The sequence below is a fragment of the Hyunsoonleella jejuensis genome, assembly GCF_900111025.1.
In the GTDB taxonomy this organism is placed as follows: domain Bacteria; phylum Bacteroidota; class Bacteroidia; order Flavobacteriales; family Flavobacteriaceae; genus Jejuia; species Jejuia jejuensis.
The window spans coordinates 172,813-288,155 of sequence record NZ_FOFN01000002.1 but is presented as its reverse complement, the minus strand read 5'-3'; the positions used below and the strand labels follow the sequence as shown (position 1 = coordinate 288,155).

94 protein-coding genes (1 of these 94 running past the window's edge) are annotated in these 115,343 nt (G+C 34.8%); 45 read left to right on the top strand and 49 right to left on the bottom strand.

The window, feature by feature from the left end:
* Positions 1-114: 114 nt before the first annotated feature.
* The 4 genes from uvrA to BMY39_RS07950 all read right to left on the bottom strand — a co-directional run bounded on the left by uvrA (position 115) and on the right by BMY39_RS07950 (position 6,097).
* Complete coding sequence (gene uvrA, locus BMY39_RS07965; protein ID WP_092578359.1) at positions 115-2,952, bottom strand: excinuclease ABC subunit UvrA; 2,838 nt, start codon at positions 2,950-2,952, stop codon at positions 115-117.
* Between the two features lie 85 nt (positions 2,953-3,037).
* Positions 3,038-3,736 carry a hypothetical protein gene (locus BMY39_RS07960; protein ID WP_092578357.1) on the bottom strand — a complete coding sequence of 233 codons (699 nt, stop codon included), beginning with the start codon at positions 3,734-3,736 and terminating at the stop codon, positions 3,038-3,040.
* A 70-nt stretch (positions 3,737-3,806) separates the two neighbouring features.
* Positions 3,807-5,501, bottom strand: coding sequence for a gamma-glutamyltransferase (gene ggt / locus BMY39_RS07955; RefSeq protein ID WP_092579171.1), 1,695 nt, complete (start codon positions 5,499-5,501; stop codon positions 3,807-3,809).
* On the bottom strand, positions 5,501-6,097 hold the full coding sequence (locus BMY39_RS07950; protein ID WP_092578355.1) for an acyl carrier protein phosphodiesterase: 597 nt from the start codon (positions 6,095-6,097) through the stop codon (positions 5,501-5,503). Before BMY39_RS07950 ends, ggt begins: the two co-directional genes overlap by 1 nt.
* Positions 6,098-6,176: 79 nt before the next feature.
* On the opposite strand from BMY39_RS07950, the gene glmM reads away from it, so the two are divergent.
* On the top strand, positions 6,177-7,565 hold the full coding sequence (gene glmM / locus BMY39_RS07945) for a phosphoglucosamine mutase (RefSeq protein WP_092578352.1): 1,389 nt from the start codon (positions 6,177-6,179) through the stop codon (positions 7,563-7,565).
* Positions 7,566-7,589: 24 nt separating this feature from the next.
* Here glmM and BMY39_RS07940 read toward each other — a convergent pair whose 3' ends face one another.
* Entirely contained in the window at positions 7,590-8,471 is an 882-nt protein-coding gene (locus tag BMY39_RS07940) for a lysophospholipid acyltransferase family protein (RefSeq protein WP_092578347.1), read from the bottom strand.
* A gap of 63 nt (positions 8,472-8,534) precedes the next feature.
* Here BMY39_RS07940 and BMY39_RS07935 point away from each other — a divergent pair, with 63 nt between their 5' ends.
* From BMY39_RS07935 to cmk, 5 genes are all read left to right on the top strand, one after another.
* Positions 8,535-9,206: a rhomboid family intramembrane serine protease gene (locus BMY39_RS07935; protein WP_092578344.1), complete on the top strand. Its 672-nt coding sequence runs from the start codon at positions 8,535-8,537 to the stop codon at positions 9,204-9,206.
* Positions 9,207-9,367: 161 nt separating this feature from the next.
* Entirely contained in the window at positions 9,368-11,818 is a 2,451-nt protein-coding gene (lon, locus tag BMY39_RS07930) for an endopeptidase La (RefSeq protein WP_092578341.1), read from the top strand.
* Positions 11,802-12,386: a LysM peptidoglycan-binding domain-containing protein gene (locus tag BMY39_RS07925; protein ID WP_092578339.1), complete on the top strand. Its 585-nt coding sequence runs from the start codon at positions 11,802-11,804 to the stop codon at positions 12,384-12,386. The genes lon and BMY39_RS07925 overlap by 17 nt, the downstream gene beginning before the upstream one ends.
* 74 nt (positions 12,387-12,460) lie before the next feature.
* Positions 12,461-13,480 (top strand): type IX secretion system protein PorQ, encoded by a 1,020-nt coding sequence (porQ, locus tag BMY39_RS07920; RefSeq protein ID WP_092578336.1) that lies wholly within the window; start codon positions 12,461-12,463, stop codon positions 13,478-13,480.
* Positions 13,481-13,576: 96 nt separating this feature from the next.
* Positions 13,577-14,272: a (d)CMP kinase gene (gene cmk, locus BMY39_RS07915; RefSeq protein ID WP_092578334.1), complete on the top strand. Its 696-nt coding sequence runs from the start codon at positions 13,577-13,579 to the stop codon at positions 14,270-14,272.
* 56 nt (positions 14,273-14,328) lie between these two features.
* On the opposite strand, the gene BMY39_RS07910 is transcribed toward cmk, so the two are convergent.
* Positions 14,329-14,706, bottom strand: coding sequence for a LysM peptidoglycan-binding domain-containing protein (locus tag BMY39_RS07910; RefSeq protein WP_177176570.1), 378 nt, complete (start codon positions 14,704-14,706; stop codon positions 14,329-14,331).
* Between the two features lie 446 nt (positions 14,707-15,152).
* On the opposite strand from BMY39_RS07910, the gene rpsA reads away from it, so the two are divergent.
* Entirely contained in the window at positions 15,153-16,988 is a 1,836-nt protein-coding gene (rpsA, locus tag BMY39_RS07905) for a 30S ribosomal protein S1 (RefSeq protein WP_092578330.1), read from the top strand.
* Between the two features lie 129 nt (positions 16,989-17,117).
* Here the strand turns inward: rpsA and BMY39_RS07900 are convergent, their stop codons facing one another.
* On the bottom strand, positions 17,118-19,655 hold the full coding sequence (locus tag BMY39_RS07900) for a DUF559 domain-containing protein (RefSeq protein WP_092578328.1): 2,538 nt from the start codon (positions 19,653-19,655) through the stop codon (positions 17,118-17,120).
* 329 nt (positions 19,656-19,984) lie between these two features.
* Between BMY39_RS07900 and BMY39_RS07895 the strand changes: the two genes are divergently transcribed.
* Entirely contained in the window at positions 19,985-21,673 is a 1,689-nt protein-coding gene (locus BMY39_RS07895; RefSeq protein ID WP_092578326.1) for a histidinol-phosphatase HisJ family protein, read from the top strand.
* 194 nt (positions 21,674-21,867) lie between these two features.
* The gene (locus BMY39_RS07890) at positions 21,868-23,913 is read left to right on the top strand and encodes a M1 family metallopeptidase (protein ID WP_092578324.1); all 2,046 of its coding nucleotides are present in this window, start codon (positions 21,868-21,870) and stop codon (positions 23,911-23,913) included.
* Between the two features lie 131 nt (positions 23,914-24,044).
* On the opposite strand, the gene BMY39_RS07885 is transcribed toward BMY39_RS07890, so the two are convergent.
* Both BMY39_RS07885 and BMY39_RS07880 read right to left on the bottom strand, forming a co-directional pair.
* Positions 24,045-25,052, bottom strand: a complete 1,008-nt coding sequence (locus BMY39_RS07885; protein ID WP_092578322.1) for a PorP/SprF family type IX secretion system membrane protein — start codon at positions 25,050-25,052, stop codon at positions 24,045-24,047.
* A 252-nt stretch (positions 25,053-25,304) separates the two neighbouring features.
* Positions 25,305-31,382 (bottom strand): PKD domain-containing protein, encoded by a 6,078-nt coding sequence (locus BMY39_RS07880; protein WP_092578320.1) that lies wholly within the window; start codon positions 31,380-31,382, stop codon positions 25,305-25,307.
* Positions 31,383-31,567: 185 nt separating this feature from the next.
* Here BMY39_RS07880 and BMY39_RS07875 point away from each other — a divergent pair, with 185 nt between their 5' ends.
* On the top strand, positions 31,568-32,494 hold the full coding sequence (locus BMY39_RS07875) for a patatin-like phospholipase family protein (protein WP_092578318.1): 927 nt from the start codon (positions 31,568-31,570) through the stop codon (positions 32,492-32,494).
* On the opposite strand, the gene BMY39_RS07870 is transcribed toward BMY39_RS07875, so the two are convergent.
* Both BMY39_RS07870 and BMY39_RS07865 read right to left on the bottom strand, forming a co-directional pair.
* Positions 32,486-33,007: a DUF7935 family protein gene (locus tag BMY39_RS07870; protein WP_092578316.1), complete on the bottom strand. Its 522-nt coding sequence runs from the start codon at positions 33,005-33,007 to the stop codon at positions 32,486-32,488. The genes BMY39_RS07875 and BMY39_RS07870 overlap by 9 nt on opposite strands.
* A 27-nt stretch (positions 33,008-33,034) precedes the next feature.
* Entirely contained in the window at positions 33,035-34,588 is a 1,554-nt protein-coding gene (locus BMY39_RS07865; protein ID WP_092578314.1) for an FMN-binding glutamate synthase family protein, read from the bottom strand.
* 130 nt (positions 34,589-34,718) lie between these two features.
* Between BMY39_RS07865 and BMY39_RS07860 the strand changes: the two genes are divergently transcribed.
* Positions 34,719-37,094, top strand: coding sequence for an ATP-dependent helicase (locus tag BMY39_RS07860; RefSeq protein ID WP_092579169.1), 2,376 nt, complete (start codon positions 34,719-34,721; stop codon positions 37,092-37,094).
* Between the two features lie 59 nt (positions 37,095-37,153).
* Here BMY39_RS07860 and BMY39_RS07855 read toward each other — a convergent pair whose 3' ends face one another.
* Positions 37,154-38,311, bottom strand: coding sequence for a THUMP domain-containing class I SAM-dependent RNA methyltransferase (locus tag BMY39_RS07855; protein ID WP_092578312.1), 1,158 nt, complete (start codon positions 38,309-38,311; stop codon positions 37,154-37,156).
* Between the two features lie 223 nt (positions 38,312-38,534).
* Between BMY39_RS07855 and BMY39_RS07850 the strand changes: the two genes are divergently transcribed.
* The 5 genes from BMY39_RS07850 to mscL all read left to right on the top strand — a co-directional run bounded on the left by BMY39_RS07850 (position 38,535) and on the right by mscL (position 44,644).
* On the top strand, positions 38,535-39,266 hold the full coding sequence (locus tag BMY39_RS07850; protein WP_092578310.1) for a class I SAM-dependent methyltransferase: 732 nt from the start codon (positions 38,535-38,537) through the stop codon (positions 39,264-39,266).
* Positions 39,267-39,330: 64 nt separating this feature from the next.
* Entirely contained in the window at positions 39,331-40,005 is a 675-nt protein-coding gene (locus BMY39_RS07845) for a ZIP family metal transporter (RefSeq protein WP_092578308.1), read from the top strand.
* 156 nt (positions 40,006-40,161) lie between these two features.
* Entirely contained in the window at positions 40,162-40,590 is a 429-nt protein-coding gene (locus tag BMY39_RS07840) for a DUF4268 domain-containing protein (RefSeq protein ID WP_092578306.1), read from the top strand.
* Positions 40,591-40,782: 192 nt separating this feature from the next.
* Entirely contained in the window at positions 40,783-43,983 is a 3,201-nt protein-coding gene (ccsA, locus tag BMY39_RS07835; protein ID WP_092578304.1) for a cytochrome c biogenesis protein CcsA, read from the top strand.
* A 220-nt stretch (positions 43,984-44,203) separates the two neighbouring features.
* Positions 44,204-44,644: a large conductance mechanosensitive channel protein MscL gene (mscL, locus tag BMY39_RS07830; protein ID WP_092579167.1), complete on the top strand. Its 441-nt coding sequence runs from the start codon at positions 44,204-44,206 to the stop codon at positions 44,642-44,644.
* 32 nt (positions 44,645-44,676) lie between these two features.
* Here mscL and kbl read toward each other — a convergent pair whose 3' ends face one another.
* Both kbl and BMY39_RS07820 read right to left on the bottom strand, forming a co-directional pair.
* Complete coding sequence (gene kbl / locus BMY39_RS07825; RefSeq protein ID WP_092578302.1) at positions 44,677-45,864, bottom strand: glycine C-acetyltransferase; 1,188 nt, start codon at positions 45,862-45,864, stop codon at positions 44,677-44,679.
* 3 nt (positions 45,865-45,867) lie between these two features.
* On the bottom strand, positions 45,868-46,821 hold the full coding sequence (locus BMY39_RS07820) for an NAD-dependent epimerase/dehydratase family protein (RefSeq protein WP_092578300.1): 954 nt from the start codon (positions 46,819-46,821) through the stop codon (positions 45,868-45,870).
* Between the two features lie 169 nt (positions 46,822-46,990).
* On the opposite strand from BMY39_RS07820, the gene BMY39_RS07815 reads away from it, so the two are divergent.
* Positions 46,991-47,452: an Lrp/AsnC family transcriptional regulator gene (locus BMY39_RS07815; protein ID WP_092578299.1), complete on the top strand. Its 462-nt coding sequence runs from the start codon at positions 46,991-46,993 to the stop codon at positions 47,450-47,452.
* Positions 47,453-47,454: 2 nt separating this feature from the next.
* Here the strand turns inward: BMY39_RS07815 and BMY39_RS07810 are convergent, their stop codons facing one another.
* Positions 47,455-48,129: an HAD family hydrolase gene (locus BMY39_RS07810; protein WP_092578297.1), complete on the bottom strand. Its 675-nt coding sequence runs from the start codon at positions 48,127-48,129 to the stop codon at positions 47,455-47,457.
* A gap of 82 nt (positions 48,130-48,211) precedes the next feature.
* Here BMY39_RS07810 and BMY39_RS07805 point away from each other — a divergent pair, with 82 nt between their 5' ends.
* Positions 48,212-48,985 carry an ABC transporter substrate-binding protein gene (locus BMY39_RS07805; RefSeq protein ID WP_092579166.1) on the top strand — a complete coding sequence of 258 codons (774 nt, stop codon included), beginning with the start codon at positions 48,212-48,214 and terminating at the stop codon, positions 48,983-48,985.
* On the opposite strand, the gene BMY39_RS15070 is transcribed toward BMY39_RS07805, so the two are convergent.
* The gene (locus tag BMY39_RS15070) at positions 48,960-49,106 is read right to left on the bottom strand and encodes a hypothetical protein (protein WP_218140998.1); all 147 of its coding nucleotides are present in this window, start codon (positions 49,104-49,106) and stop codon (positions 48,960-48,962) included. The genes BMY39_RS07805 and BMY39_RS15070 overlap by 26 nt on opposite strands.
* A gap of 75 nt (positions 49,107-49,181) precedes the next feature.
* Positions 49,182-49,379, bottom strand: coding sequence for a Lacal_2735 family protein (locus BMY39_RS07800; RefSeq protein WP_092578295.1), 198 nt, complete (start codon positions 49,377-49,379; stop codon positions 49,182-49,184).
* Between the two features lie 177 nt (positions 49,380-49,556).
* Here BMY39_RS07800 and BMY39_RS07795 point away from each other — a divergent pair, with 177 nt between their 5' ends.
* Positions 49,557-50,072, top strand: coding sequence for a hypothetical protein (locus BMY39_RS07795; RefSeq protein WP_092578293.1), 516 nt, complete (start codon positions 49,557-49,559; stop codon positions 50,070-50,072).
* A gap of 75 nt (positions 50,073-50,147) precedes the next feature.
* Here BMY39_RS07795 and BMY39_RS07790 read toward each other — a convergent pair whose 3' ends face one another.
* Positions 50,148-50,855: a DUF4197 domain-containing protein gene (locus BMY39_RS07790; RefSeq protein ID WP_092578291.1), complete on the bottom strand. Its 708-nt coding sequence runs from the start codon at positions 50,853-50,855 to the stop codon at positions 50,148-50,150.
* Between the two features lie 149 nt (positions 50,856-51,004).
* Complete coding sequence (gene purU, locus BMY39_RS07785; RefSeq protein WP_092578289.1) at positions 51,005-51,859, bottom strand: formyltetrahydrofolate deformylase; 855 nt, start codon at positions 51,857-51,859, stop codon at positions 51,005-51,007.
* 142 nt (positions 51,860-52,001) lie between these two features.
* Between purU and BMY39_RS07780 the strand changes: the two genes are divergently transcribed.
* Complete coding sequence (locus BMY39_RS07780) at positions 52,002-55,439, top strand: methylmalonyl-CoA mutase family protein (protein ID WP_092578287.1); 3,438 nt, start codon at positions 52,002-52,004, stop codon at positions 55,437-55,439.
* A gap of 54 nt (positions 55,440-55,493) precedes the next feature.
* Entirely contained in the window at positions 55,494-55,925 is a 432-nt protein-coding gene (locus BMY39_RS07775) for a hypothetical protein (protein ID WP_143064753.1), read from the top strand.
* Here BMY39_RS07775 and BMY39_RS07770 read toward each other — a convergent pair.
* The gene (locus BMY39_RS07770) at positions 55,922-56,314 is read right to left on the bottom strand and encodes a hypothetical protein (protein WP_092579164.1); all 393 of its coding nucleotides are present in this window, start codon (positions 56,312-56,314) and stop codon (positions 55,922-55,924) included. The genes BMY39_RS07775 and BMY39_RS07770 overlap by 4 nt on opposite strands.
* A gap of 124 nt (positions 56,315-56,438) precedes the next feature.
* Here BMY39_RS07770 and BMY39_RS07765 point away from each other — a divergent pair, with 124 nt between their 5' ends.
* Positions 56,439-56,882: an Lrp/AsnC family transcriptional regulator gene (locus BMY39_RS07765; RefSeq protein ID WP_092578283.1), complete on the top strand. Its 444-nt coding sequence runs from the start codon at positions 56,439-56,441 to the stop codon at positions 56,880-56,882.
* A 54-nt stretch (positions 56,883-56,936) separates the two neighbouring features.
* On the opposite strand, the gene BMY39_RS07760 is transcribed toward BMY39_RS07765, so the two are convergent.
* The 3 genes from BMY39_RS07760 to BMY39_RS07750 are packed head-to-tail and all read right to left on the bottom strand — an operon-like array spanning position 56,937 to position 59,494.
* Positions 56,937-57,314 (bottom strand): VOC family protein, encoded by a 378-nt coding sequence (locus BMY39_RS07760; RefSeq protein ID WP_092578281.1) that lies wholly within the window; start codon positions 57,312-57,314, stop codon positions 56,937-56,939.
* 3 nt (positions 57,315-57,317) lie between these two features.
* Positions 57,318-58,283 (bottom strand): YpdA family putative bacillithiol disulfide reductase, encoded by a 966-nt coding sequence (locus BMY39_RS07755; RefSeq protein ID WP_092578279.1) that lies wholly within the window; start codon positions 58,281-58,283, stop codon positions 57,318-57,320.
* A complete protein-coding gene (locus BMY39_RS07750; protein ID WP_092579162.1) occupies positions 58,283-59,494 on the bottom strand; it encodes an MDR family MFS transporter in 1,212 nt (403 codons plus the stop codon). Before BMY39_RS07750 ends, BMY39_RS07755 begins: the two co-directional genes overlap by 1 nt.
* A 276-nt stretch (positions 59,495-59,770) precedes the next feature.
* On the opposite strand from BMY39_RS07750, the gene BMY39_RS07745 reads away from it, so the two are divergent.
* Together BMY39_RS07745 and BMY39_RS07740 are read left to right on the top strand one after the other, a co-directional pair.
* Positions 59,771-60,298 carry a DUF4252 domain-containing protein gene (locus tag BMY39_RS07745; RefSeq protein WP_092578277.1) on the top strand — a complete coding sequence of 176 codons (528 nt, stop codon included), beginning with the start codon at positions 59,771-59,773 and terminating at the stop codon, positions 60,296-60,298.
* Positions 60,298-61,050 (top strand): DUF1684 domain-containing protein, encoded by a 753-nt coding sequence (locus BMY39_RS07740; RefSeq protein WP_317039333.1) that lies wholly within the window; start codon positions 60,298-60,300, stop codon positions 61,048-61,050. Before BMY39_RS07745 ends, BMY39_RS07740 begins: the two co-directional genes overlap by 1 nt.
* 23 nt (positions 61,051-61,073) lie before the next feature.
* Here the strand turns inward: BMY39_RS07740 and BMY39_RS07735 are convergent, their stop codons facing one another.
* The 3 genes from BMY39_RS07735 to BMY39_RS07725 all read right to left on the bottom strand — a co-directional run bounded on the left by BMY39_RS07735 (position 61,074) and on the right by BMY39_RS07725 (position 63,605).
* Positions 61,074-62,090 (bottom strand): DUF3500 domain-containing protein, encoded by a 1,017-nt coding sequence (locus BMY39_RS07735; protein ID WP_177176568.1) that lies wholly within the window; start codon positions 62,088-62,090, stop codon positions 61,074-61,076.
* A gap of 126 nt (positions 62,091-62,216) precedes the next feature.
* A complete protein-coding gene (gene crcB / locus BMY39_RS07730; RefSeq protein WP_092578273.1) occupies positions 62,217-62,582 on the bottom strand; it encodes a fluoride efflux transporter CrcB in 366 nt (121 codons plus the stop codon).
* A gap of 3 nt (positions 62,583-62,585) precedes the next feature.
* Positions 62,586-63,605 (bottom strand): SRPBCC family protein, encoded by a 1,020-nt coding sequence (locus BMY39_RS07725; protein ID WP_092578270.1) that lies wholly within the window; start codon positions 63,603-63,605, stop codon positions 62,586-62,588.
* A 185-nt stretch (positions 63,606-63,790) separates the two neighbouring features.
* Here BMY39_RS07725 and BMY39_RS07720 point away from each other — a divergent pair, with 185 nt between their 5' ends.
* Together BMY39_RS07720 and BMY39_RS07710 are read left to right on the top strand one after the other, a co-directional pair.
* Positions 63,791-65,824, top strand: a complete 2,034-nt coding sequence (locus BMY39_RS07720) for a dipeptidyl-peptidase 3 family protein (protein ID WP_092579158.1) — start codon at positions 63,791-63,793, stop codon at positions 65,822-65,824.
* A gap of 498 nt (positions 65,825-66,322) precedes the next feature.
* Positions 66,323-66,709 carry a pyrophosphohydrolase domain-containing protein gene (locus BMY39_RS07710; protein ID WP_092578266.1) on the top strand — a complete coding sequence of 129 codons (387 nt, stop codon included), beginning with the start codon at positions 66,323-66,325 and terminating at the stop codon, positions 66,707-66,709.
* Positions 66,710-66,807: 98 nt separating this feature from the next.
* Here BMY39_RS07710 and BMY39_RS07705 read toward each other — a convergent pair whose 3' ends face one another.
* Entirely contained in the window at positions 66,808-67,872 is a 1,065-nt protein-coding gene (locus BMY39_RS07705; protein ID WP_177176567.1) for a branched-chain amino acid aminotransferase, read from the bottom strand.
* Between the two features lie 91 nt (positions 67,873-67,963).
* On the opposite strand from BMY39_RS07705, the gene BMY39_RS07700 reads away from it, so the two are divergent.
* The 3 genes from BMY39_RS07700 to BMY39_RS07690 all read left to right on the top strand — a co-directional run bounded on the left by BMY39_RS07700 (position 67,964) and on the right by BMY39_RS07690 (position 70,376).
* Positions 67,964-68,467, top strand: a complete 504-nt coding sequence (locus tag BMY39_RS07700; RefSeq protein WP_092578264.1) for a DUF4920 domain-containing protein — start codon at positions 67,964-67,966, stop codon at positions 68,465-68,467.
* Between the two features lie 157 nt (positions 68,468-68,624).
* Positions 68,625-69,353, top strand: coding sequence for a tRNA (5-methylaminomethyl-2-thiouridine)(34)-methyltransferase MnmC2 (gene mnmD, locus BMY39_RS07695; protein WP_092578262.1), 729 nt, complete (start codon positions 68,625-68,627; stop codon positions 69,351-69,353).
* 117 nt (positions 69,354-69,470) lie between these two features.
* Positions 69,471-70,376, top strand: coding sequence for a TIGR01777 family oxidoreductase (locus BMY39_RS07690; RefSeq protein ID WP_092578260.1), 906 nt, complete (start codon positions 69,471-69,473; stop codon positions 70,374-70,376).
* A 7-nt stretch (positions 70,377-70,383) separates the two neighbouring features.
* On the opposite strand, the gene BMY39_RS07685 is transcribed toward BMY39_RS07690, so the two are convergent.
* Together BMY39_RS07685 and BMY39_RS07680 are read right to left on the bottom strand one after the other, a co-directional pair.
* Positions 70,384-71,160, bottom strand: a complete 777-nt coding sequence (locus BMY39_RS07685; protein WP_092578258.1) for an anti-sigma factor — start codon at positions 71,158-71,160, stop codon at positions 70,384-70,386.
* On the bottom strand, positions 71,157-71,714 hold the full coding sequence (locus BMY39_RS07680; RefSeq protein ID WP_092578256.1) for an RNA polymerase sigma factor: 558 nt from the start codon (positions 71,712-71,714) through the stop codon (positions 71,157-71,159). Before BMY39_RS07680 ends, BMY39_RS07685 begins: the two co-directional genes overlap by 4 nt.
* 128 nt (positions 71,715-71,842) lie before the next feature.
* Between BMY39_RS07680 and BMY39_RS07675 the strand changes: the two genes are divergently transcribed.
* Positions 71,843-72,355 (top strand): fasciclin domain-containing protein, encoded by a 513-nt coding sequence (locus tag BMY39_RS07675; RefSeq protein ID WP_092578254.1) that lies wholly within the window; start codon positions 71,843-71,845, stop codon positions 72,353-72,355.
* A 186-nt stretch (positions 72,356-72,541) separates the two neighbouring features.
* Here BMY39_RS07675 and BMY39_RS07670 read toward each other — a convergent pair whose 3' ends face one another.
* Complete coding sequence (locus BMY39_RS07670; RefSeq protein ID WP_092578252.1) at positions 72,542-73,198, bottom strand: YceI family protein; 657 nt, start codon at positions 73,196-73,198, stop codon at positions 72,542-72,544.
* Between the two features lie 168 nt (positions 73,199-73,366).
* On the opposite strand from BMY39_RS07670, the gene BMY39_RS07665 reads away from it, so the two are divergent.
* The 7 genes from BMY39_RS07665 (at position 73,367) to BMY39_RS07635 (ending at position 80,854) form a co-directional block, all read left to right on the top strand.
* On the top strand, positions 73,367-73,930 hold the full coding sequence (locus BMY39_RS07665) for a nucleotide exchange factor GrpE (protein ID WP_092578250.1): 564 nt from the start codon (positions 73,367-73,369) through the stop codon (positions 73,928-73,930).
* A gap of 9 nt (positions 73,931-73,939) precedes the next feature.
* Positions 73,940-75,058 (top strand): molecular chaperone DnaJ, encoded by a 1,119-nt coding sequence (dnaJ, locus tag BMY39_RS07660; protein WP_092578248.1) that lies wholly within the window; start codon positions 73,940-73,942, stop codon positions 75,056-75,058.
* 539 nt (positions 75,059-75,597) lie between these two features.
* Complete coding sequence (locus tag BMY39_RS07655; RefSeq protein WP_092578246.1) at positions 75,598-76,533, top strand: ABC transporter ATP-binding protein; 936 nt, start codon at positions 75,598-75,600, stop codon at positions 76,531-76,533.
* Between the two features lie 3 nt (positions 76,534-76,536).
* Positions 76,537-77,850 (top strand): ABC transporter permease, encoded by a 1,314-nt coding sequence (locus BMY39_RS07650; RefSeq protein WP_092578244.1) that lies wholly within the window; start codon positions 76,537-76,539, stop codon positions 77,848-77,850.
* A 1-nt stretch (position 77,851) separates the two neighbouring features.
* The gene (locus BMY39_RS07645; RefSeq protein WP_092578243.1) at positions 77,852-78,790 is read left to right on the top strand and encodes a mechanosensitive ion channel family protein; all 939 of its coding nucleotides are present in this window, start codon (positions 77,852-77,854) and stop codon (positions 78,788-78,790) included.
* A gap of 36 nt (positions 78,791-78,826) precedes the next feature.
* Positions 78,827-79,687 carry a DUF6268 family outer membrane beta-barrel protein gene (locus BMY39_RS07640; protein WP_092578241.1) on the top strand — a complete coding sequence of 287 codons (861 nt, stop codon included), beginning with the start codon at positions 78,827-78,829 and terminating at the stop codon, positions 79,685-79,687.
* 3 nt (positions 79,688-79,690) lie between these two features.
* Positions 79,691-80,854 carry a sigma-54-dependent transcriptional regulator gene (locus BMY39_RS07635; RefSeq protein ID WP_092578239.1) on the top strand — a complete coding sequence of 388 codons (1,164 nt, stop codon included), beginning with the start codon at positions 79,691-79,693 and terminating at the stop codon, positions 80,852-80,854.
* A gap of 1 nt (position 80,855) precedes the next feature.
* Here BMY39_RS07635 and BMY39_RS07630 read toward each other — a convergent pair whose 3' ends face one another.
* Positions 80,856-81,620, bottom strand: coding sequence for a hypothetical protein (locus BMY39_RS07630; protein WP_092578237.1), 765 nt, complete (start codon positions 81,618-81,620; stop codon positions 80,856-80,858).
* A gap of 116 nt (positions 81,621-81,736) precedes the next feature.
* On the opposite strand from BMY39_RS07630, the gene BMY39_RS07625 reads away from it, so the two are divergent.
* Positions 81,737-82,615, top strand: a complete 879-nt coding sequence (locus BMY39_RS07625; RefSeq protein WP_092578236.1) for a PPK2 family polyphosphate kinase — start codon at positions 81,737-81,739, stop codon at positions 82,613-82,615.
* Between the two features lie 70 nt (positions 82,616-82,685).
* On the opposite strand, the gene BMY39_RS07620 is transcribed toward BMY39_RS07625, so the two are convergent.
* The 6 genes from BMY39_RS07620 to BMY39_RS07595 all read right to left on the bottom strand — a co-directional run bounded on the left by BMY39_RS07620 (position 82,686) and on the right by BMY39_RS07595 (position 88,971).
* Entirely contained in the window at positions 82,686-84,257 is a 1,572-nt protein-coding gene (locus BMY39_RS07620) for a hypothetical protein (RefSeq protein ID WP_092578234.1), read from the bottom strand.
* A 61-nt stretch (positions 84,258-84,318) separates the two neighbouring features.
* Positions 84,319-85,074 (bottom strand): carboxypeptidase-like regulatory domain-containing protein, encoded by a 756-nt coding sequence (locus BMY39_RS07615; protein ID WP_092578232.1) that lies wholly within the window; start codon positions 85,072-85,074, stop codon positions 84,319-84,321.
* Positions 85,075-85,246: 172 nt separating this feature from the next.
* Positions 85,247-86,269: a UDP-glucose--hexose-1-phosphate uridylyltransferase gene (locus BMY39_RS07610; protein WP_092579154.1), complete on the bottom strand. Its 1,023-nt coding sequence runs from the start codon at positions 86,267-86,269 to the stop codon at positions 85,247-85,249.
* A 22-nt stretch (positions 86,270-86,291) separates the two neighbouring features.
* Positions 86,292-87,440 carry a galactokinase gene (galK, locus tag BMY39_RS07605; RefSeq protein ID WP_092578230.1) on the bottom strand — a complete coding sequence of 383 codons (1,149 nt, stop codon included), beginning with the start codon at positions 87,438-87,440 and terminating at the stop codon, positions 86,292-86,294.
* A gap of 99 nt (positions 87,441-87,539) precedes the next feature.
* Complete coding sequence (locus tag BMY39_RS07600) at positions 87,540-87,968, bottom strand: hypothetical protein (protein WP_092578228.1); 429 nt, start codon at positions 87,966-87,968, stop codon at positions 87,540-87,542.
* A 10-nt stretch (positions 87,969-87,978) separates the two neighbouring features.
* Positions 87,979-88,971, bottom strand: coding sequence for a GntR family transcriptional regulator (locus tag BMY39_RS07595; protein WP_092578225.1), 993 nt, complete (start codon positions 88,969-88,971; stop codon positions 87,979-87,981).
* 157 nt (positions 88,972-89,128) lie between these two features.
* Between BMY39_RS07595 and BMY39_RS07590 the strand changes: the two genes are divergently transcribed.
* The 3 genes from BMY39_RS07590 to bshA all read left to right on the top strand — a co-directional run bounded on the left by BMY39_RS07590 (position 89,129) and on the right by bshA (position 95,211).
* The gene (locus tag BMY39_RS07590) at positions 89,129-90,778 is read left to right on the top strand and encodes a sodium/sugar symporter (RefSeq protein ID WP_092578223.1); all 1,650 of its coding nucleotides are present in this window, start codon (positions 89,129-89,131) and stop codon (positions 90,776-90,778) included.
* Positions 90,779-91,064: 286 nt separating this feature from the next.
* On the top strand, positions 91,065-93,977 hold the full coding sequence (locus BMY39_RS07585) for a serine hydrolase domain-containing protein (RefSeq protein WP_092578221.1): 2,913 nt from the start codon (positions 91,065-91,067) through the stop codon (positions 93,975-93,977).
* 97 nt (positions 93,978-94,074) lie between these two features.
* Complete coding sequence (gene bshA, locus BMY39_RS07580) at positions 94,075-95,211, top strand: N-acetyl-alpha-D-glucosaminyl L-malate synthase BshA (RefSeq protein WP_092578219.1); 1,137 nt, start codon at positions 94,075-94,077, stop codon at positions 95,209-95,211.
* Between the two features lie 22 nt (positions 95,212-95,233).
* Here the strand turns inward: bshA and thrC are convergent, their stop codons facing one another.
* The 3 genes from thrC to thrA form a co-directional block, all read right to left on the bottom strand.
* Positions 95,234-96,526, bottom strand: coding sequence for a threonine synthase (thrC, locus tag BMY39_RS07575; RefSeq protein WP_092578217.1), 1,293 nt, complete (start codon positions 96,524-96,526; stop codon positions 95,234-95,236).
* A 107-nt stretch (positions 96,527-96,633) separates the two neighbouring features.
* Positions 96,634-97,557 carry a homoserine kinase gene (locus BMY39_RS07570; RefSeq protein ID WP_092579152.1) on the bottom strand — a complete coding sequence of 308 codons (924 nt, stop codon included), beginning with the start codon at positions 97,555-97,557 and terminating at the stop codon, positions 96,634-96,636.
* A 97-nt stretch (positions 97,558-97,654) separates the two neighbouring features.
* Positions 97,655-100,099: a bifunctional aspartate kinase/homoserine dehydrogenase I gene (gene thrA, locus BMY39_RS07565; RefSeq protein WP_092578215.1), complete on the bottom strand. Its 2,445-nt coding sequence runs from the start codon at positions 100,097-100,099 to the stop codon at positions 97,655-97,657.
* 334 nt (positions 100,100-100,433) lie between these two features.
* On the opposite strand from thrA, the gene BMY39_RS07560 reads away from it, so the two are divergent.
* Complete coding sequence (locus tag BMY39_RS07560; RefSeq protein WP_092578213.1) at positions 100,434-102,005, top strand: NAD(P)H-hydrate dehydratase; 1,572 nt, start codon at positions 100,434-100,436, stop codon at positions 102,003-102,005.
* Positions 102,006-102,124: 119 nt separating this feature from the next.
* Here BMY39_RS07560 and BMY39_RS07555 read toward each other — a convergent pair whose 3' ends face one another.
* From BMY39_RS07555 to BMY39_RS07530, 6 genes are all read right to left on the bottom strand, one after another.
* Complete coding sequence (locus BMY39_RS07555; RefSeq protein WP_092578211.1) at positions 102,125-103,501, bottom strand: TlpA family protein disulfide reductase; 1,377 nt, start codon at positions 103,499-103,501, stop codon at positions 102,125-102,127.
* Between the two features lie 88 nt (positions 103,502-103,589).
* Positions 103,590-104,444, bottom strand: coding sequence for a substrate-binding domain-containing protein (locus tag BMY39_RS07550; RefSeq protein WP_092578210.1), 855 nt, complete (start codon positions 104,442-104,444; stop codon positions 103,590-103,592).
* A gap of 11 nt (positions 104,445-104,455) precedes the next feature.
* Positions 104,456-105,322: a nucleoside phosphorylase gene (locus BMY39_RS07545; RefSeq protein ID WP_092578208.1), complete on the bottom strand. Its 867-nt coding sequence runs from the start codon at positions 105,320-105,322 to the stop codon at positions 104,456-104,458.
* Positions 105,312-106,256 (bottom strand): DUF1835 domain-containing protein, encoded by a 945-nt coding sequence (locus BMY39_RS07540; RefSeq protein ID WP_092578206.1) that lies wholly within the window; start codon positions 106,254-106,256, stop codon positions 105,312-105,314. Before BMY39_RS07540 ends, BMY39_RS07545 begins: the two co-directional genes overlap by 11 nt.
* A 3-nt stretch (positions 106,257-106,259) precedes the next feature.
* Entirely contained in the window at positions 106,260-106,589 is a 330-nt protein-coding gene (locus BMY39_RS07535) for a translation initiation factor (protein ID WP_092578204.1), read from the bottom strand.
* A gap of 77 nt (positions 106,590-106,666) precedes the next feature.
* The gene (locus tag BMY39_RS07530) at positions 106,667-107,617 is read right to left on the bottom strand and encodes an isopenicillin N synthase family dioxygenase (protein WP_092578202.1); all 951 of its coding nucleotides are present in this window, start codon (positions 107,615-107,617) and stop codon (positions 106,667-106,669) included.
* 147 nt (positions 107,618-107,764) lie between these two features.
* Between BMY39_RS07530 and BMY39_RS07525 the strand changes: the two genes are divergently transcribed.
* Positions 107,765-109,753, top strand: coding sequence for an alpha-ketoacid dehydrogenase subunit alpha/beta (locus BMY39_RS07525; RefSeq protein ID WP_245738238.1), 1,989 nt, complete (start codon positions 107,765-107,767; stop codon positions 109,751-109,753).
* Positions 109,754-109,927: 174 nt separating this feature from the next.
* Positions 109,928-110,341 (top strand): 3D domain-containing protein, encoded by a 414-nt coding sequence (locus tag BMY39_RS07520; protein WP_177176566.1) that lies wholly within the window; start codon positions 109,928-109,930, stop codon positions 110,339-110,341.
* 334 nt (positions 110,342-110,675) lie between these two features.
* Here BMY39_RS07520 and BMY39_RS07515 read toward each other — a convergent pair whose 3' ends face one another.
* Positions 110,676-111,065, bottom strand: coding sequence for an ExbD/TolR family protein (locus BMY39_RS07515; RefSeq protein WP_245738210.1), 390 nt, complete (start codon positions 111,063-111,065; stop codon positions 110,676-110,678).
* Between the two features lie 766 nt (positions 111,066-111,831).
* Here BMY39_RS07515 and BMY39_RS07510 point away from each other — a divergent pair.
* Positions 111,832-112,506: a hypothetical protein gene (locus BMY39_RS07510; protein WP_092578199.1), complete on the top strand. Its 675-nt coding sequence runs from the start codon at positions 111,832-111,834 to the stop codon at positions 112,504-112,506.
* Position 112,507: 1 nt separating this feature from the next.
* Here the strand turns inward: BMY39_RS07510 and mgrA are convergent, their stop codons facing one another.
* Together mgrA and BMY39_RS07500 are read right to left on the bottom strand one after the other, a co-directional pair.
* Positions 112,508-113,521, bottom strand: coding sequence for an L-glyceraldehyde 3-phosphate reductase (gene mgrA, locus BMY39_RS07505; RefSeq protein WP_092578197.1), 1,014 nt, complete (start codon positions 113,519-113,521; stop codon positions 112,508-112,510).
* Between the two features lie 98 nt (positions 113,522-113,619).
* A protein-coding gene (locus tag BMY39_RS07500; RefSeq protein WP_092579148.1) for a S9 family peptidase crosses the window boundary here: on the bottom strand, positions 113,620-115,343 show its 3' portion. 532 nt of this gene lie beyond the right edge of the window; 1,724 of the gene's 2,256 nt are visible here — the last part of the coding sequence; its start codon lies off the right edge, out of view; the stop codon is at positions 113,620-113,622.

The following is a 115,343-nucleotide window of genomic DNA, read 5'->3' as shown; positions in this document are numbered from 1 at the left end:
AAGTATACTTCTCATGATAATAAAGTTTCTTGATTCCTAAAACAGCTTAAGGATTATTCCTGTTACTTAATTGATTTAGAAGCAGTTGGACTAGCTTATTTTTTAAACAGGCTCTTAAGAGACTTCAATTTCTCTCTTCAAAAATTTTGCTGTGTAGCTTTTTTTATCCTTAATGATTTCCTCTGGGGTACCTTCTGCCACAATTTTTCCTCCACCATTTCCACCTTCATACCCAATATCGATAATATGATCTACTGTTTTTATAACATCCAAGTTATGTTCAATAATCAAAACGGTATTCCCTTTATTTACCAACTTATTTAAGACTAACATTAAAACGCGAATGTCTTCGAAATGCAACCCTGTTGTAGGTTCGTCTAAAATATAGAATGTGTTGCCGGTATCTCGTTTGCTTAATTCTGAAGCTAACTTAATGCGTTGGGCTTCTCCTCCAGACAATGTAGTACTTTGCTGCCCCAAGGTAATATAGCCTAAACCAACATCTTGTATGGTTTTAAGCTTTTTATAGATTTTTGGAATGTGCTCGAAAAAGCCAACAGCTTCATCTATGGTCATGTTTAAAACATCACTTATGTTTTTGCCTTTATACCGAATTTCTAGGGTTTCCCTGTTAAACCGTTTGCCTTGGCAGGTTTCGCATTCTACATAAACGTCAGGTAAAAAATTCATTTCAATTACCCGTAAACCACCACCTTTACAGGTTTCACAGCGTCCGCCAGCAACATTAAAACTAAAACGCCCTGCTTTATAGCCCCGAATCATAGCTTCTGGTACTTTGGCAAACAAACTTCTAATTTCGTCAAATGTTTTGGTATAGGTTGCGGGGTTACTTCTGGGAGTTCTGCCTATTGGTGATTGGTTGATGTCTATGACTTTATCGATATGCTCCAATCCTTTGATGCTTTTGTAAGGCATCGGTATTTTTACGCCATTAAAATAATGTGCATTTAAAATAGGATAAAGGGTTTCGTTAATTAGAGTAGATTTTCCGCTACCTGAAACTCCTGTGACGCCTATCATCTTGCCTAAAGGGAATTTAACCGAAACGTTTTTAAGATTATTCCCGGTACACCCTTTCAGTTCCAAAAATTTGCCATTGCCTTTCCTACGCTTTTTAGGAACCTCAATTTCTTTGTTACCATTGAGATAATCTGCAGTAAGGGTATTGTGTTTTTTTAGCTCATTAGGATTACCAATGCTTATAATTTCTCCACCATATTTCCCTGCTTTTGGCCCAATATCAATAACATAATCGGCACGTTCAATCATATCTTTATCGTGCTCTACAACTATTACTGAATTTCCAATATCACGAAGGGAGATTAATGAATTAATTAGTTTTTCGTTATCGCGTTGATGAAGGCCAATACTAGGTTCATCTAAAATATATAATACGCCTACGAGTTGAGACCCAATTTGGGTTGCTAACCTTATACGTTGTGCTTCACCGCCTGATAACGATTTTGAGCTTCTATTTAATGCCAAATAATCTAAACCTACGTCGAGTAAAAACTGTAATCTTGTTTTTATTTCTTTGACAACCTCTTCAGCTATCTTTAATTGAGTTTCAGATAGATAGTTGTGTAACTTGTTAAACCATGCTGTTAATTCTACAATATCTGTACTAGCAAGTTCAGCAATATTCTTATTATTAATTTTAAAGTATAATGATTCCTTTTTTAACCTTGAACCTTCACAAACAGGACACTTAATTTTATCCATGTATGCTTTTGCCCAACGTTTTAAAGATGTTGAATCTGCAGTGTTATATTGGTTTTCTATAAAATTAGCAACACCTTCAAAATCTATTTTATAATCTCGGGTTACACCTAGGGTTTTACTTTCAACTGAGAATTTCTCCTTCCCACCAAATAAAATGACTTGCTTAGCTTCTTCAGGAATATCTTTATAAGCATCTGTAAGTTTAAAATTAAAGCGTTGTGCAATGGTTTCAAACTGTTTGAAAATCCAACTTTTCTTTTCTGGTCCATGCGGTGCTAGTGCTCCGTTTTTAATTGACAGAGAATCATCAGGAATAATTTTGTTTATATTCACTTGGTACAGCTCTCCAATACCGTTGCATTTAGCACAGGCACCTTTTGGCGAGTTGAAAGAAAAATTATTGGGTTCAGGGTTAGGATAGGAGATTCCAGAGGACGGACACATTAAATTTCTACTAAAATAGCGAACTTTGTCAGTATCTTGATCTATAACCATTAAAACATCATCACCGTGATACATAGCGGTATTAATGCTTTCTGAAAGACGTTTATCATTGTCAATATTGTCATTAACCACCAAACGATCTATAACAATCTCAATATCGTGCGTCTTATAACGGTCTAGTTTCATGCCTTTCACAAGGTCTCTTATTTCGCCATCTGTTCTTACTTTAACAAAGCCTTGTTTTGCTATTTGTTCAAAGAGCTCACGATAATGTCCTTTCCTTGAGCGCACTGCTGGCGCTAAAATATTAATACGTTTCCCTTTAAAATCTTTTAAAATAAGGTCTTTAATTTGTTCGTCACTGTAGCTTACCATTTTATCACCTGTATTGTAACTGTAGGCATCGCTTGCTCGCGCAAACAATAAACGCATGAAATCGTAAATTTCGGTAATAGTGCCTACCGTGGAGCGAGGGGATTTACTGGTGGTTTTTTGTTCTATGGCAATTACAGGGGATAAACCATCTATTTTATCAACATCTGGTCGTTCTAAACCACCCAAAAACTGACGTGCATATGCAGAAAATGTTTCAATATAGCGCCGTTGGCCTTCAGCATAAATGGTATCAAAGGCAAGTGAGGATTTTCCGCTTCCAGACAAACCTGTAATAACTACCAATTTCTCTCTAGGAATAGAAATATCAATATTTTTTAGGTTGTGCACTCTGGCACCTTTTACCTCAATTTTTTCTTCAAATTCAGTCATAGCAACGCAAAGTTGCGAAGTTACGTCTTTTGAGTTTAAAAATAAAGTAGGGTTGATGTTATAAAAGCGTTAAAACCCGACGCAATTAATCTGTCTTGATGTCTGAAATTTCCAATCCAAAAAATAATATTTTATGAAATGTAGGCAGTTTTACTCCAGTTTCGGCAATTTGCCAATTGCTCCAAGTTGCTTCTAAACCGTCTATGGGCGATCTAGAATCCCACATGTTAAAACTTTTGGGTTTGCCAGAATCATCAAAGTGCCATAGGTACGTATTTTTATTTTTATAACTTACTAATAAGCCAGATGTATCGTTAGGAAGTTTTACAAGTTTTCGAGAAACGCCCTGGTCAAATACTTGAAAAGGTGCAATAAGCCAAAAAACATCCTTTTCAAAATAGTTTTGCGCTTCATTTACTAAATCCTCTCCCATATCACCCTCAATAATAAATCCGTGAACATAGGCCTTACTCTCATTATGGTCTTTTAAATCGAGCTTTATTTTGTAATCTTTCCAAAAAACATTACAAATATCTTTGGTTTTTTCCCATTCGTAGTGTCTCCTGTTTTTAAAGGTCCATTCAATGTAATCAGTACTTGTGTAAGCCTCATAGTTTAAGGATACAAGCATTTTTGTTGCTAAATCATCGGCAGATTTACCTTCGGTACCTAATGGAAGGTCTTGATGGTGTTTAAAGTATAAAAAACCAAAAAACAAGAAACTTGGAAGCGTTAAAAAGATAACTACTCCAAGAATGATTTTTATTGGTTTCTTCAGTTTCATTATTTAAAGTAGATTGAGGCTTCTACATGTCTAAAGTATCAAATATCATCGAGTTAGAGAAATAAAACACTTAAAAACCGATGGCGGTATCGTCACCTCGATAATCTGCGCCACCTTCGAGCGCATCGTCCTCTAAAACAAGTATTCCATCTACTTTGCCTAAAATTTTTGATTCGCGTTCTTCTATAGGGTACCCCAAATTTTCCAGTTTTGTTTTTAGCAGGTCATCAAATGCATTTGGCTCTGCTAGAATATGATTTGGCAGCCATTGATGATGAAAACGTGGAGCATTTACGGCTTGTTGCATGGTCATGTTAAATTCGTGTACATTTAAAATGGTTTGAAGAACAGATGTGATTATGGTTGAGCCCCCTGGGGTACCTACAACCATGAATAGCTTATTATTTTTTTCTATAATTGTTGGTGTCATAGAGCTTAGCATGCGCTTTTCTGGAGCTATGCTATTGGCCTCGCCACCAATTAATCCAAACATATTAGGCGTTCCTGGTTTGCTGCTAAAATCGTCCATTTCATTATTAAAAAAGAAGCCTAGTTCATTGCTGTATAGTTTGGAGCCATAAGCACCGTTTAGAGTGGTTGTAACCGCAACAGCATTTCCAAATTGATCCACAATAGAATAATGCGTAGTTTCAGTGCTCTCGTTAATTTGAATATTTCCATGGGACAAAGATTCAGATGCTGTTGCTTTTTCAAAAGAAAAATTCCGCATACGGCCACTTAAATACGCTCTATTCAAAAGAATACTGACCGGTATTTTTACAAAATCTGGATCGCCTAAATAAAAACTCCTATCTGCATAAGCACGCCTTTCAGCTTCTGTAATGGTTTGAATTGTTTTTAAGGAATTATACCCATAGTCGTTTAAAGGAAAAGGTTCTAGCATTGTCATTATTTGTCCTAAACAAATACCGCCGCTTGATGGTGGCCCCATTGAAATAATATGCAAATCATCATAATTAAAAGTAATGGGTTTTCGCCATTTCGCTTTATAGCTTGCCAAATCTTCTTCTGTTATAATGCCGCCATGTTCTTGTATAAATTTTACTATAACTTTAGACGTTTCGCCTTTGTAGAACTCGTTTCTTCCATATTTTAAAATACGCTCCAAGGTTTTGGCTAAGGCCGCATGCTTTATGGTGTCTCCAGCTTTCCATTGTGCGTCAAAAATGATGGAATCTTTATTAACTTTCTTAAAAAATTGCTGGTAATGCTGAATTCTTTTTTCCTGTTTGTTAGTAACCACAACGCCTTTCTTTGCTAATTCTATTACTGGCTTTAAAAGACTTTCAAGAGGTAATGTCCCAAATTTTTTATGAACCTCAAAAACACCTGCAATAGTTCCCGGTACGCCAATGGAAGCAACACCCAAAGTACTTTTACCTGGTATTACGTCTCCGCTATCATCTAAATACATATCTCTAGTTGCTGCCAAAGGGGCTTTTTCTCTATAATCTAGAGAACCTATATTTCCATTTGCACTTCTATAAACCATAAAACCGCCGCCGCCTAAATTACCAGCAACAGGATATGATACCGCTAACGCCAGTTCTGTAGCCACCATAGCATCAAAGGCATTACCACCAAGTTGGAGAATATCTATACCTATTTGCGATGCTTCAGCCCGAGCAGAAACTACCATGGCATTTTTTGCTATTACACCTCTGTTGTCATTGGTTTTCCTTAGCTCTTTTTTGCATTTAAAACATAGAAAACAGAAAAGTAAAAATATAGGAATAGACCTCATCATACGGTACGGTTTAATTCAATGATTTTTTTGTTTGAAAAAGCTATAAGTTCTTCAAAAAAAGCGGTGAATTCTGTTTCAAATTCACTATAAAACTCCTCTAGTTCATTCACAGCTTCATTCATGCCAGACCTATTTTGGGTTCTTCTGTTCATGCCAGACAATACCTTTGCAATACCATTGATAGACGCGTAGCTTAAGAGCCAATTATCAGCAATCATGTATGGCATCATTTTTTGAATTCGTGCTGGAAGTATCGCAAAATTATCTTCAAGTGAGGCATAAAAATGTTCAACATACAGTTTTAATGGAACATTGCTATAATTCTGCCAATTTTTTGCCAAGAAGTGGTCGTATAAAATATCAACGATAACACCTGAATAATGACTATATTTTTCATGAAGTCGCTTGGTGCTAAGTCTTACGGTTTTATGAGCATCAGTAAAGGTGTCAATATGGCGATGAAGAAGTATTCCTATTTGAATTTCCTTGGGATATTTTTTATAACGATGCCCCTTGATGCCATCTGCAATAAAATTCCCAATAGTTACCAAATCGTTATCCCCAGAAAGGTAAATATGCGCTAAATAGTTCATTGTGGAAATTTACGTAATTCCAGTTTAAGAAATACAATTTTGAAACTGTATATTTGTGCTTAAACTTTAAAAATACGACATGACTCTTATAAAATCTATCTCAGGAATTCGAGGAACCATAGGCGGAACCATAGGCGAAAATCTAACGCCAATCGATGCAGTAAAATTTGCCGCGGCTTATGGCGCTTGGTTAAAAGAAAATCGTAAAAAAGAAAACTACAAAGTTGTAGTTGGACGAGATGCGCGAATTTCTGGAAAGATGATACAAAGTTTGGTGATGCAAACTTTAGTAGGGCAGGGCATTCATGTTGTAGATTTAGGCTTATCCACTACACCAACTGTTGAGGTTGCAGTACCTATGGAGCATGCCGATGGCGGTATTATTTTAACTGCAAGCCATAACCCTAAACAATGGAATGCATTGAAACTTTTAAATGAAAAAGGAGAATTTTTGGATGCCGTTGAAGGCGCAAAAATTTTAGAACTTGCTGAGAGCAATACCATTGAATTCGCAGATGTGGATAACTTAGGTAAAATCACCAAGAATAAGGCGTATTTTGATTTACACATCATAGAAGTTTTAGATTTACCATTAGTAAATGTAAAAGCTATAGAGGCAGAACGTTTTAAAGTAGTTGTTGATGGCGTAAATTCTACTGGAGGTGTTGTAATTCCTTTACTATTGGAGCGTTTAGGTGTTCATGTGATAAAGTTATATTGTGAGCCTAACGGGCATTTTCCTCATAACCCAGAGCCTTTAAAAGAACACTTAACAGATTTATCGGACGCTGTAAAAAAGCACAAGGCGGATTTTGGTATTGTGGTAGATCCTGATGTGGACCGTTTAGCTTTTATGGATGAAAACGGAGATATGTTTGGTGAGGAATACACCTTAGTGGCCTGTGCAGATTATGTGTTGAGCCGCACTCCAGGAAATACTGTGAGCAACATGAGTTCAACACGAGCACTTAAAGATGTTACTGAAAAACACGGTGGTACCTATGAAGCCTCAGCAGTAGGAGAGGTAAATGTGGTAAAATTAATGAAGAAAAATAAAGTAGTTATTGGTGGCGAAGGCAATGGTGGTATTATTTATCCTGAGTTGCATTACGGAAGAGATGCCTTGGTTGGTATAGCCTTATTTTTAAGTTTATTAGCTGATAAAGGCATGAAGGTTAGTGAGTTGCGTAAAACATATCCTAACTATTTTATGAGCAAAAAGAAAATTGAGCTAACCCCAGGTTTGGATGTCGATGGCATTTTAAAAGCTATGGAAGACCGTTACCAAAACGAACAACTAACTACTATTGACGGGGTAAAAATAGATTTCTCTGAAAGTTGGGTCCATTTACGTAAAAGTAATACAGAACCTATTATTAGAATCTATACTGAAGCAAAATCCCAAGAAGAAGCCGATAGTTTAGCCGATAAGTTTATTGAGGAGATTAAAGCGATTGCTAACTCTTAGAGTTTATGGCTTGTTGGTAGTGAATTACTTGGGGGATTTGTCCCTATGTTTCCAACGTTTATGTGTCCAGAGATAATACTCAGGAGCTTCATGTATTTGATCCTCAACTAATTTTAAAAAGATGTCAGTAATTTGATAATCTTCAAATTCCTTTGGATTGAGCGTTATCGTTTCGAACGTAGTTTCGTAATACCCGCGTTTTACTTTTTTAACTTTGAAGAAAACAACAGCCATGTCTAGTTTTTTTGCGAGCATTTCTGCTCCAGTGTGCACAGGTACGTTAACACCCATAAATTGATTCCAATGAAATGCTTTATTAAGTTTGGGGGATTGGTCTGAGACAAAACCATTTATAGATAAAATCCCTTCTCGCTTTTGTTGTATCAATGTTGGGATAATCTCTTTTGTAGTAATTAAGTAGCTGTTATATTTAGCCCTAATACGCTTTACTAGCCTGTCAAAATATTTATTAGCCAATTGTTTGTAAACAGCATTTCCTCTTGACTTCACGTAAGTTTGAAGTATGAAAATCCATTCCCAGCTCCCATAATGCGCGCACATTAATATTATACTTTTGTCTTGTTTTTCTATATCTTGAATTAAATCGACGTTAGTAAACGTAAAACGTTTTTTCATTTCACTTTCAGAAATTGTCAGGGATTTAACAGATTCTAAAATCATATCGCATAAGTGGTGATAAAACACTCTAGTAATTCGCTTAATTTCTTCTGGAGATTTTTCAGGAAACACTAAATTCAAGTTGCTGGCAACTACCTTTTTTCTATAGCCAAAAATTCGATAAATTAATAAGTATAGCACATCAGAAACAACATATAATATCCTAAAGTGAAGAATAGAAATTAAATATAATAGAGGATAAAGAAGAATATACGCTATAAAATGCATTTATAAGTTTTAGATTTGTAAGCGCAAAGATATGTTAATTTGATTTTAAACGTTTACTAGGTTATGGGCAATTTAGATATTATTACTATCGTGATTATCGCTGCCAATGTAATGATTTCATACAAAGGCTTCAACGATTTTAGTTTTTTTGAAAAATATAAATTTAATATCGGTGCTATTCGTCGTGGCGAGCAGATAAGAATGTTTAGTTCTGGGTTTTTACATGCAGATACTACACATTTATTTTTTAATATGTTTGCCTTATACCTGTTCTCTGATTTGGTGATTTTTGATATAGGGAAATTCAATTTCTTTATCGTTTATATAGGCAGTTTATTAGCAGGAAACCTACTGTCTTTATACTTTCATAAAAATGAATATCATTACAGCGCAGTAGGCGCTAGCGGTGCGGTTACAGGTATATTGTATTCGGCTATTTTATTACGTCCAAAACGTGATTATTACTTTTTATTTTTGCCCTCAAGAATTGGAGACGTAGATTTGGGAATACCTGGTTTTGTTTTGGGCATTGGTTATTTGTTGTATTCTATTTACGGTATGAAAAAACGTATTGGCAATATAGGGCATGATGCGCATTTTGGAGGTGCTGTTGGCGGTTACTTCATCACCTTAATTTTAGTACCCTCGCTATTACAAAACAACCTTTTAATGGTAGCCATACTTGCTATACCTATTGTGATACTTTTTGTTTTACAAAAGATGGGGAAAATATAAGGGCATTATTTATTCTAGTTGGCATAACTATTGAAAATAATACTTTAAGAAAGCAACTGTAAACTGATTAAATACCTGATATTCAGTTGTTTTTAATTATGAATAATGAATTTGAAAAAAGTACATTTTAGTTTTAATGACAGAATGACTTATATAGCAATATGAAGAAATCTAATTTAATTACATTTGACAGTTTGTCATTACAGGATTTTGATGAAAACTCAGAATTAATTCCGTTAATGACACCAGAAGATGAAGAGGCCATAAATAATGAACAGCTCCCAGCGTCTTTACCTATTTTATCCTTACGTAATACGGTATTGTTTCCCGGAGTAGTTATTCCTATAACGGCAGGAAGGGACACTTCCATAAAACTCATTAATGATGCCAATAAAGGCAGTAAGGTTATTGGAGTTGTGGCCCAAAAGGACGAAACTATAGAAAACCCAAAAGCGAAAGATATTTTTAGCATCGGTACCGTAGCTCGCATTTTAAGAGTTTTAAAAATGCCAGATGGTAACGTTACGGTTATCATACAAGGTAAAAAACGGTTTAGAGTAGAGGAAGTAGTAACTGAAAAGCCTTATATAACAGCGACCATTCAGGATTTACCTGAAGCTAAACCTGCTCAAAAAAACAAGGAGTTTTCTGCAATAATAGACTCTATTAAAGATTTAGCCTTAGAGATTATTAAGGAGAGTCCAAATATTCCCAGTGAAGCATCTTTCGCCATTAAAAATATTGAGAGCAATTCATTTTTAGTGAATTTTGTGTCTTCAAACATGAATCTTTCAGTTTCTGAAAAACAGGAACTTTTAGAAAATAACGATCTTAAAAGTCGTGCGTTGGCAACATTAAAGCACATGAATGTTGAATTTCAAAAGCTAGCGCTAAAAAACGATATTCAGTCTAAAGTGCAAATGGACATGAGCCAGCAGCAGCGCGAATACTTCTTGCACCAACAAATGAAAACCATTCAAGAAGAACTTGGAGGTGTTAGTCATGACGAAGAGATAGACGAAATGAAAGCCAGGGCAAAAGACAAGCTCTGGGATGAAAACGTTGCTAAACATTTTGAAAAGGAAATAGGGAAGTTGCAACGTATGAACCCGCAAGTATCAGAATATTCGATACAGCGCAATTATTTGGAACTAATTTTAGATTTACCATGGAATGAGTTTAGCGAAGACTTATTCGATTTAAAACGCGCTAAAAAGATTTTAGATAGAGATCATTACGGTTTAGACGATGTAAAACGCAGAATTATAGAGTATTTAGCGGTTTTAAAATTGCGTAACGATATGAAGTCGCCTATTCTTTGTTTGTATGGTCCTCCGGGTGTAGGTAAAACGTCCTTAGGTAAATCTATTGCCGAGGCCTTAGGACGGGAATATGTGCGAATGTCCCTTGGTGGTTTACGCGATGAGGCAGAGATTCGCGGACACCGTAAAACTTACATTGGTGCCATGCCAGGGCGCATCATTCAAAGCTTAAAAAAAGCGGGAACTTCAAATCCTGTGTTCGTATTGGATGAAATAGATAAGCTATCAAATTCGCATCAAGGCGATCCATCTTCTGCTATGTTGGAGGTGCTAGACCCTGAACAAAACAGCGAGTTTTATGATAATTTCCTAGAAATGGGTTACGATCTTTCTAAAGTGATGTTTATTGCCACATCTAACAGTTTGGCAACGATTCAACCTGCATTGAGAGACCGTATGGAAATTATTAACGTTACGGGGTACACTATTGAAGAAAAAGTAGAAATTGCTAAAAGACATCTACTACCAAAACAGTTGAAAGAGCATGGTTTAGATGCGTCGCATTTAAAAATCGGCAAGCCTCAGTTAGAAAAAATAGTTGAAGGATACACACGCGAATCTGGTGTACGTGGTCTAGAAAAACAAATAGCAAAAATGGTGCGTCATGCTGCTAAAAATATTGCTATGGAAGAGGACTATAACATTAAAGTTACCAACCAAGATATTATTGAGGTGTTGGGAGGTCCTAAATTAGAACGCGACAAATACGAGAATAATAATGTTGCTGGGGTAGTAACCGGTTTGGCGTGGACGAGTATTGGTGGTGATATTCTGTTTATCGAATCTATTTTATCTAAAGGAAAAGGCACATTAAGTATTACTGGTAATTTAGGTAAAGTAATGAAGGAATCTGCTACAATAGCGATGGAGTATATTAAATCTAATGCAGATAAATTTGGTGTTAATCCTGAGGTATTCGAAAAATATAACGTACATATTCACGTACCAGAAGGAGCAACACCTAAGGATGGCCCTAGCGCAGGCGTTACGATGTTAACATCTTTAGTGTCCTTGTTTACACAGAAAAAGGTTAAGAAAAGTTTAGCAATGACGGGTGAAATAACACTTCGTGGAAAAGTGTTGCCAGTTGGAGGTATAAAAGAGAAAATTCTAGCAGCAAAACGCGCCAAAATAAAAGAAATTTTGTTGTGTGAGGATAACAGACGTGATATTGAAGAAATAAAACCAGAATATCTTAAGGGATTAACGTTTCATTACGTTACGGATATGAGCCAGGTGATAGATATTGCCATAACTAATCAAAAAGTTAAAGATGCTAAAAAGCTTTAAAGCTTTAATGTTCATTTTGTTGTTTTGTGCTGGCAATATAATGTTGGCACAAAACAAAGCTACTTATAAAGATGTTTTGCTAAACGGAAAGCCAGCGAAATTAAATTTGTCAACTGGTGAATTTATTCTTGTTGACGGTCTAAATACGGATACCATAAAACCTTTAGGGTTTAATTCTGATACACCAATAAAAGGCGTTGATACTTCAAAAATTTCAGAAGTAAAGGTTGTTCAGAAAGATACAACAGTAATAAGCAACAATGCGCCCGTTTTTCATGTTGTGAAATCAGGTGAAACCTTATTCGGATTAGCGAAAAAATATGGTGTTTCCTTAAATCAATTAAAAGAAGCAAACAATTTGGAAACTACATTAATTAGTGTTGGGCAAAAACTCAAGGTAAATTACTTTGATAAAATTGTAGAATCCGCAAGTTTTTACATCGTCAATAAAGGTGATACCTTATATAGTATCTCAAAAAAGAATGGTACTACCGTTAAAGTTTTGATGCAATTAAATGGATTAAAAAGCAATAATATTTATATAGGCCAAAAACTTCGCCTCAAATAGAAATATCCATACCTAAAAAATAAATACTACATGCTATCGTTTTAAGATAGATTCATTTACTTTGCGAGGTAAATATGCTAAGGAAAATTATTACTCTATTTTGTTTCTCGTTAACAGCTCTTGCTATGGCGCAAGTAGGAGGTGAGAGCACCTATCAGTTTTTAAACTTAGTATCTTCTCCAAGACAGGCCGCTTTAGGCGGTAAAGTGTTTACCAATGTTGATTATGATGTTACACAAGGTCTATTTAATCCAGCAACAATTAATGTTGAAATGGATAACCAGCTAGCATTAAATTATACGAGTTACTTAGGGGGGATAAGTTACGGTACGGCATCTTATGCTTATACTATAGACAGGCGTACGCAAACCATTCATGGAGGCATTACCTATATCAACTATGGCGCTTTTGATGGTTATGACGAGAACGGAGTTTCTACAGGTACTTTTACAGGTAGCGAAACGGCGTTATCAATAGGTTACGCTTTACAAATTGGGTATTCTGATTTTTACTTTGGAAGTAGTTTAAAGTTGATAACCTCAAAATTGGAGCAGTACAATTCCTTTGGTGCTGCAGTAGATTTAGGTTTGTTATATATCGATGAAGATTTAGATTTTCATGCGGCACTAGTTGTGAGAAACTTAGGATCGCAAATAACAACATATGCGGGTTTAAACGAGCCCTTACCTTTTGAAATTGGTTTTGGCATGTCGCAGACTTTAGAACATGTGCCAATTAGATGGCATGTAACTTTTGAGAATCTTCAAGATTGGCCAATAGCGAGACCTAATCCTGCTAGGGTTACGAGCGATTTATCAGGAAATCAAACTCAAGAAAAAATAGGTTTCGTTGGACAATTAATTAGGCATACTATTCTTGGTGCAGAATTATTCCCCGAAGGCGGTTTTAATATTCGATTAGGTTATAATTTCAGACGTGGTGAGGAGTTAAGAATAATCGATCAACGCAATTTTTCTGGTCTTTCCGCAGGGTTTTCAATAAAACTTAACAAATTGAGATTTAGCTACACTCATGCAAAATACACTAGTGCAGCTAATTCTAATTTCTTCGGATTGCAAATTGATTTACAATAATAAAATGGCATTAAGTGTTATATAATCTATATTAAAAATTATAGTACTTTTAACTTTAGAGCACTTTAAGTACTTTAGCCGTTTCAAACTCTTACAATGAATAAAATCACCATAGCTATTGATGGTTACTCTTCTACAGGAAAAAGTACTGTTGCAAAACAGCTGGCTAAAGCTCTAGGTTATATTTATGTTGATTCTGGTGCCATGTACAGAGCGGTTACGCTCTATGCTTTTCAAAACGGACTGATTTCTAAAGGCGACTTTAATAAAGAAGCACTTATCCATCAATTAGACAAAATTGAATTGAGTTTTAAGTTTAACGACGCTTTAGGTTATGCTGAGGTATATCTTAATGGTGAAAATGTAGAACGTAAAATACGTACTTTAGAAATTTCCGGTTTTGTGAGTCAAGTTGCTGCAGTCGCGGAAGTGCGTGCAAAATTAGTTGTTATTCAAAAGAAAATAGGAGAGGATAAGGGTGTGGTTATGGATGGTCGCGATATTGGTACTGTGGTGTTTCCTAATGCTGAACTAAAACTTTTCATGACAGCATCTGCAGAAAAAAGAGCGCAACGACGCTACAAAGAACTTAAAGAACGCGGTGATGACATAACCTATGAAGCAGTATTGCAAAACGTTACCGAACGTGATTATATTGATAGCCATCGCGAAGAGTCGCCATTAATTAAGGCGAAAGATGCTATTGAAATTGATAATTCAGATTTGACTTTAGAGGAACAGTTTGAAAAAATTTTGCGTTTGGTGAAAATGACTACTGAAGGGATTGAATAAAAAAGGTTGCCAATTTAGAAATGACAACCTAATTCAGTAAACTTACTTTCTATACCTTATAAATTCGGGATAATCAATTCTTGATCTGGATAAATCAAATCTGGATTTTTTAGTATATCAGAGTTTGCCTTAAAAATAGCTTGGTATTTTGAAGGATTCCCGTAATACTGTTTTGCTATTTTACCAAGTGTTTCACCGCTTTTTACGGTATGACGATGATATACACTAGCGTCTGCCACTTTAATATCTGCCATAATATCGGAAGGGTTTTCACCTCCTATTTCTTTTATTTTATCCCAGAGCAAGTCTTTTTCATAAGGTGTATTTGCTGTACCCCATACTTTTAATTGTCCGTTTTCTTCTTTTACGTCTCCATTTTGGATGTTTAATTTTTCACCTAACTCCAAAACGGGTTGATATTTAGCTTTTACCATAATAATTAGTGTTTTTAATAGTTAACTTTCCGCAGAACAATATACAGATTTTTTTGAGTTTTACTTATTTCTTAAGGCAAACAAATTTATTTAAACATAGTTTTTATCATTCATAATAAAGACACCAATAGCTAGCATACTTTAACTAACGTTTATTCAATAACCTTCTTTAGTAGGGCCCTTTGATTGCACGCATGATAAACTTTTGTTTTTCATACCATCAACGGCAGAAAAGCCTAACCTAAAAGGCATATACCGAATACAGATTATTATAGTGCTCTAAATTTTTAAAAAATTAGGCTAATTGTTTGAAAATGTATATTTTTGCACTCCTTTTTAGCGCAGTATCGAAAAGATAAAGAGGAGAAAAAAAATTTTATAACACTTCTGTGTGTTAAGCGGTTAACTTTTCGAAGCATACAGAATACAAATTTAATGATCAGCACATGGCTGAAGAAAAAAAACAAGCTGAAGACCAAGTAATGGTTGAAGCTACAACTGTTGAAGCTCCAGAGGTTTCTGAAGCTCAAAAAAATCCTGAAAAATTCTTAAAAGAGTTTAACTGGCACAACTATCAAGAAGGTATTGATGAGGTGGACGACAAGCAACTTGAAGAATTTGAAAAACTAGTAGCAGAAAATTTCGTAGATACTTTAGATGACGAGGTTGTTGAAGGTACTGTAATTCATATTACCGACAGAGATGCCATTATTGATATTAATGCAAAATCTGAAGGTGTAATTTCTTTAAACGAATTTCGCTACAATCCAAACCTTAAAGTAGGCGATAAAGTAGAAGTATTGATTGATGTGCGTGAAGACGCAACGGGTCAATTAGTGTTATCTCACCGTAAAGCGCGCGTAATCAAGGCTTGGGATAGAGTGAATAAAGCACACGAAACTGGAGAAATCGTTAATGGTTTTGTTAAGTGTAGAACTAAAGGTGGTATGATTGTAGATGTATTCGGTATCGAAGCATTCTTACCAGGTTCTCAAATTGACGTGAAGCCTATTAGGGATTACGACCAGTACGTAAATAAAACTATGGAATTTAAAGTTGTGAAAATCAACCACGAATTCAAAAACGTAGTAGTGTCTCATAAAGCGCTTATTGAAGCCGATATCGAGGAACAAAAGAAAGAGATTATTGGTCAGTTAGAAAAAGGTCAAGTATTAGAAGGTATCGTGAAGAACATCACATCTTACGGTGTATTTATTGATCTTGGTGGCGTTGATGGTTTAGTTCATATCACAGATTTATCTTGGTCTAGAATTAACCATCCAAATGAAATCGTAGAATTAGACCAAAAACTTAACGTTGTAATCCTTGATTTTGATGAAGATAAATCAAGAATCCAATTAGGCCTTAAGCAATTAAGCAAGCACCCATGGGAAGCTCTTGGAGAAGAGGTGAAAGTTGGTGATAAAGTAAAAGGTAAGGTAGTTGTAATTGCAGATTACGGTGCATTTATCGAAGTTGCTGATGGTGTTGAAGGATTGATTCACGTTTCTGAAATGTCTTGGTCTACACATTTACGTTCTGCTCAAGATTTCGTTTCTGTAGGAGATGAGGTTGAAGCGGTTATCTTAACTTTAGATAGAGAAGATCGTAAAATGTCTCTTGGTATCAAGCAATTAACGCCAGATCCATGGACAGATATTACAAGCAAATACCCATTAGGATCTAAGCATACAGGTGTTGTACGCAACTTTACAAACTTTGGTGTTTTTGTTGAATTAGAAGAAGGTATCGACGGATTAATTTATATCTCTGATTTATCTTGGACTAAGAAAATTAAGCACCCATCTGAGTTCTGTGCAGTTGGAGACAAACTTGATGTTATAGTTCTTGAGTTGGATGTTGAAGGTCGTAAACTAAGTTTAGGACATAAGCAAACTACTGAGAACCCTTGGGATAAGTACGAAACTGAATTTGCTTTAAATTCAACGCACACTGCTGCCATCTCTGAAATAGTTGACAAAGGTGCTACAATAGAATTTAACGAAGATATCGTTGCTTTTGTACCACAACGTCACTTAGAGAAAGAAGATGGTTCTAAGCTTAAAAAAGGTGAAGAAGCAGAATTCAAGATAATAGAATTTAATAAAGAGTTTAAACGCGTTGTAGCATCTCATGCTGCAATCCACAAAGCTGAAGAAGCTGCAAACGTAAAAGCTGCTGCTAAAAAAGCTGCAACTGCTGCTGCAGAAGCAAAACCTACTTTAGGTGATGCTAACGATGCTTTACAAGCTCTTAAAGATAAAATGGACGGGAAGAAATAATTTTCTGTTGATTTAGATATTTAAAAAGCGACCAATTCGGTCGCTTTTTTTTGTCATTCAGAGCGCAAGCGAAGGAATGTCTGCATCAGAGTAAAATATTCTTCAGTCGTTCCTCCTTCTAATGGACGACTAACTTATATAATTCCAAATATTCTTATACTTAGCCAATTGTGCATAGGTATTTAATATCACTTTATGCTCAGCACTTTTCAGCGAAGGATCGGAAGTCAACACCTTTTTTGCATAAAACCTTGCCTGCTGTAAAATAGCTTTATCCTTAACAATATCAGCTATTCTTAAATTAAGAACACCACTTTGTTGCGTGCCCATAATGTCACCAGGCCCTCGTAACTTTAAGTCCACATCGGCTACTTCAAAACCATCATTGGTACGCACCATGGTTTCTAAACGTGTCTTGCTATCGTTACTCAATTTATGACTTGTCATTAATATACAGTAACTCTGTTCAGCACCACGCCCCACACGTCCGCGTAATTGATGTAACTGCGATAAGCCAAAACGTTCTGCACTTTCAATAATCATTACCGAAGCATTAGGCACGTTCACACCAACTTCAATTACTGTAGTAGCTACCATAATGTGGGTTTCACCCTTTATGAAACGTTGCATTTCATAGTCTTTATCGGCTGGTTTCATTTTACCATGAATAATGGAGATTTGGTATTCTGGTTTTGGAAAATCACGCTCTATACTGGCATAACCGTCCATTAAATCTTTATAATCCAGAGCTTCGCTTTCTTGAATCAACGGATATACAATGTAAATTTGTCGACCTTTTGCAATTTCATCTCTAATAAATCTGAATACATTTAATCGATTAGAATCATAGCGATGTACGGTTTTAATAGATTTTCTCCCCGGTGGCAATTCATCAATCACCGAAATGTCTAAATCGCCATAAACGGACATGGCCAATGTCCGCGGTATAGGAGTAGCGGTCATAACCAATATATGTGGTGGGATGAAAGCCCCTCCAACCTCCCCACTGGGGAGGCTTTTTAACTCTTTCCCTATATAATTTAAAACGTTATCTAAATCTCCTAATACTTGTTTGTTTGTGAATCGTATGACTTTGAATCCAATTTCGTTTAAAATTTTGGTACGCAGTTCGTCGGCTTCTTTTTGTTCAATGGTGGTATGATAACCACCATCAATTTCAATGATTAGGTTTTTTTCAATACAAATGAAATCAACGATAAACTCATCAATGATGTGCTGTCTTCGAAACTTATGGTCTAACTTTTTACCACGTAAAGATTCCCATAACGCACGTTCGGCTTCAGTGGAATGTTTTTTATTTTCTATTTGTAATTCTTTAAGCAGTTTATAAACAGAAGGACGCGCAGTCATATATTTCATGCGTACCGCTTTGGCTTCCTCCCTTTGGGAGGACTGAGGAGGGCTCTTTTTCCACAACTTACTTCTTTGTTTGACTCCGAAGCGATGTTGTTCGTCTATTATTGCAAGTCCTAAATTTGCGAATTTTACTTTGTCTTCTAATAGAGCGTGGGTGCCTACTAAAATCTGTAATTGTCCGTTTTCTAGGTTTGCATGGATTTCTTTTCTAACCGACGTTTTAGTGGATCCTGTTAACAGTTTTATGCTTATATTCAATAATCTACACCATTCTTCTAGTCCAGTAAAATGTTGTGTTGCTAAAATTTCAGTAGGTGCCATTAAACAGGCTTGGTAACCGTTATCAAGCGCCATTAGCATCGACATAAAGGCCACGATAGTTTTTCCAGAACCAACATCGCCTTGTAACAATCGGTTCATTTGGGCATTACTTCCTAAGTCGGCTCTAATTTCTTTTAAAACACGTTTTTGCGCATTGGTTAATTCAAATGGCAAATGGTCTTTAAAAAATGAGTTGAAATAATCGCCAACTGTTTCAAACTGAAAACCTTTAATTTTTGACTTGTGAATTAAGTTTTTCAAGATTAGCTGCAATTGAATATAGAACAGCTCTTCAAACTTCAATCTATATTGTGCTTTTGCCAGTAACTCTTGTGTTTTTGGGAAATGTATATTTAATAAGGCTTCAGATTTATTGATCAACTTTAGTTCTGAAAGTATGGATGTCGATAGGGTTTCTACAAATCGTCCTTTAGTTTCTAAAAATAGCTGTTGTACAATTTTACTAACTACACGATTGCTAATGCCTTTATTGCTTAATTTCTCTGTTGAAGGGTAAATAGGTTGTATGCCTGAGCTCAACCCTTTTTTATGCTCATCAATGGTTTCAATATCTGGATGTGGCATACTAAAGCGCCCACTAAACCAATTTGTTTTACCAAATATGACATAAGGCGTATTTAGTTTTAAACTTTCCCTAATCCATTTTTGACCTCTAAACCACACCAATTCCATCGTTCCTGTGTCGTCTTGAAATGTTGCCACCAAACGTTTTCCACGTTTTTGAGCTACCTCCTTAAAGCCAGTGATTTTACCAACAACCTGTATTTCGGCACTGTTTTGCTGAATTTCATTTATTTTGTAAAACCGTGTTCTGTCAATATATCTATTTGGAAATAGATTTAGCAAATCCTGATAGGTATGAATATTTAGCTCCTTCCGTAGCAAATCGGCACGATTAGGACCAACACCTTTTAAATAGTCTATGGGAGTTTGTAGATTAACAGACATAGAGCGAATTTAAGCAAATGTGCTGTAAGTTGGAAGTTAAAAAGGTTCTCGATACAATTTCTCATGCTTCGAAATTACTCGAACTGACATGCAGATAATTTTGGGTAATCTAAAAATGGGCAAGTGCGCCCGCGTTAGGGATTGAACGGCATGTTGGAGCTTCTCGCAGAGAGCGACTAGTGAAAGCCCGACCACGCTTCGAGAGCCTCAGCGACCAAGAGGGGTAACGCCCATATAGATTTTTAAACTCTAATTATTTGCACTTTTACATCGGTATTTCTTAATAATGGTTAAATTTGGGCTTCTTTAAAAACAAACGCATTTAGTTGATGAGAAAGCTTAACGAATTTATTTGGGAAACACATGGTATTCATGCTGGTACTGAACAAGATCATGTAAAACATGGTATCGATAAATTAGAAGATATTATTGATAAGGCTATTGAAGCTGGCAACCCAAGTATAACGTTTATTATACACTCACCAAGACTAACGAGTTTTAGATACATTGCAGAACGTGAGACGAATGTGAAGTTTATTCGTGGGAATCGTTCGTATTTAAATTACCCAAAACGTATTGCTAATTTGCGTGAAAAATACGAAGGGCAAATCAATATTAAATACGGTGTTGAGTTAGAGTGGATGGGGCCAGATTTGGGCTTACAGTGGAGTCGTTCTAAAATTTTTCAGGCTGAAGATGCCGATTATGTGATTGGTTCTGTTCATTTTGCGCCAGAAGGTTTGCCTTATGATGGTTCTAAAGAAGAAGCACAGGAATTACTGAAGCTAAGAGGCAGTTTGGAAAATTATTGGGATGGCTATTTTAATGAAATGATTCAGATGATTGAGAGTTTTGGGGATATGATTCAGATTATTGGCCATATTGATTTGCCAAAACTGAATGTAGATATGCCTGAAGCTTTAATTAATTTTGAAACGAGCGCTCATCCTTTAGCGAATAAATTTCGTACGCTTTTAGAATTAATTGCGGATAGAAATTTATCGCTAGATGTGAATATGGCAGGCGAGTTTAAAGGCGTAGGTGTATATCCAACTCAAAGTATTTTAAGATATGCCAACGAACTGCAAATACCAGTTTGTGTGGGTACTGACACACATCATGTGAAATACTACGGACTGAATTATAAAGAAAGTTTAGAGTACATACAAAAAGCAGGTTATGAGAGTTATGTAAGTTACTCTAAGCTTATTCCAGAGAATAGAACGATTTACGACGATCATGATTTAAAAGTAAAATACACAGTTTTAAATAAGGGTATTGAGTTACTAAATCAGCGTTTAGATGATACGCAGCGTCGTATTATCCCAGACTTTTCTTTTGGGGGTTCTTTTTCTGAATTTGTGGATTTGTATAGAAGCGCTACCAGTATGGGCGAATACAATGCAATTAGAATTAGAAAGTTTGGGAAATCTATAACTGTTACCAACGAAATTCCAAAGAATACACAACGTATTGTAAATGGTTTATTTTCTGAGCATATGGATGAGCCTGGAGTAATATCTTCGCTGTTTAACACCTTAGCTTCGGAAGGTATTAATGTAGAAACAGCACGCTTAAAATCGAATAATGATGGTACTGCCTCCGCGTTTTTATCAATCGATGATTCTAACGGAAATGTATCTACAGCCATGGAATTCCTGAAAGGCACTGATGTTGGGCTTTTTAAAGACCTCACCTATAAAGAGAATGCAATACTACCAAATTACTATAGCAAAGGTGTTTATTTATTAGAAATGGATGGCGTTAAGTTAAATTTGGCTTTAAGCGAAAAAGTTATTTTAACGAAACATCACAATGCACCAGGAGTATTACTTATTCTGTTGTCTGCTCTAGCTTCCAAAAACATTAATATCAAAGATTTGCGATTAGGAAAGCTCAACGAAGTTGGGTATTCTGCACTTGCTGTTAGTGGCGATAGTAATATTATTAGAAACTTATTGACTAAATTAGGCAATCAGTATTATGAAGCTAATTTGATTGAGTTTCATAGTTTTTAACATAATATCTAAATATCACTTTTTGTCAACCTGAACTTGTTTCAGGTTCTCAATTGATGCTTACTAACTTTAAGATTCTAAAACAAGTTCAGAATGACACGTTTGTTTTCTTGTTCATTTGGTTTCTGTAATTACTGTTTGTTTTTTAAAAATCCAATTTTGTTTTTGGAGCAATCTTTGATAGCTTTATCCGTATGAAACGAATCTTTCTTTTCTTATGTTTTTGTGTGAACTTTTTAGTTGCGCAACAAACGGATTATGTTGATTTTAAAACAGCAAAAGCTAAAATTAGTATCAATCCCATAGAAAAACAGGTTGAGGGGCGTATTCAATATCAATTTGAGATTCTAAAGGATATTGATTCTATTTATTTAGATGCTCAAAACATAGCACTTAGTAGCCTACAATTATCAGAAGTTAGACCTCATATACACACTGAATATTTCGAAATACAATATTTAAACAATTCAAAACAAATAATCGTTTATAATAATTTTAAAAAAGAGCAGAATTTTGAATTGATTCTAAATTACGAAACTTCCCCAAAAAAAGCGCTTTACTTTATTGATTGGGAAAATGAAAATGGTGATTTCGAGAACCTCAATCACCAAAGAGGGCAGGTCTGGACCCAAGGTCAAGGCAAATACACCAGTAATTGGTTGCCAAGTATAGATGATATGAACGAGAAAATTGAGTTTGATTTATCCATAACCTTTGATAAAGACTACGAAGTTATAGCAAACGGCAACTTAACAGCTAAACAACTCAACGACTCAACGGCAACATGGCACTACGACATGCAACAACCAATGCCTAGTTACTTAGTAGCCCTAGCCATAGGTAAATACAATAAAAAAGTAGAATACTCCAAAAGTGGAGTGCCTTTAGAAATGTATTATTACCCTGAGGATGCTCTAAAGTTTGAACCTACATATCGTTACACTAAAGAAATATTTGATTTTTTAGAGGAAGAAATTGGTTTTCCTTATCCATGGCAAAACTACAAGATGGTCCCTGTAAAAGACTTTTTGTATGCAGGCATGGAGAATACAAGTCTCAATATGTATTCTGATGCTTTTGTAGTGGATTCTATTGCGTTTGTAGATAAAAATTTTGTGAACATTAATGCACACGAATTAGCGCATCAATGGTTTGGTGATTTAGTAACGGCTACTTCTGGAACCCATCACTGGCTGCAAGAAGGGTTTGCTACTTATTATGCACTTCTTGCGGAAAAAGACATTTTTGGAGAGGATTATTACTATTGGCAATTATACGAATATGCCGAGGAGTTATTAGCTCAGGACAAAGCAGGACAAAGTACCGCCTTGTTAGACCCAAAATCGAGTAGTACGACGTTTTATAAAAAAGGATGTTGGGTGTTGCATATGTTACGAGAAAAGGTTGGAGATGAAGCTTTTAAAATTGCCATTAAAAATTATTTAGAAAAACATCAATTTAAAAATGTAGAGACTAATGATTTTATTTCTGAAGTTGAAAAGAGCAGTGGAGAGGATTTGAGCGAATTTGTTGAGAAATGGTTGGAATCATCAGAGTTATATTTTGAGGATTTAAAGTCATACTTTTTTGCTCATAAAACTACTGTTCATACTGCACATGGAACGAAAGAAGACACGAGTTTATCTCAAGACTATTATCCATTAGATTGCGAAAATCACCCTGAAATCTGTAAGGTGTATATGATTAATTCTAATGATTCATTTCGAAATGCTAGAATAGTTGCCCAAGTAAAAGACCGTATTTCAGAATCTACATTTGCTATCAAGGATATCAAAGTACGTCAAGCTATTGCACAAAACTTAACGGACATTCCTTCAGAATTAAAAGGATATTACGAATCACTTTTAAGCGATAAATCTTATATCACTATTGAAACAGCTTTATTTAATTTATGGAATAATTTCCCTGAGGATAGAACTAAATATTTAAATCAAACTAAATCTGTCATCGGTTTTAATGATAAGAACGTGCGCATCCTTTGGTTGACTTTAGCATTGATTACTGAGGACTATGAGGCTGATAATAAATCAAAGTATTTTCAAGAGCTAACAGATTATACAAGTTCACAGTATGGCTTTGAAGTGCGGCAGAATGCATTTCAATATTTACATCAAATACAAGCTTGCAATAACAGTTGTAAAGAAAATCTAAAGCAAGCGACTTCTCATCATAATTGGCGATTTAAACAATTTGCAAAATCGCTTTTGGAACGGAATTAGGATAAACCTTGTCACCCTGAACTTGTTTCAGGGTCTATTAAAACCGTTTTAGATCCTTAGATTCTGAAACAAGTTCAGAATGACAAACCTTTAGATTACTTTGGTCATTCTTCCCTCGTAATGACGCAATATTATTTTCTACGCTCATTATTAGTAGGGCTTCTACACACCAAACAATCCGCTAAATAAGTGATGGACAATTCGTAAATCCCATCTGTTCTTCCAATATTTGAAGTGTTGAAGTCGTACGAAAATCCGAACCTCAAACGCTCAAACTCTAAACCAACCAAAGCATTTACTGAAGTTAATAGATGACTGTTTCCACTATTCTTAGCAGGATTTGTCACAGCCATGGCGCCAATAAACAGCTTGCTCAATTTGGCGGTTGCAGCTAAATCTAATCTATTATAGGCACCCTGCTGCATATAATTTGCCGAAAGTATCATATCGTTATAATCGTAATAGGGAAATTTGTAATTGGCATGTATGGTATAAAAAATATCTAACGGTACATTGCCATTATCAAAAAATGAAATGTTTGGTTGATTTAAATGTTTAATTGCGGCACCCAACCATAAATCGGTACCATTCGCTCTATTTTTTTTATCAAAAACAAAACCTGCAGTAAAATCTATAAACCCTATATTGTTATTGGCATTAGATGCAAAAGGATCTGCCGATGTTGCATTAACAGTTCCTGCATTTATATTGATTTGATCGGATAAGACTAAATTTCTAAAATTGAACGATTTCATGCCATAACCAACTTCTATAGCTGGTCTAAAATACCAATCGTTATTCAACCCAACGATATAAGCAAAATTGCCATTAAACTGAAAATGATTATAACTCGTGCTATTTTCACGCTGATTTAAAAAACTAAAACCAACGCCAATACCGTCCTTAGCATTTTCTAACCATGTATTAAAAAAGGCATAATTTGTATCCACTTGTAAATCTAAATACGGCCATTGTGTACGATGCATCACTCCAAAATAAGTAGCTTGCTCAAACCCTGAAAAGGCCGGATTTAAGGTTTCGGGCACCATAAAATACTGACTAAAAATAGGGTCTTGCGCTTGTGCTTTAAAACAAAAGCAAGTGATAATGATAATGACATAATACTTTTTGAAATTCATAAAAATTCTGTCAATTCGAGTGAATTTTACGATTGAAATGAGTAAAATTTGTATCGAGAATAAGAATTTTAATCTGCAAATTAGTTCTCGATACAATTTTGAGCTTCGCTCGGTATCTTCAATCAAAATATATTTTGACTTCAATAATCTCAAAATCACTCGAACTGACATATTTGAATCATTTTTATTCAAGATGCAAAATGTATTAGTATATGATTTAAATCTTACTTTCATATGTAAGTTTTCATTTCTTTATTTAATTAAAACAACTACACCTTTACTGGTAATGGTTTCGCCATAAAACGTATCTCCAGAAAACGTATAATAATAATTTCCGTTTTCTGCATTTGAGCCCTTGATTTTCCCATCCCATCCTCTAAGACTTTCGCCTTCTTCAGAATACACCATACTTCCCCAAGTATCATAAATCTCAAATTTCATGTTAGATAACGCAATTTGCGAGGGTAAAAAGTAGTCGTTAAGCGCATCATCATTAGGTGTAAATGCATTAGGGACTATTAAGCTATAGCCTTTCTGAATATTTAATGTTAATGTTCTGGTATACACACAATCAAAAGGATAAATTACAGTTTGTGTTACTATATAGGTTCCAACGGTTTTGTAGGTATGAATAGGATTTTCTTCACTTGAAAAATTGCCATCACCAAAATCCCAAGACATACCAACATAATTACCACTTGAAGTGTTGGTAAATTGGATAGGGTCTTCAATAGAATAAAACCCAAAATTTGTAATAGCTTCTGAAGTTAAAGTGAAATTGGGGTCTCCCAATTCTGGAATAGCAACATTGTACGAAAACGATATTGAGCAGCCTATACTATCCGTTACATCAATAACCACCAAACCATTCACATTGGTTTGCATAATTTCATTGTTTGCCCCACTAACCGTTCCGCTAGACCATGAGATTTGATAAGGCGGCACACCACCACTAGGTTGGGCTATAAACGATTGATCGACAGTTTTAGCGTCACAATCAAAACTGGTATCTGTTTCCACAGCAACTTCTAGCGGTTCAAATCTGTTTATGGTAAAAGTATCTGAGATTTCACAATTGTTAGCATCAGTAACCGTAAGTGTATAATCGCCTGGTGGAATATTATTCAAATCCTCAGTATTAGCTCCGTTAGACCATGAATAGGTGAGAGGTTGGGTTCCTCCAGTAATAATTGCATTTATCGCGCCACTATTTGCATCAGCACAATCTAAAGCATCCGTTTTAGTGCCAGATATATTAACCGCAGCAGGTTCGGTAATCACAAAAGTTTCGGTAATTACACAAGGTTTTCCATCGGTAATTGTAACCGTGTAAGTGCCTGGGCCAAGGTTGTTACGTTCTACACCTGCAGTTGGGTCGTCATCCCAATTCAAATCAATAGGTTCAATACCGCCTTCTAAATTAAGTACAATTCTAGCGTCATTAGCACCGAAACACGATACATTAGTTACTTCTGGGGTAATTCTAAAAATTGGAGGTGCATCAATTACCACAGTGGCTTCTTTAATACAATCTGTAGCATCAGTTACGGTAATGACATAAGTACCTGGTGATAAATTATTTTGAACAGGCCCAGAGCCTAAATTACTCCAAGCTATGGTATATGGTCCATTTCCGCCAGAAATAGTATCAATGGTTATGGATGCATCATTATCATTATAACATTCAATTTCCGTGGCAGTTATATCAATTATAATCTCGTCTGTTTGGTCTATTATCACTTCCAATGTATCGGTACAATTAGAGCGATCTGTAACCGTTACATTATAAGTCCCCGCAAATAGTCCCGTTAAATTTTGATTTGTACTTGCAAATCCGTTAGGCCCTGTCCAATTATATGCATAATCAAAGACACCAGGTGATATCTCAAAAGGTCTGCCGCCTGTGATATTTACATTAATTTCTCCAGTAGCTTCACCAAAGCAAATAACATCAACTTGAGTATTTAAAGTGGCTTGCAATTCTGGAGGTTCAATTACCGAAAAACTTTGAATAATTGGATTACAATTATTGGCATCAGTGACAGTTATTTCATAAGTTCCAGGTGGTAAATTAGTTAAATCTTCATCTGTACTATATGGCGCACCATTTCTTGTCCAGCTATAAGTGTAAGGTACTGTACCACCAGAAACGTCAATACCGATAGCGCCATCATCTTCTTGGAAACAAGAAATTGTTTCTGGATCAAAATCGATCGTACTGAATATCAATTCATCAGGCTCTGTAATGGCGAATGTTTCAGAAAACGGACAACCACCATCATCTAAAATAGACACTGTATAATCTCCTGGTGCTAAATTTGAAATATCTTCTGAAGTATTAGTATACCCATTCGGTCCTGTCCAATTAATTTGATACGGATTCCCTGTTGAAAACGGCACACCACCAGAAATTGTGATATCTAAAGCACCTCCATTATCTAAATAACAACTACTATTCGTTTGAATGGATGTGATACTTATCGAGGGATTTACAGTAATTACAACTTGAAAATCAGTACCAATACAAGCTCCTAAATTAGGCGTTACTGTGTATGTTACTGTTGACGGGTTTGTTGTAGTGTTAGTTAGTGTTTGACTTATTGATAGTTGAGGCGTTGTTTCTTGAGAAGCTCCAGTAATAGTCCCTGCAGGATTTATTACAGGGCTTGTCCATGTATAGGTTGTTCCCGTTGGTGCGGTATCACCTCCAGTACTATCTGGTGTTATGGTGAAAGCATTTCCGCTACAAATAATATCTGTTTTATCGCTAATATCTGGCGTCTCATTAACGGTTTGTTCAGAAATTATAGAAGTAATCTCAGTACAACCACCAGATGAAAATGTAATGATTGCATAATAATACACAGTACCAACCATTCCAGAAGGCGGTGTATATGTAGTTCCTGTTTCACCAGCAATGGGAGTGCCCGTTGTCGTATCATTTACAGTATTTGAATACCATTGAAATGTTGGTGTACCAACACCGTTTGCAAATGCCACAGATAGTGTATTGAATGCTTCACCAAAACAAATAGTTTCAGAAATTGGCTGATTGGTAATTGTAGGTGCTTGGTTTATGATAACTTCTGAGACATCACTTACAACACTACATCCAGGGTTAGGTTGTGTAATTTCAGCATAGTAATATAAGGTGCCAACCGCGGTGGTTGGAGGTGTGAAAATAGCGTTAGTTGCTCCTGTAATGATAGTCCCACCAGTATTCGCATTGGCTGTATTACTGTACCATTGAAACTCGTAATTTGTTCCTAATCCACCAGTAACTTGAATTTCTAAATCTTGAGGTGTTGAGCCTTGACATAATTCTTGGCTTATTATAGGTTGAGATGTGATTGTTGGATCGTCTACAACCCTAATTTCTGCTACTTCGCTCGTTACAGGGGCACACCCGCTGCCACTTGCCGTAACGGTAACGTAATAATAAAATGTACCTGGAGTATTATAAACAGCAGAGGTGTAACTTATTCCTGTTTCACCAGGTATTGCTGTACCTCCAGTATTAGAATTTGTAGTATTTAAATACCATTGATAGGTAATAGTTCCAGTACCGCCAGAATGCGTTATGGTTAAATCTGTTGCAAAACTACCACCGACACATATGCTTTGAGTTGGGATTGGATTGGTATCAATTTGAATACTTTCAACCACCTCAATTCTAGCTGTATTGGATGTAATCTCATTACATCCAGCACCAGAGGTAAATGACGCTATCACATAATAAAATGTTACACCAACAGGAGTGTTTGGAGGTGTATACGTCGCATTTGTTTCGCCCGTAATTGCAGTTCCTGTAGCAGTATCATTTGCGGTATTTGAATACCACTGATAGCTTGGGGTTCCGGGACCATTAACAGAGACAGACAATTGATTAATTGAACCATTTAAACATATAGTTTCAGATTGCGGCTGACTTGTGAATTCTGGTGCAGGGTCAACAGTGATAACCAAATTAACAGGTGCGCCATCACAATTGCCGTTAGAAGGTGTTATGGTATAGGTAACATCTTCTGAAGTCGTATTAGAATTAAAAATCGTTTGAACAGGTATGGTGCTAGTAGTGCCATTTGTAACAAAACCTGTAACACCAGGAGGTGCAGTGGCAGACCATGTAAAGGTTGTTCCTGTAATATCTGATGTGAGATTCACTTCAGTCGTCGCAGTTCCAGAACAAATTGTTTGCGTTAAATCTGTATTTGTTAGTGTTGGAATTTGAAAAATTTCGAAATCTTCAGTATCAATTGTAGTTCCACAACTTGATGTTACACTGAAACTTATTTGATAAACGCCGGGTGTATTGTAAACAATAGTTCCTGGATTGAGTGTTGTTGCTGTAGCTGGTGTTCCACCTGGAAAACTCCAATTGTAAGTTACAGTTTCTGTAGCTGGCGCACAGGTATTAACTGAAGCTGTCGGGTTTATCGAAGCCGTACCACAAAAATCGGCAACTGCATCAATAGCAACAGTAGGGGGTTGCTTTACTTCAATAGTTTCAGAAACCATATCACTTCCGCAGGTATTTGTTGTGGTTAAGGACAACGTATAAGTTCCAGCACTAATAAATTCAAAAGATGGATTAGCACTATTTTCATCTGTACCGTTGGTAAAATTCCACTGAGCTACTCCGGTACTACAAAAACCAGAGGCATAGGTTACTTCCCATAAATATGTAACGCCGCCACAACTTTCACTTAAATCTGTGGTATTTGTAGTTTGGACATCTAAGGGCGAACAACCGTTATTTGTATCTAAAGTAAAAGCAGCTGTTAAATCTGCTTCAATACAAATGTCTTTGGTAATGGTATCGGTTACGCCACAGGAATTCTCAGCATAAAGAGATACTGTAAATGTACCTGTTGTGGTATATGTATGCGTAGGATCTCGATCATTTGAGGTGTTGCCATCACCAAAATCCCAAAAATAACCATCGTTGATACTACAATTATTACTATAACCGTTTAGCGAGGTGTTATCAAATAAAACAGGCGTATTTACACAACTAATCGGTGGATCCTCAAAATCAACTTCAGGTTTTCGCAAAATAATAATGGGTCCTGCCGTTAGGTTGGTTTGTCCGCATGATGTTGTGATGAATAAAAACACAGTATAACTAAAAGGACAACTGGTCTCGGTATAAGTATGGGGAATCGGGAAATCTTGAGAATTTACAGGGTCTGCGGCATTAAAATATGTAGAAGCTTCCAACTGTGCTTGCGTATAATTTTCAACGGTTCCATCTCCAAAATCTACTTGATAATTAGTATCAGGAGGATTAGTTGCCCATGACCCTATTGCAAACTCAATAGGGGCAACAGGTGTACATAAATTAACGGTATTTCCAGGATTTACAATCGCACCAGTAGGATTGCTGGAGTTCTTAATTAAATAGGTTACTGTATTGTTACAATTAGTGCCATTTCCAGTAATTTCCATATTAAAAGACCCTAATTGGGTATAAGTATGTGTAGCAGGAAAGGTAACACCTGTTTCTACAGGGCTGCCGTCGCCCCAGTCCACGTCATAGGAGCTTATACAAGGCGATACATTGTCTATTCCAACATTAATCGTGTAAGAAGGATCTGTCGTGTTATTACCACAATTATTAAATGGATTAAAAGGACTATCAACATCTCTAAAATCTAATAACGGTTTTTGTTGCACAGTTATAGGTTTTGTAATAGAAGCAGTACATCCATTATCATCAGTAACAGTAAGCGTAACATTAAAAATTTGATTACCACATCCTAGTGCATCAAAAACATGGGTGGGGTTATTGTTGTTAGATGTGGTACCATCCCCAAAATTCCAGTTGTAAGTAAAAGGACTAGCACCAGAAATATTTGTTGTAAAATTTACTGGCGTTCCAGAACAAGTATTGTCATTAGTAAAGTTAAAATCTACTATTGGCAATTCATGTATGGTAACAGTGGCGGTACCAGACGCAGCTTCACTATCGCCAGTAATGTCTTCAACAGAAACTAATCGATATGCAAATGTACCAGTGGTTCCTGTATTTACAGACAAGTTTACTGAATTATTCGAACCCGCTGTTGATACTGTTAAATTTCCACCTCCATTAATGGTATAAGTGAATGTGTAAGGTGCAACACCTCCAGATCCTGTAAAGGTTATCTCTGGTGCTGGTGTACTATTTAGGCACACCTCAGTTGTTCCAGAAATAGAGGCTGAAGGTGGTAAAATTGAAAGTTCATTGTTCACTAAGTATTGAACTTTTTGGGATGTGTCTTTTAGCGCAAATAAAGATGCAATTATTACTATGGAAAATAATGCAATAAGAAAAGATTTCTTCAGCATGAAAAAAAGTTATGTTAATAGCTGTTCCTAAAATATAGATTCTTTTTTAGCTTGCACTGAAAATTTCGAGATAATGTGATTTTTATCTACAAAATACCCAGAATTGCTTATGTATAATGACAATTATAACGTTCCTACTTTATAGTATTTACGTATTCATTATATTTAAGAATTAAAAAGATATTATGAAAGCTCTAGTTATTTCAGGAGGAGGAAGTAAAGGTGCGTATGCTGGTGGTGTTGCGCAATACTTAATGGAAGTTGAGGGGCGGGACTATGATATGTTTTTGGGGACATCGACAGGTAGTTTGTTGGTGCCGCATCTTGCAGCGGGAGAAATCGATAAAATTTATAATGTGTACACGAATGTTACACAGCGCGATATTTTTAGTGTAAATCCGTTTACCATAAGAAAGAAAGGTAATAGGGAATTCGTTTCTATTGATTTCTTAAACACGTTGTGGCAATTTATTAAAATGAAACGCACCTTTGGAGAGAGTAAAGCTTTAAGGCGCCACATTAAAAAACATTTTACAATTGACGAGTATCATAAAATAAAGGAAACGAAAGATGATGTTGTGGTAACAGTCTCAAATTTGTCCAAAAATAGAGTGGAGTATAAGTCTATCAAAGATTATGATTATGATGAGTTTTGTGAATGGATATGGATTTCTTGTAATTATATTCCGTTTATGTCGCTAGTTACAAAAAACGAATTTGAATATGCTGATGGTGGTTTAGGATGTGTAATTCCTATTAGAGAAGCAATTCTACGAGGGGCAACTGAAGTTGATGCCATTGTTTTAGAATCTGAAAGTATGGAGTATAATAAGGTACTAGGAAAAAACCCATTTTCATTATTGATAAATTTATTTGGGCACCTTTCTGATCAAATAGAGCGCAATGATATTACTATTGGTAAATTGGCTGCAAAAAATAGAGGTGTAAAACTCAATTTGTATTATACGCCCTCAAAATTAACCGAAAACTCTTTGATTTTCAACAAAAAACTCATGACATCATGGTGGCAACAAGGTTGGGATTACGCAAAAAACAGATGTAAACAAGGAAAATCTAATGAATTACGTTTGGATACTGATGCCCTACCATAATTCTCTAACTTCTTCTTTTAAAATCGATATGGCAGCATCACTAGGTGAATGGCGCTCCATCATTTCGGTTAAAAGTACTTCTCGAAGCTTATCTGCCGAATCGGTTTTTTCAGATAAATTAGCTTTTCGTATTAGTTGCACTGTTGCTGCTTTTGCTGTACTTATCACACTCCAACATTTTTCACTAACATATATTTGTTGTGTGAGGTTATGCTCCATTTCCTGCTGAATGCTTTGTATTAACAAAGCTTCGTAATCATCTTTATCAGAAGATGTTGGCTTAACTCTAAGTAATAATTTATTTGGAGAGATGCGTTCTAAAAAAAGAGTTAACCTTTCGTAGGCTTGAAGACGAAGTGGCATAGATGTAGTTTGTAGATCTTTCTTTAAAAGAAAACGTCTTCTACCGTCTTCATTTTCTGTATGGGTTTTAAAAAAATAGTAGGCGATTAATCCTGTAATTAATGCTGGTAGTGTAAATAAAAATAAATCTATTATTCTGCTAGAATCCATATTTGTTGGTTAATTATTTTTGGGCAATTAGTGTTTACCTCCCAAATATACACAATCTTTAAGATGTTGCATACCATCAAAAGGCACTGGTGTTTTGTTATACATATATGCTTTATCTAATTCTTTTGATAAATTATGATCATCTACATTCATTTCCACATCAGTCATTTTAAACTGACACGGATGCTCGTAACCTGCCGCATGGGTAATTTCTACCAATTCTTTTTTAAATGTCTTAAAATATTGTGCTAAACGCACAGACTTTAAAGTAGGGTCAATGCCATTTTGCAACCATGTACTCTGGGTAGCAATACCGGTAGGACAACGGTTGGTATGACAAATTTGTGCTTGTATACACCCAATGCTTAACATAGCTTCGCGCGCAACATTTATACAATCTACTCCCATTGCAAATGCCATAGCAGCTTTTGCAGGAAAGCCTAGTTTTCCACTACCAATAAACACCACCCTGTCGCATAACCCCTTAGATTTAAATAATTTATAAACGTCGGCAAACCCATATACCCATGGTAAAGATACATGATCTGCAAAACTTGGAGGCGCAGCTCCTGTACCACCTTCACCGCCATCAACAGTAATAAAATCGGGACCTTTTCCAGTTTTTAGCATAATATCTGCTAGCTCTTCCCATTGCTCTAGTTTTCCAATGGCAGCTTTAATACCAACAGGCAGTCCTGTATTTTCAGCAATAGCTTCAATAAAGTCTACCATCTCTGGTACAGTCGAAAATGCTTTGTGAGTAGGAGGGGAAAGCACATCTTTACCAACTTCAACACCACGTATTTCAGCTATTTCTTTAGATATCTTTTTACCTGGAAGCACACCACCTTTTCCTGGTTTTGCACCTTGAGAAAGTTTTATTTCAATAGCTCTAACATAAGGATTGTCTTCTACCAATTTCACCATTTTTTTCATGGAAAACCCGCCATCTTTAGAGCGTACACCAAAATAACCTGTCCCAAAATGAAATACCACATCACCGCCATTACAATGATAAGGAGACAAACCTCCTTCACCTGTATTATGATACGCATCTGCCATAGCAACACCCTTATTTAGTGATTCTACAGCTTTTGCAGATAATGACCCATAACTCATAGCAGAAACGTTGATTATAGAAGCAGGTCGATAAGGCTTCTTACGTTTGTTATAAGCCCCAATAACTTTGGCACATGGTAAAAATGTACTGTCTATAGCATGTGGATGCCCTTCTTTTATTTTAAAAGGCATCATCGCGTTGTTTATAAAGATATGCTGATGCGCGTAAATATCTCTGTCGGTACCAAATCCCTCATAATTGTTTTCCTTTTTAGCGGAAGCATATACCCAGCTGCGCTCAATACGATTAAATGGTAATTCCTCTCTATTATTGGCAACAAAATATTGGCGCATCTCTGGACCAATACTTTCTAGCATATATCGAATATGCCCCACTAAAGGAAAGTTATGAATAATAGTATGCTTTCTCTGAAAAATATCACGAATTGCGATTAAAACCAAAACAATAATAACCCATAACCACCAAGGAATACTGGACAAAACATTTAAAACTGAATCCATAGCATATATTTAAAAAAGAAGCTAAATATATTCAAAAATTAATTAAAAGGAATTGTTTATAATTATTGATAAATCTAACAGAATATACCACAAACAATGGTTATTTTCACATGTTGAAAAAGAGGAAACTTTGGAAGAATATTTAAATCAATTAAACAGCGCACAACGAGAGCCTACCATCCAGATAGAAGGCCCTATGATAGTAATTGCAGGCGCAGGTTCTGGAAAAACGAGAGTACTTACATACCGAATTGCTTATATGATGAGTAAAGGTATAGACCCCTTCAATATTTTATCCTTAACCTTTACCAATAAGGCAGCACGCGAAATGAAAGACCGTATCGCAGCTATCGTTGGTGCTAGTGAAGCCAAAAACTTGTGGATGGGAACATTTCATTCGGTATTTGCAAAAATTTTACGCATTGAAGCCGATAGATTAGGCTATCCAAGTAATTTTACTATTTATGACACTCAAGATTCCGATAGATTAATTGCCTCAATTATCAAAGAAATGAATCTTGATAAGGATATTTATAAATACAAACAGATTCGGTCCCGAATTTCTTCTTACAAAAACAGTTTGATAACGGTTCGCGCTTATTTTCAAAACCCTGAGCTGATTGAAGCCGATACCATGGCAAGAAGACCAAAAATGGGCGATATCTACAAAGCATATGTTGAGCGTTGTTTTAAGGCTGGGGCTATGGACTTTGATGATTTATTACTAAAAACGAATGAGTTGCTAACACGCTTTCCAGAAGTGTTGGCGAAATATCAGAATCGGTTTAAATATATCTTGGTGGATGAGTACCAAGACACCAACCATTCACAATATTTAATTGTTAGGGCATTATCTGATAAATTTCAAAATATTTGTGTTGTTGGTGATGACGCACAGAGTATTTATGCCTTTAGAGGTGCGAACATTAATAATATCTTAAATTTCCAAAAAGATTATGACGATGTTAAGGTATTCCGTTTGGAACAAAATTACCGTTCTACAAAAAACATTGTGAATGCGGCAAATTCTATCATTGACAAGAACCAAACGAAGCTTGAAAAAATAGTTTGGACAGCTAATGAAGAAGGCGCAAAAATAAAGGTAAACCGGTCTTTAACCGATGGCGATGAAGGCCGATATGTGGCCAGTACCATTTTTGAGACTAAAATGCAAGAGCACGTGCACAATAGTGATTTCGCGGTGTTGTATCGTACCAATGCACAGTCCCGTGCCATTGAAGATGCTTTGCGTAAGCGAGATATTAAATACCGTATTTATGGTGGTTTATCGTTTTACCAGCGTAAGGAAATTAAAGATGTATTATCCTATTTGCGCTTAGTGATTAATCCTGCGGATGAAGAGGCGTTAAAGCGCATCATCAATTTTCCACCACGTGGCATCGGGCAAACCACTGTAGATAAATTAGTAGTTGCCGCCAATGGATATGATAAACCTATTTTTGATGTTATAAAGAATTTAGATAGAGCAAATATTAATGTTAATTCTGGCACAAAAACAAAACTTGAAAATTTTGCGACGCTAATTGAAAGTTACCAAGTAATGAACCAAACTGCTGATGTTTTCGAGTTGGCAGAACACGTTACTAAAACTAGCGGTTTAATTAGGGAGTTTAATAAGGATGGTACGCCCGAAGGTGTCGCTAGAATGGAAAATATCGAAGAATTGCTAAACGGTATGAAAGATTTCGTGGAGGGCCAAAAAGAAATAGCCGATGCCACGGGGTCTTTAGCAGAATTTTTAGAAGATGTAGCTTTGGCAACAGATTTGGATAACGATAAGGGTGATAGCGACCATGTGGCATTAATGACTATTCATTTAGCTAAAGGATTAGAGTTTCCGTACGTGTTTATTGTAGGATTGGAAGAGGATTTGTTCCCAAGCGCTATGAGCATGAATACCCGTAGTGAACTAGAGGAGGAGCGACGTTTATTTTATGTAGCATTAACGAGAGCAGAAAAACAAGCCTATTTAACCTATGCTTTATCTCGTTACCGATGGGGAAAATTGATTGATGCAGAACCTAGCAGATTTATTGAAGAAATAGACGAACAGTATTTGGATATTGTTACACCAATCGAAGAGCGCCGCTATAACCCTATGCTAGATGCTAGTATTTTTGGCGATGTTCATCCTGAGGATGCTCGAAGGGTTGAACCAAAAGAGATCGCGTCACCAAATAAAATCAGGTATAAACCTGCTAAACAGTTCAAACCAAAAAAAGGAGCAACAAAAAAAGAACCTGAAAAGTTTAAAGTATCAACACCAAAAAATTTAAAACCTGTTTCTAAAACCACTAATGGGGCATCTAATTTGTTTGACAGCAAATTAGTAGTAGGAAACATTGTAAAGCATATTCGTTTTGGTAAAGGTGAAGTGCTTAAAATTGAAGGTAGCGGAGCAGATACTAAGGCTGAAATACAATTTGAGGCTGGTGGGAACAAAAAATTATTGCTACGTTTTGCGAAGTTAGAGGTGATTGGGTAATAGGCATTGATGTAATAGTAAATACAAGTAATGTTTATATTTTCTATTATATGCCCATACTACTTCATGTATTTCCCTTTTTTACTGCCTTCATACATCACGTATTTTACAAAACGCGATTCTAATTTAGCGTTGTACAGCTGTATTTTTCTAGAAGGGCGCAAGCCAACATGTTTTAAGGCATCTAAATTACTGGTTATAAACCAAGCATCGGTGCCTGGGTAGTTTTGTTTTAGGGTATCACCAATATCGGCGTACAATTTTTCCATATCGATATCCAAACGCTCGCCGTATGGTGGGTTAAATACCATATGCAGTTTTTCCTGTCCGCCTTTTTGGGTTTTAAAGAAATCTTCGTGTTTTATGGTAATAAAATCATCTAACTGCGCATTTGCCACATTTTCTTGAGCTTTACGTACGGCACTTGGTGCTTTATCATACCCAATAATTTGGTAATGAAAATCTCTGGTTTTCTTTAGCAGGGATTCCTCAATTTTTTCAAACAAATCTACATCCCAATCTTGCCAACGTTCAAAAGCAAATTCTTTTCGCATGAGGTTTGGTGGAATGTTACAGGCTATCATTGCCGCTTCAATAGGTATTGTGCCCGAGCCGCACATAGGATCCATAAAATCAGACTGTCCGTCCCAACCAGATAGCATAATTAATCCTGCTGCCAACACTTCGTTTATAGGTGCAATATTGGTGGCTAATTTATAACCACGTTTATGTAAGGATTCTCCTGAAGAATCTAAAGAAATGGTGCATTCTTTTCGGTCAATGCGTACATTTATTTTTAAATCGGGGAACTTTAAATCCACATTAGGGCGTTGGCCTGTATTTTCCCGAAAACGGTCTACAATAGCATCTTTTGTTTTTTGTGCAATAAAGAGCGAATGTGTAAACAAATCAGAATGTATGGTAGCATCTACCGCTAAAGAGCCTGTGGGTTTTAAGTAATTTTCCCAGGGCATGTTTTTTATGTTGTCGTACAAGTCTTTTTCATTATCAACCCTAAAAGTTTTTATGGGTTTAAGAATTTTTATAGCGGTACGCAATGCTAAATTTGCTTTGTACATAAACCCTTTGTCTCCTACAAATTCTACAACACGCACACCTTTTTTTACGTGCATCGCTCCGAGTTGTGTGAGTTCTTTTTCTAGCAATTCTTCAAAACCATAAAGGGTTTTGGCTACCATATTAAAATTTTCTCCCATAGTTTTCGCTCAATGAAATTATGTCCGATAAGATTGCAAAAATAGTGTAATTTTGCGGCAAATGAATGACCATAGCAAATAAGTGGGTTAGGGATTGCAGCGGCATCCTTTTAGTGTTGGTGGCTGAGGTGGTTACTTAGTTTATCGAAGTGTTCTCGAAGCCACCAATACTAAAAGATATAGCGTAAAGCCCGACCCGAAAGGGTAACCCCCAAAAGAATATATGACGGAAGATACAGCTAAATGGTTTAAATCGTGGTTTGATACGCGCTTTTACCATATTTTATACAGAGACAGGGATGCTACTGAGGCACAAGTATTTATGGATAATCTTACAAATTATTTAAATCTACCCGAGAATGGTACTATTTTAGATTTGGCTTGTGGTAAAGGCCGGCATTCGCGGTATTTGAACAAAATTGGATATGATGTAACTGGCATTGATTTAAGCACGAACAGTATTGCTTATGCGAAGCAATTTGAAAACCACAGGTTGCGTTTTGAGGTGCACGATATGTGCAAGCCTTACCCTAAAAAGTTTGATGCTGTATTTAATTTGTTTACAAGTTTCGGTTATTTTGAAAATGATGAAGACAACTTAAACACCATTAAAGCGATTAAAGCCGACTTGAAAGACACGGGTTTCGCGGTAATTGACTTTATGAATACAGAGCACGTAATTGCCAATTTGGTACCAGAAGACACTAAGACTGTGGATGGTATAACGTTTTACCAAAAGCGTTATGTTGCCAATGGGTATATTGTGAAGGATATTAGTTTTGAGGCGGATGGAAAAGTGTTTAATTTTCAGGAACGGGTAAAAGCATTTACTTTAGCAGATTTTGAAGTGCTATTTGAGGCGGCTGGTGTGCATTTACTTGATGTGTTTGGTGATTATAGATTGCAAAAGTATCATACAGCAACTTCAGACCGTTTGGTAATGATTTTTAAATAATCGATAATCGACATTTAAGTATTTCACTCTTGTGGAAACTAAACTAAATTGAATTAAAATTTTAATGAATAAATTTCTTTTTCCTGTTTACGCTGTTTTAATTGGTTTGGTGATTGCAAAACTTACCAAGAATAAAACCACTTGGAATACGAAGTTGTTACTTTCGTTTAGTGGTGCATTTTTATTGGCTTTAACCCTTTTTGAGCTGTTACCTGAAGTTTATAATCATTTAGATACCAAATTGACAGGGCTCTTTATTATGTGCGGCATTTTACTGCAGATTGTTTTAGAGCTATTCTCTAAAGGTGCAGAACACGGGCATGTACATGTGCATAACCACTCAACAGCCTTTCCGTGGCTATTGTTTATAAGTTTATGTATTCATAGTTTTTTAGAGGGCTTCCCCATACATGAGCATAATGATATGGTTTATGGTGTTTTAGTACATAAAATTCCAATTGCAGCTTTGGTAAGTATGTTTTTATTTAAATCGAAATTTAGTACTACTCAAATCATCACATTTTTAACGGTGTTTACTATAATGACACCTTTAGGAACGCTAATATCTAATACTGTTGATATTAATGAACAACTGGCACATATTATTAACGCAATTGTTATAGGTATCTTTTTCCATATCTCTACAACGATTTTGTTTGAAAGTGGAGAAGGACATAAATTTAATCTAAGCAAGTTTATTGCAATAATTTTAGGTGTTGGGATTGCGTATTTTATATAAAAAAAGCCTTTCCCTAACCCTTTCCAAAGGAAAGGGAATACTTTTGTGGAATAGAGATTAGATGTTTTTTTAACTAAAAAATAAAAGGTATTATAGGTTATAAAGAGTTTGAGTATTTCCTCCCCACTTGGGGAGGATTAAGGAGGGGCAGCTGTTATGTTTAGCAAAGAAGAATCTCGCATATTACGCCAAGAGTTTTGGACCAGTTTTGGGAAGTCCTTTCCCAGAAAATGGATTTTGTATAACACAAAATTGAAAGGTTTAAGTTTTAAATTTCATTTTGATACGAAACAAGCATTGGTAGCCTTGGATTTAGAAGACGATTTAGAACATCGCATTAAATACTGGGAAAAACTAGAAGCCTTAAAGTCTATTTTAATAGATGAATATTTACCCCACGCTATTTATGAAGAGGAGTGTTTTTTGGAAAACCACAAAGAGATTTCTAGAATTTATGTGCCCTTAGCGCAAAAAGTGTCCATTCATAATAAAAATACATGGCAAGATGTGATGGTATTCTTTAATGAGACGATGAATTTGTTCGAAGCATTTTTCGTCGAATACAAGGAGGTTATTGAGGGATGACAACTGATAAGTTTTCATTTGAAAAAAGGAAAGATTATAGAATCAACAATTTATTGCTGCGTTTCTAGTATATAAACTTATTCTAATTAAGAATTAGTTTAAACAATCACAAAGTATTAAAGCGTGTTAAAATGCCATTTTTAATTGGTAATAATCCGTATTTTTGCCCGAGCAAAAAAAGTGCAAATTGTTATGTTAGACAAACTCGCTAGAATTCTTTTTTCTACAAGACTTACCGCTGTTTTATTCATTGCTTTTGCTGCTGCTATGGCAACAGGAACGTTTATGGATGCAGGACAAGACACCTCACCAACACCATACACTAGAAATTTAATTTACAACGCTTGGTGGTTTGAGGCTATTATGGGGATGTTCGTTGTGAATTTTGTAGGTAATATTTTTAGGTTCAGGTTGTATAAAAAGGAAAAGTGGGCTACGTTTATTCTTCATATTTCATTCATTTTTATTTTGTTAGGTGCGTTTATTACGCGATATATAGGTTATGAAGGCATGATGGCCATTCGTGAAGGTGCTACGGAAAATCAATTTTTATCACAGAAAACATACCTCACGGGTAGGATTTTTGGTGACTATAAAATAAACGGTGTGAGCCAAATGCGTACCATAGAGGAAGAAGTTGATTTTTCTCCCAGATTGAATAATAGCTTAAAAATTGAAACAGAATATGGCGGACAGCCTGTAACCATTGAGTTAGAGAAATTTATTGCAGGAGCGGAGGAAGATATTATTCCAGACGAGAATGGGGAATCCTACCTAAAATTAGTAGAAGCTGGGACAAACGGGCCTCATAATCACTTTTTAAAAGTAGGGCAGGTGGCGAGCATTCATAATGTTTTGTTTGCATTAAATAAACCTACAGACGGGGCAGTTAACATTACGTTTCAGGGCGATTCGTTAAGTATCAAATCGCCGTTTGAAGGTGAATATATGACCATGGCAACAAGGGCACAGGGTAAATTGGTTAAAGATAGCATACAGCCTTTATATTTACGTTCTCGGTACGTTATTGGCAATATGCAGTTGGTATTCCCGAAACCTGTGGTGAAAGGCGTTTTTGATATAGTTCAAAAATCAAAAATCCTAAAAAATGATGATGATGGGCTAGTCTTAAAAGTAACTTCTAATGGAGAAACCAAACTTGTAGGTGTATTAGGAGGTAAGGGAACTGATAGAAATTTTAAGGAAGTAAATGTAGGTGGTTTGGAGATTGCCTTAAAATATGGTTCTAAAGTACTTGAACTGCCATTTGCATTAAAATTGAATGATTTTGAAGCCGAAAAATATCCTGGTTCTGAAGTAAATTCAGCTTATTCCAGTGAAGTTACCGTGGTTGATGAGCAAGAAGGAAGTTTTGACTATAAAATATTTATGAATAACATTTTGGACCATCGTGGATATCGCTTCTTTCAGGCGAGTTATGATCCAGATGAAAAAGGGACGGTGCTTTCTGTAAACCATGACTATTGGGGTACTTTAATTACATACATTGGCTATATTATGCTGTATTTCGGACTCATGGCGATTATGTTTAGTAAAGGTTCCCGCTTTAGTGATTTAAAAGAGTATTTAGAAAAGGTAAAAGCCAAAAAAGGAAAATTATTAACTGTTTTTCTATTATGTTTTAGTTTGTTTGGTATTGCTCAGGAAACACAACATACACCAGATGACGGTCATGATCATGGGCATAAATTTGAAAAGCCTACTAAAGCACAAATTGATTCGGTCTTAAAAGCGAATATCACACCAAAAACACATGCTGATAAATTTGGGCATTTGGTAATTCAGGATATAAGCGGCCGTATGATGCCGGTAAACACCTATGCTTCTGAATTATTACGAAAACTAAGTAAAAGTGATTCGTATGAGGATTTTGATGCAAACCAAGTGTTTTTATCCATGCAAGAGAGCCCAAGGTTATGGTACAGCGTGCCAATTATATATTTGCGGCCTAAGGAAACGGATTCTTTACGAAATATTATTGGTGTTTCTAAAGAAGGTAAGCACTTTGCATTAGTGGATTTTTTAAACGAAGATGGGTCTTATAAATTATCACCATATTTGAATGATGCCTATAATACTCAAGTGCCCAATGGATATCAAAAAAAATTAAAGGAAACGCACGAGCGTGTTTCGCTATTATCTAACACTATTGAAGGGCTTTCGTTAAAAATATTCCCAATTCCAGATGATGAAAATAACAAGTGGATTTCAAATTATGAATACCGCCTAGATCCTACTGTTGTTAAAGATTCGCTTTACAATAACTTTGTGAAAAACGGATTTTCAACCTATTTGTTTACGTTGAATAATGCCAAACAATCTGGGGATTATTCTCAAGCCAATAAATTATTAGAAGCTTTTAAGAAAACACAGCATAAATATGGTGCTGAGGTGATGCTTAGTGATAAAAAGGTTAAAACCGAAGTACTATATAACAAGTATGATATTTTTAAAAAGCTTTACAAATGGTTTATGTATGCTGGAAGTTTGATGTTCGTGTTTTTAATAATTCAAATTTTTAATAGTAAAAACAGATTTGTTAATATCTCGGTAAATGTGTTTAAGTTCATCATTCTTGGGTTGTTCTTATTACATACAGCAGGTTTAATTGTGCGTTGGTATATCTCTGGTCACGCACCTTGGAGTGATGCTTACGAATCTATGATATATGTAGCTTGGGCTACGATGTTTTTTGGACTGGCATTTGGAAGAAAAAGTGATTTAACTATTGCTTCCACAGCATTTGTAACGTCTATGATTTTAATGATAGCCCATTGGAATTGGATGGACCCTGCAATTGCAAACCTACAACCTGTATTAAATAGCTATTGGTTAATGATTCACGTTGCTGTTATTGTAGCAAGTTACGGACCCTTCACTTTAGGAATGATTTTAGGGGTTGTGGCACTCATTCTAATGGCCTTCACAACAAATAAGAACAAAAAAGTTATGGGGCTTAACATTCAAGAATTAACCATAATTAATGAATTGGCACTTACCGTTGGCTTAGTAATGCTTACCATTGGAAACTTTCTTGGAGGCATGTGGGCGAATGAAAGTTGGGGGCGCTATTGGGGCTGGGACCCCAAAGAAACATGGGCGCTTATTAGTATTATGGTATACGCCTTTGTAATACATATGAGATTAGTTCCTGGGCTTCGTGGGCGTTGGTTTTATAACTTAATGTCTATTGTGGCTTTTGGAAGTATTTTAATGACCTACTTTGGTGTAAATTTCTACTTAGCTGGATTGCATTCTTACGCCAGTGGCGATCAAATAGTTAGTTTGAAATTTATTGCAATTGCTTGTGTGTGTATCGCGATTTTAGGGTTTTTTGGGTATCGGGGCTACGCAAGGTATTATAAAAAGTAATTGCTTTAATTCAATTTAAGTGAGATATAACTAGGGGTAAAAAAGTCTCTAGGCTTTTTGGCCACCGTTAAGGCAACCAAATTAATTTATTGGATTTTGCGGATAATTATGTGAATCTAACTTCTAATTCACATCATATAAGTTAATTTTTCTCTTTTTAGAATGTCGCATTTTGCGGCTAAACTCATAATTTTGTTCAGAACAAAAATTAAACATGGGTATGCAATTATTTAAAGAATTTAAGGAGTTTGCTGTAAAAGGTAATATGATGGATATGGCTATCGGTATAATTATCGGAGCCGCATTTAACAAGGTTATAGATGTATTGGTAAAAAAGGTGATGTTGCCACCACTATCGCTTCTTACTGACGGTGTGCATTTTCAAAATAGAAAAATCATTTTAAAGGAGGCGGCTATAGCTGCTGATGGCTCTATACTTACAGAAGAAATAGCTATTGGTTACGGTGCTTTAGGTGAAGCGTTTTTAGACTTTATTATTATTGGTTTCACAGTGTTTATTGTTGTTAAATTCATGAATCGCCTTAAAAAGAAAGCACAGGACACGAAGGATACTACTGTAACAACACCAAAGGACATCGAATTATTGGATAAGCTTACGCAGCTTATGGAAGAGCAAAATGCACTCCTAAAATCAAAATAAAAAAAATATCCTTTTGAGTGATATTAGGATTTCTAGATAACTTCCAGCTTTTTACCAACCTTAACAAAAGCATCAATGGCTTTTTGTATATGCGCCTTATTATGAGCTGCAGACAACTGTACGCGTATTCTGGCTTTTCCTTTAGGTACAACAGGATAGAAGAATCCAATAACGTAAATACCTTCGTCTAAAAGCATTTTGGCAAAAGTTTGTGCAAGATTTGCATCGTAAAGCATAATTGGAACAATAGGGTGAATCCCTGGAATAATATCAAACCCAGCTTTGGTCATTTCGGTTCTAAAAAATTTGGTATTGTCTTCCAATTTGTCTCTTAAGGACGTGTCCTCCGCGATAAGGTCAAATACTTTTAACGTAGCACCAACAATAGCAGGTGCAAGGGTGTTAGAGAATAAGTAAGGTCTTGAATGTTGTCTTAAGATATCAACAATTTCTTTTCTAGCAGCAGTAAAACCACCAGATGCACCACCAAGAGCTTTCCCATAGGTTCCCGTAATAATGTCTACACGATCCATAACATTATGGTATTCGTGCACGCCTCTACCAGTTTTACCAATAAAACCTGTAGAATGGCATTCATCAATCATTACTAAAGCCTCATATTTATCAGCTAAGTCACAAATTTTATCTAACGGTGCGATTTTCCCGTCCATGGAAAATGAGCCATCGGTAACAATTAATTTTCTCCTTGCAGAAGACGCAGCTTTAAGTTGCGCTTCTAAATCAACCATGTCACAATTCTTATATCTAAAGCGCTGTGCTTTACACAAGCGAACACCATCTATGATAGAAGCATGATTTAATTCGTCGGAAATAATGGCATCTTCTTTTGAGAGAATAGGCTCAAACAAACCACCATTGGCATCAAAAGCGGCAGCGTATAAAATACAATCTTCCATACCTAGAAACTCTGCAGTTTTTCGTTCCAGCTCTTTGTGTATATCTTGTGTACCACAGATAAACCTCACAGAGGATAAGCCAAAGCCATGAGTATTCAATGTATCAATTCCGGCTTTAATAACGTCATCATTAGATGATAGCCCCAAATAATTATTTGCGCAGAAGTTTAATACGTCAAGATTGGTCAAAGTATCTATTTCTGCGCCTTGTTTTGAAGTGATAACACGCTCATTTTTATATAAACCACTTTCTTTAATGGTGTTTAAATCTGCTTTAAATTGTTCTTTTATAGCTCCGTACATAGCTTATGCGTTTTCAGTTTTATATTTTTCTTTTAAATTTTCTATCATGGCTTTGGTCATTGCTTTTAAGTCGTATTTCGGACTCCAATTCCAGTCTGTTCTAGCTTCTTTATCATCTATACTATCAGGCCATGAATCGGCGATACCTTGCCTAAAATCAGGTTTATATACCATTTTAAAGTTAGGAAAAATTTCAGATATGGCTTGCTTTAATTCGTAAGGATTAAAACTCATACTAGCAAGATTGTAAGACGTACGTGTTTTAATTTGTTCTATAGGTGCATCCATCAATTCAATAGTAGCACGAATAGCATCATCCATATAAATCATAGGTAAGCTAGAAGTCTCATTTAAAAAGCAAACATATGTTTCTTCTTTTATAGCATAATGGTAGGCATCAACTGCATAATCTGTAGTACCGCCACCAGGAGCGGTTTGGTAACCAATAACACCTGGATATCGTAAAGAGCGGACATCTAAATCATACTTCAAAAAGTAATAATTAGCCCAATGTTCTCCGGCGGCTTTACTCATGCCATACACTGTAGTAGGGGTTAAAAAGAAATCTTGTGGTGTATCCTTTTTTGGGGCGTTTTCACCATAAACTGCAATGGAACTTGGAAAAAACACTTTGCTTATTTTATTTAACCGTGCTACCTCTAAAACGTTTAGCAATGTTTTATTGTTTATATCCCAAGTTTTAAGTGGTTGTTTTTCGCCTTTGGCAGATAGAATTGCCGCCATATGATAGATTTGTGTAATACTATGTTCTTGAACAACATATTGAATGCTATTAAAATCAGTAGCATCTAAAAACTCAAAGTTACCTTGAAAAGAGGCATTGAATTTTATATCTGTCGCAATGATATTTTCAACGCCGTATTTCTCTTGTAATGTGTTCGTCAATACAGAACCCAATTGTCCATTGGCTCCTGTAATTAATATCTTTTCATTCATTTTAATAGAAATATGCTTAGTACTAAATTACTAATATCTTAGTAAACACAATTAAAAAAACTGTTAATAGCACATAAAAAAGTGTTTTATTCTGTAAATATTATAATTTAAACATATATTTGCTTTTGTTATGAATATTTTTATACTTCTTAAGTGATTTTTACTGGAAATGGAGCGATTAGATGATATTGATCTTAAAATACTAAGAATCCTTCAAAAGGATGCAAAAAAAACAACCAAAGATATTGCCAAAGTGCTGCATCTTACTGCAAGTCCCGTCTACGAACGTATTAGGCGTTTGGAGAAAAAGGGATATATTAAAAAATATGTTGCACTAATTGATAAAAAACTGATTAATTGTCCCGTAACAGCTATTTGTATGGTATCACTGCGCTATCATGATGAAGGTTTTATTGATAAATTTGATAGGCAAATTAAGAGTTTACTTGAAGTTCAGGAATGTTACCACATGGCTGGTAAGGTGGATTTCGTTTTAAAAATAAATCTTGGAAGTCTTGAGGAATATCATGAGTTTGTACGGTTGAAACTTTCTAAAATTGAAAATATTGGTGTTTTAGAAAGTTACTTCGTTTTAAAAGAGATAAAAACTACCACCGAATACCATTTTTAAGTTTATTGCGGGGATACTTTCTTGAAATCTTCTGATATTTTTTCAAAGAAAATCTCCTTAAAATCATTTATAACCTTATCGGCTTTAGAGTAATCCTGATTTTTAGAGTGAAAACTATCATAACCAACACAGTAGATTCCTGCTGATTTTGCTGCTGCAATACCATTGGTAGAATCTTCAATTACTATGCATTCATTTCTGCCATATCCAGAGGCTTCTGCAGCTTTTTCAAAAATTTCAGGATGTGGTTTAGATTGTTTCAAGTCAGCGCCACTTAATTTCGTTTTAAAATATTGGTTTAAGTCAAAACGCTCAAAAATCATATTTATACCACTCATGGAAGCTGATGACCCTAAAATTAGTGTCAACCCATTTTCATAATAATTTTTAATTAGGTCTAAAACCCCATCAATTAATGCTAAATCAGAATTTGTATTAAAAAACTGTTTATAATGCTTGCGTTTTAGGGTCACTAAAGTCTCGGGAGTTTCTTTTAAACTAAAATGATCACAAAGTCTTCTGCAAATATTTAAAGTAGATTGTCCAGTGAAAGATTCATACATCTCATTACTTACCTCAATTCCTACTTCGTCGAACATATCAAGATAGGCTTTACGGTGCATAGGTTCACTATCAATAATCACCCCATCCATGTCGAAAATAACTGCTTTTAGCATGTAAAATGTTTATCGCGAAGATATGACATTATGCGATTTTACTTTATTTCACACAAAAAAATGTTTAGATTTATTTTGTAGTATGCAAGACCAACTAAATAGAACCCTAAAAATAAAAGCAGTTCCGAAACGTATTGTTTCATTAGTACCAAGTCAAACAGAATTGTTGTGCGATTTAGGTTTAAAGGAAAATATTGTAGGGGTTACCAAATTTTGTGTCCACCCTAATAATATAGGATTAAACGCCACTATTGTCGGTGGTACAAAGCTCGTGCATATTGATAGAATAAAAGCGTTGCAACCAGACATTATTCTTTGTAATAAGGAGGAAAACACAAAGAACATTGTTGAAGCATGTGAAAAAGTATGTGAAGTTCACGTTTCTAATATTTTTACTTTAGAAGATAGTTTTGAACTTATAGCACAATATGGAATGTTGTTTAATGTAGAAGAGAAATCTGCAAATTTAATTGCTGAACTAAAAACTGAATTTAACAGTTTCAAAACATTCATACAGGAAAAGAACAGCTTGAAAACCTTATATTTTATTTGGAGATTGCCTTGGATGGTGGTTGGCAAACATACTTTTGTGGATTATTTGTTACAATTAAACAAATTTAAAAATGGCATGGAGGAAATACGTTATCCTGAAATTAGCTTAAAAAAAGATAACACTATAGAACTTGTGCTGTTATCCAGTGAGCCATATCCATTTACTGAAACGCATAAAAAAGAGCTAAAAAAATACTACCCAAAAGCAAGAATACTTTTAGTGGATGGGGAAATGTTTTCCTGGTACGGATCTAGATTAACAAAAGCCTTCGGCTATTTTAAACAGCTCCATGAACATCTTTAGAAAATTCAACCTTACTCATATCGTCTACAAAGTTTGATATGCGCTTTTCAATTTCCTTTAAATTAATAATCTTTTTGTTGTTGACCTTAATTTTGCCAACCTTACAGAAATGTGGACTCATAATCTTCTCTTTACTATAAATTACGAGCATTTACTTGATTTGGATGTAATGGTAACGTTAAATAAACGCTAAATGTCACATAGCCGTACGATGATAATCTCTAGTAAGATATTTTAACTTATTTAACTTGTTAAGAAGTTTTATGGCTTTATACTCGGAAACATCACTCAATGAAGCATCCGTTTGCCTAAAATTATAAGCTTCTTCAATTAGTTTCTTATACTTTTTATTGAGTTTAACTTGATGCTCTTGAATAGAATCTTCTTTTTTCATCTTGATGGTTAACGAGAGTAAGGCAATATAAATTATTTTTTGTTGAATAAAAAATGTATTGGATTGAACGCTTATAAAAATTTATATAAAAGCATAATTTTTTGTTAATAATGTAATGTATAATAATGTAATTTATCAATTTTATAACTAATTTAATATTTACTTGTGTGTTTTTTAATGAAACATTTACCAAAACTCTTCTTTTTTCTATTGATTACAATTGCATCATACGGGCAAACTCCTGAAGTTAATAATTGTAAATGCTGTACTGAAGCCCATGCTGAATTTGATTTTTGGATTGGCAATTGGTCGGTAACAAATCCTGATGGGTCTTTGGCAGGTACTAACGTCATTGAGAAAATTCAGGACAACTGCATTTTAAGAGAGAATTGGACTAGTGCTAAAGGTAAATATACCGGTACTAGTAATAATTTCTATAACCTAGCTAAAAAGCGTTGGGAGCAAATATGGATTGATAATCAAGGTGGGAGTTTACACTTAAAAGGAAATAGGGTGGGTAACCAAATGATTTTAAAGACTGATGTAGCCAAAAACGCAAAAGGCGAATCTTACTATCATAAAGTGACTTGGACATTAAATAACGATGGCTCTGTGCACCAATATTGGGAGACAGTTACAAACGACACATTAAAAACAGTAGCATTTGACGGCTTGTACAAAAAAACCGAATAATAAAAGTAAAGTTCCCTGTTGATCTGAACTTGTTATAGTTTTTGAAAGAACATCGGAATGACACTCAATTAGAATTTAATTATCCTGAAGCGCGAAAACACGTTTTAATAAATCTGTAGTTCTAGAGCCAATTTTAGTTCTAATCTCTTTTTCTTCCACTGCAATCATGGTATAAACACCTTTTAGGGCTTCGTTTGTAACGTAGTCTGTCAAATCTGGATTTACATCATTTGTAAAAGGAAGAGTGTTGTATTTGTTAATCAAATTATTCCAAATGTCATCGGCGCCAACTTTATTAAAGGAGTTTTTAATTACTGGATTAAATTTATCGTAAAGTGCAGTTTGTGTTTTTACCGTTAAATATTGGGTAGCGGCATCGTCATTACCCAGCAAAATATTTTTAGCATCGTTAAACGTAATACCTTTTACAGCATTTACAAAAATTGGCGTTGCTTCTTTTACAGCGTCCTCAGCGGCTCTATTTAATACCTTTAAACCTTCGTCGGCTAATTTGCTCAAACCAATATCTCTCAATGCTTTATCTACTTTTCTTAGCTCTTCGGGCAAAAGAATTTTAACCAATTCATTTTTATAGAATCCATCTTTTTGGGTGAGTTTGGTTACTTGCTTATCTATTCCAAAATCTAAGGCTTGTCGCAAACCTGAGCTTATTTCAGTATTTGTAAGCACACCGCCTTGAGGTAATTGATCTATTACACCTTGCAGTTCAGCACACGCCATTACGTTGAAAATTAAAAAAACAGAAAGAATTTTTCGTATCATGATATTTGGGTTTTGTGCTTCAAAGATACATTTCTGTATTAAAAGAAGATAAAGACATCCAATATAAAGTTAGAACCTTCTCCAGTAAAGACTGAATTCACGCTTCAATTAATTAGACTATTATTTGGTAATGAGGTTCTAATGGAAAATTAAGAAAAAATTACAGTCTTGTTATTATAAACCATTACTTTTCGTTCGGAATGTAACTTTATGGCATTGGCTAGAACAATTTTTTCTAGGTCTCTACCCTTTGCTATAAGGTCTTTTATGGTATAGGCATGGGTAACTCTAGAGACGTCTTGTTCTATAATTGGACCTGCATCTAATTCCTCAGTAACATAATGGCTTGTGGCCCCTATAATTTTCACACCACGTTCATAGGCAGAGTGGTAGGGTTTGGCGCCAACAAATGCAGGAAGGAACGAATGGTGAATATTTATAATTTTATTGGGATACTTATCGATGAGTTTAGAAGATACTATTTGCATGTATCGTGCTAAAACGATAAAGTCAATGCTATTTGATTCCAGCAATTCTAACTGTTTTTTCTCTGCGTTGTCCTTGGTGTCTTGAGTAACGGGAATATGATAAAATGGAATATTAAAGCTATCTGCGATAGGCTTTAAATCAATATGGTTGCTAATAATAAATGCGATCTGCAAATTGAGTTCACCTGAATTATATCGTCCTAAAATATCGTATAAACAATGGTCGTACTTCGAAATAAATAAAGCCATTTTAGGTTTTTTATCCGAAGAATAAATACGCCACTTCATTTCAAATATATCGGCCAACTCTTTTTTAAAACACGTTTTGAAGATATCGGTAGAAAAGTCGTCATTCAAAAATTCACTCTCAATGCGCATAAAGAAAATATCTTGTTGTCTATCCACATGCTGGTCTAGATATACAATATTGCCATTTTTTTTCGCTATGAAATTGGTAACGGAGGCCACTATATTTGGACGATCTTTACAATGAATTAAAATAATTATTTTCTTCATGAGGCGTTATTTAGCGCCTCAAAAATAAATAAAAACAAATTCGAGACTAGTTTTCAAATAAATTTTGCAATATGTATCTTAAACTCTTGTTTTTTTTGAATTATCCGTAAATTGCGGTGAATAAACTAATTATTTTTCAATAATGAATCAGCAAACGCCCTATAAACCAAAGCATAAAATAAGAGTTGTTACAGCAGCATCACTTTTTGATGGTCACGATGCCTCCATAAATATTATGCGTCGTATTATTCAAGCTACTGGTGTGGAAGTGATTCATTTAGGGCATGATAGGAGTGTTGAGGAAGTTGTAAATACTGCAATTCAAGAAGATGTTAACGCGATATGTTTAACCTCTTATCAAGGCGGACATAACGAGTATTTTAAGTACATGTTTGATCTTCTGAAAGAAAAAGGTGCGGATCATATTAAAATTTTTGGCGGTGGCGGTGGTGTTATTTTACCATCTGAAATCAAGGATTTGATGGATCATGGTATCACCCGTATTTATTCTCCAGATGATGGTAGGGAAATGGGATTACAGGGTATGATAAATGATTTGGTTGAAAAGTCTGATTTCGCAATTGGTGATGAATTAAATGTTGAAATTGAAAATCTTAATAAAAAGGATAACAAGGACATTGCAAGAGTTATATCTTCTGCTGAAAACTTTCCTGATGTAGCAAAAAGTACATTGGCTAAAATTAAATCAAAGAATGAAAATTCTAATATCCCTGTTTTAGGAATTACAGGAACCGGTGGTGCTGGAAAGTCGAGTTTAGTTGATGAATTAGTACGACGATTTTTAACTGATTTCCCAGAAAAAACCGTTGGTATTATTTCTGTTGATCCATCGAAACGAAAAACAGGAGGTGCTTTATTAGGGGATAGAATCAGAATGAATTCCATCAATAACTCAAGAGTTTATATGCGTAGTTTGGCTACACGTCAATCTAATTTGGCATTATCTAAACATGTAAACGAAGCTGTTGAAGTTTTAAAAGCAGCGGAATTTGATTTAATAATATTGGAAACTTCAGGGATAGGGCAGAGTGATACCGAAATTATTGAACATTCTAATGTGTCACTATATGTAATGACTCCAGAATTTGGAGCTGCTACGCAACTAGAAAAAATTGATATGCTAGATTTTGCAGACATTGTAGCAATAAATAAGTTTGATAAACGTGGCGCGCTAGACGCATTGCGAGACGTTAAAAAACAGTACATGCGCAATAATAATCTTTGGGATACACCTCAAGATGAATTACCAGTATTTGGCACCATTGCTTCCCAGTTTAATGACCCAGGGATGAATACACTCTATAAAGCGGTTATGAACACACTGGTTGAAAAAGCCAATGCGAATTTAAAATCCTCATTTTCTATTTCGGAAGAAATGAGTGAAAAAATATTTGTTATTCCTCCATCCAGAACACGTTATCTTTCTGAAATAGCGGAAAGCAACAGGGCGTACAATAAAAATGTGGATGAACAGGTAGAAGTTGCCCAAAAGTTGTTTGGTATTTTTAAAACGATGTGTTCTGTTGTTAACGTGTCATCAAGGGCAATCGAGAAGTCTTTTTTAGTAAAAACAGGTTTAAATACTGATGAAATCTTAGATAAAGTTCACAAAGACGACCAACACTTTTTAGAGTTATTAATCGCTGAATTTGATAAAGTAAAAATGAATCTCAATCCGCACAATTGGGAATTATTAATACATTGGGAAGACAAAGTAAATACATACAAAAATCCCATCTATAGTTTTAAAGTAAGAGATAAGGAGATAAAAATTAATACACATACTGAATCTTTATCGCATACCCAGATTCCTAAAGTGGCGCTCCCAAAATACACAGCGTGGGGTGATATTTTAAGATGGTGTTTACAAGAAAATGTACCTGGGGAGTTTCCTTATACTGCGGGGCTATATCCTTTTAAGCGTACTGGGGAGGATCCTGCCCGAATGTTTGCTGGTGAAGGTGGTCCAGAACGCACAAACAAACGTTTTCATTACGTGAGTGCAGGTATGCCAGCAAAACGCTTATCTACAGCTTTTGACAGTGTAACGCTTTATGGTAACGACCCAGATATGCGTCCAGACATATATGGGAAAATAGGAAATGCAGGTGTATCCATATGTTGTTTAGATGATGCCAAAAAGCTCTACTCGGGCTTTAATTTAGCAGATCCAATGACCTCGGTAAGTATGACGATTAATGGTCCAGCACCTATGCTACTAGGGTTTTTTATGAACGCAGCCATCGATCAACAGTGTGAGATTTATATCAAAGAGCACGGGTTGGAGAAAGAAGTAGAATCCAAAATTCAAAATATTTATAAAAACAAGGAACGTCCTAGATACAATGGTGAATTACCGGAAGGAAATGATGGTTTAGGCTTAATGCTTTTAGGGGTTACTGGAGATCAAGTACTTCCAAAAGCGGTGTATGATAAAATCAAAAAAAGTACCATCGCTCAAGTTAGAGGAACTGTTCAAGCCGATATATTAAAAGAAGACCAAGCACAAAATACCTGTATTTTTTCTACCGAGTTTGCGTTGCGCTTAATGGGCGATGTCCAGGAATATTTTATCGAAAATAACATTAGAAACTTTTATTCTGTTTCCATTTCAGGGTATCATATTGCTGAAGCAGGGGCCAACCCAATTACACAATTGGCATTAACCTTATCCAACGGTTTTACGTATGTAGAATACTATTTAAGCAGAGGCATGGATATTAATAAATTTGGGCCTAATTTGTCTTTCTTTTTCTCAAATGGTATCGATCCTGAATATGCCGTTATTGGTCGTGTTGCTAGAAAAATATGGGCTAAAGCGCTGAAAGATAAATATGGTGCAAATCCTAGAGCGCAAATGTTGAAGTATCATATACAAACTTCTGGACGCAGCTTACACGCTCAAGAAATTGATTTTAATGATATAAGAACAACGCTTCAAGCGCTTTACGCCATTTATGATAATTGTAATTCATTGCACACCAATGCTTATGATGAAGCCATAACTACACCAACGGAGGAATCGGTTCGTCGTGCTATGGCTATTCAACTGATTATTAATAAAGAGTTAGGATTAGCTAAAAACGAAAACCCAATACAAGGCGCATTTATTATTGAAGAATTAACCGATTTGGTAGAAGAAGCGGTATTATTGGAATTTGATAGAATTACGGAACGTGGCGGTGTTTTAGGTGCTATGGAAACTATGTATCAACGCAGTAAAATACAAGAGGAAAGCCTGTATTACGAAACCTTGAAGCACAATGGAAAATTTCCAATAATTGGTGTAAATACATTTTTAAGCAGTAAAGGGTCTCCAACAATTTTACCTCTGGAAGTAATACGAGCCACGGAGGAAGAAAAGCAACTTCAAATTAAAACCTTAGAAAATCTTCATGATAGGAATAATACAGAATCGTTACTCAAAACCCTGCAACAAACTGCCATAAATAATGAAAACCTATTTGAAGCATTGATGGAAGTTTGTAAAGTCTGCTCTTTGGGTCAAATTACAAAAACACTGTTTGAAGTAGGCGGACAATATCGAAGAAATATGTAGTTTCTAAGCAACCATTGCTGCGTTTCAACATCTAATGATATAAATGTAATTGTAATGAGGTATTTAGTCTTTGTGTTTTTTGGGGTTGCTATATTTAGTTGTGTATCAGATGAGGCTAATCCATTAAATGAAATTGGGGTTTTAGGAAAGTGGCAACTTATAGAGCAGCTATCAGACCCCGGCGATGGTAGTGGCACATTTCAACCTCTAGATAGTCAAAGAACTATAGAGTTTTTTAGTGATGGCAGTGTGACAATGAATGGAAAGCTCTGTGTGATGTCTACTGCTGTAGGAGATGTGGAAATGGGAACATACCAAATAACAAGTAACCCCAAAGCAGATACTACCTATGATGGCGAAATTATACCCAATACATGCAACTCTCGTTCTGTAAAGTTATATTTTGATTTACCCTTAAACGGTGATTTAATTTTGTGGTACCAGTGTATTGAATCTTGCGGGCAAAAGTTCGTAAAATTAGATTAGAGTGTTAACATCCAATGATGTTGTAACTTTTTAAATTTCTTTAGTTCTCGTCTTAAAACAGGTAAAAAGTCTTTTCCGTTGCTGTTGCTTTTTTCTAAACGATATGAGTTTTTATAAAGCATGTTAGTCAATCTTCTCAAAGACGCCACATGCCTGTGTTTACGATCTGAATAACGCTCGCGTTCTGCATTTTCAATTTCTGGTGCTAATGAAACAGACTGCTGTACAATATCACCAGAAAAGTAAATATTGATGTCTTCAGAACCATCATCATTCAAAGAAGATAGGTCTTGATTTAAATATGAAGAAATGCTTTGAGACAATGCAAAAATCTCAATGGCTTTTTGATAAATCGGCAATTCCGATAGATTTACTGGGGTATTATGCATTTTATTTATTTTCATTAGCAATTACACCAAAATTAGTCACTAGGATTGAGATTCAACTTTAATATTTAAAGTAAAAGTGTATATTTGCTTTAATTGTTATGTTTTATTGGTTAAATATCTTTAAATGCACATTGACACTCTTAATAAAAAGATTTTAAAGTGTTTACAAGAAAACGCTAGACAGTCCAACGCTGAAATTGGAAGGCAAGTTGGTATAAGTTCGCCAGCCGTATCTGAACGTATTAAAAAAATGGAAGATATGGGAATTATTGAAGGCTATAAAGCGCTTGTTTCTCCATTTGAAATTGGCTATCAGCTAAGAGCAATTATTACGCTAAGGGCATTTATGGGAAAATTAAAACCATTTTTGGATAAAGTAAAATCTCTTGATGAAGTTGTTAATTGTTACAGAATAACAGGAGATGAAAATATTGTGATGGAAGTTGTGCTAAAAGATAATAAGCACTTGGAGTCATTTATTGATAACTTAATCATTTATGGCGAATCTAAAACACAAATTGTGCTGTCCAGAGTCGTTAAGCAAAAGGAAATCATTCCAATTAAATAATGAGTTGTTTTTAAAACCCCGATTACTATAGGGAATACTCTGAATACCTGAAAATCAACTAATGCGCCAAGGTGGATTTTTTCTATTTTCACCTGCTTTGTATAAGATGATAAGATTTCCATCTAAATCTCTTAAATGAGCTTCTCGCCATAACCATGGTTTATTTTCTGGTAAACGTTCAAAACTGATACCCTTTGCTTGAAGTTGAGCAACTAAGTCGTCTAAATTGGTATCTTCAAAATAAATGGTAATACCAGTTCCTCTATATAATTCTTCTACGTGATGGATTGAAAAGGTGCTATTGCCGTTTGTACATTCAAAACGTGCATATTTTGGTAATGTTTTAACTATTAATTTTAAGCCCAGTGTTTCATAAAAATCAATAGCTTTCTCAACATCTAAAGAAGGCACAGTAATTTGATTCAAATCCATAATTTAAAGAGCTAGAGTTGTTTCAATATGTTCTGCAATCTGTTTTGCATGTATTCGGCTGTTCTCAATAAACCATTTGTGCGTTTCCATACCGCCACAAATTACACCAGCGAGATACACACCTTTAATATTGGTTTCCATGGTTTTATCGTTATAAACGGGGAGGCGCTTTTCATCAATAGATTGCTTAACCCCTAGTTGATTTAGCAATTCAAAATTAGGTTTATAACCTGTGAGGGCTATTACAAAATCATTAGGAATAGTTTTTATGCCCTCGGGAGATGTGAAGGTTACTTCATTTTCTTTTATTTCGGAAATTTCAGCGTTAAAATAGGCTTTTATACTGCCTTCTTCAATGCGATTTATTATATCGGGTCGTACCCAATATTTTACACGCTTTCCAATGCCTTCACCCCGGATAATCATCGTAACATTGCCGCCCTTTCTATAAATTTCTAATGCAGCATCCACAGAAGAGTTACTTGCTCCAACTACTACAACATCCTGCATGGCGTAAGGATGTGCTTCCTTATAATAATGTGTTACTTTTGGCAAATCTTCACCTGGTACATTTAGTAAGTTAGGAATATCATAAAAACCTGTGGCTAAAATAATGTTTTGGGTTTCATAACTGTTTTTGTCTGTTGCAACTTTAAAATGAGCACCAACTTTAGAAATGGCTTCGACAGTTTCAAAGAGGTTAATATTAATATGGTTTGAAGTTGCAACACGACGGTAATATTCCAAAGCCTCATCACGATTTGGCTTGGGATTTTTGCTTATAAATGGAGTACCATCAATTTCTAACTTTTCAGATGTGGAAAAAAACGTCATATTCTTAGGGTAATTAAAAAGGGAGTTGGTAAGCGCTCCCTTTTCTATAATTACATAATTCCAGTTTCGTTTTTTACATTCTAAGGCACAAGCAATTCCTATAGGCCCACCGCCGATTATGATAACATCTTTCATTACACCGTCTTTCTTTTTCTACTTAAATATAGTTTTAAAATGAACAATAAAAATACACAAATACCGCCTATTGCAGTAATAATGTACCAAGTATTATCATAGTCTAACCTTGCAACCAGTTCCATGCCTGTTTTATGGCTAAAAATATGCGACAATGAAAACGCAATGGTGTACAGCGCCATATATTCTCCTTGGTTACCCTTGCTTGCCCTATCATACGCAAGTGCATTAGAAAACGGGAAAGCAATCATCTCGCCAATGGTCATAAGCAACATACCGATAATGAGTACGCCACTCCAGCTTGTAAAATTTAGCACTAGAAAACTTAATGCTGTTAAGAAAGCTCCTAGTAATACAAAGAATATTTTAGATAAACCTGTGTTTTCTAACCAGCTAATTAACGGCATTTCCAAAAGAAAAATCACGAAACCATTCATACCTAAAAGTAGTCCTATTTCAATTTCGGTTAAAATATGTCTATCTCTATAATAAAGCGGCATTGTAGAGAAGTATTGCAAAAAGACAAACCCGAATAAGAACATGGCACCCAGAAATAAAATAAAGGCTTTGTCGCTGTAAGCCGATTCTGGATGGTCAACTTTTACGTCATCATGAACTCTAGATTTCTTCGGATTCAAAACCATAACCAATAAAATAGTAGCTAAAATACAGGTAATGCCATCAACCCAAAACAAGCCGCCATAACCTATTGAAGCGATGATTAATCCGCCAACAGCGGGTCCTGCCGAAAACCCCAAGTTAATAGCCAACCTAATAAGGGTAACACTGCGGGTTTTATTTTCTGGTTTGCTGTAGGCACTCATGGCAACAAACATTGCAGGTCGAAACATGTCTGCGACTAGCATCACCAAAAATATGCCCAAACACATACTATAAAATGTATGTAAAAATTGCAAGGCAATGAATAAAACACCTGTACTCAATAAACTTCTTACCATTACTTTGTAATAACCAATTTGGTCAGTCAATTTGCCTCCTAGCCAAGATCCGGCAACTGAACCTAAGCCAAAACAGGCCATTACAGTTCCTACATTGCTAAACGTAAAATTTAAATCTTCGGTTAAATACAAAGACAAGAACGGAATTACCATGGTACCAGCTCTATTAATTAGAGTTATTAAAGCAAGCCACCAAACTTCTATTGATAAACCTTTAAAGGTATTTAGGTAATTGTTAAATAGTGTTTTCATTAATTCTAAGTGTAATTTTTCTACATAAATTGATTTTTGTAAGGTTGAAATGTTCATAAAAACAAAAAGTCCGACTTTATGAAGTCGGACTTTTATAATATCTGTAAGCGTTTATCTATAGCATCACAAAACATAATAAATCCGTCTTCCTTTCTTTAAAGAAGAGGTCCATTGTTTTCTAAAAATTGTGACGTTGTAACGCATTTTATTTCATTTGAAAGTTCAAATCTAGATAAAATATTTGTAAGTTGTATTTTTACCATAAGAATTTTTAGAATGAAACAATCAGTTTTAGCAATGTGCCTTTGTGTTTTATTAACGGCCTGCGGCAGTAGTTTTCAAGGCTTTTATAACAATCATAAGTCAGATTTGGGCGCAACATCTTTTCAAGTACCCAATTTTATGAAAGCCGTTTTAAGCAATATTTCACCAGGAGTAAAACACGCCATTGGGAATATTTATGATTTTAAATACATCACCTTTAAGGATACAAATGTTTTAAAACGTCAAACTTTGATTACCGAAATGAATGCTGTGACCAACAGCGGCTATTTAGATGTTTACAGGAAAAATGATCCAGACCATACAAGAATTATTTCAGTTCGCGAAGCCGGAGCAGTCGTTACAGATGTTATTATTTTCAATAGTTCAGCATCCGAAACCACTGCCTATTATCTACAAGGCAATTTTAATCCAGAAAAGATTAAATCCTTTGCTGATGAGGATACCTTCAATGCATTTTCTAGCGATTTACTACAGAACTATAATACAAACCTAAATCCATCATTTAATCCAGGAAATTAATGGAAACAGGAAATATTTTAGTGGTAAAATTATTTGGGCGTTACCCCGCACGTTCGCTGTGGCTCTCAAAGCGCGGGGTCGGGCTTTCCGCGCTACACGGTAGCTTGCTGCAATCCCTAACGCGGGCATACCAGCCAGCAATGAGCAAAGCCCTAATATTATTAATGTTTGGATTGACTTTATTCTGTAGCAGTTGCTCGCAAAAAAAACGACCCATACAGGGAGACACCGAATTTCAAAAAGAACTTAACGCCTTTTTTAAAGATGCATCCACATCCCCATTAAAGAAAAAAGACAGAAAGAATTTTGAAGGTTTAGACTTCTTTAAGTTCGACTCAGCGTATGTAGTCGATGCTCGTTTTAAAAGAACGCCAGAAGAGCAACCTTTTGAAATGAAAACCACTACCGACCGCAGACCAATGTATATAAAATATGGCGAAGTCACATTCCAGTTAAAAGGAGAGACCTTTACCTTGGATGTATTTGAAAATCTTGATTATAAGGCAGAGGAAGATTATGAACCATTCCTTTTTCTGCCATTTTTAGATGAAACTAACGGACTAGAAAGCTACGGCGGCGGACGCTATATAGATACCAAAATGCCAAAAGGCAACGCATTAACCATTGATTTTAATCGCGCCTACAACCCGTATTGTGCGTATAACGATAAATATTCTTGCCCAATCGTGCCACGACAAAACTATTTAAAAACTAGAGTAGAGGCAGGTGTTAGGGATTTTGAGAAACATTAATTTATTGGAATAGTTTATAAACTCTATTTTTTTTTGTGATGGTGCTCAGCATTATGATAATGCGCTCTTATTAAATCTTTCCCAAAATCGCCATCAAAATCTCGCCACACCGTATGAATATGATTTGCGCCACTTTGCGTATTATCGAATTCAATTAAAAATGATTTTCCTTGAATTCTATAATAATGTCCAATGCCTTTAACTTGTGCACCGGCCCAAGCAAACTTGATATATTCAAACTCTTCTTTATTAATTTTTTGTTCACGTGCTACAGCTAAATCTTTAGGAATTGAACTTAAATACAATCTCAGTATATCTCGCAATAAATCTTTTTGTCTTGAATCCAATTTGTTTGCCTCAATTCCGAAAGGCTCCAAAGGCTTTACTTCAGTCTCATTACGAGTTAAAACATCCGGAAAAGCAACGTTTTCAAAAATCACCTCATTTTTTTGACTGTCTGTAAGTGTATTTAAAAGTTCAAAAGCTAAATCTTCTTCTTTTCCAAGCACTCGTTCACCCTTTCTTTTCCCTTTTGGAATAGTTCCAGGGTTGGCTCCGAAAAACCGTGGAGTTGTTGCTAAGGTTCCATTCGCTACTGTAAAATTTAATGATAAATGATGCCCTTCAAAAGACCATGCCCATAAATTATCTGTTTTAGGATTGCCATAAACAGAGAAAAAATAAGCCCCAGTATTCCTATAAGCGGGATCGCCGCCTAATTCTACCAAAACATTTTCTAACGCTATAATGTCCTGAGTTTTTTCATAACCAGACTTGCTTAGGAAGGATTTGAGCATATTAGAAAATGCTTTTTTTTGGATATCGTTTAATTCACCAATTTTTAAACCTTTTCTTGGCCATGATGCAGCAGGTAAATAATGCCATTTTTTTCTAGAGGCGTCATCAAATGGCATTAGTACTTGGCTTAACTGATTTTCATCGAGGGTATCTAAAAACTTGGTCGTTTCATTGGTTTTGTTTAAACTGATAAGACAAACTGCTATTATTACAAATGATAAAAGTGAAATTAGCTTTTTCATGGTTTTCATGGAATAGATAAATTAGTTTGTTTGTGGGCTAGCTAGATATAGCTAGTTCTAAATATTAATAGATTCTAAGTTAAGCTTTTTTCAGGATAATTAATGCGTTTAAGACTTAATCAAACTTTACTCCACCAGATACATCCCCGCAAAAACCGCCAAAAAACCTACAATAAAACTCGCAATAGTATATATAGCAAAACTTGTAAAATCTCCAGATCTTAAAAACACGTGGTTTTCATAAGCAAACGTAGAGAATGTAGTGAAACCACCACAAAAGCCAGTGGCTAAAAGTAAGGTTTGGTTTTGGGTTAACGAATCGTTTTTAGCAGCTAATCCCAAAATAATCCCAATAAGTAAACTACCTAAAATATTAGCTAAAAATGTTCCGTACGGTATACCACTCTCTGTACTATTTAAATACTTACCAATAACATAACGCAGCACACTTCCAATGCCACCTCCTAAAAACACAAACAACAATTGCTTCATAAGCTATTTTAAGGCAATATAAATTTCAGTTAACCAATCTGCAGGATTTGGATGTTCCATGGGGTCGTTGGTATAAGCTTCAAGCATTGGCCCGTTTTCATCGGTTTGCAGCCCGTTGTCTGCAATATATTGCATTGCCGTTTCCCATGCCTCTTTTAAGTTATCATAATTCCCAGTAAGCGTTGTTTTTAAAGCTTTAAATGATTTTAATTGTCCTGTTAAAATATCAGGTTCTGTAGAAATAATTCTCGAGGTTGTTGGGATACAGCATGAGAACATCACGGTATTATGAACTTCATCCCACTTATGATAGTAGTTAAACGGTGCACCAGCCATTTTAATATTATGCTTCATGGCATAATCGCCCAATTTTGGCATCATTTGCTGAATGTGTTTAGGCATATCAGGAATTTTACACGATATGGTATTGTAAATGTAAAATCCACCACTGTGTTCGGTAACACCATTAACAGTAATGCTGTATTTTTTCATATCCGCTACCAAAATACTGTCTAATTTTTCTAAACTACGTTCATAATGAGGCCCAATTTGTTGTTCCATGCCTCCCATAAACGTTGAAAACGCTTTAAACGCAAACGGTAAATCTTTACCAGAAATAGTCCATGTAGTTTCGGTAGTGCCATCTGTATTGGGCATAAACTTCCAAGTTATATCAGATCCCGGAAAATCTGCAAATTGCATTTCTTGGTGTATGGATTCGTTAGGAATAGCCTTTATGGTTGTCATTGTGCCAACACCATCTTTATCCTCCCATTTGTAGGAACCTCCAATCCCTGAGGTTTTTTCGGGGAGTGTTATCGTCATGTCAGGGTCTTCTTCAGCCCAAGAAGACCAAGCTTCCCAATTTTTATAATCAATCACATTATCATATACAACAGGGGCGGGTGCATTTATGGTTTTAGTTCGGGTAACTTCAAAAGAATTTGGTTGTACTGCAATATATATTGCCAACCCAATTATTCCAATGAGTAGCAAAAAGAAAATGTACTTTAATGCTTTCATTTTTATAGGTTTAGTTTGTTTAAAACAAATATAGTTATTTTTAAAATTTCGATTAATAAATTATTACATTTGTTATCCTAAAATTAGATTTTCAATAACTAAATATTGAATTTTTACTTTAATCAATAATCAAAATCGGATAATTGACTCAAATTCTGAAAATAATTCAAAACAAACATAATTATATGAAACTAAAATCTTTACTACTGTTTATGGTAGCATTACTGGTTTTGTCTTGCGGAAATGACAAAACAGCTACTAAGGTAATTAATAGCGACACTGAAGTCACCAAAGATTTCGATTACAATGTAGAGCAATTTGCCGATATTAAAATATTGCGTTACCAAATTCCTGGTTGGGAACAATTAAGCTTAAAAGAGCAAAAATTGGTGTATTATTTAACGCAAGCTGGATTAGCTGGTCGTGATATCATGTGGGACCAAAATTATCGTCATAACCTTAAAATCAGAAATGCTTTAGAGAACATTTATAAAAACTATAATGGCGATAAAATATCAGAAGATTGGGCTGCTTTCGAAACCTATTTAAAGCGTGTGTGGTTTAGTAATGGCATTCATCACCATTACTCGAATGACAAGCTGAAACCAGGATTTTCTGCAGAGTATTTAAATGAGTTATTAGTAGCAACAAATACAACGTTAGAAGGTGAACCTTTCGATGTGATCTTTAATGACAAAGACGCTAAAAAAGTAAATCAAGCGAAAGGGGTGGATAACGTAGCCTTATCTGCGGTAAATTTTTATGGACCAAATGTTACGAATGCTGATGTTATTAATTACTACAAGCAGAAAAAATCACCAAATCCAAAGAAGCCTTTGTCTTTTGGCCTAAACTCCAAATTGGTTAAAGAAAATGGTGTTTTAAAAGAACGTGTATATAAATCTGGTGGGTTGTATGGTGAAGCCATAGACGAAATCATTAAATGGCTGGAATTGGCAGAAGGTGTTGCCGAAAACAAGGCACAAGGTGATGCGCTTGGTTTGTTGATAGATTATTACAAAACAGGAGATCTACAAACTTGGGATGATTATAACGTAGCTTGGACTGCTGCTACTAAGGGTAATATTGACTATATAAACTCTTTTATTGAAGTATATAATGATCCGCTTGGATATAGAGGCTCTTACGAAACCATCGTACAGATTAATGATTTTGACATGTCCCAAAAAATGAAAGTGTTATCGGATAACGCACAGTGGTTTGAGGATAATTCAACATTGATGGATGAGCACAAAAAGAAAAATGTTGTTGGTGTAACGTACAAAGTTGTAAACGTGGCTGGAGAAGCTGGTGATGCATCTCCAAGTACGCCAATAGGCGTTAATTTACCAAATGCCAACTGGATTCGTGCCGCAGTAGGTAGTAAATCTGTTTCCCTTGGAAATATTATTAACGCTTATAATAATGCCGGAAGCACAGGACGTTTAAAGGAGTTTGTGCATGATGAAGAAGAGTATGAATTAGAAAAGAAATATGGTCAATTGGCAGATAAATTGCATACAGCTTTACATGAGGTTATTGGTCACGCTTCTGGACAGTTAAATCCTGGAGTAGGAGAGACCAAAGAAACATTAAAAAATTATGCCTCAACTTTAGAGGAAGGTCGTGCAGATTTAGTGGGGCTCTATTACTTGTATAATCCTAAATTACAGGAACTAGGTTTAGTTGACGATTGGAAAAAGGTTGGAATGGCAGCTTATGATGGTTACATAAGAAATGGCTTAATGACTCAATTGATAAGACTAAATTTAGGCGATGATGTTGAAGAAGCACACATGCGAAATAGACAATGGGTATCTGCTTGGGTGTTTGAAAAAGGACAAAAAGATAATGTTATTGAAAAGGTAACCAAGGATGGTAAAACCTATTTTAATATTAAGGACTACGATAAGTTACACAATCTATTTGGACAATTGTTACGCGAGACACAGCGTATCAAATCGGAAGGTGATTATGCAGCTGTTGAAGCATTGGTTGAGACTTACGGTGTAAAAGTAGATCAAGAAATTCATGCAGAAGTTCTAGAACGTAACAAGCAGTTTACCTCTGCGCCCTATAGTGGTTTTGTAAACCCTATTTTGGAAGCAGATAATGAAAATGGTGAAATTACTACAATTCGTATTGAGCAACCTAAAACATTTGCTGAACAAATGCTAAACTACAGTGAAAACTACAGCTATTTGCCAGAAGTGAATTAAGATTTAACCGCTATAAAATCAAAAAACAGAACCTAAATTAAGGTTCTGTTTTTTTATTAACACTAAAAGCTAAAAGTATTAAGTTCACAACAATGAGTAAGCTAATTATTAGTAATATCTTCATGTTGATTTGCTGCTGATGTTATTATTAGGATGTAATTTTTTAAAAAAGGTTGCGTGAAATCATTCTATATTTTAATAAATACTAGAAAAAATCACAATTCTCTTTTGTTATATAACAAGTGAGCAGAAGAAATTCCCAGTAAGATGGAGTTTATTTAAACAAAAACTTGATAGCGGCAATAAATAAAATAAACGAAATAAAGGCGATAAGTATCCAAATGCTACCAGCGTAAAAACGTTTATGTAACTTTAAATCCTTGCGGTAAGTGAAACCAATAATAATGGCAAAGACCACAAAAAATATAATTCCGAAAATGATTTGACCGTTACTGAACATATATTTACTTTTATGCAAATTTAAGTAAAATACAACAGATGAAAAACAAAATTGAAGCGGTAAAAGCATTTCATGCAGCTTTTAAAATAGGACATAGGGAAACACCAAAAGCAGATTTAGGATTAGCAAAAAATGTACTACGCTATAAATTGATGCGAGAGGAAAACGAAGAGTATTTTGATGCTGCAAATAATAATGATTTGGTAGAGGTTGCTGATGCTTTAGGTGATATGCTTTATATACTGTGCGGTACTATCATAGAGCACGGATTGCAACATAAAATAGAAGAAGTGTTTGATGAAATTCAACGCAGTAACATGAGTAAACTTGGGGAAGACGGACAACCTATTTACCGTGAGGACGGTAAAGTCCTTAAAGGTCCAAATTATTTCAAGCCAAATATTAAAGCTATTTTAGAGAAATAACTTTGTCATTTAGAATAAAAAAAAAGAGGAGCAATTTGCTCCTCTTTTTTATAAGTTTGAGTATCACTCTTCCTTTGGGAGAGGATAGGAGAGGGCTGTTATACCTTATATCTCCATCCAAATGGATCTTCAGCTTTATTAGTTTGAATATCCGTAATACGTTTCTTTAAATATTCCGCATAAGTACTTTCTAGCTTAGGTAAGTCGTAATCTACACCTTTATAACCAAAACCAGAAATAGGCGAAATTACGGCAGCAGTACCTGCACCAAACATTTCTTTTAATGAACCATTTTTAGCGGCATCAACAACTTCAGATACCGTTAACTTTCTAACTTCTACAGGAATATTTTCACTTTCAGCTAGCTGTATAATACTTTTACGTGTAATTCCGTCCAAAATTCTATCGCTTGTTGGTCCAGTAATTAACGTATCACCTATACGAACAAAAATGTTCATCGCACCAGCCTCTTCTATATATTCGTGTTTATGGTCGTCTGTCCAGATGACTTGCTGGTAACCCTTTTCCTTTGCTAGTTGTGTTGGGTAAAACTGACCCGCATAATTTCCACCAGCCTTAGCAAAACCAACACCACCATCTGCAGACCTTGAATATTTTTCTTCAATTAAAACCTTTACTTCTCCTGAAAAATAAGAACCTGAAGGCGCTGTACAAATAATAAACTTGTATTCGTCGGCAGGAGAGGCATGAAACCCTTGCCCTGACGCAAACATAAACGGACGAATATATAGCGAGCTTCCATCTTTTGTTGGAATCCAATCTTTATCTAATTGTAATAATGCAACTAAACCTTCCATAAAATATGCTTCAGGTAACTCTGGAATTGCCAAACGTTTCGCTGATATATTTAAACGTTTACAGTTATCCTCAGGTCTAAACAACCAGACATTGTCAGCATCATCTTTGTAAGCTTTCATACCTTCAAAAATAGATTGTCCGTAGTGGAAAATCTTAGCCGATGGATCTAAAGTTAATGGTGCGTAAGGCATAATTTTAGGCTTATGCCATTTACCATCTTTATAATCGCATACGAGCATGTGGTCTGAAAATACACTCCCAAACTTCAAATCGTCAAAATCCACGGCATTTATTTTGCTGGATTTCGTTTTTATAATCTCAATGTCGTTGATTATAGTACTCATATCTTGCTAATTTAGCTTACAAATTTATAAAATTCATTCTCAAAAAAGCGGTATATTTACATAAATGCTTTAAAATTAAAATTTTCATATTATGAGATTCGTAATACTATTGATAATCTGTGGTTTAACACTAAGTTCTTGCAAAAAGAAATCAACCGAAACCAATACTGAAACTAACCAAAATAGCGATATTGCGTATGTATCTTTCGGTAAAGAAATCGTTTCTAACGATGCTGTTATCGCCAAATCTATGGCAGCGCATTATGCTTCAATGGCAGAAGGCGATAGTATCGATACTAAGATGAAAGCAAAGGTGAATAAAGTTTGTCAAGCCAAAGGATGTTGGATGACTTTAGATTTAGGCGAAGACAAAGAAGTCATGGTGAAATTTAAAGATTATGGCTTTTTCGTACCAAAAGATATTGCCGGTAAAGAAGTTGTGATAAACGGTAAAGCTTATATAAAAGAAGTTTCAGTTGATGAACAGCGCCATTACGCTGAAGATGCAGGTAAGTCTGCCGAAGAAATTGCAGAAATAACAGAACCTAAGCGCACCTATTCTTTCGAAGCCGATGGTGTTTTAGTGGCTCAATAAATTTTGTGGCCTTGAGGGATTCTGAAGTATGAAGAATTGTATCAAAAGGCGGGCGTTACCACAAGGGTCGGGCTTTCACTACTCGCTCTCTGCGAGGAGCTCAAACAGACCGTTCAATCCCTAACGCAAAAGAAACATTTTGCATTTGTAGTATAACATGAAACGTGAAATTATAATTACCGCCGATGGGTCTTCAACCATTCATATTCCAGAATGGAACGAACAATATCATTCCAAACATGGCGCCATACAAGAAGCATATCACGTTTTTATAAAATATGGGTTACATCAGCTTTGTCATCCTGAACTTGTTTCAGGATCTATAAAAAAAAACCAATCCAATGTCACTTCGAGCGCAGTCGAGAAGTCTCAAAGCATTTCCATTTTAGAAATAGGTTTTGGTACTGGTCTCAACGCTTTCATCACCTATTTAGAAGCCGAAAAGCTTAACCTAAATATTGACTATGTTGGAGTAGAAGGTTACCCTTTAGCATCTAATGAAATAAAACATCTTAATTACCTTTCAGAATTAAAGGCAGATAGCAGAGCAGAAGTATTCCAAAACATGCACAATTCAAATTGGGAAAAGCAGTTTAATTTAAGTCAAAGTTTTCAGTTGACTAAACAGCAAAAAATGTTTGATGAAATAAGTGATGAAAATAAATTCAATCTGGTTTATTTTGATGCATTTGGAGCCAGAGTACAACCCGAACTGTGGACTGAGGCTATATTCCAAAAAATGTACGTAGCTCTAAAGCCAAAAGGTGTTTTAGTAACCTATTCAGCAAAAGGTAGTGTGCGTCGCGCAATGCAATCCGTAGGTTTTACAGTAGAACGATTACCAGGGCCTCCAGGAAAGCGAGAAATGCTTCGTGCAACAAAATAAATTGTAGTCTTAAAAACCTTTACAAGAAAATTAAAAACTTCAAACGATTTCTGTTAAACCTAACTTAAACTTTCGGTCTTAGCCTATACCATTTCGTAAATTTATACAAAAAAGAAGATGCGCGTTTTAATTACAGGAGCTACGGGATTGGTCGGACAGGAAATTGTCAAACGCTGTCATGCAAAAAACATACAAGTCAATTACCTCACAACCCGCAAATCTAAAATCTCTCAAGATGACAACTACAAAGGATTCTACTGGAATGTAGATACTCGAGAAATAGATATAAACTGTTTTAAAGGTGTTGATGCTATTATTCATTTAGCTGGAGCCTCAATCTCAAAACGGTGGACAGAAGCTTATAAAAAAGAAGTTATTAATAGTAGAGTAGAGAGCACTCAATTACTTATTGATACTTTAAAAGGTGAATCGCATAACATAAAACAAATTGTGTCAGCAAGTGCTATTGGAATTTATCCAGATTCATTGACTAATTATTACGATCAAACCCATAAAGAGGTTAGCAATTCATTTCTTGGAGAAGTAGTGCAAGCTTGGGAACAAGCCGTTGATGGTTTTTCAAAAGTAAATATTAAAGTCTCGAAAGTTCGCATTGGTTTGGTGTTGTCAGATAAAGGAGGTGCGCTAAAAGAAATTACAAAACCAATAAAGTTTGGTGCAGGTGCAGCTTTTGGAAGTGGAAAACAATGGCAGTCATGGATTCATATTGAGGATTTATCACGTGTATTTGTATTTATTTTAGAGAATGATTTAGAAGGTGTTTACAACGGCGTTGCACCTAATCCTGTTACGAACAAAGAGCTTACAAAAACAGCGGCAAAAGTGCTTTGTAGACCTTTATTTCTACCAAACATTCCAAAATTTTTAATGAAATTAGTTTTAGGAGAAATGCATATCATTCTATTTGAAAGTCAGCGTGTGAGCTCTAAAAAAATAGAAAGTAAAGGGTTTGAGTTCGAGTATAATTATTTAGAGCAAGCCTTAAAGGATTTATTAGGTTAAATTAAAATTACAAATAAACATTTGTAATTAATCTGGAAACTGTAGGATGGTCGCTTCCACCGGCGGGCTCAATAGTAATGTTCAAAGATGCAGCATCTTTAATATAATTCATGGCTAATAATTGAGTATCTTTATTGATAACACCCATATTAATCATTTCCCCATCAACATCTGCCCACATTTGGTAGTCGTGTTCTGCATCTAATTGTGGTAATTCTGCAGCATTTACGATTACTTTTTTATCTCTATGATTCACATAACTTACCACTTTGGCCTCAGGTGAAAGAGCGTTCCCTTCTAGGATGTATTGTTTTGTGTCTGTTGAATTTAAAATAGCTAAATATGTAGATGCACTTTCTAAGTTGGTAGTTAAGCCTTCAATATCTTTCAATAAAATAGAATTTTTTTCTTTTGCGATTTGCAATTGTTGCTTGGTATCATTTAGTTGCGAGTACATCCAAACACTTCCCATAATCATGATAGCTGCAATACTAGCTGCAATTGCTAAATAAGATTTAAAAGGAGTTTTATTTTGTAAAGGCAGTACTTTTATATCGGTACCTTTTATGCTGTCCATCAAATTAGCTTTCACCATTTTTGGAGGATTAATAGCATTATCAAAAGCCATGGTTTCAAAACTGGCTTCAACAATTTTAAATCTTGCTTTTAATTCTTCATCTTCAACCAATAAGCGTTCTAGGGCCAACTCTTCTTCAATACGGAGTTCGCCTAATAGATATTGCTCTATGATTCCGTTTTCCAATATGTAGGCTTTATCCATCATCGTATCACTTCAATTAAAATCAATAACCATACAATTGCCTTGTCGTAACTTAGCTTTAACTTTTTTAAGGCTTGTTTTATATAAGATTTAAAGGTTCCTAATGGCACATCCATTTCTTTATGTGCTTCTCTATGTGTTAAACCATTAAAAAAGACTAATTCCAAAGCTTTTTTATGATGCGGTTCTAACTTATTTAAATATCCTTTAAGTTGAAACGTATCAACTTCATCTTTTAATGTTTCGGTCTCATCTTTATATACACTTAAATCTTCGGTTTGGATGAGCTTTTTTTTCGATCTTAAAAAATTTAATGTTTTATTCTTCGCAATCCTATATGCCCATGTGTAAAATTTACCCTTTTCAGGATTATATTGATGTGATTTATCCCAAATAGTTAAAAACGTGTCTTGTAAAATGTTTTGAGCATGCTGTTCATCCTTGCACATTCTAAAAATAACGCCATAAATAGCAGGTGCATAGGCATCATAAAGTTGAGATAAGGCAGCTTCATCCTTGTTTTTAAGATTTGAAATAAGTATCTCGTTATTGTGCATAAATGTTAAAGATTTCCCAAAAAGCAGGATGGGTTCATCCAGCGGAAACAAACCTGTGTAAATATAAATGAAAGCACTTCAAAAAACGAAAAAAGTGCAATTTAGTTTAACCAAAAAACAAAATTATTATGAAAAAGTTAGTATTTATTTTAACCACGGTAGTAGCATTAACAATAAGTCAGTTCGCCTCTGCTCAAAAAACAATTGTCGATGTAGCCGTTGGAAATGAAGATTTCTCAACCCTAGTGGCAGCTTTAAAAGCAGCCGATTTAGTAGGTGCATTACAAGGTGATGGTCCTTTTACTGTATTTGCTCCAAATAACGCTGCATTTGGAAAAATTGATGCGAATACATTAAACTCTTTATTAAAGCCAGAGAATAAAAAAGCCTTAACCAATATCTTAACATATCATGTTGTATCTGGAAAATTAGATGCTAAGGCAGTAGTTGCAGCCTTGAAGAAAAATAAAGGCATGGTAACGTTGAAGGCGCTTAACGGACAAGAATTAACCGTAAAGCAAAAAGATGGAAAAATATGGTTGAAAGACCAAAACGGAAATTACAGTGAAATAATAATGACAGATGTGATGGGAAGTAATGGTGTTATTCATGTAATTGACACAGTAGTGATGCCTAAGTAATTGGGAAGAAACTGTTATGAAAAGGAAGGCGCCCTATGTTATAGGGCGTTTTTTTTGTTCTATTTGACAGTCTTTAGAAGCGATTTTATAAAATTAAAAGTGATTCAAATAATGTAACGTAAATAAAAAACCACCTCATTTTCATAAGATGGTTTTTGTAAAAGTTTGAGTTAGTCACTCCTCGTTTTAAGCTTTTTTTGCGGTTACATTAACCTTAAGCTCAATATCATCGTTGATAAACTTATCACCTAGATTATCAAAAAACGATTTAGAACCATATTGCACGTTCCATTTAGAACGATCTATTGTAAACGTCTCACTTGATAATGTCATAGTTTCTCCATTTTCAGAAACCGTAACAGGAAATGTAATATTATTTTTTACATCCTTAAGCGTTAAGTTACCAGAAAGCATAGTTTTTCCTTCTACTTCGCTAATTCCTGTGATTTCAAATGCAGCGTTTGGAAACTGTTCAACATCAAAAAAGTCAGCACTTTTTAAATGTCCAGCTAATTTTCCATTTTGTTCATCTTCAGCAGGAATGTCCAATACATTAATAGAACCCATATCTACTATAAAAGATCCGCTTTCAACAGCGCCATCGCTGACGTTTACGACACCAGAAGATAATTTAATGGTTCCATTGTGTGTTCCTGTTGGCTTAAAGCCTTTCCATTCAATAGACGATGATTCCGCATCTGCTACATACTTTACCGCAGTAGCTTTTGCCTCTGCAGCAGCTTCAGCATCAGAAGTTTGTGCTTCTTTTGCCTTATCCTTACATCCTACAAGTGCAAGAGCAAATGCACTCATAAACAATATCATTTTAAATTTTGAATTCATAATTAATCAGTTTTAGTGTTAAAACGTCAAAAGTAACAAATTTGTTTTACAGAACGCAAAAAAAGTTAAACAAAAGTTTTGTTAAAATTTTTAGTGACAATATGGCATTTTAATAATAATGGCAGTACTTTTGCCAACCGAATTATAGCAGTATTAATTGGATACAAGATGAGTAAAAAAAATAAAGCAAAAGACATAAAAGAAGAGCAAGCTAACGGTTTAGAAAAAGAGCCTGTAGCTGTTGAAGAACAACAAGAACAAGAGTTGACGGATGAATTATCTGCAGAGGATAAGTTAAAAGAAGAACTACAAAACGAAAAGGATAAGTTTTTACGTTTATTTGCTGAGTTTGAGAACTACAAAAAACGAACATCAAGAGAGCGTGTAGAATTGTTTAAAACCGCTGGTAAAGAAATTATGTTAGAGCTTTTACCAGTTCTTGACGATTTTGAGCGTGCACTTTTGCACATTGAAGAAGATAAAGAGGCAGAAGAGTTGCGTAAAGGTGTATTATTAATTTACCAAAAACTATTATCTACGTTAGAAAAGAAAGGTCTATCAATTTGTGAAGTAAAACAAGGCGATACTTTTGATGCCGAAATACACACGGCAATTACTCAAATACCTGCTCCAAGCGATGACTTAAAAGGTAAAATTGTAGATGTTGTAGAGAAAGGTTATAAATTGGGAGATACTATTATTCGTTTTCCAAAAGTTGTTGTTGGTCAATAAAGCAAAATCATGGCAAAGAGAGATTATTACGAAGTTTTAGGAGTAAGCAAAGGTGCAAGTGCCAGTGAAATTAAGAAAGCTTACAGGAAAAAGGCTATTGAGTTTCACCCAGATAAAAACCCAGATGATAAAGAAGCTGAAGCCAAATTTAAAGAAGCAGCTGAGGCTTACGAAGTTTTAAGCGATCCTGATAAGAAAGCACGTTACGACCAATTTGGTCACCAAGCCTTTGAAGGCGGCGGTGGTTTTGGTGGCGGCGGCATGAATATGGACGACATATTTAGTCAATTTGGAGACATTTTTGGTGGTGCTTTCGGTGGCGGTGGCTTCTCTGGCTTCGGCGGTGGAGGTGGACAACGTCGTGTTAAAGGTAGTAATCTTCGTATTCGCGTAAAGCTGACATTAGAAGAAGTGGCTAATGGCGTTGAAAAGAAAATAAAGGTAAAACGTAAAGTTCAAGCACCAGGAACAACTTACAAAACCTGCTCTACATGCCAAGGCACAGGACAGGTTACCAGAATAACAAATACTATTTTAGGAAGAATGCAAACCTCTGCACCGTGTAATGTTTGTGGTGGTGCAGGACAAACTATAGACAGAAAACCTTCGGATGCTGATGCTCAGGGTTTAAAACTTACTGAAGAAACGGTATCTATTAAAATTCCTGCAGGTGTTGTAGATGGTATGCAACTTAAAGTTTCTGGTAAAGGTAATGAGGCGCCAGGAAATGGGATTTCTGGAGATTTACTAGTAGCTATTGAAGAAATAGATCACGAACGCTTACAACGTGAAGGCGATAATTTACATTATGATTTGTACGTGAGCTACCCGGAGGCTGTTTTGGGAACTTCAAAAGAAATAGATACCGTAACTGGCAAGGTGCGCATAAAGATTGAATCTGGAGTGCAATCAGGCAAAATTTTACGCTTACGCGGTAAAGGTATCCCAAGTTTAAATGGTTATGGCAAAGGTGATTTATTGGTACATGTAAATGTTTGGACACCAAAAACTTTAAACAAACAACAAAAAGAGTTTTTTGAGGCTATGATGGGAGACGACCATTTTTCCCCAAAACCTGAAAGTTCAGATAAATCATTCTTTGAAAAGGTAAAAGATATGTTTTCTTAGTGAAAATCAAAGTTATTTAGGTCTTCAGAGTTATAGGGTTTCGAATAAGATTAATTTCAATAGAAGTGAAATCTGTTAAAAAAAGAATAGATTTTTTCTATCATTATTTCACGAAACATAGTAAGGATTTACCATCCTTTAATAGAACAAGAAGTTCCGTTGCAAAACGGAATTTTTTTTGCGTAAGAAGCAACTTATCTTAATAGTTTTGCTATTAGTTAAGAAAAAAAAACTATCTTTGAATATCGCTAAATAACTTTAGTGATAATTTTTCTTTTTCATAGCAATTTTTTTCCCATCCTTAATTTCGATTGAGGGTGGGTTTTGTTTTTAAGAGGTTACTTGTTTGAAGTTACATTTAAATACTAAAGTTGGGGTGTATTAAATCAATACTATTTGCGGTGAAAGGGAGAGTAACAAGGAGAATATATTATCTAAAAGTTCTTGTCAATTCTTCCCTAGATATTTTGAAATGTTTACATGTTTTCAACTCATATACATTTAATATCTTTACGATTAATAATAATTAAAAATTGTGAATGGATAACCTATTGGAAGTTATTGGTGTAAGTAAAAAATTCGGGGATTTTACAGCCTTAAATAATGTTTCTATTAATGTTCCTAAAGGTAGTATTTATGGGCTATTGGGGCCAAATGGAGCAGGAAAAACTACTTTAATTCGAATCATAAACCAAATTACATTACCCGATACGGGTAAGGTAATTCTAGATGGTGAGCCTTTAAAAGCATCTCATATTAGCGATATTGGTTATTTACCCGAGGAACGCGGTTTATACAAATCTATGAAAGTAGGTGAGCAGGCGTTGTATTTGGCACAACTAAAGGGTTTAAGTAAAGCGGTTGCTAAAGAACGCTTAAAATATTGGTTTGAACGTTTGGAAATTGGCGACTGGTGGAATAAAAAAATCCAGGAACTTTCAAAAGGTATGGCCCAAAAAATACAGTTTGTGGTTACGGTATTACACGAACCTAAATTGTTGATTTTTGATGAACCCTTTTCAGGATTCGACCCAATTAACGCTAACTTAATAAAAGACGAAATTTTAAGGCTACGCGAAAACGGTGCTACTGTAATTTTTTCAACACATAGAATGGAATCTGTTGAAGAACTTTGTGATGACATTACGCTTATTCATAAATCCAACAAAATTTTAGATGGAAGAATTTTGGACGTAAAACGTGCCTATAAATCAAATACGTTTGAGGTAGGAATTACGGTCCCCGATAATTCAACATTAAAACAGGAGCTTTCAAATACTTTTAAAATTACACCTGCTAGTTTTAAAACATTAAATAATGAGTTAAAATTAAATATTCAACTTAATGAAAACCAAAGCGCTAACGATTTGCTAAATTTTTTAACATCAAAAGGAGAAGTGTCTTATTTTGTAGAATTAATTCCTAGCGTGAACGATATTTTTATTCAAACAGTAACTCGTAATAACCTTCAATAAAACATGAATCATTTACCTCTTATTATAAAGCGTGAATATTTATCAAAGGTTAAAAATAAGTCATTTATCATCATGACGATTTTGAGCCCTATCATCATGATTGCCCTCATTAGCGTTGTGGCCTATTTATCGCAGTTAAACAATGATAAAGTAAGAACTATTTCAATCTTAGATGAATCGGGACAAGTTGCAACTATTTTTACGAATACTGACAACACCACCTATAATATTCTGGAAGGGCTGTCGCTTCAAGATGCTAAATTGTTGGTTACTGAAACTTCAGGGTATGGACTTTTGCATATTCAAGATAAATCTACCGTTGAAGATATTTCAAATAGCATAAAGTTTTACTCAGAAGAATCCCCATCTTTAACTGTCATTTCCAGATTGGAAAACAAACTAGAAAAACACTTAACGTTAATGAATTATGAAAAGGTTGGTGTTGATGTAGAAAAAATAGAATCTTCGAAAGTCTATGTTGATATTTTTCAAGAAAACTTTACAGGAGAAACGTCCTCTAAAACGGATAGTATAATAAAACTTATTTTTGGTGGTGCCGCAGGCTATTTGTTATTCATGTTTATTATCATTTATGGCAATATGATAATGCGCAGTGTTATCGAGGAAAAAACGAGTAGAATTATTGAGGTGATAATATCTTCTGTAAAACCTGTTCAGTTAATGCTTGGTAAAATTATTGGCACATCTTTGGCTGGACTTACACAGTTTGCTATTTGGTTAATTCTTGGTAGTATATTGCTATTTGTGGTTTCGGCAATTTTTGGGATCGATATGGCGCAAATGCAAACGCCGCAACAAGCAGCCATTCAGCAGGCTATGGAAAACCCTGAGGTAAACAATCAATTGTTAGGGGCAATTCAAGGATTTTTTAATTTACCGCTTACTAATTTAATTGTGGCATTTGTTCTGTTTTTTATTAGCGGTTATTTGTTGTATAGTTCGCTTTATGCTGCAATAGGGGCGGCGGTAGATAATGAAACAGATACGCAACAGTTTATGCTTCCTATTATTATGCCCTTAATATTGGCAGTATATATTGGTATTTTTACTGTAATTGAAGACCCACATGGCACGGTATCAACTGTTTTTTCATTTATCCCGTTTACTTCTCCAGTAGTTATGTTAATGCGCATACCGTTTGGTGTTCCAATTTGGCAACAATTGTTATCTTTAGGATTACTTATTGGTACGTTTATGTTTACCGTTTGGATTGCGGCAAAAATATACAGGGTCGGTATTTTAATGTATGGCAAAAAACCAAGTTATAAAGAATTATTAAAGTGGATTAAGTATTAAAATGCAAGAGAAACTAAAAGATATAAAGGACAAGGAAGTTGACGGTATTAGTGAAGTATTACAGGAGACTACCGTAGGACAGGCTATTTCAGATTTTCTGAATTATAAAATTTTAGATTTTCCTGTGGGCCAAGGTAACGACGAACATCAGGTTGTATTAACGGTAGGGTATGTGTTGCTGGTTGTTTTAGTTCTTATTATAACATCTTTCGTATTACGATTTGTAAAAAAACTTGTTACAAGAAAAATGCCCAAAGAAGACAAGGTGAAATTTAACACTGTATTTTCTTTTGCAAGGTGGGTTATTTATTTTATTGTAATGCTTGTGGTTTTCGATTCAATTGGTGTGAATGTTACCGCGGTATTTGCAGCATCTGCAGCCCTGTTAATCGGTGTGGGTTTAGCGTTGCAAACACTATTTCAAGATATAATTTCGGGTATTTTTATTTTAGTTGACCGATCTGTTCAAGTTGGCGATATCGTTGAGCTAGAAGGTAAAGTGGGACGCGTAGAAGAAATTAAACTACGTACTACAAGGGCCGTAACTATCGATAACAAGGTGCTTATTATACCAAATCATTTATACCTTACAAATAGTTTATATAATTGGACTCAAAATGGCTCGGTAACTAGGGAAAGTGTTCATGTTGGGGTTGCTTATGGTAGCGATGTACAACTGGTGAAAAAATTATTGTTACAAGCAGCAGAATCTCATGAAATGGTACTAAAACATCCTGCACCACAAGTGTTTTTCGATAATTTTGGAGATAGCTCCTTAGAGTTCCGATTGATGTTTACGCTTAACAATAGTTTTATTGGAGCAGTTCCTAAAAGTGATCTAAGATTTGAAATAGATAAACTTTTTAGAGAATATAATATTACAATTCCATTTCCTCAAAGAGATATTCATATTAAATCAAATCTTTCAGAAATCAAATAACGAAGCAACTAAATGTCGCACAGGTTTTCATGTTTTATGATATTTTTGCTATGCGTATTGGGAATACAAAATGGGCACGCTCAACTTACAGATTTAGCACGATTGGAATATTCATTTATACCTCAAAGTAATACTGATGATGATTATACCAGATTGCGCGCCTTATTAAATTATCCACTAAAATTAAAAAAAGACACTTACCTAGTTTTAGGCGTTGAATACAATAAAGTAATTTTAGATTTGGAAGAAAACTATCCGTTTGACACTAGAGGTTTAAAACGAATCCATATTATAGATGCCAATATTGGTTATACCTTTAAATGGAATAAAAATATACGCATAGGTTTAAAATTTAATCCTAGAATTGCATCAACACTTACTAAGCGTTTGGTTTCCGACGATTATTTTTTAAATGGAGGTGTTTTTGTAATTAATGATAGGCGAGATGATGAAACGTTAAAACGCCCATACCGCTTAATTTTGGGTTTAACTTACAATGCAACGGTAGGATTACCATTTCCACTGCCTTTTGTGAGTTATTACAGAGAAATAAATGAAAAATGGAGCTTTAATGCCGGAGTGCCAAAATCGAATATAAAGTACGCTATAGATAATAAAAATAATATTCAGGCCTTTGTTGGGTTAGATGGTTATTTAGCGCATTTACAAGAACCGTCGGTTATAAACGGACAAAGTGTAGATCATATTTCACTTTCTGTGGCTATTGGAGGATTAGGTTACGAATACTTGTTCACCAAAAATTTGGTAGGGTATTTGTATACAGGATATACGTTTAGACTAAATAATGTACTGCGTAATGAAAATAGAGATGAAGTTTTTAAATTAGACGAGGTAAATGCGTTTTATTTAAGATCAGGAATTAAATTTAAAATATAAAATATGCCTAAAATATTAATTATTGAAGATGAAGCGGCTATAAGACGTGTGTTGGTGAAAATCCTTTCTGAGGAAAATGATACTTATGAAGTTGAGGAAGCAGAGGATGGTTTGGCTGGAATGGATAAAATTAAAAAAACGGATTATGATTTGGTGCTGTGCGATATAAAAATGCCAAAAATGGATGGTGTTGAAGTGCTAGAAGCTACCCGTAAATTAAAACCTGAAACACCTGTTGTGATGATATCCGGTCATGGCGATTTAGATACTGCGGTAAATACGATGCGCTTAGGAGCGTTTGATTATATTTCCAAACCACCAGATTTAAATAGATTATTAAATACTGTTAGAATTGCCTTAGATAGAAAAGAATTAGTTGTAGAAAATAAAATTCTAAAGAAAAAGGTAAGCAAGAAATATGAGATGATAGGGGAAAGTGATTCCATCTCTCAAATAAAGGATATGATTGACAAAGTGGCCCCTACCGATGCTAGAGTTTTGATAACTGGCCCTAATGGCACAGGAAAGGAGCTAGTGGCACATTGGTTGCATGAAAAGAGCGAGCGCGTTAAAGGTCCTATTATAGAAGTAAATTGTGCTGCAATACCGAGTGAATTGATAGAAAGCGAACTGTTTGGACATGTTAAAGGTGCTTTTACAAGCGCAAATAAAGATAGGGCTGGTAAATTTGAAGCTGCGAATGGCGGTACTATTTTCCTAGATGAAATTGGGGATATGAGTTTGTCTGCACAAGCAAAAGTGTTGCGAGCACTTCAAGAAAGTAGAATTCAACGTGTAGGTAGCGATAAAGACATTAAAGTTGATGTTCGCGTTGTTGCTGCTACCAATAAGAATTTAAAAAAGGAAATTGAAGATGGAAAGTTTCGTGAGGATTTATATCACAGACTTGCCGTGATTTTAATAAAAGTACCTGCTTTAAATGAAAGACGTGATGATATTCCACTTTTAGTAAATCACTTTGCAAAGAAAATTGCCGATGAGCAAGGAACAGCCCAAAAAAGTTTTTCTGATAAAGCCATAAAACTTTTACAGGATTACGATTGGACTGGAAATATCCGTGAGTTGAGAAATGTAGTGGAACGATTAATTATTCTTGGAGGTTCAGAAGTTAGTGAGCAAGATGTAAAACTATTTGCTAGTAAATAATCTAATTACACGAACTCAACAACATTAAGTATTCGTTAGTGATCATTTGCAGTTTATTTTTATAGAACAAACTTATTTCCTTTGAGCTTTTATTATCTAAGTTTACGGCAATGTTGGTGTTGGTTTGAGCAATAGTTTTGGCATTGCATGACATTGATGATAAAGAATGATTAAATGTTTTTATGTTTGTAGTAATTATCGCTTTATAACGTTCTATTAATGCTCTGTTTTTCTTGAGTTGTTCAGACATTAGCTGTAGTTTAATTTCCTCTGCTTTTGTCTCTAGGGCATCTTGTTGTTGCTTAAGTACTAATTGTTGCTTTTGTAAATCTAGCATATTCTGATCATTATTAGTAAGTATTGCTGCCGATTCATTTACTGAAACTTTATTTGTGCTTTTGTAACTACATTCATCAATACTAATCATTGCCTCTTTTGCTATATCTCTCGTGCGCTTCACAAAAAACCTAGCATCTTCATAAATATCTACTGTAGCTACTTTAGTCAAAAGGTTAATAGCATCCAGCGCTTTTTTATGCGCAATTTTACAACCACAGGTTTCTAAATCTATCTTAGAGTTTTCAAAAGATTCTTTAGACCGGACAGAAAAATATTTTATGTCGGTAATATTTCTAGAATCATAAGCTTTTTTTACATGGGAATATGCAGCAACAATACGGGAATTAGCACGTTCGCAATCGTTTTGAGCAAAAATACTACAGGAAATTAAGAGAATTGGTAGTAGGGTTAAGTAAAATTTATTCATAATTATAACATAAGTAGGTGTACAAACATAATCAAATCATTATGAAACTGATTGTAATACATCGAAAACATGAAAAGTCTTATATTTACCACAGCGAATATTGTAGCATTTTAAGTATGAAAAACATTAAAGAATCAGAGTTTAAAATCATTTCAAAAATAAATATCGAAGATTTACCAACGTCGTATGATTTGGAAGTTCCCGAAGATGATGTGAAAAGTGCCTTAAAAAAAACGCGTAAATTATTAAGCAACATACAAAATACGATGTATGCGCACGATAAATATGCGGTTTTAGTATGTTTACAAGGAATGGATACTTCTGGTAAAGATAGTTTGGTGCGCGAAGTATTTAAAAGCTTTAATGTAAGAGGTGTAGAGGTGCACAGTTTTAAAGTGCCAACAGATTTAGAGTTGAGTCATGATTACTTATGGAGGCACTATATTGCATTGCCACAACGTGGGAAATTTGGGGTGTTTAACCGTACGCATTACGAAAATGTTTTGGTCACACGAGTACATCCAAATTATATTTTAAATGAAAATTTGCCAGATGTAAATTCTGTTGAAGACATAAATGAAGCGTTTTGGGATAAGCGTTTTGAACAGATTAATAATTTTGAGAAGCACATTGCTGAAAATGGCACAATAATTTTTAAGTTCTTCTTGAATTTATCAAAAGATGAACAAAAGTATCGCTTATTACGACGTTTACGCAAACAGGAAAAGAATTGGAAATTCTCAGCTGGTGATTTAAAGGAGCGTGAACTTTGGGATAAATACCAGAAATGCTATGAAGATGTGATGAATAGAACATCTAAAGAACATGCCCCATGGTATAATATTCCAGCCGATGATAAGCCAACAGCACGCTATATTGTGGCTAAAATTATGTACGATGTATTAAGCCAATATACCGATATACAAGAACCTGAATTGGATGAGGAAACTAAAGCTAATTTAGATGTTTATAAAGCGCAGTTAGAGCGTGAGTAATCATTCGCGTTGTCGCTTTGCCGAACTGATTTGATTTTTTTATACTACAGTTTTTTAGTACCATTATATATTAATCCTCTTCTGGAAACGTAATATGCTGATAAGCACCAATATCAGGAGAAGCTGTTCTATTTACATTTAAAATATCTGTTGGCACTTGGTTTGCAAAGGTGGTATTTCCTTGTCCGTTAGCAGCAGAGTCATCACCAATAATTAACATATTTTCATTGGGTTCTAAAAAGTTGGGTTCTTCATTGAAAATAACATTTTCGTATAACCCCATGTTTTCAAAATCAAAATTTGGTCCTGTAAAATTATCGTTTCTATCATCAAAACGCACCAAACAATTCGTGAATTTAAAATTGAAATCTACTGTTTGCTCTTCAGATTGATCTACTAAAAATTCTGGATTATCATTTCCGTAAATAATACAATTATTAAAATTCGCTTCACTTAAATCAGCAATAACTTCAACTTCATTTTCGTTTTCGTCTAATACTCTCAAAAAATTATTTATTAAAAGGGCAGGTAATGGGCGTGGACCATTTTGCCAATAGTTTGTTATAGTAGAATGCGTAAAATTGTATTTACCTCCTAATGTTACTGCAAGTACGGACTGACCTGCATTATTAAGAACTACATTTTCTCCTGTAATAGAAGTGTTTCTGCCTAATATACCAAAACTACCAGAATTATATATTTGCGAATTGGTAATAGTAAGCTTATCGTCAGTTGCATTAGCATCACCATCACACAAAATACCAACTATAGCATTCTTAATTGTTGCGTAATTGAATGTATTATTTACGCTACCATCAAGTAACCAAATAGTAGCCCATTGACCTGGGCGTTCTGAAAAGTTAGGTTCTAAACGATCGCCTTCAAAAATAACTTCGTTTTCTAAAAGTTCTTGGTCTGTACTTAATGCTCCATTTACATTAATGGAAGCACCTGATTGCACTATAATTCCAGAGTTTTCATGAAAATGTAATCTTGCTCCAGCCTCAATGGTAAGTGTTTGTCCTTCAGGTACAGCCGCAAAACCATAAATTACATAAGGTTTTTCCTTGGTAAAGATAAGTTCATCATTCATTAACTCTCTACCTACTGCTCTTACAGGGTCATCTTCTGTGCCTAAATTAATAGTTTCTTGTATTTTTGTAGTGTTATCCCTATCTGGAAATATAAATGTTGCATCCTTAATAAGCGTAACCAATTCTACTTCTTGTAAATTTCCGCCAGAATCAAATTCTATTTGGTCTGTATACAAATACTCGCCATCAGGGTTTGGGAAATTATTAATATCAACTGTAGTTTCAATAAAAATAAATAGACTATCATTTGCCAAAAGCTCAATATCTTCAAAAGTTTTTCCTGTAAGTCCATCAACACTCAAGCGGTATTGCGATGCGTCTCCTAAACCTAATCTCACGGTAGGAATCAATATATCATCATTACTTCTGTTATAGACCTTTAAGTTATACGTACTAGAACCTATATTTGTAAAAATGGTATCTAAATACACAGTATCTCTGGAAAACTCAAGGCTTCCTGTACTTGCTGAAAATTCAAAATCTTTTCTACAGGAGCTCCAAAGCACCAAAAAACAAATAGTTAGTAAAATGTAGATGTACTTCTTCATTGGGTATCAAAAATAAATATGGCTAAAAATATAACTTTTGAAACGAAGAATTAGTATGATATTAGTTTTTTAAGCGCAACGAATCTTTAGAGGCTTCAAATGTTTCGGTAATTTTTATAAAATCTTTACTGAATCTCACCATCGAATCTAGAAGAATAACTTTATTTTTTTCGGTAATGAGATCTTTATTCAGGTTTTTGGTCTCACAATAATCCAAAAATAAATGTGCATATTTTTCTGGTATATTTAAATCTTCTTCAATTAAATTTAAATTAAACAATTCGTCTACTTTAAACAGTGAATCTAAATCTTTGTAAGTAATATATTCAATGTGTTCGCTCTTATTTTTCTTTTTAAAGAGTTTACCAATCATTTTTGCTATTTCTACAAAGTTAAGCCCGCTAGAATAAGAGGATTGAGGAATATACAATTGCATGTTGTTTTTCATATCTCTATCTAACGCACGCTCAGCATTTTGTGTATATTCTAAAGGATTAAAATCTTCATCGTCATTGCTTATGAGTACTTCACCAAGCTCATTCACTGATTTGTTTAACTCAAAAACTCTCACATCTTCAAAATCGCTTTGCTTGAGTTTTACTATTTTAGAATGATGAAATAAAGATTCAAAAAGTAATGTGTCACTAACAATGGCTGAAATTTCAAAATTACCATCCTCGTTGGTATATGTTAATATTTTCTTACTAACATTATAAACTTTTATACCCTTAACAGTGGATTCGTTGTCGTAAACTTTTCCTTTTATATTTTGCGAAAATCCTATAATAGGAAACAGAAGTAAGATGATGTATTTCAAGAGTTCAAAATTTATAAAGTTCAAAGTAAACTTTTTTAACTCACTAATACCTGTAATTTATAATATTTTAACAATTTATCATTATAAAGAGCGCCCTGCTAAATAGCTTATCGTTAAGCTATAAGTGCTATTGTGAGTCATTAAATTTACTTTTGAAGACTACAAGTATTTACTATAGCAATGCTTTCATCATTTTTACAGCAGTTTCAGCAGTGATATCGCGTTGCGGAGAACCAAACATTTCATAACCTACCATAAATTTTTTAACTGTAGCGCTTCTTAATAATGGGGGATAAAAACTCATGTGCCAATGCCAGTGTGTATTATTGTTTTCATCGGTTGGTGATTGATGAATACCACTTGAATAAGGAAATGATGTATTAAAGATTTTATCGTAGGCTTTAGTTAATATAGCGATGGCTTCAGCGTATTGCAATGTTTCGGTATCCACCATTTCTGAAATATTACTCATATGTCGTTTTGGAACAATCATAGCTTCAAATGGCCATATTGCCCAAAATGGAACTAATACTACAAAACCTTCATTTTCAAAAATGATACGTTCATTCTTTTCTAATTCTTGGGTCAAATAATCACCTAATAAACTACTATTGTTGTTATTAAAATAGTTTAATTGTTGCGTATTTTTTTTATCGACTTCATTTGGTAATGTGGATTGGCTCCATATTTGCCCATGTGGGTGTGGGTTACTACATCCCATAACGGCTCCTTTGTTTTCAAAAATTTGTACGTAATTGATTTTTGGATTGCTGCCTAGTTCTTTATATTGTTCTTGCCATGCATAAACTACTTTTTGAATTTCTTCAGAAGACATATCCGCCAGACTTTTAGAGTGATCAGGACTAAAGCATATCACTTTACAAATACCTGTTTCGCTCTGTGCAACTAAAAGTCCGTCATTAACCGAAAAAGTTGGAGAATCACTTTGTAAAGCCGCAAAATCATTCGTGAAAATAAATACATCTTCGTATTTGGGGTTTACTTCACCATTTATACGCGTGTTTCCTGCACACAAATAACATTTATCGTCGTACGTTGGCCTCTTTTCATTATTAACCGCCTCATTTTGTCCTTGCCAAGGGCGTTTTGCGCGATGTGGAGATACGAGCACCCATTCTCCGGTTAATATATTGTATCGTTTATGTGAATAATCTTGTAGTTTGGTATCTTCCATTTTAAAACGCATTATAGATTGTTTATTTAACCAAATGAGTTCCATCAGATAACTTTACGAAATATACGGAACATTCCTTATCAAATTTTTTCTTGTAAGCCTTAGATGCGGTTTCTGCAAATGCTTTAGCTTCATTTTTAGCTATTAAGTTAATTGTGCAACCTCCAAAGCCACCACCCATCATTCTTGCACCTAAAACATGCTTGTTTTTCTTGGCTTGTTCTACTAAAAAATCGAGTTCATCACAACTCACTTTATATTGCGTTGATAATCCATTATGCGATTGATAAATTAAAGCGCCTAATTTTTCCAAATCATCATCTTCAATAGCCTTTGCAGCCTTCAGCGTCCGAGAATTCTCTTGAATCACAAATAAAGCCTTTTGATAGTTTTCCGGAGTAACTTTGTCTATTATAGTTTCTAAATCTGCTTCTGTAGCATCTCTAAGCGCTTTTATACCAAGTAATTCTGAAATGCGCTCACAAGCCGAACGTCTGTCATTGTATGCACTATCAGATAAGCTATGTTTTACATTAGTATTTATCAACATCAATTGATGGTCCTTAAAATTAATTTTATAAGGTTTGGATTCCACCGTGCGACAATCTAGATGCAAGGCATTATTCTTTATCCCGAACATACTTGCATACTGGTCCATAATACCACATTTCACCCCAACATAATTATGTTCTGCTTTCTGTGATATTAAAATCATATCATGCTTTGTAAGACCTAAATCAAAAAGCTCATTTAAACCATATACCACACTGTTCTCTAATGCAGCAGAAGATGACATACCAGCACCTCCAGGAATATTGCCTTTAAAAATGATGTTAAAATCACCCACAACAATGTTCCTGTTTTGTATTTCGGCAATAACACCAAACACATAATTTTCCCAACAACCTTGTTTAGAAGGCCTTAATTTATTGAGTTCAAACTCAATAGTACTGTCTAAATCTAATGCAATTGCAGTAGAGCTACCAGTATCACTTTTCTGAATCGCCGCTGCAATACCTTTGTCAACAGCGGCCGGAAATACGAAGCCATCGTTGTAATCGGTGTGTTCACCTATAATATTTATTCTACCTGGAGAAAATATTAACAACGGCTCTTTTTTAAAGGCTTTTATATATGCTTTTTTTACATCCTTTATCAGTTTGTCGCTCATTACAATTGAAGTTTAGTTACTGTTAATATTCAGTGACCAATTGATGTTGTAGCTTTCGTTTGGTTTTAATTTTTGTAATCTTTTTTTGTTAAAGCTACTTTAAAGCCCTTTTGTAAGCCTTAAGGCTTTTGTGTTTTCTGTTGGTGGGGAAAGCTCTTGTAAAAAATTATTATTCCCGTTAGTATCTAATTGTAAATTGTATTGAGGTGTTTTAAAAACAACTTTATCAGAATATAAAATCCAGCAATCATCAATAAATTGACTTTTGATTTTAATGGATTTACCATTTTCAATACTTTGCGTGCTTGTAGAAATATGATGCTCTCCTAAAACCACTTTTTCAATACTATTCATCATATAGGTCTTTGAATAATCTAGGGGTGATAAATTCCGAATAATTTTATGAGCGCCAAGTGTAACCTCTTGAAGACTCAAACCTCGGTCTAAATAGGTTTTACCGTAAACCGAATTTATAGAATTATTAATTTCTAGAAGGTTTTGCGCTTTATTGTTTTTTACTAGATACAATTGAATATTTTTAAAGGGAATTTCTTAAAATTAGGTGATTTACGTTTTCTATATGCTGATGCTCTTCATTTTGAATCATTTCTGCTAAACGTTTGCCCATAGCTGTAAAATCAGTAGAAATCGTAGTGATTCCACCTTCAACAATTTCTTTAAGCAATGTGTCATTATAAGAAATAATGCCAATATCCTCAGCTAGAGTAAAATTGAGAGATTTCATTTTTTTTATAATTTGAAGCAGGCTTTTATCATCAGGTACAACATATAAATCACCTTTTTTTATCATATAATCATCTACGGAATTTAAGATTTCAAAAGGTATGTTTCTGTCCTTACAAAACGCGATAAATCCATCTTTCATACTTTGAGGCTGCTTATCATTAGAAAATATTAGTAATAGCTTTTTATAGTTGACAATGCGACTAAAGGCTTTCTCTAGATTATTATAAATATCTTTTCTAAAATTTTGATAAATACCTGAATAATCTTTCAATTCGCAAGGCATCTGATCGAGAATATACACCGTCTCTTTTGGTAATTTGTTAACTGTTTTATCAGTATTTTTTAAATTTGCAGGCATAATTATATAACTGTTGTAATTACCATTATTATCCTCTATTATTCGTTTGAAAACGTTTAGGTTAAAGTGATGAAAGTATATGTCAACTTCAATATTTTCACTTAAATTACTAATGAAAGCATTGAATAAATCCTCCTTAAAAGCATTTAATTCGTCAAATAGTAGTAATACCTTTTGTTTAATACTTATGTTTTCACTAGTAACATAGTAACCTTTTCCAACAACGGATTGAATAATGCCCCTATTCTTTAATTCGTTAAAAGCCATTAAGACTGTATCACGCGATAGGTTGTGCTTTTTTTTTATTGCGTTTATGGAAGGTATTTGGTCTCCTTTATTTAATTTACCTCGTACAATTGCTTTTTCAATAGAAAAAACGATTTGTTGGTATTTAGGAACTCCTATTTTTTTATTTATTGTAATCATTATTAGTACAAAGATATAAATTTTATCTGCATAAAACCTACTAGACCCTACTAGTATGATAAAATGTTAATGTGTTCTGCTTAAATGTACATCAAACGTAAAAATCTTTAATTATAAATATATATATTTGATGCATTAAACAACTAAACTAAATATTATGACATCAGGATTTGATACTTGGGATTATGTAGTTTTTATTGCTTACGCTATATTAATTTTAGGTGTAGGTTTATGGGTGTCCCGAGATAAAAAAGGGCATCAAAAAAATGCTGAAGATTATTTTTTGGCGAGTAAATCTTTACCATGGTGGGCTATTGGAGCTTCTTTGATTGCGGCTAATATTTCTGCAGAACAATTTATTGGTATGTCTGGCTCTGGCTTTGCTTCAGGATTAGCTATTGCTTCCTACGAATGGATGGCGGCCATAACCTTAATAATTGTTGGTAAATATTTCTTACCGATTTTTATAGAAAAAGGGCTTTACACCATACCTGAATTTGTTGAAAAAAGATATTCCACTAATTTAAAAACCATATTGGCAGTTTTTTGGATAGCACTATACGTTTTTGTAAACTTAACTACCGTACTTTATTTGGGTGCTCTTGCTTTAGAAACCATAATGGGCATTCCACTGATTTATGGCGTAATAGGTTTAGCGCTATTCGCAGCGGCTTATTCTTTGTATGGTGGTCTTTCGGCAGTTGCCTGGACGGATGTTATTCAAGTCATATTTTTGGTTTTAGGTGGATTGGTTACCACGTATTTAGCTCTAAACACCGTATCTGGTGGAGAAGGCTTTATATCTGGTTTAACTACAGTTTTCGAAACTGTTCCTGGGCGTTTTGAAATGATCTTAGATGAATCTAATCCAGAATATAAGAACTTACCTGGTTTAGGCGTATTAGTAGGGGGTATGTGGGTTGCCAACCTATATTATTGGGGGTTCAACCAATATATTATTCAAAGAACTTTGGCTGCTAAATCACTTAAAGAAGCGCAAAAAGGTATATTGTTTGCTGCGTTTTTGAAATTAATTATCCCATTAATTGTTGTAATTCCTGGTATAGCAGCCTATGTAATGATAAATGATCCCGAAATTATGGCAAGACTAGGTGTAAGCGCCTCTGAAAATTTACCTTCATTAAGTCAAGCAGATAAGGCATATCCTTGGTTATTACAATTTTTGCCTGTTGGTTTAAAAGGTGTCGCCTTTGCGGCTTTAGCTGCTGCCATTGTATCCTCGTTGGCTTCAATGTTAAATTCTACATCGACAATTTTTACAATGGACATATATAAACAATACATTAATAAGGATGCTAGTGATAGAGCAACAGTGAATACTGGAAGAATTTCAGCTTTTGTGGCTTTAGTGATAGCATGTATAGTCGCTCCCTTATTAGGCAATTTAGACCAGGCATTCCAATTTATACAAGAATATACTGGTATTGTAAGCCCGGGTATTTTAGCTGTGTTCTTATTAGGTTTGTTTTGGAAGAAAACTACAAACAAAGCTGCAATTATTGGGGCATTAGCATCAATTCCTATTGCAATGTACTTTAAAGTGGCCCCTAAGGGATGGTCTAGTTCGTCATTTTTTGTTGATGTGCCTTTTATGGATCAAATGGGGTATACACTTTTGTTAACTATGGGGGTAATTGCTTTATTCAGTTATGTACAACACAAAGGAGCCGATGATGCAAAAGGTATTCCTATTACAAAACAACTATTTAAAACATCACCACTATTTAATATAGGTTCGTTTGCTGTCTTGTTAATTTTAACAGTGCTTTACGCGTTGTTTTGGTAAAACTGGTTATAACATTAAAATAAATTAAGTCCTTAGCCATAACGTTAAGGACTTTTATAATTTATGGGGATAAGTATGCGACTATTAAAGCTACACGAAAAATAAAAAAATAAATCATAAGGCTAAACTAAAGTAAAAGTTGGGTCAAAGAAGGAACAGTTAAATCGGATGTTCACAGATTAGTTTTAAAACTATCATAAAGTGTTTTCCTCTTTTTTTTAAAAGTGTTATTTTGGCATGATTATTAGTCACTAGTTAACTAATTGATTTGCTTAATTAATCCCCTATGCGCCATTTCTTATATATCCTATTGTTTACTTGTGCTTTAATAAGTGGACAAAACAATATAAACCCACTACAATCTGAAGACCTAGAAGCCCAAATAAAATGGGTAGATAGTGTTTATAATTCCATGACACTCAAAGAACGCGTGGGACAGCTATACATGGTTCAAGTGATGTCTAATCAAAATTCGGTTATAAAGAATAGGGTGATTAAGTTGATACGAGAAAATCATATAGGAGGTATTATTTATTCTAATGGAGGTCCAAAACGTCAAGCAAGTTTAAATAACGAATTACAAGCTATATCTAACCTGCCAATGCTTATTGGTATGGATGCAGAATGGGGCTTAAGCATGCGTTTAGACTCAACTTATGCTTTTCCATACAATATGGCTTTAGGTGCTATTCAAGACAACAAATTGGTAGAACAGACTGGGAGAAAAATAGGGGAACATTGCAAACGCTTAGGTGTTCATTTCAATTTTGCTCCAGTTGTTGATATTAATACAAATCCCAAAAATCCAATAATTGGCAATCGTTCTTTTGGAGAAGATAGAGATAATGTCACAGAAAAAGCTTTGGCTTTTATGGAAGGTATGCAAAGGGCTGGTGTTTTGGCTAATGCTAAACATTTTCCAGGTCATGGCGATACCGAAGCAGATTCACATCACACTTTACCTACCATAAGTTTTGATGCGAAACGTATAGATTCCGTAGAGTTGTATCCTTACAAAAAACTTATAAGTAAGGGGCTATCCAGTGTTATGGTAGCACATTTAAACGTACCGAGTTTAGAATCTCGCGAAGGCTTCCCTTCTTCATTATCAAAACATATAGTTACAGATATTTTAAAAGATTCTTTAGGCTTTAAAGGTCTTATATTTACAGATGCCTTAACTATGAAAGGTGCTTCGAATTTTAGTGATACGGGCGATATAGATTTGGCTGCCTTTAAAGCAGGGAACGATGTGATGCTGATGTCTGAAGATGTAGAAATAGGTGTTGATAAAATCATGGATGCATACAATAATGGCGAAGTTACAGAAGAACGTTTAGCACATTCTGTTAAAAAGATTTTAATGGCGAAGTATAAGGTGGGGCTAAATAATTACGAGCCGATTGGTTTATATAATTTAGATAAGGATTTGAATCGTTTAGAAGATGATGTACTTTATGAAGAATTGTTGGAAAATGCAATTACTGTAGTGAAGAACCAAAGTAACTTAGTACCATTAAAACAATTAGAAACGAAAACCTTGGCGTATGTTGCTTTAGGTGATGACAGTGGCAGTCATTTTTATAATGAATTAAAAAAATATACAAAAGTCCATAGGATTGAAGCAGGTAAGCTTGATGAACTTATGAAAAAACTTCAATCGTACAATACGGTTATAATTGGATTTCATCGTTCAGATGAAAATCCATGGAAATCGTATAAGTTTTCAAGCGAGGAATTGGTTTGGCTTCACGAAATTGCCCGTACCCATGATGTTATTTTAGATGTTTTTGTAAAGCCTTACGCATTAAATGATTTGAAAAGTATTGAAAATATTGAAAGTATTGTGGTAAGCTATCAAAATAGTAAAATTTCACAGCAAAAATCTGCCCAACTTTTATTTGGAGCTATTGCTTCTAAAGGAAAACTACCGGTGTCTGTTGGTGAGTTTTTTAAAGCAGGAGAAGGTTTAGAAATTAATAGTTTAAAGCGCTTGGGGTATACACTTCCTGAACGTGTAGGTATGAGTTCTGAAAAATTGAAACGTGTTGATTCTATAGCAAAAGTAGCGGTTGACTCTATGATGACACCGGGTATTCAGTTGCTTATTGCTAGAAAAGGCAAAGTAATTTATAATAAGAACTTTGGAAAACACACCTACGAAGGCAAACAAAAAGTGTCTTTTGATGATATTTACGATGTAGCCTCACTTACCAAAATCCTAGCCACATTACCATTACTTATGGAGATGGAAGAAAAGGGTTTGGTGTCACTTAATAGCCCACTGTCTGAATTATTGCCAGAATATAAAGGCTCAAATAAAGCAGATATTACCATAAAACAAATGTTGTCGCACTATGCACGTTTACGGCCTTGGGAACCATTTTATTATCACACTTTAGACAGTGTCACTAAACGCCCTAGCGGAAAATACTATAAAACAAAACGTAGTAAAGGTTATAACGTTGAAGTTGCCAAAAATTTATATTTAAGAACTGATTATCAGGATTCTATTCAAAAGATAATTCGCGAGTCAGAGCTTTTAGACCGTTTACGCTATCGTTACAGTGACTTTCCTTATTATATTTTAAAGAAATTTATTGAGAAGCATTACGACAAAAGATTGGATGAGTTAGTGCAAACACATTTTTATCAATCTTTAGGCGCAAATTATACCATGTATAATCCCAATCGAAAAATAAGCAATCAACATATTGTGCCTACTGAGGTTGACGACTATTACCGCTACCAAAAAATACAAGGTTACGTGCACGATATGGGAGCAGCAATGCAGAATGGTATTGGTGGTCATGCAGGTATATTCAGTAATGCCAACGACGTTGCCAAAATTATGCAAATGTATCTGCAAAAAGGGTTTTATGGAGGAAAACGGTATCTGAGTCCTAATACTATTGATAAGTTTAATACCTGTTACTATTGTGAAAAAGATAATAGGAGAGGCGTAGGTTTTGATAAACCACAATTAGATGAAGAAGGTCCAACTTGCGGTTGTATTTCAATGACTAGTTTTGGGCACTCAGGATTCACAGGAACCTATGCTTGGGCAGATCCGGAAGAAGAAATTGTTTATGTGTTTTTAGCAAATAGAACGTATCCAAATGCTGGAAAAAATCTATTGCTTAGGAAAAATATTAGAACAGAAATTCAGCGCTTTATTTATGAAGCAATTGAAGATTGATAAATTAAAGTACTTAAAGTTTTAAGTTATACGCGTTTAAAGTTTAGTATCAACTAAGCTTTGGCACATGTAACTTAATACACTTAAAACAAAATATATGAAAATAGGAATTGTTTGTTATCCAACATTTGGCGGTAGTGGTGTTGTGGCAACAGAATTAGGTTTAGAACTTTCTAAACGTGGTCATGAAATTCATTTCATAACCTATAATCAACCGGTTAGACTAGAACTGTTAAGCAATCATGTGCATTATCATGAAGTAAATGTTCCTGAGTATCCGTTATTTCATTATCAGCCTTATGAACTAGCACTGTCTAGTAAATTGGTAGATATGGTTAAGTTACATAAAATTGAGATTTTACATGTGCATTACGCTATTCCTCATGCGTATGCGGCTTATATGGCTAAAAAAATGTTACAGGAAGAGGGTATTCATTTACCAATAGTTACAACGCTTCATGGTACAGATATTACCCTAGTGGGAAGTCACCCGTTCTACAAGCCCGCAGTAACCTTTAGTATTAATAAATCTGATGCGGTGACTGCTGTGTCACAAAGTTTGAAAGAAGATACACTACGCTTATTTGACATTAAGAACAATATTCATGTGGTTCCTAATTTTATAGATTTAGATAAATATAATCATAGTTTTACCGATTGCCAAAGAGGTATGATGGCAGAAGATGACGAAAAAATTATTACACATATTAGTAATTTGCGACCTGTAAAACGTGTTCAAGATGTTATCAAGGTGTTTTACGGTATCCAGAAGGAAATGCCTGCAAAATTGATGTTTATAGGCGAGGGGCCTGAAAAAGAAAATATAGAGAACCAATGTCGGGATTTAGGAATTTTGGATAAGGTAATTTTCTTTGGAAGAAGTAACGAAATTGATAAAATTCTATGTTTTAGCGACTTGTTTTTATTGCCATCGCAGACCGAAAGCTTTGGTTTGGCCGCTTTAGAGGCTATGGCCTCGGGTGTGGCCGTTATTTCAAGTAATACAGGCGGTATTCCTGAGGTTAACACTCATGGTGTTTCTGGTTATTTAAGTGATGTAGGCGATATTGATGATATGATTAAAAACGCACTTTACATCCTAGGGGATGAAAAACGTTTAAAATCATTTAAGCATAACGCTAGAACAGAAGCTTTGAGATTTGATTTGCATGCAATAGTACCTCAATATGAAGCTATCTACCAAGATACATTGTCCAAATGTCTGGTGTTATAGTTTATAGTTCTGTTATGGCGTTCTAGTGTAATAGGAAACGCTTCAAATCCTCGTATGCCGAAATTTTAGTAGCAACTTTCTCTTTACCCATAACGGATTGAATTTGTTCTGGTAGCGCTTGTTTCTCTTCAATAACCGCTTCAACTACGTCTAAAAACTTAGTAGGGTGTGCAGTTTCTAGAAATACACAATGTGCATTGGTATTTTCCTCTAAATAGGCTTTACATCCTAAATAGCCTACAGCGCCATGTGGATCTGCTACATAATCAAAATCGTTATACATTTCTAACATAGCATCTTTTGTTTCTTCATCTGTAAAACTATACGACGATATGTTCTCTTTTAGTGTCTCAAACTTGTTTTTGTAAATTTCCTGAATACGAATAAAGTTGCTTGGTGCCCCAACATCCATAGCATTACTAATGGTTTGTATGGACGGTTTTGGCTCATAAAGTTGAGATATTAAATAACGCGTTACAACATTATTTTCATTATTTGATGCTACAAAATGCTTAATGGGAAGCCCTAATTGTTGTGCCATCATACCTGCACAAATGTTGCCAAAATTACCGCTAGGAACCGAAAATACAATATTATCATAATCGTTATGTAGCTGTTTGTAAGCAAACATAAAATAGAATAATTGCGGTAACCAACGTGCCACATTTATGGAGTTCGCAGAAGTTAATTGCATTTGTTTAGTTAAAGCTTCATCTAAAAATGCCGTTTTTACCATGGCCTGACAATCATCAAACGTACCATTTACTTCGAGCGCTGTTATATTTTGCCCTAATGTGGTCAATTGTTTTTCTTGTATATCGCTCACTTTTCCGCTAGGATAAAGTATAACCACCTTAACACCTTTTACTCCTAAAAATCCATTAGCCACAGCGCCACCAGTATCTCCAGAGGTTGCAACTAATACGGTAACCTCCTTGTCATTATCCTGATTAAAATACCCTAAGCATCGTGCCATAAATCGCGCACCAACGTCCTTAAAAGCCATGGTTGGCCCATGAAATAACTCTAGCGTGGAAATGCTATCATTTAGTTTTACAATTGGAAAATCGAAAGACAACGTCTCTTCCACAATCGTCTTTAATTGTGCTTCGGGGATTTCAGGACTTATAAATTGTTTAATAGCTTCAAATGCTATTTCAGGGTATGAAAGGCTATCAATATTTTCAAAAAAAGCTTTAGGTAAAGGCGTAATATGTTCTGGGAAATATAAGCCTTTATCTGGTGCTAAACCTTTTATTACTGCATTTTTAAATGTTGATTTAGGTGCTTTTTTATTTAGTGAATAGTAATTCATGTGTTGTTATTTCTGTAGAAGAAGACATTTAATTTTAAATACATTGAAATTTTTGAGATTGGTCGTCCCGAGAACTATTAGAAGGCCTCAAGGAGATTTATCTAAACCTAAGTAATAATCTTTACGCCTTCAGTATTAATTTTTGAAACATGTATATCGTAATCTATTACTAAATCTGAATATACATTTTCCATAGTTTTCTTTACGTTGTTTGCAGTATCCAAACCTTTGCTTAATGCAAAAATGGAAGGTCCAGAACCAGAAATGCCACAGCCTAAAGCGCCAACATCTAGAGTGGCACTCTTAACTTCGGCAAATAGTGGAATTAATTTGCTCCTATGGGGCTCTATAATAATATCTTTTAACGATCTTTTTATTAGTTCGTAATTGCTGGTATGGAGTGCATGTACAAAACTTCCTAAGTTTGCCCATTGTGTAATGGCATCACTTAAATCTACTTGTTTTGGTAATGCGCCTCGAGACTCAGAGGTTTTTATTTCTATTTGCGGATGAATAATGGTAGCGAACAAATCCTTTGGTGTTGGTATTTCTAAAACCTCTAATGGTGATACACTCTTTACTAATGTAAATCCTCCAAAAAGGGCAGGGGCTAGATTGTCCGCATGCTCACATTTACTTGCAATGGCTTCACCTTTAATTGCAAATTCTGTTAATTGAGTTTTGTTAAACGGCCTTCCTATAAGTTCATTCATACCAAAAACACTTCCTACTGCGCTTGCTGCGCTACTGCCAATGCCACTTCCTGGTTTTATGTTTTTATAAATTTCAATTTCAAAACCAAAATCTACATTAAGCGTATCGTACATTGCTAAAGCGGAAACCCCAGCAACATTTAATTTTACTTCCAAAGGCAAATCAAACCCTTCAATATGAGATATGTAAATGCCTTTCTTGTCAATTTTGCGAATCACCATCTCATCGCCAACATTGTCCAAACAAAAGCCCATAACATCAAAACCACAGGATACATTTGCCACGGTAGCTGGAGAAAATATTCTTATTTCGTTCATCTTATTTATTAAATAGTTTTCGGCGGCACTTGAGCAAGATATAGCACTATTTTTGTGTAATTCCATTTTTATTTATCAAAGTTACCTTAGACCAAATTTAATTGTTTCCTAATCTGATAATATCTGCAAATAAACCAGAGGCGGTAACATCGGCACCAGCACCAGCGCCTTTAATAATCATAGGTTGCTGCGAATAGCGTTCAGTATAAAACATCACAATATTATCGCTTCCTTTTAAATTGTAAAACGGATGACCTTCAGGAATTTCCTGTAAACTCACACTGGCTTTTCCTTTATCTAATTTAGCTACATATTTTAGTTGACAGTTATTTGCCTTAGCCGAAGCATATAACTTTTGGTAGTGTGCTTCGTCATCAATTAGGGTTTTATAAAAATCATCAACAGAGCCACTTTCTATCCCTGCTTTGGATAAAAATGGAATATTCTCTATATCTTCTAAATCCATCTCTAAACCACTTTCCCTAGCCAAAATTAAAATTTTTCTTGCAACATCAACACCGCTTAAATCAATTCTCGGATCTGGTTCGGTATAGCCCTCTGCAGCAGCCTGTTTTACAATATCATAAAACTTTGTTGAATCATCGAAGTTATTAAAAACAAAATTTAAACTACCTGATAATACGGCTTGAATTGATGTTACCTTATCGCCTGAAGCCATTAAATTACCTAAAGTGTCAATTATTGGTAAACCTGCGCCCACATTGGTTTCAAATAAAAATGGCGCATTGTATTTTAAAGATAATCGCTTCAGTTCTTTGTAATTATCAAATGCACTAGAGCAGGCAATTTTATTACATGCCACAATCGCAATGCTTTCTCTTAAATAGTTTTCGTAAAAATTAGTAACCTCCTTATTTGCGGTAACATCCACAAATATGCTGTTGCGTAGGTTTAACGCTTTGGCCTTTTCAAAAAAACCATTTAAAGACGCCTTTTCTCCGTTGGCTAATTGAGCCTTCCACTGTTTTAAATTAATACCATCTTCATCAAAAATCATAGTTCTGGAGTTAGACAATCCAGCCACCCGAAGGTTTATTTTAAGATTTTCCTTGAGATATTTTTTCTGTTGTTTTATTTGTTCTACCAAGCGCTCACCAACATTGCCTACGCCAGTAATAAATACATTTAACTGTTTTGTGATACTTTCAAAAAATGTTTCATGCAGCGTATTCAACGCCTTCTTCACATCGCCTTCTTCAATAACAATAGAGATATTTCGTTCTGAAGCACCTTGGGCGATAGCCCTAATATTGATATTGTTTTTTCCTAAAGATGAAAACATTTTGCCGCTTATCCCTTGATGATTTTTCATGTTATCACCAACAAGTGCGACAATAGATAAACCAGTTTCAACAATTAAGGGTTCAATTTTATGAAGCGCAATTTCGTTTACAAATGTAATGTCTATTGCGGTTTTAGCAATTTCTACGTCCTTGGCTTCAATACCTAAACAAATAGAATGTTCTGAAGATGCTTGCGTAATTAAAATTACATTTATTTTTTCGTTGGAAAGGGTTTCAAACAAACGTTTTGAGAACCCAGGAATACCCACCATACCACTGCCCTGAAGCGTCAACAATGCAATATTTGAAATATTGCTGATGCCTTTTACAGGAGAACTAGTGCCACTGGCATCCTTAGAAATAATGGTGCCAATAGCTTCGGGCACCATGGTGTTTTTAATGTGAATAGGTATGTCTAAATCTAAAACTGGTTGTACAGTTGGCGGATATAGAACTTTAGCACCGAAATGCGATAGCTCCATGGCTTCTCGATACGAAATGGTTTGGATTGGGCGTGCTTGCTTTACTAATTTTGGATTGGTAGTAAACATGCCGCTAACGTCTGTCCAAATTTCTAATTGTTCTACTTTTAACGCGGCGGCAACAATTGCAGCAGTAAAATCCGAACCTCCACGTCCAAGAGTAGTTTGCTCTCCAAGTGCTGAATTAGCAATAAATCCAGGTAGAATAGTGATGCTTTCTTCAGCAGTTTTAAAATATTCTTTAAGATTAGTATTTGTAACGCTGTAATCTACTTCAGCTTTTGTAAAATTAGAGTTCGTTACAATAAGTTCTTGAGTATTTTTTCTTTTTGCTAAAAGCCTTCTGTTTTTCATGGTTTCGGCAATAATAAAAGAGGAAAGCAACTCGCCAAAACTTACTAATTTATCAGAGGTCTTTGGAGAGATTTCATTAATTAAAAAAATACCGTCCAGCAAACTATTTAGTGCATTTAGCTTATCTTCCGCATAAGCTAAAATTGCTGCATTGTTATCGGGATTTAATTTCTTTATAATGGAAAAATGCGTATCCTTTATACCTTTTAAGGTATCTTTAAAACTGTTGTCCTTCGCTTGCGCCTGCTGACCTGCAAGCAATAATTTATCAGTTATACCACCAATTGCTGATACCACACAAATTACTTTGCTGTCTTTTGCGTAAGCATCTAAAATGTCAATAACCTTATTTATATTTTTTGAGGAACCTACCGAAGTTCCTCCGAATTTTAAAACTTTCATTTTCTAATGAATTGAAATTTAAACGTAAAATTTGAAAAGATGTAATTGTAAAAATTACACGAAAAGCCTGAAAAATATATAACTAGTAACCCCAAAGGGTTGTGGTATTTGTAGTTGTAGCAAAAATAGAAGCAGCACTTGTAGAAAGTGCATTGAAATTTATATTTTGGCCTAAATGAATCATTTTCGTGATATAAACACATCAAAAGTATTATTTTTAACCTAATAAAAAAACAAAAACTATTTTTTTGCAATATTCTTATAATCACCAATTTTTCGTTTAAAATAATCGACTATAAGTGGCAGGAATTGAAAAATCAATAATACAGTTTTTATGAAAATATTTTCTAGAGAGCAGATTTATTTAGGTGATAAGTTAACGGCAGAACGACAAAATATTACTTCAACAGAATTAATGGAGCGTGCAGGCACCCAAATTTTTAATTGGATGCACATGCGTATGCAAGGGGCCCAAGTACCAGTGCATGTGTTTTGTGGTATTGGCAATAACGGAGGAGATGGTTTGGTTTTGGCTCGCCATTTAGTTACGCACGGTTATAATGTACACACATACGTGGTGAACTATAGCGATAAACGTTCTAAAGATTTTTTGATTAATTACGATAGAATTAAAAATACCACTAAAAAATGGCCAAGGCTTTTAAAATGTGCAGAGGATTTTCCAGAGATTCATCCTAACGACATTATCGTTGATGCTGTATTTGGTATTGGCTTAAATAGACCAGTGGACGATTGGGTAAAACAATTATTCCAGCATTTTAAAACCACAAAGGCCTTTACAATGTCTGTAGATATTCCCTCGGGACTATACACAGACAAAGCTGTTGAAGACCCAGAAGCTGTTGTTTATGCTGGTTTTACGTTAAGTTTTGCCTCGCCTAAGTTGGTGTTTTTCCTACCTGAAACAGCTAAATACACCGTGCAATGGGAAATTTTAGATATTGGCTTAGATCCAGAATACTTGTACACCACAGAAACTGAAGTACAACTCATTGCTAAGCACGAAGTGTTACCAAATTACAAGGCTCGAGATAAATTTTCACATAAAGGTCAATTTGGTCATGCATTGATTATTGGTGGGAGCTACGGAAAAATTGGAGCAGTTACCCTAACCAGTAGAGCGGCGTTATCCGCAGGTGCTGGCTTGGTCTCTGCTTATGTGCCAAAATGCGGTTATATGCCTTTACAAGCATCGTTTCCTGAAGCTATGGTGATTACAGATAATGATGAAGAAAAAATTACTGCTATAAATTTCGAAATAGAACCAACAGTTATTGGCTTTGGAATTGGAGCGGGAACTGATAAACAAACTATTACAGCTTTTGAAAATTTCTTAAAAGATAACAAGGTACCTCTGGTAATTGATGCTGATGGTTTGAATATACTAGCTAAAAAGAAAGCATTGTTGAAACTGTTGCCCGAAAACACTATTTTAACGCCACATCCTAAAGAATTAGAACGTTTGATAGGGGCGTGGAAAGATGATTTTGATAAGCTAGATAAGGTTAAAGCATTTTCAAAGAAGTATGGGCTAATTGTTGTGATAAAAGGTGCAAACACCATTACTGTTTTTAATGAAAAACTTTATATAAACACTACAGGAAACCCGGGGCTGGCAACAGCTGGTAGTGGTGATGTACTTACTGGAATCATTACAGGACTGATAGCTCAAGGTTACCATCCTTCTGTAGCTGCCATTTTTGGTGTGTATTTACATGGTAAATCTGCTGATATCGCGGTTGAAGATTTTGGGTATCAAAGTTTAATTGCAAGTCATGTAATAGAATATTTAGGTGAGGCATTTATCGATTTATTTAAGCAACCCGAGCAACTAACAGAACATGCAAAGGAGACGGAGCAACAGCAAAAAGAGCAGCAAAATTAATGAACTTACATTTCCATCTCATCGCTCTATTACAATATGGAACCATATTTACTTCCTAAAAAAAGGTATAAAAAAACCCCTCTAAACTAAGGGGTTTTTATGGTTTGAACTTTCTTATATTAAATATTCAATGCTTTAAATAAATCTGTCAAAGCTGGATTTGAAGGTCTTGGTGCATTAGCATCTACAATATTTCCTTCAGGATCAATAAGGATAAATCTTGGAATACCTTGAATCTCATAGTCTTTAACGAATTTGGAGCTCCAGTCGTTATCGGCAAATAATTGAATGCCACCTAATTCCTTTTCGTTTACCATGTTTTTCCATTTTTCAAAATCTTTTTCCTTATCGATGGAAACACTAACAAATTGTATGTTTTTATCGTGATAATCTTCTTCAACCTTTTTTAACGAAGGTATTTCCTTAATACATGGCCCGCACCAAGTAGCCCACACATCTATGTAAACATATTTACCTTTTAATTCTTCTAAAGACGTTGTGCCTCCTGCATGATTTCTATAATCTACAAATTCTGGAGATGGTTTCCCTTTTGACAACCCTGCAAGCTTATCATAACGTTTTTTGATTATGGCATTATTCTTTTCGTTAGTTGAATTTTCAGAATACAGTGTGTAAAACGCATCAATATCCTTTGTATAGCTCATGCTATTATTTGCAAAAACAAATAATAAATTATTCTTTAATTTTTCGTTTGGAATATCACTTAATGTTTTTAGAAACGCAATATCTATTTCGATAGAATCTTGTTTAGCTAGTTTATCTGCTTCTTCTCTAAAATGACTAGTAACCAAGACCTTATAGTTTTCTGAGAAAAAATAATCATCTTCATTGAGGTAATCTAGACCTTCCAACTCTTTTAAAAAATCATCGGAAGCTTTAAAGCTTTGGTTTTTAGTTACATATTGATGATATCTTTCATACTCACTTAATCTTGCCAAATAATTATAATTTAAATCTCTTTTTTCTAAAGCTTTAAAATCATCAGGTATATTTTCAAAAGTATTCAATAAGCTATCACTAGATTTTTTTATAGTTTGGAACTTAGCTTTAAAATCTGCTTCATCGAGTAAGTAGGCATCATAACGATTTCCCAATAACGCCTTTTCATTTTTATTTTTTGCCAATAAATATGAATTAACTACAGCACCTTCACCAGAAAATGTAATTGTGTTTTCAAAATCCTTAGCATCATAATTAACATTAACATTATAACCAGGTTCTACATAAATAAACACAGGATTTGTACCATCAAAAATCACATACGAATTTTTGTCAGTGCTAAGCGTATCTGTAAAACTGCCATCAGCAGCAACATCTAAAGGTTCACTGAAGGTACGGTCAAAACTATTAATGGTTACAACACCGTTTTTATTTGTTATTTTTCCAGAGATCACTGCGTAATCTATGGTAGGCTCTTCTTTTTTATTGCAAGCAAAACAAAGCGTAATACTTAGAGCAATTAGAATTTTTTTCATGTTTAGGTTTTTAATTTTTACGAAAATATATATTTGAAATAATTCTAGGAATTAATTAACATTAGTTTAAAACAAAACGTATAATACGTTACAGCTTATGGATTAAATACTGGTAATCAACTACTTTTGGTATAATATCTAGAGCTTTAAGTTGATTTTGAACATTAATTATAGTGGGTTCATCTAATAATTCTTGAGACCATTCTGTAATTGCCAGCCAATCTTGTACATCTTCTAGTTGTTGTTCATACCGGTTAGCAATCATTCTGTCTATACTCGGGATATCCTTAAACTCTGAAGTTGTAGCATTTATAATACTTAAAATTGTTTTTAAATCATCCTCATGCTCTTCAATAAATTCCTCTCTAACCGCAATAACAAAACAAGGCCATGGTGAGGGACAATTGCCGATACGCCTAAAAATACCATCATCTACAATAGGTTTAGTGGTATACTTTTCCCATAGAAAATAATCGGCATCACCATTGGTTAGTCCTTCAACGGCACCTTTCAGATTTTGTATAACTTCAAAATTTAAATCGTTCTCTAAATTCCAATTATTATTCTGTGCATTAATGTATGCCATTAGATGAGAGCCCGAACCATATCTGCTAATTGCCGCCTTTGTGCCTTTTAGGTCTGCAACGGTTTTATAATTTGAGTTATGGGCGACATGAATACCCCAAATTAGCGGTGTTTGTACAAAGGTTTGCACAATCTTGCTTGGGTTTCCTGCAATAATATCTTTTACAATACCTTCTGTTAAAATTACGGCAATATCAATATCACCATTGCGCAGTCCTTTACACATAGCGCCCGTACCGCCATAATAATCCTGCCAACGTAAATTGATGCCTTGGTTCTTGTATTCGCCATTTTTAAGCGTTAAGTACCAGGCTAAGTTAAAATGTTCTGGCACACCGCCTATATTTACTTTTTTCATTTAAATTCTATCTAATAAATCCTACCTAAAGTGTAGGCAATTAAACGTTCTACAGCTTGCCTAGGGTTTTTACTAAAGCTACAGTTTGGTCTGTTTGCAATTATAGCATTTAACGAAATAGCATTATGCCCTAAAAGTTGTGATAAACCATATATTGCAGAGGTTTCCATTTCAAAATTGGTAACTCTTAAGCCGTTAAAATTAAAGCTATCCATTTTTTTGTTTAACATAGGGTCGCTTATCGCCAACCTTAAAACACGACCCTGAGGGCCATAAAACCCATTTGCCGTAGCGGTAAGTCCTTCAAAAGTTTGAGCACTTTTAAATTTAGAAATTAATGCTTCAGAGCCTTTAATAACAATAGGTTTGCCTTTGTTGGCTTCCCAATTCGTATGGGCAATAAAGGCATCTTCTATATTTGGGTTTGAAATTGATTCAGTTTGGTATGCATGTAGCATTCCGCTTAATTCTAGACCGTAAGCCCCAATTACAAAGGAATCTATTGGGATTTCTGGTTGTAATGCCCCAGAAGTACCTATTCTAATAAAGTTTAGACTTCTTAATTCCTTTTTGATTTTTCTAGTTTCGAAATCGATATTAACCAACGCATCAAGTTCATTTATAACTATATCTATATTGTCTGTTCCAATACCGGTTGATATAACTGATATTTTTTTTCCATGAATGGTACCAGTATGTGTTTTAAATTCTCGTTTTTGAGTTTTTAATTCAATCTTTTCAAAATGCTTAGAGACTAAGTCTACGCGATCTTGATCACCAACAAAAATAATGTTATCTGCAACGTCTCCTGGTTTTAGATTAAGATGGTAAATACTCCCATCAGGATTTAAAATAAGTTCAGATTCCTTAATCGGCATATAATGGAGACTTTATAAGTTTGTTTTCTGCTTTACTGAATTGGAAGTCTAGTTTTTTAACACCTCCAAAAGTCATATTATTTTTAAAGTCTTTTGCTACATTTCGCTGGCCAAGTAAGGCTTCATGGCCTTTTCGGCTTAGTTGTACGTTATTTTCGTTAACTATATAAAACGGACTCAAATTGTTTATAATTCGCTCTAACTGTAAATCGTTATAACCGTAAAAACCTTGATAATTTAAGGCATAACCCAGTAAATGATGCTTAGATTTTATATCTTGTTCTTTTATAATAGTTAAAATATTGGCTTCTAATACATTTAACCCAGTTATAGAATCTGGGAAACGCTCTAAATGTGCCTTTAAGCAGTTGCTCATATATTTAAATGATGAGGTTTTTACTATGTAAGGCTTAAAAAGGTTGTGGTCAATTCCACAGTAAATACGCCATAGTGTTGTTGCTAAGTCTAAATCTTCATCACTAAGTCTTACTTTGTTTTTATAATGTGCCATTAATTGACTGGAACTTAATTCCGCCAATCCTTTCAATTCTTTACTACCAGAAACTCTACCGCTACATACCAAATATGTTGGTAATTTTATGTCTTTCTGTCTCAGCAAATTTATTACTGCTAGCATATTAATGTGGCAAAAAAGGTCGTATTCAAACCAAAGAACAACTTTTGTATATCTTTCACTAGCATTATCCAGTTGGGTTAATGCGAAATCAATTTTGCTTAAATCGAGATCTATGTTGTAGAATTTCTTTAAAAATTCACCTCTTTTCGCAATGAGTTCATCGGTATGAATCATTTCTTGAATAGGCCCTTCACAAAGCATTTCCTGCCATGTAACAATTTCACCTTCAATCTGTAACTCACTTAAGTACGACGTTAAGATACCCCCATTTGTAATATGTAGAATTTTTTCACCCATAATTTATCCGCCAACGCGCTTAACAGTAAAACCTTTATCTTTTAATATTTGCATGATTTTATCCCTGTAATCGCCTTGTATTATAATTTTATCATCTTTAAAACTTCCGCCAACACTAAGCTTTCTCTTAATTTCTTTTGCCAAAGTTTTAAAATCTTCTGTAGCTCCTGTATAACCCTCCAATATGGTTGTTGGTTTTCCTTTTCGTTTTTCGTACTTACAAATAATGGGGTCGTCTTGCATCCAGATATCTGAGGTTTCATTAGTATCTTCTGTATTTTCTTCTGGCTCGTGATCTGGAAAGAGATTCTTTAATTGGTCTTGTAAATCCATTACTTCAGTATTCAGTCGTAGTGTTCGGTCGCAGTATTCCAGTAAATTCAACTGTAAACTGAGACTGAAACTCGAAACTATTTTTTAATCAGTCCTAATTCAATTAAGCGTTCGGTTAGAAATTCACCTGCAGTAATATCTTCAAACAGCTTTGGGTTATCCTCATCAATACAATTTTCTAAAACATCAAGTTTCATATCGCTAACGGGATGCATAAAGAAAGGAATGGAATACCTCGAAGTTCCCCAAAGTTCTTTTGGAGGGTTTACCACACGATGTATTGTAGATTTTAGTTTGTTATTGGTATGCCTTGATAGCATATCACCAACATTTATCATAAGTTCATCAGGTTGTGCAATGGCATCAATCCATGCTCCTTTGTGGTTTTGAACTTGTAATCCACGACCTTGTGCTCCCATTAAAAGCGTAATTAAATTAATATCACCATGAGCCGCAGCGCGAACAGCTTCTTTAGGTTCTTCTTTAATGGGCGGGTAGTGGATAGGTCGTAAAATGGAATTTCCATTTTCTATATAATTATCAAAATAGGTTTCTTTTAAACCCAGATGTAAAGCCAATGCGCGTAACACATATTTAGCTGTTTTTTCAAGCATTTTGTAGGTTTGTTTTCCAATTTCGTTGAATTTTGGAAGTTCCTTAACTAAAACGTTATCCGGATAGCCGTATTTTTCTTTTTCATTGGCATCAACATACTGTCCAAAATGCCAAAATTCCTTTAAATCACCTTCTTTTTTACCCTTAGCACTTTCTTTTCCGAAGGATACATAACCACGCTGACCGGCAATTTCGGGAATCTCGTATTTCTGCTTTACTTCAAGTGGTAAATCAAAAAAGTTTTTTACTTCACTGTAAAGATTGTTTACTAAAGCATCATCCAAAAAATGACCCTTTAGTGCCACAAAACCAATATCTTCATATGCCTTTCCAATGGCATTTACAAAAGCCTGTTTTCTATTGGGGTCTCCTGAAATAAAATCGCGTAAATCTACGCTTGGTATGCTGTTCATAGGATAAATAATCTAATGTAATAGCCACAAATGTACAAAAACATTCAATGGGTTTATTATTGAAATATATTCATTTTTTTAATAAATAATATCAAATTCAAGTATATTTGATAGTGAAATAAGTGCTTTTTTATGAAAACTTCAAAAATGCAACCAAATCTTCACTATGACTCTCATGGGTTAGATATTGATGTTTTAAAGCAACTTTACACCAATATGCTGAGGCCTCGACTCATCGAGGAGAAAATGTTAGTGCTATTACGCCAAGGAAAAATAAGCAAGTGGTTTTCGGGAATTGGACAAGAAGCCATTGCTGTAGGTGTTACAATGGCCTTAAAACAAGATGAATATATATTGCCTATGCACCGCAATCTTGGTGTGTTTACTACTAGGAATATCCCGTTATACAGATTATTTGCACAATGGCAAGGTAAAGCCTCTGGTTTTACAAAGGGAAGAGATCGTTCGTTTCATTTTGGAACACAGCACTATAAGATCGTTGGAATGATTTCGCATTTAGGGCCACAACTGGGTGTGGCAGATGGCATTGCCTTAGCTTCAAAACTGAAAGATAAAAATCAAGTTACGGCAGTGTTTACAGGTGAGGGCGGCACAAGTGAAGGTGATTTTCATGAAGCGCTAAACGTAGCGTCCGTATGGCAATTGCCTGTTTTGTTTTGTGTTGAGAACAATGGTTATGGTTTATCTACACCAACATCTGAGCAGTATAATTGTGAAAATTTAGCCGATAGAGGTTTAGGGTATGGCATAGAATCGCATATTATTAATGGTAATAACATTATTGAAGTTTATATTAAAGTTAATGATATAGCTGAAAGCATTCGCAATAATCCGCGCCCTGTGTTGATTGAATTCAAAACTTTTAGAATGCGCGGACATGAAGAGGCGAGTGGTACAAAGTATGTTCCGCAAGAACTTCTGGATAGTTGGGCTAAGAAAGACCCCATAGAAAACTTTCAAAGTTATTTAAAGGATGAAGGTATTATTGATGAAGCTTTTGAAGTGGACATAAAAACCAAAATTGTTAATGAGTTAAATGAACATTTAGATGTTGCTTTTAATGAAGATAGCATATCATCGTCAGAAACAAATGAGTTAAATGACGTTTACAAAACATTTGATTATAAGGAGGTTAAGTCTAATTCCGAATCTCAAGAGGTTAGATTTGTTGATGCGATTTCTGAAGGGTTAAAACAAAGTATGGAGCAGCACGATGATCTTGTAATTATGGGGCAAGATGTAGCAGAATATGGTGGTGTTTTTAAAATAACAGAAGGTTTTATAGAACAGTTTGGTAAAGCTCGTGTAAGAAATACACCGATATGTGAATCTGCAATCGTTGAGACTGCCATGGGTTTATCTATAGCAGGCATGAAAAGCGTTATGGAAATGCAGTTTGCCGATTTTGTATCGTCTGGATTTAATCCCATAGTCAATTATTTGGCGAAGTCACATTATCGTTGGGGGCAAGCGGCAGATGTAGTGATACGTATGCCTTGTGGCGGTGGTGTTGGTGCAGGTCCGTTTCACTCGCAAACTAACGAAGCTTGGTTTACGAAAACACCCGGTTTAAAAGTGGTATACCCAGCATTTCCTTATGATGCAAAAGGCTTGTTGAATACAGCAATAAATGACCCTAATCCTGTCTTGTTCTTCGAACATAAAGGCTTATATAGAAGTGTGCGGCAAGATGTGCCGACCGATTATTATACATTACCATTTGGAAAAGCGAGTTTAATCAAACCGGGTAATACCATATCAATTATTAGTTACGGTGCCGGTGTGCATTGGGCATTGGAAACTTTAGAGAAACATCCTGATATTTCAGCTGATGTTATTGATTTAAGAACCCTAGAGCCTTTAGATGCGGAAACAATTTATGCCTCTGTAAAGAAAACAGGAAAAGCGATTATTCTTCAGGAAGATTCTTTATTTGGCGGTATAGCCAGTGATATTTCAGCATTGATTATGGAGCAATGTTTTGAGTATTTAGATGCGCCTGTAAAACGTGTGGCGAGTATAGAAACGCCGATACCGTTTGCTAAAGATTTGGAAGACCAATATTTGCCTAAAGAACGATTTGAAACTGAGTTGTTGGCGTTGTTGGCGTATTAGGTATTTTGATTTTTACAAGAATACTGAAAGTTTGTGATGAGAATTTGCATTAGCAGATAGTGGCGTTAGGGATTGCAGTGGAAAGCCCACAGCGCAGCGAGGACTTGGAACGTAAAGCCCGACCCCACTTCGGGAGCCTCAGCGACCAATTGGGGTAACGCCAAAAAATAATATATGAGAACAATTCTAAAATACTTATGCATTTTATGTCTTGCAGCTGTATTTAGTTGTAAAAATTCTGCAGAGGATATACCCGATTCTTATAATTGGCACTCGCGAATGGTTACTGCTACGGCATATAATTCGTTAGCGTATCAAACGGATGGCGACCCTAATATCACTGCTTTTGGGGATACTTTACAACCAGGACTTAAATATATTGCGGTGTCTAGAGATTTGTTGGCACTGGGTTTAAAACATAATACACCCGTAATCATTGAGGGATTAGAGGGTATTTATTTAGTGAAAGATAAAATGCATTCACGTTGGCGAAACCGTATTGATGTTTATATGGGCATTGATGTAAAAGCTGCTAAAATTTGGGGCAGGCAGCGTGTTTGTATCGATTACGGTATTCCAATAGACTAAGAGTCTATTTAAGATTTCGTCAATTATTTTTTTGCGCCTCTTTTTGCGCATTATTTCGTTGAAACTTTGAAACGTAACATCGCTATGCTTAAAAATTTTGCCTCATACTGCATCAAAAATAGCCTACAAAAATTCTAATCACAAAAACTTAAATATACTCTAATGATTACCTGGTTTCTGCTTCAGAAAGAATAAACGGATAAGCGTTTTTTAGTTGCTGTAACTCATCTTCGGTTAACTTGTCGATTGGTTTTTTTAAAACAGACTCGCAGTAGGTTTTTCGCAATTCAAAATACGCTTTTGTAAGTTCGTCTTGAACTTCAATAAATTGATTCTAATTGGTATTTCGGTCTGATCTTAATGAAATTACAGCTTTTGAAGGATTATCTGAAGCTGTTTCAATTTTACCGCCATTACAATAGGTGCAACTACCGTCTCCATTAGTATCAATAAAGGCTTTTGCAAGGTCTTTTACTTCAGAAACTGAAACAATAGCATCGTCTACCATAACTTCATTTTTTGCGTTGATGACGATTTTTAATATGTTTCTATCTGGGATAAGGATATTGCAATCTTCTTCTGGAAGACACTCTTTTGGAAGTTTACGATAAATCCCCTGGTCTTTGGGAATTACTGCTGTTACTAGGAAAAAGATTAATAATAAAAATGCGATGTCTGCCATAGGCCCCGCATTTACTTCTGGGCGTTCTTTTGTTCGTCTCATGATTTAAGTGTTATTGTTAATGTTCAGTTAAGAAACAAAAACGATACCATAAATCAAGAGTGTTTTACTAGCGCATCTGATGATGTAGTCGAGCCCAAGATGTTTGATTACTTGGGAAACTTAAGATGCGCTTATTGGAAAATAAATTTTCTTCCGTAATACCCTTAAGGTGTTTTGATATTTTGATAACTGTTCGCATTTTGATTGATGATGTTTAGTTTTATAAGGATTCCTCCATATTACTACCGAAGTTTTTTGTTAAGGAAGTTTAAGACGTTATATTATCTATAACGTCTCTTGCTGTTCCAAGTATTGGTTTTCGATCCGTTTAATGATTCTGTTACTTGATTTGTGTTTAAAGTTCTCATAATGATGTTTTTTTGATTGATGAATTAAATAATGGAATAAAAGTTACGATTATCTATAACGTCTTTTGCTATTCCATACGTTAGACTTACTACTGTTTAATGTTTCCGTGATTTGGTTACTGTTTAAAGTTCTCATAATTGTTGTTTTTTAATTGATGTATATAGAATAGACGAGCATAAATCATTTTTGTTACAGTACTATGTATAACAAAGTAATAAATTAACAGTTTTTAACAGATTTTAGTGTTTTTAGAAAGGAGAGAAGGGGTGTTGAGACTATTTAGGTATAGTTATTGTTAAATAGTTATAAAATAAGAGGCATGTATACCAGGTTTTAAGATAAAAAAATATCTTTGGAGCATGTTTCTGAATACTTAAACCTTTAAGTTAAAGGATATATGAGAATTATAATTACTTGTTTTTTAGTCTTTGCTTTTACGGCTATCGGTAACGCACAAATAGATTCTAAAAAGAAATCTGGTGCGATTATACCTGCTATTGAAGCGCCAAAAGATTCCACGGATAGTAAAAAGATTTCTCCTGAAAAACCTAAACAGAATGATCAATTTAGTGGTGTTAAGTCTCCAAAAGTAGTTGGGAAATTAGAATTACCTAAAAGGGAATTCTCCATGTTTCCTCAAGAGGAATTTGGTAATCCTGGAGAATTATATACCAAGAAACTTGATAAAATTGAAAAAACATTACTTCCCGAAGGTCATGGCGAAAATTCTGGTTTAAAAGAAGATGCCTATTGGGGTGATTATAGAACTACTGCAAAATCTATACGGATAATGTATAGAGATTACTCTGCCATCGATGGTGATTTATTACGTGTTTATGTAAATGGCGATATAATACAACCAAGAGCTTATTTAACGCAAGGGTTTAGCGGATTTAAACTTGATTTAAAAGAGGGCTTTAACGAAATTGTATTTCAAGCTCTTAATACTGGGGCTTCTGGACCAAATACCGCAGAATATCGTATTGTGGACGAGAATGACAACAGAATTTCTAATAAGGTATGGGCACTAGCTACAGGCGTTAAGGTTACTGTTGTAATAATTAAGGAGTGAATTATCCTGTAATGTTATCAATTAACTTTAACTCATCATCTGTAAAACTCAAATTATCCAAGGCTTTTACATTTTCTTTTAATTGATCAGCTGAACTTGCCCCAATTAAAACTGAAGCCACCTGTTTGTGTCTCAATATCCAAGCAATGGCCATTTGGGATAACTTCTGATCTCTATTTTGAGCAATGATATTCAAACTTTTAATTTTAGAAATATTACTATTTACTGTTTCTTTATCTAAATATGTCAAACTTTTAGCTGCTCTAGAGTCTTTTGGGATACCATTTAAATATCTATCCGTCAACATACCTTGTGCTAAAGGTGAAAACGTAATACAACCAACACCATTATCTTCCAAAGTATCTAAAAGTCCATCTTCAATCCAACGGTCGAACATAGAATAGCGTGCCTGATGTAGTATAAAAGGCGTATTAGAAGCCTTTAAAAGTGCTGCAACCCTTTGTGTTTCTTTAGGTTGGTAGTTTGAAATGGCAACGTATAAGGCTTTTCCTTGACGAACAATATCAGTTAACGCGCCCATGGTTTCTTCTAAAGGCGTTTCAGGGTCTGGTCTGTGGTGATAAAATACATCAACATAATCTAACCCCATACGTTTTAAACTTTGGTCTAAACTTGCCATTAAATACTTTCGTGAACCCCAATTGCCATAAGGCCCTGGCCACATATCAAATCCTGCTTTACTCGCAATAAACAATTCATCACGATACGATTTGAAGTCTTTCTTTAAAATCGTTCCAAAATTTTCTTCCGCAGAACCGTATGGCGGCCCATAGTTATTCGCCAAATCAAAATGTGTAATACCTAAATCAAAAGCACAACGCAATACGTCTCTTGCATTTTGAATGCTATCTACAAACCCAAAATTATGCCATAAGCCTAATGAAATTGCTGGTAAAAGTACACCACTTTCACCAGTTCTTTTATAAGTCATTTTATCATAGCGCTCTGATGAAGCAAGATATTCCGTAACTCCCGATTTATCGTTGGTTTGCATAATTGAATATTTAAGAAATACAAAAATAGTTTTTAAAAACACACAAAAAAAGCCGTTTGAATAAACAAACGGCTTTTATCTATAGAGCTTATTAACTTTTAATCTTTTATAGGCTGTTTTATTTCAGGTTTCAAGTGTTTTGCATAAAACCCCATCATTGTTTCATATAATGCAATTCGGTTTTCTTCTTTTCCAAAACCATGCCCTTCATCATACTTTACCATATATGGTACATCTACACCTTTAGCTCTTAATGCAGATACAATTTGATCAGATTCATTAATGTTCACTCTAGGATCATTTGCACCTTGAACTACAAACAGAGGTTTTTTAATTTTATCAATATGGAATACCGGAGATACCTCTTCCATAATTGCTTTTTCTTCTGGAATATCTGAATCATACCATATTTCTTTTACAAGCTTTGTATATGGTTTCCAATATTCTGGAAACGAATCGAAAAATGTGAAGATATTTGATACCCCAACATAATCCACACCACAAGCATATAAATCTGGGGTTTTGGTCATGCCTCTTAATACCGCATAACCACCATGGCTACCACCATAAATGGCGGCATTATCTTTATCAACCCATCCTTGGTCTATTACATATTGTAAACCGTCTTCTACATCATCCATAGCCTTTCTACCAATTTGCTTGAATCCAGATTCTAAGAATTCTCTACCATAGCCTCCAGATATTCTAAAGTTTACTTGTAATGTAGCATATCCACGGCTAGCAAATAATTGCGCTTCAGGATTAAAACCCCAAGAGTCTCTTATACCTTGAGGGCCACCATGCGGATTCACAATAACAGGTACGCTTTCTCCGTTTAATGCGGCCTCTGGCAGAGTAATATAACCATGAATGGTTTTTCCATCTCTACTTTTAAATGTAATTGGGCGCATTTCGGCCATGTCTTTTTCAATTAAATTTGGCATCAAATTGTAAAGTAATTTGAATTCTTCAGTTTTCGTATCATAGGAGTAATAGGTGCCATATAATTTATCACTTTGGATAAAAACTAAATATTTACGTTCATCATCCGTTGCATCGGGAATTGAGTAGTTGTATCCAGGAAATTTCGAAGTTATGTTATTATGAATCTTTTTATAAAAGTCACTCACTGGAACAATTTGTCTTTTTTCACCTTCAAAAGAAAAATAGTCTAGTTCGTATCCTCTTTTTCTGGATAGTCCCAAGCCAGAAACATCGTAGTTTTCATTTGAAAACAACTTTTTTATGACTTTGTCTTCCTTGATATCATACAAATAAATTTGTGTTTTATCACTATCTAAATTTGAAACAACATAAACATCATGTGGATAATCGGTTGCGTAATTAAAAGACGAAATGCTAAAACTATCTTTCCAATTCAACTTTTTTATAACCTCATAATGTTCTCCATCAAAAGTATAATATAGGTCTACGTTTACACCTTCACGAAGTTTAGAAAATCCCCTAAGATTTCCGTCTTTATCAAACTCGTAGCCATTAATTGGGTTTGCTGCGTCATCATTTTTATAAAGCTGTTTTAATTGACCAGTAATGATATTAATTTTATAGGGTTCAAAAATTTGAGGATTGTTCTTATTCATAGATATAATCATGTGCTCTTTATCCTCTTTCAAACCATTTAAAATATTCACCTTTACACCATCAAAAGGAGTGAGTTCTTTTTGGTTAGATCCGTCTATATCTACAGCAAACAGATGATAATCTTCATTACCGCCTTTATCCATAACATATATGAGACGATTATCGTTAGCCCATCCATAACCTCTTATTAATTCTTCTTTTTCTTCAATAACCCGAGTAA

What these genes read in the sequence shown, in the direction of transcription:
- uvrA (WP_092578359.1), bottom strand. Translation starts at nt 2,952, where the DNA reads ATGACTGAATTTGAAGAAAAAATTGAGGTAAAAGGTGCCAGAGTGCAC.
- BMY39_RS07960 (WP_092578357.1), bottom strand. Translation starts at nt 3,736, where the DNA reads ATGAAACTGAAGAAACCAATAAAAATCATTCTTGGAGTAGTTATCTTT.
- ggt (WP_092579171.1), bottom strand. Translation starts at nt 5,501, where the DNA reads ATGAGGTCTATTCCTATATTTTTACTTTTCTGTTTTCTATGTTTTAAA.
- BMY39_RS07950 (WP_092578355.1), bottom strand. Translation starts at nt 6,097, where the DNA reads ATGAACTATTTAGCGCATATTTACCTTTCTGGGGATAACGATTTGGTA.
- glmM (WP_092578352.1), top strand. Translation starts at nt 6,177, where the DNA reads ATGACTCTTATAAAATCTATCTCAGGAATTCGAGGAACCATAGGCGGA.
- BMY39_RS07940 (WP_092578347.1), bottom strand. Translation starts at nt 8,471, where the DNA reads ATGCATTTTATAGCGTATATTCTTCTTTATCCTCTATTATATTTAATT.
- BMY39_RS07935 (WP_092578344.1), top strand. Translation starts at nt 8,535, where the DNA reads ATGGGCAATTTAGATATTATTACTATCGTGATTATCGCTGCCAATGTA.
- lon (WP_092578341.1), top strand. Translation starts at nt 9,368, where the DNA reads ATGAAGAAATCTAATTTAATTACATTTGACAGTTTGTCATTACAGGAT.
- BMY39_RS07925 (WP_092578339.1), top strand. Translation starts at nt 11,802, where the DNA reads ATGCTAAAAAGCTTTAAAGCTTTAATGTTCATTTTGTTGTTTTGTGCT.
- porQ (WP_092578336.1), top strand. Translation starts at nt 12,461, where the DNA reads ATGCTAAGGAAAATTATTACTCTATTTTGTTTCTCGTTAACAGCTCTT.
- cmk (WP_092578334.1), top strand. Translation starts at nt 13,577, where the DNA reads ATGAATAAAATCACCATAGCTATTGATGGTTACTCTTCTACAGGAAAA.
- BMY39_RS07910 (WP_177176570.1), bottom strand. Translation starts at nt 14,706, where the DNA reads ATGGTAAAAGCTAAATATCAACCCGTTTTGGAGTTAGGTGAAAAATTA.
- rpsA (WP_092578330.1), top strand. Translation starts at nt 15,153, where the DNA reads ATGGCTGAAGAAAAAAAACAAGCTGAAGACCAAGTAATGGTTGAAGCT.
- BMY39_RS07900 (WP_092578328.1), bottom strand. Translation starts at nt 19,655, where the DNA reads ATGTCTGTTAATCTACAAACTCCCATAGACTATTTAAAAGGTGTTGGT.
- BMY39_RS07895 (WP_092578326.1), top strand. Translation starts at nt 19,985, where the DNA reads ATGAGAAAGCTTAACGAATTTATTTGGGAAACACATGGTATTCATGCT.
- BMY39_RS07890 (WP_092578324.1), top strand. Translation starts at nt 21,868, where the DNA reads ATGAAACGAATCTTTCTTTTCTTATGTTTTTGTGTGAACTTTTTAGTT.
- BMY39_RS07885 (WP_092578322.1), bottom strand. Translation starts at nt 25,052, where the DNA reads ATGAATTTCAAAAAGTATTATGTCATTATCATTATCACTTGCTTTTGT.
- BMY39_RS07880 (WP_092578320.1), bottom strand. Translation starts at nt 31,382, where the DNA reads ATGCTGAAGAAATCTTTTCTTATTGCATTATTTTCCATAGTAATAATT.
- BMY39_RS07875 (WP_092578318.1), top strand. Translation starts at nt 31,568, where the DNA reads ATGAAAGCTCTAGTTATTTCAGGAGGAGGAAGTAAAGGTGCGTATGCT.
- BMY39_RS07870 (WP_092578316.1), bottom strand. Translation starts at nt 33,007, where the DNA reads ATGGATTCTAGCAGAATAATAGATTTATTTTTATTTACACTACCAGCA.
- BMY39_RS07865 (WP_092578314.1), bottom strand. Translation starts at nt 34,588, where the DNA reads ATGGATTCAGTTTTAAATGTTTTGTCCAGTATTCCTTGGTGGTTATGG.
- BMY39_RS07855 (WP_092578312.1), bottom strand. Translation starts at nt 38,311, where the DNA reads ATGGGAGAAAATTTTAATATGGTAGCCAAAACCCTTTATGGTTTTGAA.
- BMY39_RS07850 (WP_092578310.1), top strand. Translation starts at nt 38,535, where the DNA reads ATGACGGAAGATACAGCTAAATGGTTTAAATCGTGGTTTGATACGCGC.
- BMY39_RS07845 (WP_092578308.1), top strand. Translation starts at nt 39,331, where the DNA reads ATGAATAAATTTCTTTTTCCTGTTTACGCTGTTTTAATTGGTTTGGTG.
- BMY39_RS07840 (WP_092578306.1), top strand. Translation starts at nt 40,162, where the DNA reads ATGTTTAGCAAAGAAGAATCTCGCATATTACGCCAAGAGTTTTGGACC.
- ccsA (WP_092578304.1), top strand. Translation starts at nt 40,783, where the DNA reads ATGTTAGACAAACTCGCTAGAATTCTTTTTTCTACAAGACTTACCGCT.
- mscL (WP_092579167.1), top strand. Translation starts at nt 44,204, where the DNA reads ATGCAATTATTTAAAGAATTTAAGGAGTTTGCTGTAAAAGGTAATATG.
- kbl (WP_092578302.1), bottom strand. Translation starts at nt 45,864, where the DNA reads ATGTACGGAGCTATAAAAGAACAATTTAAAGCAGATTTAAACACCATT.
- BMY39_RS07820 (WP_092578300.1), bottom strand. Translation starts at nt 46,821, where the DNA reads ATGAATGAAAAGATATTAATTACAGGAGCCAATGGACAATTGGGTTCT.
- BMY39_RS07815 (WP_092578299.1), top strand. Translation starts at nt 46,991, where the DNA reads ATGGAGCGATTAGATGATATTGATCTTAAAATACTAAGAATCCTTCAA.
- BMY39_RS07810 (WP_092578297.1), bottom strand. Translation starts at nt 48,129, where the DNA reads ATGCTAAAAGCAGTTATTTTCGACATGGATGGGGTGATTATTGATAGT.
- BMY39_RS07805 (WP_092579166.1), top strand. Translation starts at nt 48,212, where the DNA reads ATGCAAGACCAACTAAATAGAACCCTAAAAATAAAAGCAGTTCCGAAA.
- BMY39_RS15070 (WP_218140998.1), bottom strand. Translation starts at nt 49,106, where the DNA reads ATGAGTCCACATTTCTGTAAGGTTGGCAAAATTAAGGTCAACAACAAA.
- BMY39_RS07800 (WP_092578295.1), bottom strand. Translation starts at nt 49,379, where the DNA reads ATGAAAAAAGAAGATTCTATTCAAGAGCATCAAGTTAAACTCAATAAA.
- BMY39_RS07795 (WP_092578293.1), top strand. Translation starts at nt 49,557, where the DNA reads ATGAAACATTTACCAAAACTCTTCTTTTTTCTATTGATTACAATTGCA.
- BMY39_RS07790 (WP_092578291.1), bottom strand. Translation starts at nt 50,855, where the DNA reads ATGATACGAAAAATTCTTTCTGTTTTTTTAATTTTCAACGTAATGGCG.
- purU (WP_092578289.1), bottom strand. Translation starts at nt 51,859, where the DNA reads ATGAAGAAAATAATTATTTTAATTCATTGTAAAGATCGTCCAAATATA.
- BMY39_RS07780 (WP_092578287.1), top strand. Translation starts at nt 52,002, where the DNA reads ATGAATCAGCAAACGCCCTATAAACCAAAGCATAAAATAAGAGTTGTT.
- BMY39_RS07775 (WP_143064753.1), top strand. Translation starts at nt 55,494, where the DNA reads ATGAGGTATTTAGTCTTTGTGTTTTTTGGGGTTGCTATATTTAGTTGT.
- BMY39_RS07770 (WP_092579164.1), bottom strand. Translation starts at nt 56,314, where the DNA reads ATGCATAATACCCCAGTAAATCTATCGGAATTGCCGATTTATCAAAAA.
- BMY39_RS07765 (WP_092578283.1), top strand. Translation starts at nt 56,439, where the DNA reads ATGCACATTGACACTCTTAATAAAAAGATTTTAAAGTGTTTACAAGAA.
- BMY39_RS07760 (WP_092578281.1), bottom strand. Translation starts at nt 57,314, where the DNA reads ATGGATTTGAATCAAATTACTGTGCCTTCTTTAGATGTTGAGAAAGCT.
- BMY39_RS07755 (WP_092578279.1), bottom strand. Translation starts at nt 58,283, where the DNA reads ATGAAAGATGTTATCATAATCGGCGGTGGGCCTATAGGAATTGCTTGT.
- BMY39_RS07750 (WP_092579162.1), bottom strand. Translation starts at nt 59,494, where the DNA reads ATGAAAACACTATTTAACAATTACCTAAATACCTTTAAAGGTTTATCA.
- BMY39_RS07745 (WP_092578277.1), top strand. Translation starts at nt 59,771, where the DNA reads ATGAAACAATCAGTTTTAGCAATGTGCCTTTGTGTTTTATTAACGGCC.
- BMY39_RS07740 (WP_317039333.1), top strand. Translation starts at nt 60,298, where the DNA reads ATGGAAACAGGAAATATTTTAGTGGTAAAATTATTTGGGCGTTACCCC.
- BMY39_RS07735 (WP_177176568.1), bottom strand. Translation starts at nt 62,090, where the DNA reads ATGAAAAAGCTAATTTCACTTTTATCATTTGTAATAATAGCAGTTTGT.
- crcB (WP_092578273.1), bottom strand. Translation starts at nt 62,582, where the DNA reads ATGAAGCAATTGTTGTTTGTGTTTTTAGGAGGTGGCATTGGAAGTGTG.
- BMY39_RS07725 (WP_092578270.1), bottom strand. Translation starts at nt 63,605, where the DNA reads ATGAAAGCATTAAAGTACATTTTCTTTTTGCTACTCATTGGAATAATT.
- BMY39_RS07720 (WP_092579158.1), top strand. Translation starts at nt 63,791, where the DNA reads ATGAAACTAAAATCTTTACTACTGTTTATGGTAGCATTACTGGTTTTG.
- BMY39_RS07710 (WP_092578266.1), top strand. Translation starts at nt 66,323, where the DNA reads ATGAAAAACAAAATTGAAGCGGTAAAAGCATTTCATGCAGCTTTTAAA.
- BMY39_RS07705 (WP_177176567.1), bottom strand. Translation starts at nt 67,872, where the DNA reads ATGAGTACTATAATCAACGACATTGAGATTATAAAAACGAAATCCAGC.
- BMY39_RS07700 (WP_092578264.1), top strand. Translation starts at nt 67,964, where the DNA reads ATGAGATTCGTAATACTATTGATAATCTGTGGTTTAACACTAAGTTCT.
- mnmD (WP_092578262.1), top strand. Translation starts at nt 68,625, where the DNA reads ATGAAACGTGAAATTATAATTACCGCCGATGGGTCTTCAACCATTCAT.
- BMY39_RS07690 (WP_092578260.1), top strand. Translation starts at nt 69,471, where the DNA reads ATGCGCGTTTTAATTACAGGAGCTACGGGATTGGTCGGACAGGAAATT.
- BMY39_RS07685 (WP_092578258.1), bottom strand. Translation starts at nt 71,160, where the DNA reads ATGATGGATAAAGCCTACATATTGGAAAACGGAATCATAGAGCAATAT.
- BMY39_RS07680 (WP_092578256.1), bottom strand. Translation starts at nt 71,714, where the DNA reads ATGCACAATAACGAGATACTTATTTCAAATCTTAAAAACAAGGATGAA.
- BMY39_RS07675 (WP_092578254.1), top strand. Translation starts at nt 71,843, where the DNA reads ATGAAAAAGTTAGTATTTATTTTAACCACGGTAGTAGCATTAACAATA.
- BMY39_RS07670 (WP_092578252.1), bottom strand. Translation starts at nt 73,198, where the DNA reads ATGAATTCAAAATTTAAAATGATATTGTTTATGAGTGCATTTGCTCTT.
- BMY39_RS07665 (WP_092578250.1), top strand. Translation starts at nt 73,367, where the DNA reads ATGAGTAAAAAAAATAAAGCAAAAGACATAAAAGAAGAGCAAGCTAAC.
- dnaJ (WP_092578248.1), top strand. Translation starts at nt 73,940, where the DNA reads ATGGCAAAGAGAGATTATTACGAAGTTTTAGGAGTAAGCAAAGGTGCA.
- BMY39_RS07655 (WP_092578246.1), top strand. Translation starts at nt 75,598, where the DNA reads ATGGATAACCTATTGGAAGTTATTGGTGTAAGTAAAAAATTCGGGGAT.
- BMY39_RS07650 (WP_092578244.1), top strand. Translation starts at nt 76,537, where the DNA reads ATGAATCATTTACCTCTTATTATAAAGCGTGAATATTTATCAAAGGTT.
- BMY39_RS07645 (WP_092578243.1), top strand. Translation starts at nt 77,852, where the DNA reads ATGCAAGAGAAACTAAAAGATATAAAGGACAAGGAAGTTGACGGTATT.
- BMY39_RS07640 (WP_092578241.1), top strand. Translation starts at nt 78,827, where the DNA reads ATGATATTTTTGCTATGCGTATTGGGAATACAAAATGGGCACGCTCAA.
- BMY39_RS07635 (WP_092578239.1), top strand. Translation starts at nt 79,691, where the DNA reads ATGCCTAAAATATTAATTATTGAAGATGAAGCGGCTATAAGACGTGTG.
- BMY39_RS07630 (WP_092578237.1), bottom strand. Translation starts at nt 81,620, where the DNA reads ATGAATAAATTTTACTTAACCCTACTACCAATTCTCTTAATTTCCTGT.
- BMY39_RS07625 (WP_092578236.1), top strand. Translation starts at nt 81,737, where the DNA reads ATGAAAAACATTAAAGAATCAGAGTTTAAAATCATTTCAAAAATAAAT.
- BMY39_RS07620 (WP_092578234.1), bottom strand. Translation starts at nt 84,257, where the DNA reads ATGAAGAAGTACATCTACATTTTACTAACTATTTGTTTTTTGGTGCTT.
- BMY39_RS07610 (WP_092579154.1), bottom strand. Translation starts at nt 86,269, where the DNA reads ATGGAAGATACCAAACTACAAGATTATTCACATAAACGATACAATATA.
- galK (WP_092578230.1), bottom strand. Translation starts at nt 87,440, where the DNA reads ATGAGCGACAAACTGATAAAGGATGTAAAAAAAGCATATATAAAAGCC.
- BMY39_RS07595 (WP_092578225.1), bottom strand. Translation starts at nt 88,971, where the DNA reads ATGATTACAATAAATAAAAAAATAGGAGTTCCTAAATACCAACAAATC.
- BMY39_RS07590 (WP_092578223.1), top strand. Translation starts at nt 89,129, where the DNA reads ATGACATCAGGATTTGATACTTGGGATTATGTAGTTTTTATTGCTTAC.
- BMY39_RS07585 (WP_092578221.1), top strand. Translation starts at nt 91,065, where the DNA reads ATGCGCCATTTCTTATATATCCTATTGTTTACTTGTGCTTTAATAAGT.
- bshA (WP_092578219.1), top strand. Translation starts at nt 94,075, where the DNA reads ATGAAAATAGGAATTGTTTGTTATCCAACATTTGGCGGTAGTGGTGTT.
- thrC (WP_092578217.1), bottom strand. Translation starts at nt 96,526, where the DNA reads ATGAATTACTATTCACTAAATAAAAAAGCACCTAAATCAACATTTAAA.
- BMY39_RS07570 (WP_092579152.1), bottom strand. Translation starts at nt 97,557, where the DNA reads ATGAACGAAATAAGAATATTTTCTCCAGCTACCGTGGCAAATGTATCC.
- thrA (WP_092578215.1), bottom strand. Translation starts at nt 100,099, where the DNA reads ATGAAAGTTTTAAAATTCGGAGGAACTTCGGTAGGTTCCTCAAAAAAT.
- BMY39_RS07560 (WP_092578213.1), top strand. Translation starts at nt 100,434, where the DNA reads ATGAAAATATTTTCTAGAGAGCAGATTTATTTAGGTGATAAGTTAACG.
- BMY39_RS07555 (WP_092578211.1), bottom strand. Translation starts at nt 103,501, where the DNA reads ATGAAAAAAATTCTAATTGCTCTAAGTATTACGCTTTGTTTTGCTTGC.
- BMY39_RS07550 (WP_092578210.1), bottom strand. Translation starts at nt 104,444, where the DNA reads ATGAAAAAAGTAAATATAGGCGGTGTGCCAGAACATTTTAACTTAGCC.
- BMY39_RS07545 (WP_092578208.1), bottom strand. Translation starts at nt 105,322, where the DNA reads ATGCCGATTAAGGAATCTGAACTTATTTTAAATCCTGATGGGAGTATT.
- BMY39_RS07540 (WP_092578206.1), bottom strand. Translation starts at nt 106,256, where the DNA reads ATGGGTGAAAAAATTCTACATATTACAAATGGGGGTATCTTAACGTCG.
- BMY39_RS07535 (WP_092578204.1), bottom strand. Translation starts at nt 106,589, where the DNA reads ATGGATTTACAAGACCAATTAAAGAATCTCTTTCCAGATCACGAGCCA.
- BMY39_RS07530 (WP_092578202.1), bottom strand. Translation starts at nt 107,617, where the DNA reads ATGAACAGCATACCAAGCGTAGATTTACGCGATTTTATTTCAGGAGAC.
- BMY39_RS07525 (WP_245738238.1), top strand. Translation starts at nt 107,765, where the DNA reads ATGCAACCAAATCTTCACTATGACTCTCATGGGTTAGATATTGATGTT.
- BMY39_RS07520 (WP_177176566.1), top strand. Translation starts at nt 109,928, where the DNA reads ATGAGAACAATTCTAAAATACTTATGCATTTTATGTCTTGCAGCTGTA.
- BMY39_RS07515 (WP_245738210.1), bottom strand. Translation starts at nt 111,065, where the DNA reads ATGAGACGAACAAAAGAACGCCCAGAAGTAAATGCGGGGCCTATGGCA.
- BMY39_RS07510 (WP_092578199.1), top strand. Translation starts at nt 111,832, where the DNA reads ATGAGAATTATAATTACTTGTTTTTTAGTCTTTGCTTTTACGGCTATC.
- mgrA (WP_092578197.1), bottom strand. Translation starts at nt 113,521, where the DNA reads ATGCAAACCAACGATAAATCGGGAGTTACGGAATATCTTGCTTCATCA.